This is a genomic window from Mesorhizobium sp. WSM4830, from assembly GCF_055811495.1.
This window is the reverse complement of record NZ_JBVVQI010000007.1, coordinates 1-113537: the sequence shown is the minus strand read 5'-3', so window position 1 is coordinate 113537 and position 113537 is coordinate 1. Positions and strand designations below refer to the sequence as shown.

Below are 113537 nucleotides of genomic sequence, written 5' to 3'. Positions count from 1 at the left end.
CGCGGCATCCATCCGGCGGTGCCGATGATGGTGGTCTCGGCGCATGACGATCCGGTGACGATCCGGCGCGCGCTCGATCTCGGCGCCTCCGGCTTCATCTCCAAATCGGCCAGCATGGAGGAGATCCGCAATGCGGTGCAGTCGGTGCTCGCAGGTGATATCGCCGCACCCGCCGGGGTCGATCTCGGCGTCGAGCGCGATCCCGAGATTTCCGACCTGATCAAGCGGCTGCAGGCGCTGACTCCACAGCAGACGCGCGTGCTTGGCATGCTGGCGGAAGGGCTGCTCAACAAGCAGATCGCCTATGAGCTCGGGGTCTCCGAAGCGACGATCAAAGCGCATGTCTCGGCCATCCTGCAGAAGCTCGGCGTCGACAGCCGCACTCAGGCGGTCATCCTTTTGTCCAAGATCGGCAGCGACCCGTTGCAGACGGCCGGCTGATTCCTATTCGGCCGCCGGCGCCAGCGGCCTGACCCTGGCCATCATCGAGCGCAGCATCGCCGGTTTCAGCGGTTTGCTGATCACCGGTACGTCGAGCCTGCCGGCAGCGGCGCGAACCTCGCTGGAGCGGTCGGCGGTGACCAGCACGGCCGGCAGGTCCTCGCCATGGATCGCACGCAACTGGGCGATCAATTCGAGGCCGGTCCTGTTGTCGAGATGATAGTCGGCAAGCACGATGTCCGGCCGATGCATGCCGGACCTGTCGAGGTCCTCCGCGCCGGAAAGCGTGTCGACGCTGCAGCCCCAGCCCTCGAGCAGGAGCCGCATGCCGTCGAGGATGCGGGCGTCGTTGTCGATGCAGAGCACATTGAGCCCGGCAAGCGAGGCCGCGGCACGGGCAGGGGGCTTCGCCTCGGCCTCCCGCCGCGGTGCCTGCACGGCTGCCACCGGCAGCAGCACGGAAAAGCGTGTGCCCTTGCCGGGGTTGGAGAAGATGCGGATTTCGAGCCGCAGGACGCGGGCGATGCGGTCGACGATGGAGAGCCCCAGGCCGAGGCCTTCCGCCTCGCGAGCGCCCTCGTCCAGCCGGGTGAATTCGCGAAACACGGTGTTCAGCTTGTCGCCGGCAATGCCGATGCCGGTGTCGATCACCTGGATCTCGGCCAGTTCGCCGCGCCGCCGCACGCCGACCAGGATGCGGCCATGGCGCGTATACTTGATGGCGTTTGAGACCAGGTTCTGGATCAGCCGGCGCAGCAGATTGCGGTCCGTCATGACGCTGAGCGACGACGGCATGATCGAGAGCTCGAGTTTCTTTTCGGCGGCAAGCGGCCGGAAGTCGTTGCCGATCTGGCGCAGCAGCCCGTCGAGGCCGAAGCTCGTATCGTCCGGCTTCATCGCGCCGGCGTCGAGGCGCGAAATGTCGAGCACCGCGCCGAGGATGGTCTCGACCGATTCCAGCGACGATTCGATGTTCATCGCCGCCTTGCCGGCAGGTCCCTTGCCGGTCTTCTCGATCAGCGACGAGCAATAAAGGCGGGCGGCGTTCAGCGGCTGCAGGATGTCGTGGCCGGCGGCAGCGAGGAAGCGGGTCTTGCCGAGATTGGCCTCCTCAGCCAGCATCTGCGCCTGCGCCAGCTCCTCATTGACGCGGGTGAGCTCGGCGGTGCGGCTCTTCACTCGCTGTTCCAGCGATTCGTTCGCGCGCTTCAGCGCCAGATCCTGCTCGACGCGTCCGGAAATGTCGGCATAGGTGGCGACGATGCCGCCGTCCGGCATCGGATTGGAGCGCAATTCGAGGATGCGCCCGCTGGTCTTCAGCTCCATCTGCCATGGGCTGACGAAGCTGGTCAGGCGGTTGAGCATGGTGACGCGTTGGTCTGCCGGTATGTCGCCGCGCTCGGCAAGGTGGCGCAGGATACGATCGAGTGAGACACCGACCTGGCCCATCTCGTCGGGCAGGTCGAACAGCGCCCGGTATTGGCGGTTCCAGCAGATCAACCGGAAATCGCGGTCGAAGACAGTGATGCCCTGTTCCATCTGGTCGAGCGCGATCTGCAGCAGGTCGCGATTGTGCTGCAGCGCCTCGGTGGCGTCATCGAGCAGGCGGAAGGCGTCCTTGGATTCGCGATCGTTGCGGCGCAGCAGCAGCGACAGGATCAGCCGCGCCGAGGAGGAGCCGACGGCACTGGCCAGAAGCTGTTCGGAGAAGCGGATGACATCCATGCTGGCCTGTTCGTTGCCGTGCAGTGAAGTGCCGCTGCTCTTCTCGAACGATTGGAAGGACCGCTCGGTGCGTTCGACACCGAGATAGCGCGCGATCGTGTCCTTGAGGTCGTTGACGGTGATGGTGGTGCGGAAGCGGCGCAGGCTCGGCAGCGGCCCCGCCTCGCGCGGCACGAAGATCGATGCCTGGATGCGCTCCAGCGGCACCGACGCACGCGACAGTGAGCCGAACACAAAAAACAGCGTGTTGATCGACAGGCTCCACAGCACGCCATGGTTCAGCGGCTCGGCGACGGTGCCGAAAAGAGCCTGCGGCCGCAATGCATCCAAGCCGAACAGGCCGTGGACGAGGATGCCGGTATCGGGCGCGGCGAGCGACGGAAGCAGCAGCGTGTAGCTCCAGACGACGATGCCGGCAACCATGCCAAGCGCGGCACCCCGGCCGTTGGCGCCGCGCCAGACCAGGCCGCCGATCATTGCCGGCGCGAACTGCGCGATCGCGGCGAACGACATCAGGCCGATCGAGGACAGCCGCGCGCTGTTGGTGCTCTCGCGGTAGTAGAGAAAGGCGATGAACAGCATAATGAAGATCGCCGCCCGCCGTACATTGAGGATGAGCGTCGACCAGTCCTCGCTCTCTGAGGTCGTGGTCCGCAGCAGCCGGCGCACGAACAGCGGAATGATCAGGTCGTTGGAGATCATGATCGACAGCGCGACGCTTTCGACGATCACCATTGCGGTCGCCGCCGACAGGCCGCCGATGAAGGCGGCCATGGCCAGAACGTCGTGGCCGCTGAACAGTGGCAATGACAGCACATAGAGGTCGCTGCTGGTTCTGCTGCCGACCAGTTCCAGGCCGGCCAATGCGATCGGCAGCACGAACAGGTTGATTGCCACCAGATAGAGCGGAAACACCCATGTCGCGGTGCGCAGCTCGGCCTCGCTGCGGTTTTCGACGATGGTGACGTAGAACTGGCGCGGCAGCATGAGGATGGCAAAGCCGCTCAGGCATGTCAGCACCAGCCAGGTGGCGAGCGAGGTGTTGTAGCCCATCGCCTGGCGCACCTGCGTGTTTACGGCGAGCCGGTCGAATATATCGCCTGGCCCGCCGAATATCAGAAACGTGACCATTAGGCCGATCGCCAGGAAGGCGGCGAGCTTGACCACGGTTTCGACCGCCACAGCCAGCACCAGCCCGTCCTGATGCTCGGTGGCATCGGCATGGCGCGTGCCGAACAGCACCGCAAACAGCGCCAGCAGCATGGCCACGACCAGCGAGATGTCGCTGACGAACGGATCGAACGACGGGGGCGAGCCGGTATAGTGCTCGACCATCAGGCTGACCGAGCCGGAGATTGCCTTCAATTGCAGCGCGATATACGGCACGGCGCCGATGGTCGCGATCAGCGTAGCGATCGCCGCGACAGCGAAGCTCTTGCCGTAGCGGGCACCGAGAAAGTCGGCGATCGAGGTGATCTTCTCGGTCTTGGCCAGCCTGACGATGCGCTGCAGCAGCGGAAAGCCGAACACGAACACCAGAACCGGTCCGATGTAGATGCCGAGGAACTCGAGGCCGCGCTCGGAGGACAGGCCGACCGAGCCGAAGAAGGTCCAGGAGGTGCAATAAATTGCGAGGCTGAGCGCGTAGATGAAGGGCCGGGCGCGGCCAGGCCCGGATGAAGTCGAGCGGCGGTCGCCCAGGCTGGCGATGACGAACAGCAACGTCACATAGGCGATCGCGATGATGACGATGAACCAGCCCTGCACGCCTCGAACTTCCTCCCTGCGCCGGCTTTTTCATCCGGCCTTGCAGACGCAATCACAGCTTGGCGATCGAGTCCATCGCGGCTTTCGGCGTATTATATCGGCTGCGTCGGGCAATCGTGACCGGCTGAAACCAGCTTTTGCTCCTGTTGCAACCGCAGGTTTTTGCTATTCTGCCGGCCAGTCGATGCCGGAGGAGCGGGCGGCAGAACGGCCGTTCAGGACAAGGAGGAGTCGAATGCTGAAAGAGTTTCAGGAATTCATTTCCAGGGGCAATGTGATGGACCTGGCCGTCGCTGTCATCATTGGCGCTGCCTTCGGCAAGATCGTTACCTCGCTGGTCGACGACATTATCATGCCTATTGTTGGCGCGATCTTCGGAGGACTGGACTTCAACAACTACTTCATACCCCTGTCTTCTGCGGTGAATGCAACCTCGCTGGCTGACGCAAAGAAACAGGGCGCGGTCTTCGCCTACGGCAGCTTCATCACCGTGGCGTTGAATTTCCTCATCCTCGCCTTCATTATCTTCATGATGGTCAAGGCGGTGAACAATCTGCGCCAGCGGCTGGAGCGCGAGAAACCGGCCGCCCCGGCCGCTCCGCCGCCGGCCGACGTCGCGCTGCTCACTGAAATTCGCGATCTCCTCGCCAGAAAGTAGCGCCTGCGGCAACTTTCTGGACCAAAACCCCGGTCGCTTGCGGCCGGGGTTTTCTGTTTTCGTCCGCCCTGAAACACGCTAGCAGTCGAGCAAACGAAAACGGACCCATCCATGACCCTGATCGATACTCTGCGCGCCGAAGCGCGGGCGGCGCCTGAAAGCGGCATTGTCGCCGTCATGAACCGCGGCCGCGGCCGCGACGGCATGATCCCGCTTTGGGCCGGCGAGGGCGACCTGCCGACGCCTGCCTTCATCACCGATGCCGCCGCCAAGTCGCTGGCCGCCGGCGAGACCTTCTACACCTGGCAGCGGGGCATTCCCGAACTCAGGCAGGCGCTCGCCCGCTATTACACCAGGCATTTCGGCAAGACTTTCGCCGACGAGGAATTCATCGTCACCGGCTCCGGCATGCATGCCATCCAGATGGCCATCGACGCGGTGGCCGGCAAGGGCGACGAACTCGTCTACCTGTCGCCGGCATGGCCGAACTTCGCCGCCGCCGCCGGGGTGGCCGGCGCCGTGCCAGTCGCGGTCACGCTCGACCAGTCGGGCAATGGCTGGTCCTGCGATGTCGACAAGATCGCAGCGGCGATCACGCCGCGGACCAAGGCGCTGTTCGTCAACACGCCGTCCAACCCGACCGGCTGGACCGCCGACAGGGAAACGCTGCAGGCGATCCTCGGTCTTGCCCGCGAAAGAGGCCTGTGGATCATCGCCGACGAGATCTACTCGCTGTTCCATTACGGCCATGGCCGCGCGCCCTCCTTCATCGACATCATGGCCGATGAGGATCGGATCCTGTTCGTCAATTCCTTTTCCAAGAACTGGGCGATGACCGGCTGGCGCATCGGCTGGATCAAGATCCATCCCGCCTTGCAGCAGGTGTTCGAGAACCTGGTCCAGTATTCGACTTCCGGAGTTGCGCAGTTCATGCAGCGAGGCGCCGTCGTTGCCCTCGATGAGGGCGACGCCTTCATCGTCGAGCAGGTGGAGCGGGCGAGGGTGGCGCGCGACCTGGTCTGCGGCATTCTCGCCGAAACCGGCAGGGCGCGGTTCACCGTGCCGCAGGGCGCATTCTATCTATTCTTCGCGGTCGACGGCATCACCGATTCCCGCGCTGCCGCTTTCGACATGGTCGACCGCGCCAATGTCGGCCTGGCTCCCGGCACCGCCTTCGGCCCCGGCGGCGAAGCCTTCCTCAGGCTGTGCTTCCACCGCCGCCTCGACCAGCTCGAAGAAGCCGCGCACCGGCTGGCGAAATGGATGAAGACTGTGTGAGCTGCCTCGAAGCCCGAGTTTCAACTCGGGCTTCAGCCGCCCGACTTCGGCACCAGCAGCGGTATGATGCGGTCGCTTTTGGCCACCGAAGGCCGGCCGGCCGAACCGTAGGGAATCCCCAACGCGTCCCATGTCTCGACCAGCGCGTCCTGCAGGGACGCAATCAGCGCGTCCGAATGGAACGGTGTCGGCGTAATGCGCAGCCGTTCGGTGCCGCGCGGCACTGTCGGGTAGTTGATCGGCTGGATGTAGATGCCGTGCACACCGAGCAGGCGGTCGCTGGCCATCTTGCAGAGCTCGGGATCGCCGACCAGAAGCGGCACGATGTGGGTAGGCGACTCCATCACCGGCAGGCCGGCTGCGGCCAGCACTTGCTTGGTCCGTGTCGCCTGGCGCAGCTGCGCGTCGCGCTCGGCCTGGGAGCGCTTGAGATGGCGGATCGAGGTGGTTGCCGCGGCAGCGATCGCCGGCGGCAACGCCGTGGTGAAGATGAAGCCCGGCGCATAGGAGCGCACCGCGTCGATTACCGCAGTATTGCCGGCGATGTAGCCGCCAAGCGTGCCGAACGCCTTGGCCAGCGTGCCCTCGATGATGTCGATGCGGTCGGCCAGCCCCTCGCGCTCGGTGATGCCGCCGCCGCGCGGCCCGTACATGCCGACGGCGTGGACCTCGTCGATGTAGGTCATGGCGTTGTAACGCTCGGCGAGATCGACGATCTGCTTGATCGGCGCGATGTCGCCGTCCATCGAATAGACGCTCTCGAAGACGATCAGCTTGGCGCGCTCGCGGCCGGCAGTCTGCAGCAGGCTTTCGAGATGCGCGACGTCGTTATGGCGGAAGATCTTCTTCTCGGAGCCCGAGCGCCGCACGCCCTCGATCATCGAAGCGTGGTTGAGCTCGTCCGAGATGATCAGGCAATTGGGAAGCAGCTTTGCAATGGTCGAGATCGACGCCTCGTTGGAAACGAAGCCGGAGGTGAAAACCAGTGCCGCTTCCTTGTCGTGCAGGTCGGCCAGCTCCAGTTCGAGCTCGACCAGCGGGTTGCTGGTGCCGGAAATGTTGCGGGTGCCGCCGGCTCCCGAGCCCATCTTGCCTGCCGCCTTCTGGAACGCGGCAATGACGTCGGGATGTTGGCCCATGCCGAGATAGTCGTTGGAGCACCAGACGGTGATTTCCTCGGCGCGGCCATTGGCACGCCAGATGGCGCGTGGGAATTTCCCCACGATACGTTCAAGGTCGGCGAAGACGCGGTAGCGACGCTCTGCATGGAGCTGGTCGATCGCTTCCTCGAAAAACCGCTGATAGTTCATGTCGCCTTCCCAGTTTTGCGCGGGATCATAGTCATTGGCCCATTCGTCGTCCACCTGGCCTTTTTGGTCAAAATGCCACGCCCCGAGCCTGTTCCTAACGACCACGGAACGTGGCCTATTCCCTTGATGTGGATCAATCTTGTTTCAGGACAATGCCACGCGCCAATGAGACCGGTTACCGCAGGTTCTAATGGCTTGGCGGCAGATTTTCCAGTAAGGCGACGATTGAGACAGTTCCGATAAATCATGAATAGCGAGGATGCGGATGACGGTTTTGGTGACAGGCGGGGCCGGCTATATCGGTAGCCATATGGTCTGGGAATTGCTGGACACGGGTGACAGCGTCGTCGTCCTCGACCGGCTTTCCACCGGCTTTGAATGGGCCGTGGCCCCGGAAGCAAAGCTCGTCGTCGGCGACGTCGCCGACAGGGAACTGGTCGCCTCGATCATCCGCGACAATAAGGTCGACGCGATCATCCATTTCGCCGGCTCGATCGTGGTCCCCGAATCGGTCGCCGACCCGCTTGCCTATTACGAGAACAACACCTGCAAGACACGCACCTTGATCGAGACCGCGGTGCGCGAAGGCGTGCCCAATTTCATCTTTTCCTCGACCGCCGCCGTCTATGGCGGCGCGGGCCTGGAGCCGGTGCGCGAGGATGCCCGGCTTGCGCCGGAATCGCCCTACGGCCTGTCCAAGCTGATGAGCGAATGGATGCTGCGCGACGCGGCGATTGCCCATGGGTTGCGCTATACGGCGTTGCGCTATTTCAACGTCGCCGGCGCCGATCCGAAGGGCCGCACCGGCCAGTCGACGCCCGGTGCCACGCATCTGATCAAGGTCGCTTGCGAGACGGCGCTCGGCAAGCGGCCGTTCATGCAGGTGTTCGGCACCGACTATCCGACGCCGGACGGCACCTGCATGCGCGACTATATCCACGTCAGCGACCTGGCGGCGGCGCATCGGCTGGCGCTGCAGCGGCTGCGTGCCGGCGGATCGAGCCTGGTCGCCAATTGCGGCTACAGCCACGGCTATTCGGTGCTCGAGGTCATCGACAGCGTCCGCCGCGTCTTCGGCCATGATTTCGACGTGCGGATGGGCGATCGCCGCGCCGGTGACGCCGCCGCGGTGGTCGCCAATTCGGAGCTGGCGCGCGGCGAACTCGGCTGGACCCCGCAGCGCGACAACCTCGACCAGATCGTTGCCGATGCGCTCGCCTGGGAGCGCATCCTGACCAGCAAGAATTCGGCTCTGGGGTGAAGTGGGGTCTCCGCAACGGTTGGTTCAGCGCGCCGGGGGGGCGGAATGAAAATCCTGGTGCTTGGAGCCGGCGTCGTCGGTACGGCGGCGGCCTATTATTTAGCCAGGGACGGCCATGAAGTGACGGTGATCGAGCGCCATCCGGCGGCGGCGCGCGGCACCAGCCGGTCGAATGCCGGCCTGGTGTCGCCCGGCGACGCCACCGCCTGGGCCTCGCCCGCCGCGCTGAAGACGTTCCTGCGTGGCCTCTATAACCACGATCTCGGCATCAAGGTGCGGCTGCGCTTCGATCCGTATTTTTTCGCCTGGAGCCTGCGATTCCTGCGCCAGTGCACGCATAAGCGCATGCGCGCCAACACCGACGTCAAGTTGCGTCTGGCGCTCTATTCGCGCGACTGCATCAACGCCATCTCGGCCGAAACCGGCATCCATTATGACGAGCGCAAGAAAGGTATTCTGTATTTCTTCCGCTCGCAGCAGAGCTTTGATACCGGCACCGACAATTACCGCTATCTCGGCGAACACGGCCTGCCGATCGAGATCGTCGGCCGCGACCGGCTGGTCGAGCTCGAGCCGGGCCTCGCCGGCGCCAAGGACAAGATTGCCGGTGGCGTCTATTCGCCGATCGACCAGACCGGCGACTCCAGCCAATTCACGCAGCGCCTCGCTGCCTATGCCGCCGAGAAACTCGGCGTCCAGTTCCTCTACGGCACCACTGTCGAAGGCCTCGACATCGACAGCGGCCGCGTGCGCGCGGTGATGACCTCGGCCGGCCCGGTGCCTGGCGACGCCGTGGTCATCTCGATGGGGCCGGAGAGCGGCCTGCTCGGCCGCCGCTACGGCATCGACCTGCCCGTCTATCCCGTGAAGGGCTATACCGTGACTGTTCCGCTGGAAGATGAAAGCAAGGGGCCGATCATGGGTGGCGCCGACGAGGACCGGCTGATCGGCTATTCCAGGCTGGGAAATCGGCTGCGGATGTCCTCGACGGCGGAGTTCACCGGTTTCGAACGCACGTTCAAGCCCCGCGATTTCAACTCGATCCTGAACACCGGCAAGGACCTGTTCCCCGGCGCCTTCGACGAGAGCAGGGCCGAGCTCTGGGCTGGACTTCGCCCGATGATGCCGAACTCCGTGCCGGTCATCGGCCGGGCGCGGTACGACAATCTCTACCTCGACACCGGCCACGGCCATCTCGGCTGGACCATGGCCTGCGGCTCGGGAAAGTTCCTCGCCGACGTGGTCGCCGGCCGCAAGCCGGAGATCGATCCGCAAGGATTGCTCTACGCGGGCTAGGCATCTCCGGACATCAGGGCGCCATGAGCTCGGCGGTCAGGCTCGTTCGTCGACCGCCGAACGCCAGGAGCGCACGTAACTTGTCCAGAGTGGATCGTCCGACGGTTCGGTCCTTTCGCCTCTGCCTTGCGGTGTCCCCTGGTCCGACGCCAGCAAGGCGGCGCCGATGCTGGTGCCTGTTGCAGCCTCGGAGGCAATGACGGCGCGCGCCGTCGCCGCAGCCAGCATGCGGGTGAACAGCCGGTTGCGGGCGAAGGGTCCTTCGACGATGGTTGACCCCTCCGCGCCGATCAGGTCGAGGCAGGTCGCGGTCATCAGCGCCAGGTAGAACGAGATGGCGACAAAGCGCTGGCCGGCGCTCATGCCGTCCGCGTTAAACCATGATGCGGTACGATGCGGAAACGGCCCCGAAACCTGTTGGGTCGAAGGCAATAGGGACGTCTTGCGCGCCAGCACCGTGGCAACATCGTCTTCCGTCCAGTTCTCCGATTGGCCCTCGGTCAGCACGGAAAACTCGCGGCCGCCCATGAAGCGCGCCGAGGGCACGGGATCGCCGAGTGCGTTGACATTGACCAGCGTGTCGCGTGCCGGATCGAGCGTGACCTTGCTGCCGCCGACCGCCATCGACACCACCCAGGTGCCGGTCGAGACGACGGAGAAAGGCGGCTTGCCGGATAGGAGATGCGGCAGCAGCGAGGCGTTGGAATCGTGCAGGCCGCAATACACCGGCGTTTGTGGGTCGAGGCCGGTTTGCCGCGCCAGAGCGGGCAGGATCGGGCCCAGGCGGTCCTTGGCCTGCCGCACCGGCGCCATCAGCCGGCGCCATTGCAGCCGGTCGACCAGCGACGAAAAATCCGCTTTCCACGGGTTCCAAAGATCGGTGTGGCAGCCGAGCGAAGTCACCTCGCTGGCGGCGACGCCGGTCAGGCGCAAGGCCCAGTATTGCGGATACATCAGCATCGCGGCGGTTCTGGCGAAATCCGCCGGAAAGCGCTTCTGCTGCCAGAACAGCTGCGCACCGAGATTGAGGCCGGCCGGCAGGCGCGGCGTGCCGGTCTCGGAGAACGCCGGACGGATCGTGTCATAGTCCCCGGCAAGGGCATCCGGCCCGTCGAATTCGTAGTCGAGCGCCGGCAGCGCCAGTTCGCCAGATGCGTCGACCAGCACGGCCGTTGCGCCATGGGTGGTGATCGATATCGCATCGATGCGCTGCTCGCGATCGATCTCGGCCAGGCTGCCGAGGATAAACGCCCATAACCGCTCGACGTCATGGTGCGGGTACCGGCCTTGCCGAACCGGCTCGTTCACCATCTTGCGCAGCGCGACTTCGCTTGCTGCGGCAAGATCGACCAGCGCCACCTTGGCGTTGGTCTTGCCGATGTCGATGACGGCGACGTGGCGGGTCATTCCATATGGAACATTGTTTCCAGCGGCACCGCCACCGGCTCGTTGTTCGGCCTGGTTTCCATGATGTCCGCCATCTCGGCCCACCAACGCTGCATCACCGGATGCTTCGGCAATTCGTCCATGCCGTGGTCATCGTGTCGCCACAGCACGCCGAACAGTCTGTTGGTCTCCTCGTCGAGGTGGATCGAGTAATCGAAGATATCGGCCTGTTTCAGCAACGCCACGAGTGACGGCCAGATGTCGTCATGGCGCCTCTTGTACTCGGCCTTCATGCCCGGCTTGAGCTTCATTTTGAACGCGTATTTCTCGGGCATCAGGCAAAGCGCTCCCGCCGCACGCGCCGCCATAGGATCGGCAGCGCGATGACGATGATCAGCAGGAGGCCGATGAAGATCGACATGACGATCCCCGGCACGTTGAGCAGGCCGAGGCCGAAGGTCACCAATCCCATGATGAAGGCCGCCAGCACCACACCCAGAATGCTGCCGGCGCCGCCCAGGATGCTGACGCCGCCGAGCACCACCATGGTGATGACTTCGAGCTCGTAGCCCTGCGCGATGGACGGCCGGGTCGAGCCGAGCCGCGATGTGATCAGCACCGAGGCGATGCCCGCCATCAGGCCGGTCAGGCAAAACAGGATGAATTTGATGCGGCCGACACGTACCCCGGAAAACTGCGCCGCGACCGGGTTGTTGCCGATGGCAAAGACCCGGCGGCCGAAGCTCGTCCGGTGCAGAAGGAACCAGTAGACGACTGCCGCGATCAGGAAAAGCGTCAGTTCGAACGACACCACCCACCAGACATAGCCTTGGCCGAAGAAGGCGAAGCTCGCGGGATAGCCCTTATAGGCCTGGTCACCCAGGATGATGAAGGCAATGCCGCGAAACAGGCTCATCGTGCCGATGGTGACGACGATCGACGGCAAGCCGAGCCTGGTGACGAGCAGCCCGTTGAAGGCGCCGCAGCCGAGCCCGACAACGAGGCCGATTGCGACCAGCACCGGAGTGCCGGCGCCGGCCTGCACCGCCATGCCCATCATTGTTGACGCCAGTGCGATGATGGCGGCTACCGACAGGTCGATTTCGCCGGAGATGATCAGCAGCGCCATGGCCAGCGCGATCAGCGCCTTTTCCGTGAAGTTGAAGGTCAGGTCCGACAGCGACCATGGATCGAGGAAATAGGGCGAGGCAAAACTGTTCACGGCAAAAATGGCAACAGCGACAACGACCAGCAGCGCCTCCCAGGAGAAGACCGCCGCGGTGAAAGGCTTGTCGAGCCGATCGGGAATGTGGCGTGGGGCAGGGGCGTCCATCATGCCGCTTCCGCCTTCTTGAGAATGATGCGGCCTTGCCGGCGTTCGCCGCGTGCGTTGAGCACCACGGCCAGGATGATGGCGCTGCCCGAAATCGCCATTTGCCAGAAGGGCGAGATGTTGATGACCGGCAGTGCGTTGGAGATGATGCCGAGGAACAGCGCACCGAGCACCGCGCCGCCGACCGAGCCGATGCCGCCGGCGATCGAAATGCCGCCGATGACGCAGGCGGCGATGATGTTGAGCTCATAGCCATTGGCGACCTCGACCGAGGCGATGACGTAGCGCGAAATCCAGAGATAGCCGCAGAGGCCGCCGATCATCCCCGAGATGCAGAAGACGATGAATTTCGTCCGGCCGACATCGATGCCGGCATAGACCGATGCGGTCGGGTTGACGCCGATGGCGTAGATCGAGCGGCCGAGCGCGGTGCGCGTCATCACGAGGAAGAACAGGGCGATAACCAGCATCGCGATCCAGGACAGCACCGGAATGCCGAGGAAAGCCGCGCGCTGCAGGCCGATGAAATCAGGGCTCATCTGGTCGGCATTGACCCAGGCGCCGTCTGATATGACGAAGGTGGCGCCGCGGTAGATGGTGAGCGTGCCGAGCGTCACCACGATCGAGGGAATGTTCAGCCGCCATACCAGCAGGCCGTTGATGGCGCCGAGCACCAGGCCGACCAGAAGTGCGATGACGATCAGCAGCGGGATCGGGATTGCCGGATGCGCGGCGTTCAGCATCGCCACCACCATGCCGGTGAAGCAGAGATTGGAAGCCATCGACAGGTCGATCGAGCGGGTCAGGATGACGACCATCTGGCCCAGTGCCAGGATCATCAGGATCGACGTGTCGTTGAACACCTGGCGCAGATTGGCCGGATCGGCAAAACCTGGAAAACGCGTTGAGATCAGCCCGATCAGCACGACGATTGCCGCCAGCAGCCAGACCTCGCGATATCTGAGAAAAGCCTTCATGCCGCGATCCCCGCTGCCGTCCTGACCAAGGTTTCGGCGTCGAGCCCCTTATTGTCGTAGACCGCGGCAATGCGGCCCTCGCGCATGACGACGACGCGGTCGGACATGCCGAGGATTTCCGGCAGTTCGGACGACACCATGATCACCGACAGGCCTTGCGCGACGAGCTCGGCCATGAAGCCGTGCACGGCTGCCTTCGAACCGATGTCGATGCCCTTGGTTGGCTCGTCGAGGATGATCACCTTGGGCGCGGTCGCCAGCCATTTGGCGATGACGATCTTCTGCTGGTTGCCGCCCGACAGCGTGCCGACATCCTGGCTGAGCGAAGAAGCGCGCAGGTCGAGCCGCTCGGTATAGGCGCGGGCCAGGGCGAACTCTTCCGCCAGCCGCAACATGCCGGACTTGGATGTCCGCTTGAGCGAGGGCAGCGAGACATTCTGGAAGATCGGCAGGCCGATCACCACACCTTGCTTGCCGCGCTCCTCCGGCACATAGACGATGCCGGCATTGATCGAATCCGCCGCCGATTTCGGCGCGATCGCCTTGCCCTCCAGCGTGATCGTGCCGCCGCTGGTGCGGGTGATGCCTGATATCGCCTGCATCACCTCGCTGCGCCCGGCGCCGACAAGGCCGTAGAAGCCGAGGATTTCGCCCCTGTGCAGTTCGAAGCCGATGTCGTCGAACTCGGTCGGATGCGACAGGCCGGAGACGGCGAGCACCGGCGCGCCGATCTCGGCCTTGCGCTGCGGAAAGATGTGATCGACCGAGCGGCCGACCATCATGCGCACGATCTGGCTCTGGCCGGCGTCCTTGATCAGGCCTTCGCCGACCATCTCGCCGTCGCGGAACACGGTATAGCGGTCGGCGATGCGGTAGATCTCATCGAATTTGTGGCTGATGAACAGGATCGCCTTGCCGTCGCTCTTGAGGAATTCGATCAGCAGGAAAAGCTCCTCGATCTCCTTCATCGAAAGTGCTGCCGTCGGCTCGTCCATGATGACGATCCGCGCGTCGATCGACATGGCGCGGGCAACCGCGACAAGGTGCTTGTTGGCGATGCCGAGATCCTTCAGCCTGGCATCGGCGTCGATATGGCCGGCGCCCATCGTGTCGAGCACCTCGCGGGCATTCTTGCGCATGGTACGCCAGTCGATGGTTTTGAAACGCGTGCGCGGCGCATGGCCGAGGAAGATGTTTTCGGCCACCGTCAGGTCGTCGAACAGCACGGTTTCCTGGTGGATGGCGGTGATGCCATGCCCGAACGCGGCGTGGGCGCTGGGCAGCGTGACCGGCTGGCCGTCGATGCTGATCGTGCCAGCATCAGGCTGGTAGATGCCGGTCATGATCTTGACCAGCGTCGACTTGCCGGCGCCGTTTTCACCGATCAGCGCGGTTACCTGGCCGGGATAGAGCGACAGGCCGACATCGTGCAGCGCCCGCACGCCGGGAAAGCTTTTCGAGATGCCGGACAGCGTCAGGCGCGGTCCGGAAAACAAAGGCGCTTCCTTCGCCATTTCGTGTTGGGCTGTCGTGTCCATAATCGTATCAAGCCCTGAAGCAAGGTTCGTTTGAAAGCGCGGCGGAACCTGAGCCCCGCCGCACCGTTTCGAAGGCTCCAGGATCAATAGATCTTGGAGAACTTTTCGATGTTCGACTTGTCGAACTGGAAGGGCGGAGCCATCGCAGCCGAGTTGGTGTCGTCGAGCGTGACTTTGCCGACGCGGCCGATCGACAGCGTAGCACCGGGCTTGGCTTCTTCCTTCTTCACCGCCAGATCATGGGCGAGGTAGACGGCCGAATAGCCGAGATCGATCGGGTTCCACAGCGCAACCGCCTGGCTGGCGCCATTGTCGATGAACTTCTTGAACTCCGACGGCAGCGCCAGGCCGGTGACGTTGACCTTGCCGATCAGGCCTTCATCGGTCACCACCTGCGCGGCGGCAACGACGCCCACCGTGGTCGGTGCGATGATCGCCTTGAGGTTCGGATAGGACTTCAGCAGGCCCTTGGCTTCGTCCGTGCTCTTGGCCGAGTCGTCGTCGCCATAAACGGTGGCGACGAGTTTGATCTTGGGGAACTTCTCCGGCAGCACCTTCTTGGCCGCGTCGATCCAGGCATTCTGGTTGGTCGCGGTCGAAGAAGCCGACAGGATGGCGACATCGCCGCCTTCCGGCAGGTAGTCGGCGGCAAGCTTGATGATGGTCTCGCCGATCAGGTTGGTGTCGGAGGGGTTGAGGTGAAGCTGGCGTCCTTCCGGCGCGACGCCTGAATCCCACGAGATGACGGTGATGCCGCGCTGCATCGCCTTCTTCAGCACCGGCACCAGCGCGTCGGCGTCGTTCGCCGAAATGGCGATGGCATTGACCTTCTGGGCGATCAGCGAATTGACCACTTCGATCTGTGCTTCGGCGGTCGCCTTGGTCGGGCCGGTGTAGATGATGTCGACATCGCCGAGCTCCTTGGCCGCCTCTTCGGCGCCCTTGTTGGCGGCGTCGAAGAAGCCGTTGCCGAGCGACTTCACCACCAGCGCGATCTTGACGTTTTCGGCATAGGCGGCATTCACGAACATGGCAGCGGAGAACGCCGCCGTAACCATTAATTTCTTCAGAAAGCTCATCGAATATCCTCCCTTGAGCGTTGCATTCCATCGCCGCTGCGGGCGTGAGTGGTTCTCAGGCCTGCAGCGAAGATTCTTCCTTGTTGGTTGCCGTTGTGCGGGCGATGATCAGCGTCACGCCGGCGGTCTCCAGCATCTTGGCTTCGCGATCCTCGATGGCGTCGTCGGTGATCACCGTGGCGATGCGCGACAGGCCGCACAGGATCAGGCTCGAGCGTTTGCGGAACTTCGAGGAATCGACCAGCACCACCAGCTCGTCCGCCTGGTCGATCAGCTTCTGCTCGGCCTGGATCAGCAGCGGGTCGCCTTCCATCAGACCGAGCGGCCCCAGCCCTTGCGCGCCCATGAACATGCGGCGCGCGTAGAAATTCCGCGTCACGTCATTGTCGAACGGCGACAGGATGATGTTCTGCTCGCGGTAGATGGTGCCGCCCGACAGCATCACCGTGTTCTTGGAGTGCCTGAGCAGGTGCTCCGCGATCGGGAAGGAATTGGTGAAGATCGGCATGCGGCGGCCGGTCAGGAAGTGCACCATCTGGAAGGTGGTGGTGCCGCCATTGATGATGATCGGTTCGCCGTCCTTGCACAGCTCCACGGCTTCCCGCGCGATGGCCCGTTTCTGCGAAGCGTTGATCGTCTCGTTGACGGAAAACGGCCGTCCGGCAAGGCCGATGAACTGCGGCGGCGAAAGCGCCTCGGCACCGCCGCGCACCCGGCGTAGGCGCTTTTGCACATGCAATGCGGCGATATCGCGCCGGATCGTCGCCTCCGACGACTCCGTCAAGTCGACCATCTCCTGCACCGTCACCACAGGTTTTTCCTGGACGGCGGACAGAATGATCCTGTGGCGCTCTTTCTCGTGCATGGTTCCTCCCTGCCTGAGCATCTAGGCACCCTAAACGCGCAGTGTCAATCATTTCCGATCAGATAATTTCATTGTGCAGTGCAATATGATTGATGTTGATCGTTTGTGATTGACAAGACGGCCGCTTGCGTAGAAATTCGCACAAAAGGGACCCGCGCCGTTTGCGTGTCCCAAAGGGAGGATACCTATGCTCGACAAGCGCTCCGGCACGCGCCTCGCCAATCTTTGGGATGACGCAAAAGCGCAAGAAATGAGCGAGCCCGAACGTCTGGTCTATCGCTCGAACGTTCTTGGCTCCGACAAGCGCGTCACCAATTATGGCGGCGGCAACACCTCGTCCAAGATCTGGCAAAAGGATCCGCTCACCGGCGAGAGCGTGGAAGTGCTGTGGGTCAAGGGCTCGGGCGGCGACAGCGCCTCGATTAAAACAGACGGCTTCGCCACGCTCTACATGGACAAATTGCGTGCGCTGAAAGGTCTTTATCGCGGCCTCGAACACGAAGACGAGATGGTCGGCTATCTGCCTCACTGCACCTTCAATCTCAACCCGCGAGCGGCTTCCATCGACACGCCGCTGCATGCCTTCGTGCCGAAGCCTTATGTCGACCATATGCATCCCGATGCCATCATCGCCATTGCCGCCGCCAAGGATTCGCAGGCGCTGACCAAGGAGATCTTCGGCGACACGATCGGCTGGCTGCCATGGAAACGTCCGGGCTTCGAGCTCGGCCTGTGGCTGGAGAAATTCTGCCTCGAGAACCCCGAAGCCAAGGGTGTCGTGCTGGCCAGCCATGGCCTGTTCAGCTGGGGCGACACGCCGAAGGAATGCTACGAGACGACGATCTCGGTGATCAATCAGGCGATTGACTGGTTCGAGCGCAAGAGCCAGGGCAAGCCGATCTTCGGCGGCGAAGTCGTCAAATCCCTCGATGCGCCGGCGCGTCGCGCCGTCGCCGCAAAACTGATGCCGAGGATCCGTGGCCTGGTCTCGGAGAACAGCCACAAGCTCGGCCATTTCGACGATTCTCCTGCCGTGCTCGAATTCGTCAATTCCAGGGATTTGCGGCCGCTGGCGGCACTCGGCACGTCCTGCCCGGACCACTTCCTGCGCACCAAGATCCGGCCGCTGGTCATCGAGTTCGACCCGAAAAATCCCGACGTCGATGCCGTCATTGCCCGCCTTGCCGACGATGTGGCTGAGTATCGCGTCGGCTATCAGGCTTATTATGATCGCTGCAAGCACGCGGATTCGCCGCCGGTGCGTGATCCCAACGCCGTCGTCTATCTGATGCCCGGCGTCGGCATGTTCACCTTCGCCGGCGACAAGGCGACGGCGCGCATATCGGGCGAATTCTACGTCAACGCCATCAACGTCATGCGCGGTGCCTCGACGGTGTCGACCTATGTCGGCCTGCCCGACCAGGAAGCCTTCGACATCGAATACTGGCTGCTCGAAGAGGCAAAGCTGCAGCGCCTGCCGAAACCAAAAACCCTTGCCGGCCAGATTGCACTGGTCACCGGCGGCGCCGGCGGCATCGGCCGGGCCACCGCCAACAGGCTGCTGCGCGAAGGCGCCTGCGTCGTGCTGGCCGATATCGACGAAGCAGCTCTCGCCAGCGCCAATGACGAGCTGGCGAAAGCCTACGGCAAGGATTTCTTGCGGCCCGTCGTCATCAACGTCACGTCCGAGGATCAGGTGATCTCCGGTTTTGCCGAGACGGCAGTCGAATTCGGCGGCATCGATATCCTCGTGTCGAATGCCGGTCTGGCAACGTCGGCGCCGATCGAGGACACCACGCTGGCCCTGTGGAACAAGAACATGGACATCCTGTCGACCGGCTATTTCCTCGTTTCGCGGGAGGCGTTCCGGCTGTTCCGGGCGCAGAAGATCGGCGGCAACGTCGTCTTCGTCGCCTCCAAGAACGGGCTTGCCGCATCGCCAAACGCCGCCGCCTATTGCACGGCCAAGGCCGCCGAGATCCATCTGGCCCGCTGCCTGGCGCTGGAAGGCGCGGAAGCGCAGATCAGGGTCAATGTCGTCAATCCCGACGCCGTGCTGCGCGGCTCGAAGATCTGGACCGGCGAGTGGAAGGAACAGCGCGCCGCCGCCTACAAGATGTCGACCGACGATCTCGAAGAGCACTACCGCTCGCGTTCGATGCTGAAGCGGTCGGTGTTCCCCGAAGACATCGCCGAGGCGATCTATTTCTTCGCCTCCGACATGTCGGCAAAATCGACCGGCAACATCATCAACGTCGACGCCGGCAACGCGCAGAGTTTTACGCGATAAGCGACCGTCTTTGAGGGTTGCGCTGCCCCTCATCCGCCTGCCGGCACCTTCTCCCCGTATAGTGACGGGGAGAAGGGAAGCGCTCCAGCGCCGGTGATCCCCGTCTCCCCGTTCTTTACGGGGAGAGGGTAAGGGTGAGGGGCAGCGCCGACCAACGCAAATTGGGAGGAAACCACCATGTCCGAAACCATCATCTCCGCCGACCTCGTCGACAGGCACAATGCCGCGCGCGATGCAGATCTCAGACGCGACTACGAGTCTCTCGGCGAGCGCCTCGACCGCCGCGGCATCGCCATCGATGCCATTCGAGACAAGGTCGAGAAATTCGCCGTCGCCATCCCGTCCTGGGGCGTCGGCACCGGCGGCACCCGCTTTGCCCGCTTTCCCGGCGCCGGCGAGCCGCGCGACATTTTCGACAAGATCGAGGACTGCGCCGTCATCCGGCAATTGACGCAGGCGACGCCGACCGTCTCGCTGCACATTCCCTGGGACAAGGCCGATCCGAACCGGCTGAAGCAGGCGGCATCCCGCTTCGGCCTCGGCTTCGACGCGATCAACTCCAACACCTTCTCCGACGCCAGGGACCAAAAACTTTCCTATAAGTTCGGCTCGCTGTCGCATGCCGACGCGGCGACGCGCCGGCAGGCGGTCGAGCACAATCTCGAATGCATCGACATCGGCAGGACGCTGGGCTCGAAAGCGCTGACGGTGTGGATCGGCGACGGCTCGAACTTTCCCGGCCAGGTCAATTTCGCCAAGGCATTCGAGCGCTATCTCGACGCGATGAAGGAGATCTATGCCGGGCTGCCGGGCGACTGGAAGCTGTTCACCGAGCACAAGATGTACGAGCCGGCCTTCTATTCGACCGTCGTGCAGGATTGGGGCACCAACTACATCATCGCCACGGAACTCGGCGACAAGGCGTTCTGTCTGGTCGACCTTGGCCATCACGCCCCCAACGTCAACATCGAGATGATCGTGTCGCGGCTGATCCAGTTCAAGAAACTCGGCGGCTTCCATTTCAACGATTCGAAATATGGCGACGACGACCTCGACGCCGGCTCGATCGATCCTTACCGCCTGTTCCTGGTCTTCAACGAACTGGTCGATGCCGAGCTTGCCGGTGCCGAAGGTTTCGATCCGGCCCACATGCTCGACCAAAGCCATAACGTCACCGATCCGATCGAAAGCCTGATGCTGTCGGCGATCGAGGTGCAGCGCGCCTATGCCCAGGCGCTGCTGGTCGACCGCAAGGCGCTCGAAGGTTTTCAGCACGCCAATGACGCGCTGATGGCGACGCAGACGCTGAAGACAGCCTATCGCACCGACGTCGAGCCGATCCTCGCCATGGCGCGGCTGAAGACCGGTGGCGCCATCGATCCGGTCGCCGCCTACCGCGCCGCCGGCTATCGGGCGAAGGTCGCAGCGGAACGGCCGGCGGTGGCGAGCGTCGGTGGCGGGATTGTTTGAAGTTGGGTGAAAATGAAAAACCCGCCACGAAAGGCGGGTCATTGGAGCCAATTAGCACCACAGCCGAATTAGTAGCATAGCTGCCGGCACAAAGCAAGAACAAAATTGCTGAGGTGTGAAAAATGCTGACAGCCGCAATGAAGCGTGGCCTTGCTAAACGCTGCGGCGCTCAGCGGTCACGGCATGGATCCTAGGGTCTCCGCGACGTCGCTTCGCTCCTGCTTCGCCCTAGGATGACGAAGGGAGGAGGAGTCTTCAGCTAACCTCGAAAGCTCGAGGTTCGCCATGGCAGCACCTTCTACGCAGCGGTGCCAACTGGCAATCTCCGACATCTGCGATTAGCCTTTGCCTCTACGCCTTCGTCATCCTAGGGCGAAGCAGGAGCGAAGCGACGTCGCGGAGACCCTAGGATCCATGCCGTTACATCAGCCGAAGATCGCAACGTTGGTTACGAAGCGTGCACGCCCCGCCGTATCTTTCCATTAATGTCAGTAGACTCAACCTCGCCAAGCGCGTTTCCTAGGCCTACCCCACGCCTCGGAGAACGGCCATGCACAACACCCGCCGAACCCTAATCGCCGTCAGCCTTTCCCTCACCCTGACCTTCGTACCTTTCCTCGCCTTTGCCGCCTCGCCGCAGCCGGCGAAGGGCGAGCACGGCATGGTTGTAACCGCCCAGCATCTTGCGTCTGAGGTCGGCGTCGAGGTGCTGAAGAAGGGGGGCAATGCCGTCGATGCCGCGGTCGCCGTCGGCTATGCGCTCGCCGTGGTGTATCCGACCGCCGGCAATATCGGCGGTGGTGGCTTCATGACCATCCGCTTCAAGGACGGCCGCTCGACCTTCCTCGATTTTCGCGAGCGCGCACCGCTGGCCGCGACCAAAACCATGTATCTCGACAAGGACGGCAAGCCGGTGAAGGGCGCCAGTCTTGACGGCTACCTCGCGGTCGGCGTGCCGGGCTCGGTTGCCGGTTTCGAGTTGGCGCGGGAGAAATACGGCACACTGACGCGGCAGGACTTGCTGGCGCCGGCCATCCGCTTTGCCAAAGAAGGTTTCGTGCTGGAGCAGGGCGATGCGGCCTCGCTCCGGGGCGGCGCGGAGCGGTTGGCGAGGGACCCAGCGGCGGCAGCCATTTTCCTCAAGCCGGACGGCAAGCCCTATACTGTCGGCGAGCGCCTCGTTCAGCCCGATCTTGCGGCTTCGCTTGGCGCCATTTCCGAGCGCGGTGCGGATGCATTCTACAAAGGCGCGACCGCCGACGCCATCGTCAAGGCGAGCGGCGAGAAGGGTGGCATTCTGGCCAGGGCCGATTTCGAAAACTATGCGGTGCGTGAGCTCAAGCCGGCGACCTGCAATTATCGCGGCTACGAGATCATTTCCTCGCCGCCGCCGAGCTCCGGCGGCGTCATCATCTGCGAGATCCTCAACGTGCTTGAGCTCTATCCGCTGTCCTATCTCGGCGCCGGTTCGGCCGAGACGGTTCACGTCATGGTCGAGGCGATGCGCCACGCCTATGTCGACCGCAATTCGGCGCTCGGCGATCCCGGCTTCGTCGATAATCCGGTCGCAAAACTGCTCGACAAGAATTACGCCAGGGAAATCCGCGAAAAGATCGATCCGTTCCGGGCCGGCGTCTCGCAGGAACTGATGCCGAAGGGCTTTGGCGAAAGCAGCGAGACGACGCATTATTCGATCATCGACAATGACGGCAACGCCGTCGCGGTAACCTACACGCTGAACGGCTCTTTCGGTGCCGGCGTTGTCGCCGCCGGCACCGGCATTCTGCTCAATAACGAGATGGACGATTTCACCCAGAAACCCGGAGTGCCTAATCTCTATGGCCTGGTCCAGGGCGAGGCGAATGCGATTGCGCCAAAAAAGACGCCGCTGTCGTCGATGAGCCCGACCATCCTCGCCAAAGACGGCAAGCCGTTCATGGTCATCGGCAGCCCCGGCGGTTCACGCATCATCACCATCACGCTGGAGGCGATCGTCAACGTCGTCGACCACGGCATGAACATCCAGGAGGCCATCGACGCACCGCGCGTCCATCACCAATGGTTGCCCGACACGGTCTATATCGAACCTTTCGGCCTGTCGCCCGATACCGAAAAGCTGCTTACCGGCATGGGCTACCACCTCGATCTTGCCGACACGACCTGGGGCCAGGCAGCCGGCATCCTGGTCGGCGGCAAGAGCCTGGCGGAAATCGAGAAGGGTGGTGGCGCCCGCTACAATGGCGCCATCGACAGCCGCGCCGCATCCGGCAAGGCTATCGGGTATTAGACCCCAAAAAGTGGGAACCGGTTTTCGGATAAGATCATGGTCAACAGGAAGATTTCGCTCTGAATCAGGTGACCAGCGCGATCGTCGACGCTATCAGCATCAGTGCCGCGATGCCGACGAACAGCGCGTAGATGCGCGGCCGGTCGAGCAGAAGCGCATTGCCGGATATCCATGCTGCGGTGGCGCCGCCAAGCGCGAAAAAGAAGGTGCTGCGGCGCCCGAAGCTCAAGCCGGCAGCCATCAGGCCACCGATGATCAGCGCGCCGAACACGATGATCACGGCGACTGCGTATTTTTCGAAATCGTTGCTGCCGGCGCTCGGGCCGATCGCGTTCAACCTCGACAGATCGTCCGGATCGAACGGGCTGGTCGACCCATATTCGTCTTGACCGACAGGCTCATGCATTATTCGTTCTCCGCAAACCGACAGCAAATCATCAAGCCTCGCCGAGCGCAACCGCTCGCCGAATGTGATCGGCACGGTGTTCAACACTTTCTGACGGCGGCTTGCCAGAGATTTTTGAATTCGCGCTTGGATCGCCGCCCCGCTGCGCGGCCTGGTCAAGCGCTTCGCCCGAGCTGAATCTTCATGCTGCCCTGGCCAAAGACTGCGTTGCCTGAACGGAAGCCCCAAGCACCGCCTGTGCGGTGTCGGCCTGCCTTTCATCGACATGCGCCAGCACCAGGATCACACCTTGTGCTGCATCCGGCTTGCCCGGCTGCTTGCCGATATCGGACAATGTGCCGAAAAACCTGCCGGCAACGCAGCCCAAGGCTGTACCGACGAGGGCCGATGCCAGCCATCCCGCGCCGAGGGGATCGATGCCGGGAATATTGAAGGCGCCGAGGCCGGCCAACAAACCCGCCGCCGCGCCAAGGGCGGCACCGCTGCCTGGACCGCGCAAGACGGCGCCGATTTCGTCGTCGTAGGGTCCGATGACACTGATCTGGTGGCGCGCAATTCCTGCCGCCTGAAGTGCTTCGACGGCTCGCGCCGCCTGGTCATGGGAATCGAAAAGTCTGCTGATTGTTCGCATTGAAACTGCCTGTGAGGCCCCCCGGCCCTCCACGGTACGGCGGGGTTCCTGCCGAGCGACGACGCCGAGCAACCCCTGACGCATGCGTCGCCCGCCGCTCATTTCTGAGCGGCGGGCGATGGCTGCCCGAAGCTTTCACGTCATTCGATGATCTTGACGATCTTGCGCGTGCCGGGGTCGACGACGACGGTGCGGTTGTCGACGACGACATAGCGGTATTTGACGTTGGGGACTTCATGAAGCTCGACGGTGTCGGGGAGTGTCGAGCCGATATTGAGTTCCACCCCAGGGATTTTCACCGAGGCCAGCGGCTGCTTTTTCACATACTCCCTGATGACGGTTTCCTGCTGCGGTTCGATGACAACGTCTTGCGCCGCAGCGGCACCGACGCCTGCCAGCAGCAAAAATCCCGCCACTGCGGTGGAAAGATGCATTCTCATGGTCGTCTCCTTTGCGAACTCGGTCCGCTCTTCGCGCCAAGGCTCATTCGAACGGAAGGCAGCTGAAAACGTTCCGTCGACGGGGCTTCGGTCCCGCCCGGCAGGGACCAACCGACGTAGCGCCGCAGGACTTAAGTCTGATCCTTGCGCGCAAAGGGTGGGTTTGCCGCATCACCCGGAACCGTGGCGGCGCGTGGCCGTTGCTGGCTGCACGTTCCGGGAGGATTCCATGGAAAAAGTCGACGGTTGCTCGCACCGATCTTGGCTGTTTCCATTCCGATCGAACCCGGCATCTGCGCAGCCCTGTCCCTTCCTGCGCCGATAGGGTTCGCGCGTCACTTTGTGGCGGGCGAACCCTCAAATTGCTGCGTGCACCAAAGTTGATCCCCTGAAGCGAAGAGAAGGGGCGAGGAGAACAGAAATGGCCGACGACAAGACCAAGCGAGACTTCAGTGATCGCAATCGCGTTTCGGCGGATGGGTATTATGAGGTCGAATACTTCGCGCGGGAAAATGGTGTCTCGCCCAGCCAGGTGAGTAAGCTGATCAAAAGGACCGGCGGCGACCGGATGATCCTCTCGCAGGCGGTGAAGGCATTGCGCGAGCGCAAGTGAGATGGCGGCGAAGCCAACGGTGGAGAGGCATTGATCGCGATTGGCCGAGATCGCGGCCAGCTATCGACAACGTGCCCGGATGCCGCCGCTTCGGCCAAGCGCAATGCCCCGCTACTTCTTCGATTCCGATGAAGACGGAATCGTCTATTCCGACGATCAGGGAACGTTGTACGACGATTTCCCGCTGGTCAGGAAAGAAGCCCTTCGCTCATTGGCGGAGATGGCCAGGGATGGCCTTCCTCATCGCAGGATTGCAGTCAAGGTCCGGAACGACTATGGCGGCCTGGTCCTTGAAGTGGCTTTGACCTTTGCCGCCGAAACGCGGCATTTCGACGAGCGGATTTTCCAGATCGACTTGCGCAGGAGGTGACGCCTCGATCGTCATCGCTCCGACCATGAGATTTCTGGTGCAGCCGGCATCTTCCCTAGACCGGAACATTAGAAGTCTCTAATTGTTATCCTGAGCAGCGGGAACCTCCCGGGTTTCTGCTGCAGATCGGGGTGCAACCCGGTCGGCCCGCGCCCTCCGCCAGAGGCGCGGGCTTCGTTTGTTTAGCCGATGCGCAACGCCGTTCGGCAGCAGCATATTGGAAACCTGCGGGAGCACTCGTAACATCAGTCGCTACCGTGGCGCCCTGGCGCCCAGGCAACGGAGCCCGTCGTCCGACAGGGCGGCGGGCTTTTTTGACGCGGGCCGCTCCTCACGCAACCGGTGGAATTCTGGCCGGCGCCGCTTCGGGTAGCATGGGGTAAGATGCCCTGACGCAGCGCCGGCCAAGCGGAAATCAGGTCCGCCGCAGCCGGATAGTAGCCGCACTGGCGCAACACGTAATTGCGTGATCGCGGAAGCTACACCAATGCAGAGCACTGCCAGCAGCCCCGGCCTGCCCAGCGGCTGAACCGTGGCATTCATTCATTCTGACGATGCATCGGACGCCCGGACGGCGGAAATTGGACGCCACGCTCGCTCTCGATTCAGCGGCCGGCGATGTCTCCTGCAGATTTCCGACGAAAGGCCATTCTATCCCTGTCGAGCCTGGATTCTTATCAGGTCGTGGCAAGGATTGCCTTTCCGGCCGCGTTTGCCGGCGTTCTGCTGTTCGCCCTTCTGCCGGAGCAGCTCCTGCAGGGTCTTGGCCTGTCTTTCGCGGTTGATCACGACAAACTCAATCACGCCGGCGCCTTCGTCGTCCTTGCGGCTCTCGGAAGTCTCGGCTGGCCGGAACACAAGGCGAAGCTGATCGCACTCCTCGTTCTCACGGGCGCAGCGATCGAGGGTCTTCAGGCCGTGCAACTGATAGGGCGCGACCCGGATCTATTCGACTGGGTGGCCGACTGCGCGGGAATCGCGGGCGGGCTGACAATTGCAGGCTGGACAAAGCGGCTCGCCGGCGGATTGCCATAGCTCGAAAGCGCATGACAGAATCGGCGCGCCCGTGCCCCAATAAGGGGAAAATGGCCGGCGCCACTTGGGGGGCGCGTTGGGGTAAGTTGCCTGATGGGGCGCCGGCCAGGCGGAAAAATCAGGTCCGCCAGAAAGTAGCATAGCAGGAACGGCAATGCGCGGCACTAGCGTGATCGCGGAAGGTCCGCGTTCGCGCCTCCGGTGCGGTGACCCGTTTTGGATCAACAATTCTGGCACCTGAATTGCACTGTAGGCACTGCCGGTAACCCCGGCAACGTCCCCGAATATGGGGCCTCGCCGCTTCGCAAATGGGGCGGCGGGCCTTTTTGCAGGACGCCGCCAAGCGGCCGATCAGCGGCATAGCCGATTACGGGTTTTGTCTGCCCGATTTTCCCTACCAAGCGCTTATTCTCACAACAGAAATTCCAACGCGCGCAAGCATCGGTGCTTGACACAGGTTCAGACAACTGGATAAGTGGATACACAGATACGCTCTGATCGGACCCAGGACATGGCAGCAGACGCAATCGAGCCGTTGGGCATCACGACCGCCGAGGAGGAGGCTTATCGCCACATCCAGCGGGCCCTGAGGATGGGGCGTTATCGGGCCGGGGACCGGCTGATCCCGGAAGAGATCGCGACGGAAATCGGCATGAGCCGCATGCCGGTTCGCGAAGCATTCCGCCAACTGGCCGCGGAAGGTCTCGTGGTCATTCGCCCGAACCGTGGCTGCATCGTCGCCGGGCTTACCCTCGATGAGATCTACGAAACATTCGAAATACGCTCGGTGCTCGAAGGGCTGGCGGTAAGGCTTGCCATGCCGCACATCGATGTCGAAGTGCTTGAAGAACTGGAACGCCAGCTCGACCGCATGGAGCGCGCCAGCCAGACCGGCAGCAGCGACTGGGTCGTGCGCCACCAGGCTTTCCATTTGCAGATTTGCCAATTGAGCAACAGACCCAAGCTGGTCCGGCAGATTGCCAGCCTGCACGTCGTGATCGAGCCCTACCTGCGCATCTGGTTCGACTACGTCGACAAGCCCGCCAGCGCGCGCGCCGAGCACGAGATCCTGATCGACGTGCTGCGGTCAGGTGATGCCGGCAAGGCTGAGATCGCCATGCGGGATCATATCGTCGAGACGGCGCCGCTTCTGGCCAACTTCGCAAGTCCCGGCCGCCGCTAGGAAATATCATCTGACTCGTTGAAGCCGGAAGATAATCCGGCACGACGAAAGGGAACTGCCATACCGGCAAAAGAGGAGAATGACATGAAAGTTAGCCGCATCGCAGCCATTGCGTCGGTCCTGTTCGGCCTGGTCCAGGCCGCCGTTGCACAAGAAACACCAAAGGCAATTACCATTGCCACCGAAGGGGCCTACGCGCCCTGGAATTTCACAACAGCCGACGGCAAGCTGGACGGCTTCGAAGTCGATCTCGCCAATGATCTGTGCGGGCGAATGAAGATCGAGTGCAAGATCGTCGCACAGGACTGGGACGGCATGATCCCCGCGCTGACCGTCGGCAAGTTCGACGTGATCATGGCGAGCATGTTCATCACCGAAAAACGTCTGAAGGTCATCGACTTTACCCAGCCATATGCGGTGGATCCCTCAGGTTTCGCGGTCGCCAAGGATAGCGAACTGGGCAAGCTCGGCATTTCCAATGAGCGGTTCAAGCTGGAGAATGAAGCCTCTGCGCAGGCGGCAATCGACAAGCTCAAGCCATTGCTGAAGGGAAAGATCATTGGCGTTCAGGCCGCAACGGCGAACCTGGAATTTGTGAAAAAATACTTCTCGGACGTCGCCGAGATTCGCGAATACAAAACCACCGAGCAACACGATCTCGATCTTGCCGCGGGTCGCATCGACGCGCTCTTCGCACAGCAGACAGCGCTGGCCGCCACGCTGAGCAAACCGGAGTTCAGCGACTATACGCTTGCAGGACCAGGATTTGTCGGGGGTCTCTTCGGTCTTGGCTCCGGGGCCGGTATCCGCAAAGAGGACACCAAGCTGAAAGACATGCTCAACGGGGCCATCGACGCCGCGACCGCCGACGGCACGATCAAAACCCTGTCGCTTAAATGGCTCAAGAGCGACGTCACTCCAGTCAAGTAAGCGCTTGTCGGCGAACGGCCATTCCTGACCACGTTCCGGAGCTGAGCCGTTCGTCCTGCCGGGGGTATCAATGGTTGACGCATTCCGGCTGCTTGGTTTCCAGCACGGAGGTTGGGGGGCTGCTCTTCTCGTGGCGGCCTCAGTCACAGTGCTCCTGTCTGTGCTGGGCTTTGCGCTTGGCGCTGTGTTCGGTGGGCTGGCAGCGGCCGGGCGTCTGCGCAACTCCAAGGTATTGAGGTTCTTGGCCCTTGGCTATTGCACGGTTTTCAGGGGCGTGCCCGACCTTCTGACCATTTATCTGCTTTACTATGGAGGAAGCGTCGCCCTGACCTCGCTTGGTCATAGCCTGGGCGGATCTGGATTCGTCGGCGTTCCAGCCTTTGCCACTGGAACATTGGCCATCGCGATCATCTCGGGCGCCTATCAAGCCGAGGTCTATCGAGGGGGTTACCTCGCCATCGACCAGGGACAGCACGATGCCGCTTGCGCGCTTGGTCTCAACCGGCTGCAGCGGCTGCGACAGGTTATTTTTCCCCAGCTCCTGAGATACGCGCTGCCGGGTCTCGGCAATGTGTGGCAGTTGGTTCTGAAGGACTCCTCGCTGATATCGGTAATTGGCCTCGTTGAACTGATGCGCCAGGCACAGGTCGCTGCAGGTTCGACCCGTGAACCGTTCGTCTTCTACATTGCTGCAGCCTTGCTCTATCTGGCTATCGCTTCCGTCACCGGCCATGCCTTTTACCGTCTGGAACGAAAGGCGCCGTGGCGCGTCCGGTCGGCATGATAGATTTCAGTTTTTTCCTCGAGATCCTGCCGAAGCTCCTTGCCGGCCTGCCGCTTACGATGGAACTGGCCCTGACTTCCATTGTTGCCGGCTTCGTTCTTGCCGTCACATTGGCGCTTGCCCAGCAATCGGAATCGCCCTTCGTCGTCTTGCCGATCCGTGGCTTCGTTGCCGTGTTCAGGGGCACGCCTCTGCTGGTGCAGATTTTTCTGACCTATTATGGCCTTGGTCAGTTCCGGCACCAGCTGTCGGCAATTGGATTATGGGCCGTTTTCCGCGAACCCTACTGGTGCGCAATCATCGCGCTGACACTCAACACTACCGCCTATGGCAGCGAAATCCTGCGCGGCGCGATTCAATCGGTGCCACGCGGCCTTGTCGAGGCGGCCCGGTCTGTCGGCCTGTCCACCTCTCTGACCTATCGGCACGTTATCCTGCCGCTGGCCTTTCGCCAGGCGCTGCCGAGTTACGGCAATGAAATCATCCTGATGATCAAGGGCACGTCTCTGGCTTCCATCGTGACCTTGATGGAGGTGACCGGAATTGCCCAGGGATTGATCTCCCAGACCTACCGCGCCTTTGAAGTCTTCATCTGCGCGGGCGCCATTTATCTCACTTTGAACTTCGCGATCATCCGTGCCTTGGCGGCACTCGAATACTGGATGTCGCGGCATCTGCGGCACCGCCCCTCGACGATGAGCGACGCCGCCTCTTGATCACGATCAGAAGGGCATAGCATGCGAAATTTTGAGAAACCCACGCGCTCGGTCGTCGTTTCACGCGAGGCCATGGCCGCCACCTCTCATCCGTCGGCGACCCTGACGGCAGTCGAGGTCATGGCGGCCGGCGGCAACGCCATGGATGCCGCCATCGCAGCCTGCGCGGTGCAATGTGTCGTCGAGCCAGCCTCGACCGGCATTGGAGGCGATTGCTTCGCTCTTCTGTCGCGAAACGGATCCGGCGAGGTCATCGCCTATAACGGATCGGGCAGGACACCCGCCGCCCTCACAATTGACTGGTTCCTCGAACGTGGCATGGCCGAGGTGGCCCGCAATTCTCCTGGCTCCGTCACCATCCCGGGAGCGATCGATGCCTGGACCAGATTGCACGCTGATCATGGGCATATGCCCTTCGATCAAATCCTGGCCCCCGCTATACGTTTCGCCGAGGAAGGCTACGCCATTTCACCGCGGGTCCATCGTGACTGGGCGTTGGAGGAAGAACTTCTGGCCTCCGATGTTACCGCGAAACGGATTTTCCTGCCAAACGGCCGCGCGCCACGCGTTGGCGAAGTACATCGCCAGCCTGAGTTGGCTGCAACGCTGCGGCTGATCGCCGAGAAGGGACGCGAGGCTTTCTACACCGGCCCAGTGGCCGAAGACATGGTCGCCTATCTTCGTGGGCTCGGCGGATTGCACACACTCGAAGATTTCGCCTCGGCAACAGGCGAATACGTGACCCCGATCAGCACGGCGTTTCGAGGCTGCGATGTGTTCGAATGTCCGCCGAACGGCCAGGGTGTGATCGCGCTGCTCATTCTAAACATCCTCTCGCGCTTCGAAGCCAAGGGGGACCCGCAATCCGCGGACCGGCTTCATCTGGAAATCGAAGCGACACGCCTCGCTTACGCCGCGCGTGACCTGCTCGTCGCCGATCCAGACACGTCCGAAGTCCCGGTGGCCGACATGTTGTCGAATGCCTGGGCCGATCGTCTGGCCGGCATGATTGACCTAAAGCGCGCCCGCGCGGATCTGCCGGGGTTCGATATGCCGCTGCACAGCGACACGGTCTATATTTCCGTTGTCGACAAGGATCGCAATGCGGTCAGTTTCATCAACTCGGTCTTCGACAGCTTTGGCTCGGGCCTGGTCTCGCCACGCTCCGGTGTCGTCTTGCACAATCGCGGGCAAAGCTTTTCGCTTGACCCCAGGCACCCCAATGCGGTGGCGCCGAACAAGCGGCCTTTGCATACCATCATACCCGGGATGCTTGCGAGAAGCGGCCGGGCAGAAATGCCTTTCGGCGTTATGGGTGGCTACTACCAGGCAATGGGCCACGCGCATCTGCTGACGAAGGTGCTCGACTTCGGCATGGATCTGCAGGAGGCGATTGATCTGCCGCGGGTCGCCCCCGTCAGCGGCACGATGAAGGTCCAGGCCGAACACGGGCTCGCTGGCGAAACCGCGACTGAACTTAGCCGACGCGGTTTCGAAATCATTCCTGCGACGGACCCGATCGGCGGTGCGCAGGCCATCCGCATCGATTGGGCAAACGGGACGCTGCTGGGTGGTTCCGAACCGCGCAAGGACGGCTGCGCCCTCGGTCTGTAGAGCGGTTGTGCCAGAGCGGGTTCCAAGATGCTGAAGACGTCTTCATCGACATTTGGCCGGCGAGCAGGGGTCGCTGGCGCCATGGTCCAGATAATTCTTGCACGCCGAACCACCGACACGCGGATTTTCAGTCCGCTGTCGGTGATTGATATTGTTCAGATTTTAGGCCGAATGTCGCGTTTGTGTCGCGTCAAGCCAAAAGCGCCCGCTCGGCCTGAACTCGTTGCCCTGTTCAGCGCCCAAACGCGCGTGCCGTGGTGCCGACAGTCATTCAGATGGATGATGGTATGGTTCGGCACTCACAGTAAGCTCCGATCCCCAGGCGATTTAGAGACTTTCTGAGGTCCATGTATGGGCGCAAGCGGCGCGACGACGGAGGTGTTGGCGCAGGCGCCGGGGTCGGCGTCGTCGAGGCTCGCACGCCTGGAAGCCACCACGACCGACGTCGACCAACGGGCAACCGAGGGGCGCTCGATCGATCAGGAGATGGCACCGGCGATCGAGAAGCAATTGCAAGTTCTCACGTCAACCGGCAACGCTGTCGCGGCTCAACAGGCGGGACTGCACGCCATGGAAAGGCAGTCTTCCGCCGCATCGCATCTCCTCCAAGGCTTTTTTCGGCGTCAGCAGGATGCCAGCGAGCGGGGTCAACTCGGCCAGGCGGATGCCAGAGTGTTTACGCTCGCCACACCGCCGGAGCGGGCGAGTTCGCTTCATCCGATCTTTCTGCTTCCTGTTCGGGAGATCCCTACATGATTATCGAGTTGTTCGGTCCGCCTGGCGCAGGCAAGACGACCCTTCTACGCGCCCTTTGCCGTGAGCTGGCGAAACACGAAATCCGTGTGAAGACCGTCAACGGCTATCGCCGGATTGATTTTGTGTCTTTCGGCAGCGAAGTCGATTCGGTCGAGGATGAAGGCCCGGAGACACGCCATGGCATCCAGCGTCTGGTGCACAAGCTCGCCACCGCGAGTCCGGTCTTGTTCTCGACCCCGCCGAGCGAGGGGGCCGCTGCGCGGCTTTTGGCATCGATCCCTCCAAAAAGTCGATTATGGGCGTTGCGTCTGAAGATCGACGTCGTTTTGCTCTTCGAAGCCTGGAATACGGCGCAGGCCTCAGAAGGGTACTTCATTTTCGAAGAGGGCATCGTTCAGGCGTTGTGTGCGCTCGTCCTGTTGGGACGAGATCAAAGTATCGACATGGTTCGTAATTGCCTGACGTTCCTGCCGCGACCGGATCTCCTCATTCAAGTCGACGCGCCCGGGGAAACGCTGCGCCACCGCCTCATTGAGCGGTATGCGCGGCAGCCGTACCTCGAGCGCCTTCTCGAAGTCGGAGTGGTCAGGGGCCTGAAGCAAGCGGATATTGCGAGGGAGATCGGCCAATGCCTGCAAGACAAATGGCCGCTGATGCGTGTCGACGGCCTCGACCCACGCAATTTCGAACAGGTCGTCGCGCGCATCGTGGGACACGCATTGCCCGCGACGGCATGCGTCGGGCCAGACTAGAGGCGCGAGTTGCATGGTGCTCACGGTGAGATCGTTCGTTGGCATTCGCAGATTTCTGCGGGCGCAGTGGCGACCGGTAGGGAGCGTTCATGAGAACCGTGCACCCGCTCGTCCGGATTACCGCGCAAGCCACCAGACGGCTGGGTACGGTGCCCATTACTCCGACACGTTCCGGTCCGGCTACTATGCAGCTCTGTGGTCGGGTATCGAAAAGCCTTTGGTCGAACGTACTCTCCTGCCTGTCGGCGGGCCGAACCGGAAATGCCTGGACTTCGCATGCGGCACAGGCCGCATAGCAAATATCGCAGCTCAATTTTTTGGTGAAGTCGTCGGCGTTGACATCTCCCAATCCATGCTGGCTAGCGCACGGGTTCCGAAGAACGTGAAATTGGTCCGCGCGGATCTTACGTTCTCTCCGCTTGCCGAAAGGTTCGACGTGGTCACGGCATTCAGATTCTTCCTCAATGCTGAAGATGAGCTCAGGAAGGATGCACTGTCGGCCATCAGCGCGCATTTGAACGAAGGTGGATTGCTGATCTCGAATATCCACATGAATGCGACCTCGCCAATAGGGCTGGTCTGCCGCATTCTGAACCGTTATGCAGGAGGGACAGTCCGCCACACTTTGAGCATTAAACGATACGAGCAGACGCTCATCGCAAATGGCTTTATTGTCGAGCGGATAGTTGGGTACGGTTTTTTGCCGCGACCCGGGAATTTGCTGCCAAGACTCTGCGAAATATTGATCGTGCCGTTTGAAAGGATGTGCGCAAGTACCAGGATTCCGGCGGGGCTTGCGCAGAATTTCCTGGTGGTTGCCAGAAAGCGGTAAAGCCGGCGGGCACATGAAACCGAGCATTTGCCATGGGGCCGGTCTTTGTTGAAGCTATTGGCAGGAAAGTATCGAGTGTTGTTTTTGGCTGCGCTTCGCTTGGCTCAATCAGTTCGCAACGCGGCGCGACATGAAATGCCATAAGTCGCCAAGTTGGCGACATCGCAAGCCATTGATTTCATATGAGTGCCCTTCCCGAGAGATGGGTGACAGTTCATTCCGAGCACATGGGTTACACAATCGGGCTTTTTGCGGGAGAGCAAAAATGCCCTGGAAGGAGTGTAACCCGATGGATGAGCGTCTCAAGTTCGTCGCCCGCCTACTGGACGGCGAGAAGATGGCACAGCTGTGCCGTGAGTTCGGCATCTCACGCAAGACCGGCTACAAGATTCTTGGCCGCTACAATAACTGTGGGCTGGAAGGGCTGACGGACCGCTCGCGCCGACCTTACCGGCACGCCAATCAGCTTCCTTTCCAAATCGAGAAGCTGATTGTGCGTGCCAAGCAGGACAAGCCGAACTGGCGCGCGCCGAAGATCAGGGAGCGGCTGGCTCGGCTCTACCCGGATGTCCACACGCCGGCGATCTCAACGGTGCATGCGGTGCTCGACCGCCACGGCCTGGTCAAACGCCGCAGGCGCCGTCGCAACAGGGCGGAGGGAACCGCGCTCTCGCATGGCTGCCAGCCCAACGACCTGTGGTGCGCCGATTATAAGGGCGAGTTCATGCTCGCCGATCGGCGTTACTGCTACCCGCTGACAATCAGCGATTTCGCCAGCCGCTATCTATTGGCCTGTGAGGCGCTCCACACCACCAAGGAGGCCTATGCCTTCACGGTGTTCGAGAGAGTTTTCAAGGAGTTCGGCCTGCCCAGCGCGATCAGGACCGACAACGGTGTGCCTTTCGCCAGCCCCAATGCCCTCTTCAACCTGTCCAGGTTGTCGGTCTGGTGGCTGAGGCTCGGCATCGAGATCGAGCGCATCAAACCGGGCAACCCGCAACAGAACGGCCGCCATGAGCGCATGCATTTGACGCTCAAGCTCGAAACCACCAAGCCGGCCGGCGCCAACTTCCTGCAGCAGCAGGCCCGCTTCGACGACTTCGTCGAGGAGTTCAATACCGAGCGCCCGCACCAGGCGCTCGATATGGCTTGCCCAGCCGAGCGCTACAGCGCCTCACCACGGCCCTATCGCGGACTACCCGACCTCGAGTATCCCTTCCACGACAAGGCGGTCACCGTCACCACCTGCGGCCGCATCTGCTTCGACCGTAAGAAGATCAATCTCAGACTCGTCTTCGCTGGCCAAAAAGTCGGCATCAAACAGGTCGACGACCGAATCTGGTTGGCTAGCTTCATGGATTATGATTTGGGATACTTCGACGATGAGACATGCAGGCTCGAACCACTTCAAAACCCCTTCGGGCCAAAAGTGTTACCCATGTCTTCGGTATAAACCGTAACCCATGTGTCCAGAATGGACCTGAGGAAGTAGTGGTGCCCAGAGGCGGAATCCAAGCGGTAGAAAACTTGCTCTGTTTCCAAGTGGTTAGGACTCACGCTACAGGAGGACTAGCCAACAAAAATACCAACAAAATATTTCTGTGGATTGGTTCGGTTCCCGGATATCGTTCGCTCAATGCCATCGCGTCCCAACCTTGTCTCAAAGGCCCATTGCTGTCGTTACGAGTTTGGTCCAGATGGTCCTCGCGATCGCATTGCATGGCGCGTTGAGCTAGTCGCAGGTCCGCTGCCTCCGACGACCCGCCTCTGATCGCTCTACCACTAACGGCGGAGAGAGCGTCTTTCGAGCTAGCGCCGAAGGGTCGGAAATCGTTGGCAGGACCGCGCGCCATTCGCTGCGCTTCTGCAAAAGATCGCGCCGCTTCAATTTCGGCGGCAGCTTTGAATATCTCTTGCTCGGTTTTCCCAATCAACCCACGTGATCGTGATTTTCCGGGAATCGTGCCGGAAGGGACGGGTTTCGGCGCGCGAGTGTAACGCGTCGGTGCAATGTTGCCTGGGTAGATAGTCATGGCACGCTAGTTGCGGCGTGATATAACGGACGCACCGGCGGCAGCCAGGTCGGGCGCTCTCGTGGATTGATCGCAGAATCTTGCGGACTAACGCCGGGTGGATATCACGGGTCTTGAGATTCAACAGCCGATCATCGAAGCGGATATTTCGGCAGCGGAAGGCTGGACGGCGGCGGCGCTTGCTTGGTCACATAGCTGCGCATCGCAACGTCCATCATCAGCCAGCCCCAGTTGATCAGCCGACCCTGCTCCTGGTCCGAGAAAGGATCGAGCCGGGTGCGCATGCGCGCCAGCTTGGTCGTGAACGCTAAATCCGGGTTCAGCGTCTGCGCGGCCGGATATTCGGCCGGGTTGCTGTCGATGCCGCTGTAGACGGCGAGGCGGTTTTCCGCCGCGCATTGCGCGAACAGCAGGCGCTTGCGCAGCGCTCGAGCCTGGTCGGTGGCGATGTCCAGCGCGCGCATGGCCTGCTGTGGCCAGAGCGTCGAGGCCGTCTCCTCAGTCCCGAAGGGCGCGCCGGCGTCGCTGACGATCACCGTGCTGAAGTCGTCGATCGACTCCAGCCCGAGATTGTCGTAGGCGCCGCCGTCGGTCAGCGACAGGGTGCGAGTGTAGGCAGGATCGCCATGGTGGGTGGCGCCATCCAGCTCCACCCAGCTCTTCGGATCGACCTTGATGTCGACTGGCGACAGCACCGGCGGAAAGGCGCTGGACGCCGCGACTGCGACGGCTACCCGGACCTGGGGATTGCGGATTTCACCAATGGTGAAGTCGGCAAGCCGCTTCTTCATCAGCCGCACCAGCCGGCCCGTCTGCAGGTTGGTCGCGTCGAACACGAATTGCGGGCTGTCCGGCAGATCTTGCAGCGTGATTTTCTTGAATATGTCGTCATAGGCATCGGCGAGCACGTCACCGATCGACTTGCCCGGCAGCACGGCGCCCCAGCCAACGGCCATCGTGTCGATGGAGCGGCGGCAGAAGGCGCGTAGTGGCGCGATCACCTCGGCATCGAGATTGGTTACAATGCCGTTTTCAACTTTCAGCCGGGGCCAGGCGGCGGCGAGCATGCCGCTGGTTATGGAGCCGCCAGAGACGCTGGAGAAGCGGGTGATTTTGGTGAGATAGCCAAGCTCGTTCAGCCGCATTAGCGCGCCGCAATGGTAGAGCGTCGCCCGGAAGCCGCCGCCCGAAAGCGCTAGCGCGGGACTGTTCCAGTTTTCCGGTTTCACCTTCTTCGCCATTCGTTCAAGCTCATCGTTTGTTGGTCAGGCTTCAACAGCCGTCGCGTTGGCGTCAGGGCCGCCGCGCCGGCTGCCATTCGCAGCCCTCACACCTGAATGCGGTAGTCGAAATACAGTTTAGTCTCGGTTACGCGCTGCTCGAAGGTGGTCCAGTCGGCCTCGACCGCGTCATCCGGCTTCATTGCGGCAAAGGCGGTGTCGGTCTGAAACACGCGGCCGGAGGCCTTCTTTAAAAGTTCATCCTTGATCGCCTTCAGCGGATGATCCCAGCCCTTCTGGGTTTCCGCCCAAGCGCGGACCGCGGTGATCATAGCGGTAAACTCACCGGCGGCGTCGCCGGTCGCCATCCAAGACAGATTGGCCCATTCGTCGCTGATCTTGCCATTCAGCGTGGCGTTGTGGCTGCAATGGTGCCCGACCTTGTAGAGCACGGCCCGCGACAGCAGGTCCTTCGTGGTTATGACGTCATTGCCGTCGCGCCAGTTCTTCCGCCCCCATGACAGCCAGTTGCCGCGCTGCGCGTCGGCGGCGAACAGTAGAACCTTGCCGCCCTTGCCGAGCTCAAAGGCCAGCACCAGGCTGGCATTGTTGGTGGCGTCGTTCATGTCGAGCGCCAGCTGCTCGGCCGAATACAGCCACTCCTTGTCAATGCGCCGCCACTCGGGCGCAGAAGACGAGGTGGACGGCTGCACACCAGCGCCAACGGGAGCGTCCTGGCCGTAGTTTGTGATGAAGAACGCGCCATGCTGCGGGTCGGCGAATGCCTTAGCGGTGTCGAGCCGGTAGCGCTTGGCGAAGGGCGAGTCGCCGCCCACTGCGCCGCCGGCCACCGCCGCCGCGAAATAGTTGCCAGACGAGGCCAGGCCCACGCCGTGAAATTCTTCCCGGCCTTTCGGGTCGAGACTATCGAGCAAAGCCTCGTCCCGGGGCGGGCCGAGCGCGAAGGCTCGCAGCGCCTTGGCGCGAGGGATGGCGATGACCTTCTCATGCGGCCTGAGATACTTTATCCCGCCCTCCTTGCGGGCGAGATCCTTGAACAGCTTCATGGACTGCTTGTTAGCAGAGTTTTCCAGACCGGCCGCGGCTGCTCCGAGTGCCTGCACTGCGTTAACAGCGTTGAACTGCTCGTCCTCGCCGCCAAGTTCGAATTCGATCAGCCGGTCGATCTTCTCGGTGGCGTCGGGATCAACCGCCGCAAGGCGGTTGCGGGCGCCCATAAGCCCGATCAGTTGATCCTTGAATTTTACGCGCAAAGCATTGGCGAGCTCGTCCTCTGGATTCTCTGTCCATGCGAACCAGGTTTCGCTGATGGAAATCCCGGCGAAATTCTTGGCGCTGATGCCGTTGACGTGGTCCTGGTGCTCGTGGGTGATCACCGCGACATCGATATGGCCACCGGTGGCGTCGCGGATGTTCTGGGTGATGTCCTTGACCTTGTTGGGGCCGATGACGACATTGCGAGCCTGTTCTTCCTTGAAATGCACCAGCTTCGACGAGCCGGGCTTGTAGCCGCAGTCGATCAGTACATAGACCGGCTTGTCGGGAGTATCGCCCTCGAAAGCGAGCAGGAAGCAGTCGCCATGGCCGATGCGGTACATGCGCACGATGACCTCGCCCGGCTTGGGCAAGAGCCGCGCCGCAACCTCTCCAACGGCCTCAGCCTTCTTCTTGGTTGTCGTCTTGGCCATGTGTCAGGCCTCCCCGTCGCGATGCAAAAGGGCAAAGGGCTCGCGCGCCTTGAGCAACTGGCGAGCGCTGTCGAAGGCGTTCGCTGGCTCCAGACCGCCGCCCAGATAGCTCCGGATGCGACCGAGTTCCTTATCGTCGGCGATCGTGCCCGCTGTCTTGATGACCCGGCGTACCGAAAGGTCGGATGGGTTGATGATAAGCGTGCAGCCGGCGCGGAAACTGAAGTCGCCGGGCCTGGCGAATTTGGTGTTGCCGCGCCGGTCCATGCGCTTCTGCTCGGCCGCGTCGAAATAGCCACGACGGCGCTGCGTCACCTCGATCAGCAGATTGGTGTCCATTACATCACGAAAGCCGCGCCGCAGCGCCAAGCGCACGGAATGCACCTCCACCGCGACCCGGTTGGGATTGGTTGGCGAGCGAAAGACGGTGGGTGGGGGATCATCTTCCTCCAGCACAAGGCCGAAGCCGCGGGCGAACTGCCGCCCGTCTCCTTCGATCAGCCAGTTCCAGACAATGGCAGCATTGGTGTCGATCTCCGCCCAGGCCTCGTAGCGGTCAAGTTCGACACTTGTCTGACCGAGCTTGCGGGCTGTGCGCGCGGATTGCCGTTTAGGGCTCAACTGGTCCGGCCCGGCCGTCGATTCCTGGTCGTTGAGCAGCGATAGAACCGCTTGCGTCTCCGCACGCTGGTAGTCCTCGACGGCGAGGTCATCCATCGGCGCAGCCTGACCGGGCACTGCGGCCGGCGGACTGTCACGCTCTGGCATTTCGGCCAAGGCCGTCTCGCCGGTCGGCCAGAACAGCGTATCGACCGATGTGCTGCGCGCACCATGGGCGTGAATGCCCCACTGCCGGAAGCTTTCCACGAAGGCCAAGCGGTAACCCGCGGAATCGTCGGGATTGAGGTCGTAGTCGGCGGTGATCACGCCACGCAGATAATCGCTGAATGTTACCCCCACCGGCGGACAATAATCAATGCCGCGGATGCACATCTGAAGCACGTAGCTCGCCGTGCGCGCGGCCTCATCGGCCAGCCGCCGGGTCAGGTCCGGGTGGATATCGCCCTCCCGAAGCACGCCGGTACCTTCGGTGGCGATGCGGTAAAGGTCCAGCGTGCGGCTGCGATAGACCTTGAGGAAGGCGCCGAACACCGCTGCCACAAGAATGGCGCCGCGTGCGTGCGGCTCGGCGGTGCGCTCGAGGATGCGAACGTCGGGCTCCTTGGGCTCCCATTTGCCGGTCTTGGGGTCGATGTCCCCGAGGGCGTCGCGCAGCGCATTGCCGCGCCCGCTGGCGCGGCCGAACTGCTGCGCCAACTGGCCGAGCAGGTTCTCGTTGGCGAGGTTGCCTCGGGTGCGCGAAATCTGGTCGCGCAGCACTCCAGGATAGGAAAAGTGCTGGAAAAGCGCAACGATGTCGGCAAAGGCCTCGTGGAAGGCCAGGACGTCCTGATTGATCGGCTCGTTGAAGCGTGGATGCACGCCGTCGAGCAGCGCATGCGTGGTCTCGTGGGCGATGATGTCGTGCGAGAGGCAGGTGAAAATCAGCGTGCCTGGGGTGTTGTTAGCGTCCTTGATACCGACCGGAAAATAGCCGAACAGCAGCGCCTTCTTTTCCGGGCTGTAGAAGGCATTTCGGTCGCGCAAGGCGTGCGGATAGATGCGCAGCCGGCGTACGAAACTTTCTTCAGGGCTGCCCTTGTCGTGGTGCGACGACCAAAGGGCTACACGCCCCAGCGCCCGCTCGAAATGGACGATGGTGGCCATCGCGACGGCGTAGACCATCTGCTGATGGAATTGCGGGTTGGTCTCGGACGGGGGCAAGCCCTGCTGCGCGAGCACGCGCGGATCGTTGAGGTCCACCGGACGATAGAAGGCACCGCTCGCCGGATCGGCATCGATGACTTCGATGTAATCGCCAACCGGTCCAGGCTGCAGATTGCGCTCCCAGGGCACGTCGATCGTCATCTCGCTGATGCCGGCCATATCGAACTGCGCCGCCACGCTGGGGTCGAAGGCGAAGACGCGCAGCTTGCGCGAGAGCGGTTCAGGGATGAGGTTGCTGCCGGCCGACGTGCTTGCCACTCTCGTCTCCCCCTAAAATATCCAAACATCAAATGGGATTCGGCTACTCCAGACAAGTCAACAGGGCATCACGCGTCGAGCATGCGACCATCGACCTAAGGACACGCCAGGACGTAATGTCTTTCGTAGCTCCATAACGGCCGCAACCACTCAGCCGAAAGCTACATCTTGGCAATGTACTTCAATCGAAATATTAGCGCATGCGCTCGCATAAAGTAAACATCAGTTTACGACACGATGGCGAATACACCTCACAAGATACGGGTAACTGCAAGTCGCACTCGTTTCGGATGGGTAGCAGGCAACCTGGTTCGATCCGGAACTGATGATCCCGATGCTGATCGTCGGCTACTGCTTCGGTATCCGCCCCGAGCGCCGCCTCCGCGAAGAAGTGCATCTCAATCTTGCCTATCGCTGGTTTTGCCGGCTTGGCCTGGAGGGTGATGTCCCGGACCATTCCACTTTCTCCAAGAACCGGCACGGCCGCTTTCGGGATAGCGATCTGCTACGCGAATTGTTCGAGACTACGGTGCGCCGCTGCATCGACGAAGGTCCCGTCGCAACGAGGGCCCTGCTGTCGATGCCAGCCTCATCAGAGCAGACGCGAACACGCAGCGTTCAGCCGAGGGAGCGGAGCTGGTCGACTGGGAGATGATGGTGGCAACACGCCGCTCGGGGAAGGCCTACCATAGCCGGGAAACCCTCGTCTAAGATTCATGCCGTGAACTCCCGCTCTCAGAGAAAGCTAGCCCAATGGCTCTCGGCCACAATCGAGATTGGCAATCCCCGGTCGCGCCAGTCGGTCGCCTTGACGATCTTGTCGCCAAATGACGAATGTTTCCACGATTCGGTGGCATAGGCCCCTATCACCAAAACCTCTGTCTTCTGGCTAAGACCTCCCGCGAAGCCACCACGATCTGCAATGGCCTGTTCGCAGTGTTTTCGCTGGCCGAAATTGAATGTGCCTGTGAAGCAGTATAGCCGGGCGGCGAAGGTCAAAGTTGGGGCCGGCCTGCAGAGTGGCAGCGTTGTCGGCTTTAGCACTTCCCCAAGTTCGAAATCACGATTCGAAAAGCTGTTTAGCGTGTCCAGAAGTTCGGCGTGTTCATCCGAATCGAGCACGCCATCTGCGAGGATATCGTTGATGCGCCGATACAAGGTTCGGATGAGTGGCTGAGTGCTGATCTCCGCATTCGCCGCCAACCATTTTTGAAGGAATTCGACCTCCGCCTTGTTGATGGTTCCATCCGCGGCCAGGCCGCGCGCGAGTCCGATGAGTTCGTCGACTTGGCGCGATGAGATGCGATCACCGCCAACGCGATTGTAAAATTTGTCGTCCACTAAAACCTCTCTTGCTCTTTCAAGGAACTCACTCATCATGCGTACTTTGCAGGCCAACGCCAATCCGTTTGCGCCTTGCCGTAGCAGTTGCTGTAATCGACGAACTGTCCGCTAGAGATGTCGCGGCACGCCCAAACCAATTGGCCGTACTGGTTGTAGAATTCATCCCAATCGGCGCCCTGATAATAGTTCGGCCTGCCATATCCGCCGCCGCCGCAGTTGTTGTTCGAGCAAACCGCGATGGCGGCGCCTACCGCAGCGATCGCCACGCCCGCGGCGATCGCCTGGTTCTGCTTTCTGATCATGTCGGCGCATTGCTGTGGCGTCACCGACCGCCGAGCAAGCTCCGTGTAGAGACCGTCACGGAAGCTTTGATCGCTCGTCGAGGCATATGATCTGCAAAGCGCGGACGTGCTCACTGCCTGGGGGTTCTTGTTCAGCGCCTCTTGGGACGTTGTGCATGATGCGCTTGCAAGCGCAAAAACTGCCGCGGCCGAAGCTGCGGCACGCCGGCCGATTTCCATTTAACCCCCCACCCAAATTGTTCAGCCGACCAAAATTCCACGGCCGTTTGTCGTTCTCTAACAGAGCGTTTCGCATGCAACGCCGTCGCCATCACGATCCAACTTGCGGCCCCATGGGCAATTGCTGAGATACCATTGGGCTTCGTCGCAGGAGCCGATTTGCGAGCAAGTCCGCCGCGGCTGACATGAGTAGCTTTGCGCTACCTGCCGGCGGCTGATGATGCCGAGAGGTTGACTGACGGCTGGCTGCTGACTGTCCGCATGCTCAGCACGCCAATCCCATGGCTTCTGAAACGTTCCGACCCACAGGCCGACCTTCGCCTTCTCGGCTTTGGTCTGCTGCGCTGCATACGCGCCGTGGCTGTAGCGAAACCAGTCGAGCGCCTGGCCGTGCTCGACCATCCAGGCGGCGACACCGGCGCCGTCGGCGCGCCGGCAGTCGCCGACAAAACGGCCGTAACGGTCCCAGGTGACGAAGCTGCAATGCACTGGCCTTGACGCCGCCAGGAACTCATCCAGTGCTTCGGCGGCTTGGCGCCCGCAGGCATATTCGAAGCCCTTGGCGTCGTCGCAATACTGCCGGCTTTCTGGCGCGTCGATTCCGTTAAAGCGGATCCGCTGTCCGTGAATTTCGATCGTGTCGCCATCGATCACCGACGCAACACCGGCGATCGGCGCCGGACTCGAGCCAGTCCAGTTCGCCAGATTGAGCTCAGGCATGCGGTCGCCATGCTGCATGACGAACTGCGTTGCGTAGGCTGCCATCGCAACCACGGTTACGATAATCAGCCGCTTTGGAATGCCCGCCAATTTGCGTACTCGCCGCAGCTTGGCGCCAGTCCGTTTGCGCCATTGGGCAGATCGATTGTCGTAGCGAGAGCTGTCCAACGTCCGCCGCCCCTACTCGCACCCGACGCCATCGTGATGGCGGTCCAGCTTGTTGGGATCACCGTTGGCGATCTTCACCGGGCCAACCACGACAGCATTGTTTCCCTTGCCGCCTACGCAATCCAAATCACCGCCGCCCGGCCGTGACTGCGTCGGTGCTGCCGACACTCCTCGATACCTGTTGACGACTGCCGCAGCGCGCATGCCGTCGCCCTCGATATGCGTGTTCTGACTGTTCGGATTGAACGGGTCGACCGTTTGGAGGAGCAGATTTGCATGGCCCGCGTCGCCGGCCGCGAGCGTCACCGTATCGTAATGATTCAAGTAGTCCGCTGCGCAGCCCGAGAAGAGCACTGTGCACAACACGCACGAAAATTCGCGCACGCCCATGAATGAATTTCCCCAACCCAGGCAAAATCATGCGCTATTTGGCTTTTGTTGTCGACTCCAGAAGAGGTCCGACCTTCCGTGAAGGCACCATTGCCGTCATTGCCACGTCGTCTACAGTTGATAGATCAGAAAAGTCGGCTTCGGGGAGGAATACATGCGTCGTGCGCTCGTCTTTGGTTCCGTTCTTTCGTTGATCCTGTCATCGGCGCCTGCGCTGGCCTGGTGGGACGGCGGGCACATGCAGGTCGCCGCCGTGGCCTACTCTAAACTGACGCCGCAGGCGAAGGCCAAGGTCGATGCACTGATCAAGCTGAACCCCGACTATCCAAGCTGGATCGCCGGCGTGCCCGATGACAAGAAGGCGCAATACGCCTTCGTTCATGCGGCCGTTTGGGCGGATGACATCAAGGACTCTACCCACGGCTACACCAAGGACGACGACACGCCGACGGCGCAGAACATCGGCTACGCAGACAAAAACATGCACCGCTACTGGCATTTCAAGGACATCAGATTTTCGACCGACGGGACGCAATTCTCCGATGCCGATCCGATCAATGCCGTTTCGCAGATGAAGCTGTTCATCGCGGCGCTGCCGGCGACGTCGGCCGCGACCGACGACGTTCGCTCCTACGACATGGTTTGGCTGCTGCACCTCATTGGAGACGTTCACCAGCCGTTGCACGCGACGGAGCGAATTTCTGCGATCAACACAGATGGCGACCGTGGCGGCAACGAAGTTAACGTGTCGCCGGCGACCGGCGAAACGATCGACCTTCACGCCTATTGGGATCGAATGTTCGGAGGCTACGTTTCGGTGTCGGGTGCCATCTTCGATGCCAATGACAAGGCCGGCATTTCGAAGCTTCAAGTCGACAGCGCAAAGGCCAAGGTGCTGGACCCAGATGCTTGGACCCAAGAGAGCTTTGTGCTCGGCAAGAAGTTCGCTTATGCGGAGCCTGTGCTGAGCGAAGGCACGGTGTCGGTGCTGCCCCGGACGTATGAAACCGACGCACGCAACGTCGCGAGAAGCCAAGCAGCGCTGGCGGCGGCAAGGCTCGCCAACGTTCTCAATGACGCATTCAAATAACGGACAAGAGACAGGCGAATTAAGAACGGGCGAGGGTGACGGGTTCGACTTGTCACCCGCAGAACAGCAGGGCCATCGAATCGTGAAACTGCATAGGCCCTGACCGGATTTCAGCAGCAGACTACCCTGTCACCAAGCGCACCTCTACCGTCATAAGCGGGAGAAGATTCACGGTCACTTTGCCAGCTAGCTCATCTGGCCTTCTTGGCACATGATCACGGGCCGGTGCCTTTCAATTGCGGGTGGCTTTGACGCCCGACACCACGCCCTCGTAGGAAGACGATGAGGTCACGGTGTCAAGCATGGCGCACATCTTGTTCGGACCATCAAAATTGAAGCCTAGACATCTCTGATCAGCGCTGCAGGCCAATACGCAGTCGGCGTAGCCGCTCCGCACATTCGCGTAAGCGCCCCCAATGACTACTGTGTCCTTGGCGAAAACGAGGCTAGAGTACTGCAGATTCGCCTTGATGACTCCCTTCGCCGCCATCACTGCATCGGGACTTCTAACCAAAATCGACCCATTATTTTTCATGAAACAGGCGGCGTGTTTCTTATCATAGGTGAGTGCTAAGCAGCGGCGATCTGCTTTGCATTGAGCCTGGCACTGTTCAAGCGAGACATTCCAAGCTGGCATACCCGGCAGATCGTTTCCGATCGCGTCCCATCCGTCCTGCTGCACAGACAGTTCGTCGGCCGCGGCAGCTGCTTCTTTCCGCTCATTGTCCATGTCGAAATCGGTTGGCGCGAACCTGGCCTCGTCGAGCCAGAGGCAATGGCTGGCGAGTTCACGCGCCGACTTGTCGTCAAGGCCTACCGATGCGAGTGTCTCGCTGGACGACACCGGCGCCAACGGCATCGATGTAGGTGAGGGTCTGTTGACAAGTCTTACCTGAACTTCAACTCCGGTGTTTGCCAGCTTCCGCGTGTAGCACCAGGCGGTGTCCCAAGTTGGAGCTTTCTCACTGTCAAAATGATGACCGGACTCGAGTTGCCAGGTGCTGCCAGCGTAGGTCACTTGGCGATTGGCGAACTTGACGAAATCGAACGTATCCGGATTAGCTGGGTCTACGGGCGGCGGCTTCGGCTGCTCGATTGGCGGCGACTTAGGCTTGTCGGTCTTTCCTTCCTGCGCGATTGTCTCGCCACCCGGAATTCTGTCTTCTGATTTCTTCGTCTCTTTTGGCTCGTTTTCGATCGGGTTTGGCGGAATGTTTTGAGTGACCGGCGGCGCCGGTTGGATCACCGTTGGGTCACGATCAAGGACCAGCCATACACCTACGCCAATCCCAATAGCGGCCATTGCGACGGCAGCGCCGCTAGCCATTCGCCGAAATGCATTGGCGCGAGCGATCTTGTCGTGCGCAGCTGCTTCTGCCTGCAGAGTTGGAATCGCCGACCGTTTGATCTGCAGATCGATCGCCTGTTCGAGCAGCTTGGTGTTATGTCGTACGAGCACGTCTACCGCCTCGCTTCGCCCCAGTCGCCGGCTCTTTAAAATCTAATTGCAGTTCACCCTTGAGGGCTTTCTCCATCTCTTTCTGGTCGTATTGTCCTTTTGCAGAAACCTTTACCAGATCGATTACTTCCGGAGGCAGTTCCCTATCTAACGCCCGGCGCAACGCCTCGGGGTCGTCAGTAAGGATAGGCACGTATAGGATCTCTTTGACGACCTTCTCGACTTCGACAGGAACCTCGACGCGCTTCTCTACTTCTCTGTCGAAAGGCACCTGCACGGGTACCTTGCGGACACGGCGCCACCGCCAGCGTAACAGCATTCGACGCAACAAACGCGAGAGTTTGCTATCACGTTGAACTGGGGGCTGTGCGCCGATGCGTTGTAGGGCCAGCGCAACCATCGCCGTGATCGGCCCCGCTAATGCGGCGATGAATGCAAGCGAGGCGAACCAGATCGTCGATACCGTGCCGGCCTGAGGGTCTGTAACGTCTTCCGGCTTCACGCCATACCAGCGAGCTGCCAGCCTACGAATCTGATCGTTGCGGGCGATCGGGAGGCGCTCTGTTTCCAGGCGGTTCAGTTGCGTCGCGATGGCTTCTTGCCGCTGCTGGTTCTTGGCGAGCGTCTCTGACTTGCGAGTCGCGGCTTCCTGAGCGGCCGTTAGCGCTGTACGCGCCTCGTCAAGCTTACGATCCCAATCGGCAGCGGTGCCGTCGTAGAGTTTCTCCAGATCGTTGCGCCTAGCCTCAAGGCGCTGTTTGTCTTGGAGGGTCATCGGAGGACTATCTTTTCGCAGCCTCTCATATTCTGCGCGGGCCGCGGCGACTGCGGGCTCCAATTCCGCCAATTTCGACGCGAATTCGGCCTCTTTTTTGGGCCGCGGGTTAGTTAGCTTGTTCAGCCCTTCTTCGTTGCGCTGCACCGATGCAAGGTCGCCTGTTTCGCGTGCGCTCTTTATGCGATCAACGTAGCTATCCCGCTGTCGCTCGAACTGCTCCACGGCGTCCTTGATCTCTCGATCGCGCCGTTCCACCAGCGCGCTCAGCGCTGCTTGTTTCTCCTCAAGATACTCCTTGGCTCGCGCTGCCGCTGGTGAAAGGGTGATTGCGGCCTGCAGCTCTTCGTCAACCTCTGTTATCCGGGCGCGCAATTTGTCCCGCTCGGTGTCAGCCAACCCACTGAGCTGCTCCAGATTGCTTCGGGCCTTTGCCTCGTCGTCAACGTTTCGCAAGCTTTCGGCTGTTGTCTTGAGAGTCTCGAGCTCTTGCTGGAGTGCCTTAGTTTGGTTGGCGAAGTTCGCATACTGCACCTCGCGCATCGTGCTGGCACGCTCCAATCCGAGAAGGACTGTCTCAAAAGTGATGCCGGCTAATACGAGTAGAAACACCAAGATAACAGGTTTCCAAAACCACGAGGCGCCGAACAGAAGCGTGGCGATTGGGATTTTCGTCAGCTCAGCAATCGCAATCATAAAGAAAGGGGCACTTGCAAGGACAAGGTCCATTGAGTCCGCCGCCTCATTGGCAACAAACCCGCGGTAACTCAGGGCGACGCCGGTTGCTAGACCGATGATCGCCGCAACGATTTCAAGTGCCCACGCACCGCGATACGTCCACTGGCCATAGCTCGCCAGTTTCTGGCTCATTGCCGTGTGCATATGCAATCCCCACCCTTTACCCAACTCATCTTGACATGCGACGCTGGCATTTGCAGCAAAATTTACCGCTAGATACAGCGCAATTTGGAACAGGGTGAATAACCGGCGAGCCGGCGATAAAGGCGTTGTTGTGCTGGACTGATTTGTTTCGAATGGCGCCTTAATGCGTGCACCACTATTAGAGCCCGATGTGTCGCTGATGAGGCGCCCACGTCTTCGGTCCTGACCTGCTACGAAGAGAACAGCCTTCAAATCCTTGGTCAGTCGCTTGAAGGGCACCATGATCGCGACGTCATCTCGGTCGGTCGCCCAATGGCGCAAAAGCGCGGTTCGCCGCAGAAGCATGCGTGGCGGGCGAAGAGCATTCTGATGAGCGATGACGGCTTGGGAACTGTGGCCATTATGGAGGCTACCGGCAAATCGAAGACCTGCTGTTTGGTGATGGCAGGAGCGTTTCATGGCCGAAGGCGTTGATGGCCTTTTGCGCGACAAGAGCCGCCCGCCAGTCATTGCGCCGCTCGATCCCGAACTGGTCGATCAGGTGATCGCTGTGACGCTGGAAACGCCCAAGCAAGACGCCACACACTGGACGGTTCGCGCGATGGCAAAGGCGGTGGGATCGCGGCCTCTTCGGTCGTCAACATATGGCACGAGCATGGTCTTGCACCGCACCGCTAGCGCAGCTTCAAACTGTCGAATGACAAGGCCTTCGCCGAGAAACTGCACGATGTCGTTGGGCTCTACGTCTCGCCGCCGGCCCATGCCATTGTCCTTTCCGTCGATGAAAAAAGCCAGTCCAGGCGCTGGACCGCACCCAGCCAGGGCTTCCTTTAAAGAAGGGGCGGGGTGGCACGATGACCCATGATTACATCATCCACGGACTGACAAAGCCCAGTGCCACAAACGCGTTTAGCATCGCAGAGGCTATCACTATGGATGGAACTAGGGTTCCACGACCACTTCGCGGTTGTCATTGGTCCTCGATCTTGACCGTCTTTAGGGCGATCTCCTGATCAATAAGCCCGGCGACATCTTCCGGATGGTGAAATATCCCGATCATCGCAACACCAGATGCCTTGAGCTGCGTCAGGCGTTCGACCAAGGCCTTGCGGGCGTCACGGTCGAGCGAAGCCGTAGGCTCGTCGAGAAGCAGAAGCCGCTGCGGCAGAATGAGAGCTCGCGCCAGATTTACCTTCTGCTGCTCGCCACCGGAGAAGGTCGACGGATAAGCCGCCCAGAGCTGTTTCTTCACCCCGAACGCACCGAGCCAGCGGCGGGCCTCAACAAGAGCCTCGGCATGCGGAGTGCCGGCGAGCCGCAGAGGTTCTGCAACAACCTCCTCAGCTGCGACGCGAGGTCGAGCATTGAGAAACTGAGTGACGAAGCCGATCTCGCGGCGACGAAGGACGGCAATATCGACATCGGCGGCCGAGGCGAGGTCGATCACGCCCTCCCGCGTGTGATAGTAAGCATGACCCCCTTGTGGCAGGTAAGAGCGGTAGAGGGTCCGCAGCAGCGTTGACTTGCCGGCGCCGTTCTCACCTCTGAGCAGAATGAACTCGCCCTCACGAAGTTCAAAATCAATGTTGTCGAAGGCAAACAGCGTGCGCTTGAGGTGGTGCATTTCAAACTGCTTGGTAAGGCCCTCGACGCGCAACACAGGCGCCGGCGTCTCGGGGATAGAGACCTCGATATTCATGTCTGACACTCTCAAAGCTTGGCGTGGACGAGCTGCTGGGTGTAGGCGTGCTGGGGGTCCTGGAAGATCTGATCCGCCAACCCCTGTTCCACGACCTTGCCGCGACGCATAACCATTACGCGATCGGCCATGGTCCGGATCACACCGAGATCGTGGGAGACGAGAACCATGGTGATGGCGCGGTCCCGCTGCAACCGCTTCAGCGTATCGAGCACAAGTGCCTGAACACTAACGTCCAGACCGGTGGTCGGTTCGTCGAGAAGCAGCACCGCCGGTTCGAGCGCGATTGCCTTCGCGAGTTGCACACGCTGTTGCATGCCGCCAGAGAGTTCGCGTGGCGTCGCATCCATCCGCTCGACCGGAAACTCGGATGCGTCAAGCGACTGCCGCGCCCGTTCACGCAGTTCCGCGAAGTTGCGCTTGCCGGCAATTAGCAGCCGCTCGGCAACGTTGCCACTGCTGGTGTGACCCATCAGGAGGCCAAGATGAGGGTTCTGGTAGACGATACCGATATGCTGTGCTCTCAGCGAGCGCCGCTCGAAGCGGTCGAGCGTGAAGAGATTTCGGTCCTCGCGGCCTGGCAGGGCCAAATGATAACTGCCGGCTTCCGGAGTATTTTCGAGATTCATCATTCTGAGCAAAGTCGACTTGCCGGAACCGGATTCGCCGACGATGCCCAGAACCTCGCCAGGGTAGACGCAGACATTGACATCGCTGAGAGCTTTGACGTCACCGAAATTCTTCGAAATGCCGCGCATGGTAAGCATCGGCTCGGCGAGCATCAGACGCGGTGGCTGGCGGGTGATCTGCGTCGCCGCAGCGAGATTGAGAGCGCTCATCAGTTCATCTTCCCGTTCTTGTACCAGGTATCGCCGATCTCGATCGGCTCACCTTGAGCCTTGCGCATGTGCTTCACGCCGAAATGGCTGTCGGAGAGCTCGAACTTCGCGGAGCCGTCATCTTGCGGCAATTCGTTCATGAAGAAGCCGGTGACATTGGTTCGGTAGCAGGTCTTGTCCTGATGATCCTCGACCCGATAGGGGATATCGTCGAACACCAGCGGTTCCACGCGTGTATGGGGCGGTACGGCGTAAATTCGCTTCTCGCGTCCGGCCGAGAGAATGGTCAGGTGGTCGGCTTCATTGAGCTTCAGCACGTCCCAGCGCGGGATCGGTGAGGGGGAGATGACGTGGCGGCCGTTCACGAGGCTGGGGTACTCCGTATACTGCATAATCCGCCCTGACTTGACGAGTTGTTCGTACAAAATGAGCCAAAGGTGCCCGTAGTCGGCATCACCGTGCATTTCTCGTGCGACCGACATATCTGACTGGACGGTCCGCAACGGTTCGGGATCGGGTACCTGCAACACCAGAACCTGGTCGTCACGCAGTTTCTCTTCAGGAATGCGGTGACGAGACTGAATGATGGTTGCCTTCTGGGTATCCTGTGTCTCCATCACGTCGCCGACTCGGCCAAAGAACTTGCGGATGCTGCAGGCGTTGACGGAATCGTCAGCCCCCTGGTCGATGACCTTGACGACCGCGGTTGGCTTCAGGAGGGTGAGCGTTACCTGCAATCCGCCGGTGCCCCAGCCGCGCGCCATCGGCACTTCGCGACTGGCGTAGGGTACTTGATAGCCGGGTACCGCAATCGCTTTCAAAATGCGCCGGCGAAGTTCCCGTTTGGCCGACTCGTCGAGGAATCCATAGTTGAATGCCGCCCAGGGCCTGGTCAGTTCCTGCAATTTCATAGCGCATCATCCAGCAGTGCTTGTGTCAGCTCTTTCTTGGCGACCGTCGAGACTGATGCCTCGCGGTCAGCTTTGACCCTTCGAAAGGCATCGAGAGCAGACTGGAAGGTTACGTAGTGGGGGAGTTTGAAGTGAATACAAAAGCCGGAGCTTTCGACCGGCTCGGTATGATAGAGGATGAACTCCTCCGTTGCGGCGGAAGCTGGATTTGGCTGGCTGGAAGCAATGTCGAGGGTCGCGGCGGCGATCACTTTTACCTCGTTCCAGCCGAACGTGGCCGAAAAGCCGAGCTCCAGATTCTTCGATTTGGAGATGATCTCGGCCTGGCTCACACGAACGCGGCCGGCGCTGAAGATCGTGCCGCGTGGATGGCGGAGACGGACAGGTGCTTCGGCAAGCCGCAATTCGTTGACGGTGGGGTGGACGTCGCCGTAACCGCGCATCGTGGCATAGCCGAGCGCCAGCGCGCCGCCGGTGTCGGCTCTCGCCAGACTTTGCAGCTTGTGTGCGCGCGGAACTGGGAAGAGCAGTGGCTCGCGCGTCAGGTCCGGGATGTCTTCCGGGGCGACTTCTTCCGCCGGAAGATCGGGGACTATTCCTTGAGCTTTCTGCCAGTCGATCAGCGATGGCTGCGTGGCCGGCGCCGGATGCAGAGCAGGCGGCACGGGTTGGGGCGTGAAATCCTCGCCCATCAAGACACCGACCTGCAGCAGGCGATGGGAATAGTCGAGCGTGGGGCCAAGGATCTGGCCGCCCGGAATATCCTTGAAAGCCGCCGAGATGCGACGGACCGTGAACAGGTCCGGCTGTGTTATAGGGCGGGCGAAGGCGATGCGCGGCTGCGTCGTGCGATAGGCGCGTAGCAGCAGCACGGCTTCGTAAAGATCGCCACCGGCCTGGGAGAGCGCCAATGCCGCCAGATCAGGTTCGTAAAGCGAAGCTTCTCCCATCAAGCGGTCGACGAGATAGGGCAGGTTCTTGCGCACGGCGTCGACCCGGTCGCGGCTGATCGTTCCGAGATCGCATCGAAACAGCCGCTCGGCATGTTCGATGGCCTGCTCGCCACCGCGGGTTGCTACATAGGCCATCAGAGCACCTCGACTGTTGTGGAACGGGGGATGCCGATCACACGGTCGTCATCGACAAGGTAGACATCGAAGCCAAGCGGGTAGCGGATAGCCCGCTGGCGCAACTCCCAGAAGGATGGCGCCACGTCATCGACCGCAATCGTCATGCTGGTCTTGATGCCGGGCCCGGTCATACGCAATCTCGAGCCACTGCCGAGGCGAGCGGGAGCAAACAAGGTGGCGGCCTCGTCGGGATAAGCCAGCGTGCCGACCCGCATGCCTGACAATGCGGCGACTGTTTCAGCCGTGTCGATCCGCGAGAAGATGTATTCGGCTGCGCGCTGCGATAGGGCGCGTGCACCGGTGCGACTTACGGCCTGCTGGGTATCCGGATTGTCCAGCACACAATAGGAGCATTCGCGATCAAGCAGGCTTCCGGCGACCGCCGCCAACCCGCTGGCAGGGAGCGTGCGAATGACCCCCGGGCGGCTGAGCGCCCACATCAGTTCCTCGAAGGCGGCGTTCGTGCGGCTCTCGTCCGCGGTCGGAGCAAGGGTGAGAGGCATCAGAAAGTCTCCATCTGTACGCGGGTGGCCTCGACTTGTCTCAGCCGCTGCCGATCGCTCTCTTCCTGGTGCCGGCGCTCGGCATCGAGGAGCTCGAGTATGACGCTGGCCTGGTGTCGGGCGGCAATGGCTGCGTCGATGACGGCCATCGCCATGGCGTGTTCGAGGTCGCGCCCAACGACAGCCCCATATCCTTCGAGGTCGCGGGCAGGCACTTCGATCTGCGCCTCGGCAACGAGGACTTCCCCCAGGTGGAATGCGGTGCCTTTGACCGTGTCCTGATAGGGAAGCATCGCAAGTCCCGTCCGGTTGCTGATGACCGTAACGTCACCGAAGCCATCCAGAACCCGCTCCGCCAGAGCCTTGATCGCAGCTGGCCGAGCGGATGCGAGGATGCCAAGCGCTTGGCCGTGGTCGTATTGTCCGATGACCGCGTCACCGGTTCTCACTTCATCCATTGTAGTCTCTTTTCTTCCAGCATTGAGGTTATCGAACGCAGAGTAGCCCCTCTCCAGATATTCGAATGTCTTCTAGTGTTATCCGAATATTATGTCTAGCACCATTCCGGTCGCAGCCTGGGATTCGCTCCTTTTTCGAATTCCGCGACCGCAGCCTCGCTGCCGCAACCGGCGTTAATCGACGCATGCGTCGTTGGAGCTCCGCTGAATCATCGGCGCTCTGAAGCCATCGAACTCGCGCACGATCCGTGAGGCGAAGCCGCGCAGGAATGCCATGGGACCGACAGGAACGAGGGCGAAGAAGCCGCCGATCATGCCGATCCGCAGACGGCCGATCGGGCAGGGCAGGGCGCCGTCTGCGAAATCGCGCATCGCCTGTTCCAGGACCTCGACCGATTGACCGCCGGCCAGCCGAAACGGCGCTTTGAGGGTGGGGTGAAATCCGTAGTGGCGCGGGCTCTGTCACGAGATCGTTGGCGATGGAACCGTCGGCTTATTCTCTGCCTTCAGAAAAGCGTCCCGCCCAAGCCTTAAAATTGGTGACGAAGGGTCAGCGGGCAGGGTTCAGCTGGACAAGCCGCCTTGCGCGCTCGAGCGAAGCCGGCTGTTCATCGGCGAACCGGTCACTTTCGATCTCCATGATCAGCATCGTGTCCGGCAGGAATTGCAGTTCCGAGAAGATCGGCTCCCACGGGATGTCGCCCCAGCCAATCGGAAGATGCAGATCCCCGAAGCCATAGCTGGTGGCTTCGACCGGACGGTGGAACTTGCGCATGGTGTTGGGCAAGCCGTAGCTGTCGTGAACGTGAAGATGACCGGTCACCGGCGCCAAGGCGCGCAGCTCTTCTCGGAAGTTCAGTCGTCGTGCGGTCGATGCGATATAGGCGTGGGACAGATCGAGAACGGCAACGACCTGGTCCGAGCCGATCGCGCGCACGGTTGCTGCCACGTCACTCGGGCTCTGCACATACTCACCGTCGGCCGACGCGAAGATGTTTTCAAGGCCAATGCGAGCGCCGTAGCCGGCTGCGACGATCGCCATTTCGGCCAGCGCCTCCCGCTCCATGTCGTCATAGTCCGCGCAGTCTTCGCCTGGAGCCGGATAAGCATGACCGCCGTGTTGGACCAGCAATCCGGCACCGAGGCGGTCGCACAATTCGAGATTGGCCTGCATGACATGCTTGTGAAGATCGAGATGCTCGGGGTCCATGAAATTCGAAATCAACGGCCCATGCAGGGAGAGCCTCTTGAACCCATAGCTACGGACGATCGTCGTGATGCGGGCTGCCCGATCTTTCATGATCCGGCCCCGCGACACGACTTCCTCGGCGTAGATCGGGATTTCGCAGGCGTCCGCGCCGGTCTCGGCAACCTTTCGAAGCGAGGCATTGAACAGTTCCAGGTCGCCTAAGCTTGGGCGGTTATAGAACCCGATTGCACTGATATTGCTGGTCATTGTTGGCCTTTCTAACTCGACTTAGAAGAAAATCCTCTCGTTCCGAGAGGCGATTTTCGTACTGGGGCGATAAGCGTTTCTGGCGTGGGTCAGTCCGCCTCGACGAGATCGCGCGCCCAGTCCCCCAAGACCGAAATGGAGATCGTCGTGATCAAGATCAGGAAGCCGGGCGTCAGCGCGACCCACGGAGCATTGAACAGCTGGTCACGGCCGATCCCGATCAGAAGCCCCAGCGAGACATCAGGAGGCCGAATTCCGACCCCCAGAAAACTGAGGGTCGTCTCCGCCAGGATCGTCTGCGGGAAGTTGATCGACATGTTGACCAGAAGCACTGCCATCGCATTTGGCAAAACTGATCTGGTTATGATCCGGAAGGTTGAGGCGCCCATGATCTGCTGAGCCTGAACATAGGGCTGGCTTTTGGCCGAAAGCGCGATCGCCCGGGCGAGGCGAGCGTAGCGATCCCAGCCATGAAAGATCATGATGGCGACGAACACCGTGAAGTCTGCACTCGGAAGCACGGTGATCAGGGCGAGGATGAGGATCAGGGTCGGTATCGTCGCCTGAAAATCAACGAGCGTGCCAACGATGGCATCGAGAATGCCGCCTATCCAGGCAGCCACAAGACCAAGCGCTGTTCCGACGATTGCTCCTCCGATCGTGCCGACTACCGCGATGGTCAAGGAGACCTGGATGCCGCGCAGAATGAGCGAGAGCATGTCCCGACCCAACGCATCGGTACCGAGCGGATACTGCCATGTTCCGCCCATGAAGACCGGCGCCCTGAAGCGGTCCAGCAGGTTAACCTCTGAGAGATCGCTTGGCGATAGCCACGGAGCTGCCATGACAACCACTGCCAAAAAGGAAAGAACGCAGAAGCAGCCGACGATGGCGGGGGAAAAGTTTTGTCGTAAAATCATTTCTTAACTCTCGCAGATTGTGCGAAGGCGGCGTGCGGACCGGTGGCGCAGATCGGCTATTCTCGGATCGATGAAGCCGTAGGACAGGTCCGCCAGGAGGTTGGCGAGGATCATCGTCACGCCGGTGATGATCATGATCGCCTGTACGACGGCGAAGTCACGAGCGCTCACACTTTCTATCAACAAAGATCCTGTGCCTTGCCAGCCGAACACATTCTCGACCACGGCGGCGTAAGTGACGAATTGCCCGAACTCCAAGGCCGTGATGGTGATCAGCGGCGTCAGCGCATTTGGCAGCGTGTGAACGCGATGGATGATCCCCTCGGATAGACCGCTTGCTCTTGCGGTCTCGACCATCGGGCGCGACAATACCTCGACCATTGCCGAGCGCGTGAAACGCGCATAGGTCCCTATCCCCACGGTCGACAGCGTCGCGACCGGCATAATGTAGGAGGTCCAGTCTACATAGCCGCTGGGCGAAAGCCAGCCGAGTTTCACCGAGAACAGATACATCGCCAGCACGCCCAACAGGAACGAGGGAACCGAAAGGCCGACAACCGACAGCGTGATGGCCAACTTGTCGATGAAGCGCCCCCGATGCATCGCCGAGAGAATCCCAAGCGGCACGCCCAGAGCGATCGACAGCAGGATAGTCGGGAGCACCAGGGACAGTGTCACGGGAATTCGATCCAGAACCAGCGCAAGAGCCGACTCTCCGGTTCGATAGGAGAGACCGAAATTCATGTGCAGCAGTCCGTTGAGATAAATCAGGAACTGCTGCCACAAGGGAAGATTAAGACCCCATTTCTCGCGGAAGGCATCAATGGCGGCCTGGCTGGTGTCTGGACCCAGCAATATTTGCGCGGGATCGCCACTCGCAGCGAGTGCGAAGAACGCAAAAGTCAAAAGCAGAAGGATCGTTATGCAAGCCCGCCCCAGGCGCAAGAGATACCAGTTCATACCGCGGCCTCCTCCTCGGGTAGGTGGCTCAGCGGAGCATCGGGGAGCCTTGGGAGGGCCGCAATCAGGTCCCGGGTGTAGCTCTCAGTCGGGTTGCGAAACAATTCGAACGTCTGGCCTTCCTCGATCAGCTTGCCATGCCGCATGACCACCACCCGGTCGCAGATATGCTGGATGACGGAAAGGTCATGGCTGATGAAGAGGATCGCGAGCGCGTATCTCGCGCGCAGGTCGAGCAGCAGGTCCAGAATCCTGGACTGGATCGACACGTCGAGTGCAGAAACGCTTTCATCGCAGATCAGGACGCGCGGTCGAACCGTCAGTGCGCGTGCGATCGTCGCCCTCTGCCGCTGGCCGCCGGAGAGGTTGCCGGGTTTGCGCTTAAACAGCGTCTCGTCGAGGTGGGTTTCGAGGAGCCGGGAGCGGGCCACACCTTCCCGTTCGCTTTTGTCCCCCAGTCGATGAATATCGAGCGGCTGGCGCACCTGATGAATGATCCTGCCGAGAGGATCGAGCGCGCCGCGGGGGTCCTGGAAAATGTACTGTATTTGCCGCCGCCAAGACGGATCCGGCCTGCTCCAGTCGAGGGTGCGTCCATTCAGCGAGATACGGCCGCCCGCGGGTGTCACCAGGCCGACGGCAGCTTTCGCCAATGTGCTCTTGCCCGAACCGCTTTCGCCGACCAGTCCGACGATCTCGCCTTCGCCGACATCAACGCTGACGTTCCGGAGGGCGTCGAAGCGGCGTCCGTCAGCCGTTTTGTAGCTCACCGAGATATTGTCGAGACGCAATGCCGGATGGCTGGCGGTAGGCACGCCGATCGGGCGCAAGGCGGCCGGCGGAGGGACTTGCGGCATGGTCGCTGAGGCGTGCGGCCGCGGCCGCGGCATGGATGCAATCAGTTGCTTAGTGTAATCGGCGCGGGGAGCCGCGAGAACGGCGGCCGCAGAGCCAGTCTCCACGATTACTCCGTTTCTCAGGACAATGATCTGGTTGCACAGCTGATAGGCCACCGCCAGGTCGTGCGTGACGAATATGATCGACATGCCGCGTTCTGCGGCAATCGCCTTCAGGTGCTTGAGGACGCCGGCCTGGACGGTGACATCGAGCGCCGTGGTCGGTTCATCGGCGATGAGCAACCGGGGTTCACGCGCGAGAGCGCAGGCGATCGCCACCCGCTGGCATTGTCCACCAGACATTTGATGCGGGTAGGAATCGAGAATCTTTCCGGGGTCGACAAAACCGGCCGTCGTCAGCAGTGGGCCCGGATCACCAAGGGTCCGTAGCGCAAGGTGCCGCCTAACCGTCATCAGGGGATCGAGTGCACTCATCGGATCCTGGAATATCATGGCAATGCCATGTCCCCTGAGGCCAGCCAGCAATCGCCGGTCCGACAGGGGGTACGGCCGCCCTTCGAAATTCATCTGTCCTTTGATTTTGGCGCTCGGCGGCAGCAGGCCTGCAATGGCCCGGCACATGACGCTCTTGCCGGATCCGCTTTCTCCGACGATGCCGAGAATTTCTCCGGCCATCAGATCAAAGCTGATGTCGCGCAATGCAGAGCCGCTGTGCCCGGCGGCGAAGGCCACGCTCAGCCGCTGAACCGAGATCAGGGGATGAGCGCGACTTTGACTATGGGGATGCAAGTCCATGTTATCTGAAGCTCACGCCTGTTGTCGTGAGATCCAGATATTCCGTCGGAAGGGCGTTATAGGTCAGGCGATCCTTGCGCACCCCGATGAAATGGGCGGCTGTATAGAAGTTCGCGGTATTCGGATCCTCCTCAAACTTGTCGAGCATCTGGGCAAAGACCACCCGCCGATGCGGCGTATCGATAGACGTCGACAATTCCTCCCCCAGCGCTGCCATGTCAGGAGAGACGGTGAAGAATTTCTGTTTCGCAAACGAGCCGCCGGGCCCGAGGCGGCGCCAGAACTGGCCAAGCGGATCGGGATAGTAGGCGCCGGAGGATGCATCGATGATCGCTCTGTCGGGCGTATCGGCGAGCACCTGCGTCCAGTTTTCCTTGAACTCCAGCTTGACGTTCAGTCCAACGGCTTTCCACATCGACTGTACGATCTGGGCCGTCTCCCCCTGCTTGGTGTAGTAGTTGTGCTGGGTGCGCCAGACGATCTCCTGGCCGTGATAGCCCGCTTCCTTGAGAAGCTGCTTTGCCTTTTCCGGATCATATTCGTCCACCGGACGGCCCTGCAGATACATGTCGCCGAAGGTTTTCAGCTGCCAACCATGCGTCACTTCTGTGCGCCCATCATAGAGGGCTTTCACCAGTGCCTCGCGATCGATGGCGAGGTTCATCGCGTGCCTGAGGCGCGGATCGGCGATCGGGCTATTGATGCTGTCAAAGATGACGCCTCGAATAGTCTCGATCGGCCCGCCGGCGACCGCACCGTTCGGGTTGCCCTCGATCTGCGGAAATTCATCCGTGCCGATTTCCGTGATCATGTCGAACTGGCCGGCGAGGAGGCCCGCAACGCGGGTAGACAGTTCAGGAACCGTGACGAACGTTACCTTATCGGCGGCCGCCTTCGCGTCGCCCCAATAGGCATCGAACCTCTTGAGGGCGGTCGCGCCGCCGACCTCGTGGCTGACAAGCGTGTAGGGCCCGGAGCCCGCATCGAGCTTCGTAAAATCATTGTAGTTTGGAGCTTGCTTCAAAGCCGTTTCGGAAATGATCTGGGCAGGGAAGGTGGCGAAGCGATCGAGCGCAATCGGATCAACAGCCTTGATGTGAATCCGGACCGTCATGTTGTCGAGGGCCTCGATCCTCTCGATGCCGCCGAGAAACTCCTCGGATTCAGTGGGCACCCTTTTATCGCGCCCCAATCTCACATCCGAGAACGTCGCGATGACATCGTTGGCGTCGAAAGTGTCGCCGTTGTGAAACACGACCCCCGGCCTCAGCTTGAACTCAAGGGTCTTCGGATCGAGGGCCTTCCACTCGGTCGCCAGCCCCGGCACGATCTTACCGTCATTGCGGTAGTCGTATCTGACAAGCGTGTCATAAAGAGAAAGCACCACCCGCAGATTGGGGTTGGAGTTCTCGGTGGCCGGATCGAGGTTATCCGGGTTCTTCGGAACGGCGATCGTCAGGTCACGCGCAAAGACTGGCGTGTTGCCGGACAAGGCCGCGACGCCGGCGCTCAGTATTACAATCAGTACCAAGCTCTTGGCTTTCAATCTGCTCTGGTTCATTCGGCTCTCCGGGATATTGGTGGCGGTGCAGCGCTGACGGTGCTTGAGGTCGCGCTTCCTGCGGGCCGCCTGTTGTGAGGCAGCCGAAACATGCCTCAGTTTCACGACATTCGGATGACAAAAAGAGATTCGAATATCAGCGGATCAGGGGACCCAGATTTCAGCGCGCGTCCGAGCTTTGGCCTTTCTAACACAGCGCGCTTGCGGATCAGCCGCGGACATTGCCAACGGAGACGTCGCTGCTTATACTTATTCGAATATGTTGGTCGATCGTCGACCGCACGTGACAAGCAACGGAATGAAGCGACAATGCCGAAGAAACTGATGCACGGCCAGTGGCAAGACGTCGAAGAGGAACTCGCTGCCGACATCACTGCGGGGCGGTTTGCCAAAGGGGCGCCGCTTCCCAAGGAAGCGGAACTGGTGGGACGCTTTGGCGTCGGGCGACATAGCGTCCGACGTGCGATCGCTCAGCTCCAGAGTCGCGGGCTTGTCCAAGTCGAGCATGGGAAAGGGACGTTTGTTCGCGACGGGCGCCTGAACTACCGGCTCTCCGAGCGAACCCGCTTTTCCCAAAACCTCCTCGATCAGGGGCGTGAGCCGTTTGGCAAAGCGATCAAGGAGCGTGTGATCGAGGCTCCTCGGCGAGTCGCCGAGGCGCTAAGGCTTCCGCTCGACGAGCAGGTCTACCATATCGTTCGCCTCGAATACGCCGATGAGGAGCCCGTCAATTTTTCGAACGCATTTTTTCCAGTTCGCCGCTTTCCGGGCTTCGATAAGGCGAGACGCGAAGGACAAACCGTCAGCAGCATTCTAGCCGATTACGGCGTTACCGACTACATTCGTCTGCGTACTGACTTTATTGTGCGCCTGCCGACTAAAGAAGAAGCGCGTCAGTTGATGCAGGCCGAGACGCAGCCGATTCTGCTTCAGAAAAAGGTCGACGTGGATATGAAGGGCACGCCGGTTTCATTTTCGGAGTCCGTGTGGGCAGGAGAGCGTGTCCAGTTCTCGATCGACAACACCAGCCAGTTGCTCAACGCCTTGGCTCAGAGTTTGTAAGGGCGTGAATCCTTCAATGAAAGAACGCAAGGGCACACCCGCTTCGTTCTGTTGCGCCCAGCCGGGAACGAGACCCGGAGATCGTCCCGGTCCTGCGCGCGATGTTCGAAACTCTGCTTGAACTGCCTGCTCCCGGCCAGGCCGACCTCGCACGCTCGAGATGCTCGACCGGCAAGGCTAGAAGGTCGTTGCCTCTCCTGCATGTCGCTGCGGCGATGCCGCAACGACGGACAGGCCGGCGCAAGTTCAGAGCAGCAGCGGAGCGTTTGTCGATAAGCGCGAAACGTACGTGGCGCTGACGAACCACATCGGCGCACCGATCAACACCACGTTGATCCTTGACCATTGGGATGCCGTGCTACATCTGGCCGCCTCGATCACGACGCGCGCCGTCGTCCCTTCGACGATCATTAAGAAGCTCTCGGCCTGTCCGAGGAAAGCCAGTTGGCCAAGTCGCTGCGGGAACTCGACCGGATCGAGTGATCACTGTTCATGATCGAATGGTATTCGAGCACAGCCTTGCGCCGGTGCTGCCAAGCTGGCTCCATAAGCAGCGCATAAGCCCAAACGCGCGGTGTTCTTCCACGAGCGCGGAGAAATCCGCGACCGGTCATTCGAGAGCCAGGCATTCAGCGCTTCCGGTCTCAATCTTGTCGTCAGCGCCATTGGAACACCGTCTATCTTGATCGCGCAACCCGCACCTGCGCACGACGGATCGGATTATCCCGAACGACCTGCTCAAACACGTCTCGCCGCTCACGCTTGCCAGCACCAATCCGACGGGCGGCATGATGTTCATGCTCCGTTCGACCTTAGCGTACAATTTTGAGCAGCTCCTGTTCTGACCCAAATAAAGCAAGACGAGAACAATCCCTCGGATTCCCGGCGAGAGCTTCTTCCGCCTCATGATACTTGATGCCATCAGGTGCGGGCTGGGATGGACCGGTGCAGAGATTAAAAGTTTCTTCTCCGCTTTAGCCGCGCGTGCTTTGATATCAGCAACAGGCGCCGGCGCCCGAGAACAGCCGATGCGGATGCAGTCGCTGCAACCGGACTGATCGCAACAAATCTAGCAGAAGCCACGACATCGTTGGACATCGGAAAGTGCGGATAGCAGTCGGATGACGCGTGAACTCCGCTTCCCACCTAGGAAACTGCCATCCGTGGGAAGATGGCCGGCAACCGACACTACTGCCGGGTTTGTTGAATGAGCGACACGGGTTGTTCGGCTTGGCTCCCCTTCCCATCACCATTCAAGTCATTGAATAGCATCTCGAACACTTTTTCGGAGACTTTCCTGCGCAGTTGGCACGAAGTGTGAAGCTTCCTTCTAGAAAGGCGGCACGAACTGCGGGCCGATTTCATGTTCGTGGTTGACGTCGCGATCGAGAGGACGAAGGAAGGAAAGCAGCATGGCAGATCTGCGTCGGGTGCGTATACCGCCCGAAAATGGGCGTCACGTGCGGAATCCGGGTCGCAATGCAAGCGAACGCATGTCTCCGCTTCGTGACCTCATTTGCATCCGTGACAGACCGTCATTCCTTATGGAAGCCCATGACGCGCTCTCCGCGGCGATCGCGCAGCGGTCAGGTTTCAAGGCGCTTTGGGCGTCCGGCCTCTCGATCTCCTCCAGCCTCGGTTACCGTGACGCGAACGAGGCCTCTTGGACCGAGGTGGTCGACGTGGTGGAACGGATGGCGGACGCAGCGGAAATTCCAATCCTCGTCGACGGAGAGAGCGGATTCGGCAATTTCAACAATGCGCGTCTGGTCGCTCGCAAGTTGCGGCAGCACGGCGCGAGTGGCGTTTGCCTCGAAGACAAGGCGTTCCCGAAGATGAACTCCTTCGTAGGCGATCGCCATCCACTGGCGGACATCGGCGAGTTCTGCGGTCGCCTGAAGGCCGTCAAGGACCAAGTTCCGGATCCGGAGTTCGTTCTCGTCGCTCGAACCGAGGCGCTGATCGCCGGACACAGTCAGCAGGAGGCGCTTGCACGAGCGCACGCCTATGCGGACGCTGGGGCCGATGCGATCCTGGTCCACTCCTGCAAGTCCGACGCGGAGGAGATTTTCGCTTTCGCGCGAGCCTGGCAGAACCGACTGCCTGTCGTGATCGTACCGACAAAATACTACCGCACGCCCGTCGCCGATTATCGGGCGCTCGGTATTTCCACGGTCATCTGGGCCAACCACAACATGCGCGCCGCGATCTTGGCGATGCGTCAGGTGTGCGACCGCATCATCCAGGAAGAGAGCATTGCCGGTATCGAAGGTGAAGTCGCGACGCTCGACGAGCTGTTCGAACTAATGAACTACGGCGAGCTCTCAGCGGCAAAAGAGAAGTACCTTCCGCAGGCAGAGGACAAGGTGATGGTTGGTCGGCGTCCCGCCGCAATCTCAGTTAAAAGCCGTTGAATAAATGCAGAAACGTTTCTCTGGGCTCTTCCTGCGCAGTTGGCGCCACTCTTGTTGTTCTCTCTTTGCGCGGCGGCATCTACGGAAAGCAGTATCGCTGTCTTTGGCGCCTGCAACGTGGAACGACGGCGCGCGCCGGGTTCGGATCACGCCTGGCCGGTGGTGTTCGCACAGGCCAATCGGCATTGAAGACAAGCCCTCATCAGCGGCTCGTCGAGCTGCAGGCGGTCCATTCGCGAATCCGTTGAGCGGCCTAGAGCTGTTGAATGCGCTTCTCCCGCTAAAGCTTCCACAAAAGAGGAGGGTGACGTGTCTAAGCAATCGGCTCTGGTAACATATTACGATAAGATCGCGACGGTCGGCTCCATCTGTTCGTCCAATCCGGGACTGGGAACCCAGGAGCCAGGCTTCAAACCGGGGTACGAGCTTCCACCTCTAGATGAGAAGCTCATTTCATTCTTCGAACCGGCGACCATCGCGCTTCACCGGCTCGGTGACTATCGGGGCCGGCGGGTGAATGTCCTTAACTTAGTAGGAAACCCACGCACGCGTACGACAAAGACGTTTGCCTCACTCGTAATGGTCGCGCGGGCGATCCAGCATATTCGGGCGACCGGCGAGTCGATTCTGATTGTGACGCCGACCTCCGGTAACAAGGGCGGTGCGCTGCGTGACGCCGTCTTGCGCGCGCTCGAATGTGGGCTTGTGGTGCCCGATCAACTTCGTATCGCAATTGTTGTGCCCAAGGACAGCATCTCCAAGCTCTGGTCGAGCACACTCTCGGAGGACGCGGAGCTCCGCAGACTGAACCCGGTTTTTATCTGCGACGCAGAAGACGGATCGATCGTCAAAGCAATGACTAGGGAGTTCGTTCGGCAGACCTCGCAGGATCTGAAAGACCGGTACAATCTGAACGTATGGCATACATACGATCTCAACAATTATCGGATGGCTGATGCCGTTCGCGCCTTCTTCGAGATGGATCAATTGGGTCCTGCCCACCACGACATACCACGTATTCAGGCCCAAGCAGTCTCAAGTGCGTTTGGCTTGCTCGGCCACCAGTTTGGTCTCGAGTTCCTTTCAAAGAACGGAGTGGACGTGGGTGACAACCGGCGGTGGCTGCTTATTCAGCATCTCGGAACGCCCGACCTTGTCCTGGATCTCCACTACGGCTCGTTTTCCAGGGAGAATCTCCCGGCATATACCTTGCAGGAAGAGACGGGCCTCTACGTGCAGAACGAGCAGCCGTTCTTCCCAGTCCGGACATATGATGTCGAGGAGGTGATCGACTCCACGTTCTATAGCCGAAACCCTGCAACCAGCGAGCTGGTGCGAGAAATCATGTCCGGCCAAGGAGGCGAGGGCATCGTCGTATCGCTGTACGAATGCCTCCAGCAGTACCCAAAGCTGCGACATCTCCTGAGAAACACAGATTTGAACTTGCCGCATGATCCGCGAGACTTGCGCGAATGGTCGATGACGATGGTGTTGACAGGGGCGTTAAGCGCGATCGATCGGGATCTGGTGCCCTCGGCGAGCGAGCTTTTGATCCATGTGACTGGGTCCTATGCGAAGCAGGACTTCTCCAGTCTCCCCGCTGACCACTTGCGGCCAGTCGCCTCTCCCGACGATATGAGGGTAGCAATTTTCGAGTCGTCTACGGCTCCTTTCATTCCCAAGGTGAGGCAGGCGATGTAGTCGCTCGAGCGAGCCAAGCGATGAGATTGCTCTACTGCAAAACAGATGAGTCTCCGAGATTAAGTTGGTACTCTTGGTCGCCGATCGCAAGAACCATTGCACGCCAGTTTGGCATTGAGATCGACGAGCTCGATGTGTCTTTGGCTGCTCTAGTCCTCTCGGTTGCCGGCCCGTCGACAGCGGGGAGCGCGTGTCACCCTCAAACCTGCTTGGCGGCAGCGATAGCGGAACCAAACGCTATCATAATCAAGGCACCTTGCATTGGTGCGAGTGCCAATCAGGCGCGCGCAGCTGTCGCGGAGTTGCTGCGCGCCGGAGCAATTGCGGACGCCGACGTTCGAAACGCCCTCGAAATTGGCGAGGTCATTCCAAACTTGCCGGTGCTTGGAAGCGTGATAAATCGCCAATTGCGTCAAGGCGCCATGATTCGCGAGTTGCGGAATCACAAACCAGCTCGTTACGCGCCATCCGGGATGGGCGGTGCCTCACCTTTCATCGATCGGAACACAGTTGTGGTCTCGATGGACGAGGGCGGTTTTGCTGAAACGGAACAATCGGTTTCGATCTCGGATAAGCAATTCGTCAAAATTGAGTTGTTCGGACAGGATGGGAAAGGTCGTGTACTTGCTGCGCATATAGAGCTCCTGGCTGGAGACATATGCTCGTTCTCCTTTATCCGGAAGGAATGCCTTCGATCGTTTCTGCGCGAGGAGTTTGACGACGCTGAGAGGCGCGGACTGGCTGTCTCGCTACAACTCAAACGGACGGTGCTTAAGGCGGACGAGTACATTTCGGTCGAGGCCAGCCAGATCAATGATGAACGAGCCTTGGACCCATCTTCGCTCAATCTTGACGACACCAGTCCCGTCACCCGATCGGCGTCGCGAGTCGAGGTCACCCTAGGGACGAACGTTGGCGCCCGCTCGAGCGCATCCCAATCGGGTCACCCAAACAAGATGGCGTCATTTGCCCCCTCAGTGCAGCCGAGCACCGCGAGGGTCATGGCGGATGCAATACTGCGCGGCGGCTGTGTTCCTCTTGTGGATGGCTCGGAGGGACCCGCAAAGTTCGTGATACCGGATAGCACATACGGCCATCTTTATCAGGCGGTACTCGACGACTTCAGAATCTTCGGAGCCCTCCGGCCGGATCAAATAGGCGCCGTAACGATCGTCGGGCTAACAAAGGACGACGCCGAAGAATATGGAGCAAGCTCAACGACTTTTCGGGTCTCGGCTAATGGCTGCGTCCGGGTGCTACGTGACCACGGGGCCGAGATTTACATCGAACGCGCGTACACTGGTGACATCTGGCGAATGATGAAAGTTTCTGCGTCGGCACTTGAGGTTTGGTGCGAGGCTGCATTGCAAAAGGCCGACGAAACAGGAACTCAGGCGATCTTCTTGCTGGATCTCGACAGACCCTTTCATCAGCTGATCAGACGTGCGGTGACAGACCATCTCGTCAGTCGAGGAAGGGCAGCGCGGGAAGCGAAATTCATGAACATCGCCGATGGAACGAGATTCGCCTTCCAAGAACTCAGGGGCGGAAACGGCATCGTGCTCGCGGTCGGAAACCTTTTGCGTGATTTTCTTTCAGAACTGATTCTTGCGCTCGCCGGGGAACGGAAGCGGCTTGTTCGGTCATACTCCGTGCTTCCCGGCGGCGGGCATGTCTTCGAGGTTGGCACCGGCGGCACTGCGCCCAGTACATTTCACCGTTTCATTGCGTCCGGCATACTGCGGTGGGACCCGGTCTACGAGTGGGTAGCTTTCGCGGAAGCCTTTCGCTGCTGCGCCCGCTACCAGCACGACGACCAGATAAGCATGCTCGCAGAGGGGCTAGAGGCTGCCATCGAACAAGTGCGGCATAGCACACCTGCCGCGTGCGTCGACACCCGGGAGGTGCATTTCTGGCTCGCCAAGCATTGGACAGGCTGGTTCTCGCGGCACCAAGCCGGGTTAGCCGGAGTTGATGCAATTCACTCCGCCCTTTCGGAAGAAGAAGCCGAAATATTGGGCGAATTGCGCCGCACGTCCGAAGGCCCAATAGATCTTGGAGGGTACTACTACCCAAACGAACAGCTTGTCGAAGCGTGCATGCGGCCGAGCCGGCACCTCAACAAAATTCTAGAGGGATGCGTTCCTCAGGGCAAGCTTACTTAATGTACGATGATGTCTACTGTGATTTCACCCCCATCGCCGCTCGTTCATTCATTGGCGGAATTCTGAGAAGCACGGGCCTTTTGGCAGATATCCTGCCACTTGGCACGACAAAGCCGCACGAGCAGGTCTACCCGGTGCACGCCTGCCAACTGGGCGATGACATCGTCGCTTGCGTACACTTCACGACGCCGATCCTCGTCGACAGTCGAAACCACATCTTGTTGGATGGCCACAATCGACATTGGATTCTTTCCAAGCGGATACGAGCCCGGTTCATCCCAGCAATCCTCTTAGATTATGACAAGGACTCGCTAATTTCCGTCACCAGTTGGCGGGACGGCATCATTGTGGACCGGTCCGGCGTCAGCGACGCAGCGCTCAGTGGTCGCCTTCTCGAGTGCAAGATGTCGAGGCACCGCTTTAAGATTGGAATAATTCGTACAGCATTGACCGGCCTGAACAAAGGTCTCCTCTATTACACTGATGAAAGACGGCGGGAGGTCTGAAGAGATGTCGCTCGGTGTTTTCAGCCTCGTATTAAGCGCTGCAATATTTCACGCGACGTGGAACGCCTTGGTGAAAGTCAATGGGGATAAGCTGGCGGTCGTCGCGGTGATTAAGACGGCTCAGATCATATTCGCACTTGCGGCCGTTGCTTTAGTAGGTGTCCTTCCGCCCGCAGCGTGGCCATATCTGCTCGCGTCGACGGCGATCCACACTGGCTATTACTGGTTTTTGATTCGATCATACCGGTTCGGTGAACTCAGCTACGTCTATCCGATTGCCCGGGGAACATCACCTCTTCTCGTGGCGCTCGGTTCGATGACACTTATCGGTGAAACGATATCAATTCCTGCGGCGATCTCGGTCGGACTTATCGCGCTGGGAACAATGAGTTTATCGCTGACGATGAAAGCCAAAGCAATAGAAAGACACGCGCTTAAATCTGCCGTCGGGACTGGGATTTGTACCGCCGGTTACACGCTTATGGACGGGATTGGCGCTCGGAGTTCGGATACTGCGTGGACCTACATCGTTTGGCTGATGCTTGTTGGCGGCCTTCCGACACTTTTGCTCGCGATCGGTGAACGTGGACGCGCGCTTGGAACGCAAATGATAACAGTTTGGAAAACGGGCGCCGTCGCCGGCGCTGTCGCTACGTCGGCGTATGTGATCGTGATCTGGGCTTCGACGGCAGCGCCCATCGCGCTCGTCGCAGCGATACGCGAGACCAGCATGGTGTTCGCTGCATTGTTCGGCGCTCTGGTGCTCGGCGAACATTTCAACCGGACCCGCCGGGTGGCTCTTGCAGTGACGCTAGTTGGCGTCGTGCTTCTTCGGGTCTGGGCTTAAACGAGACCTGCAAACGATAATCGGAGAGGACCGCGAGCGGTTACGGTTTCTCTGTTTTTGGAGTTCAACATGGCGGTATTATTGGATGCATTATCAGCGGTCGGCATTGATTACATTTCTGGCGTGCCGGATTCCGCCCTCAAACCATTCATCGTCGAGCTGAACGACCACCCCAACATCGTGCACCAGATGGCCGCGTGTGAAGGCAGCGCGGTGGCGATGGCCGCAGGTAGGTCGATGGCGTCAAAGCAGCCGTCCGGAGTTTATATGCAGAATTCCGGGCTTCCGAATGCGCTCAACCCGCTCGTGTCGATGTTCTCGCCAATCGTCTACGATATTCCGCTCACCTTGATCGTGGGATGGCGGGGTGAGCCTGGAACAAAAGACGAGCCACAACACATGGCCATGGGCAGAATTACCGAATCCATGCTCGACCTGTTGGGGATAGATCCTCTGATTGTGGACGCCAGAACGGCACAAGATCGAGTTCGCCGATACATCCTGGAGAGCCATCAAAAAAGGCGGCACGCCGCGCTGCTTGTACGGCGCAGTGCGTTTGTCGCTCCGCGTGAGACTGCAGCCGAGACCGCCCTTTGTATCCCGAAGTTCGAGGAAAGCGTTGATCGCGTGGTAGCGGTTACTGCCATACTGGAATCGATCCGCGAAGGAAGCGTCGTCTTCAGCAGCACGGGCTACACCGCTCGCGAGGTCATGCTGTTCGAAAGCGAGCGTGGCGGAGAGCGGAGATTTACCCACATTCCATGCGTCGGCGGCATGGGTTTCGCCTCAAGCTTTGCAGCAGGCGCTTCGGGAGCGGACGGGAGCCGCGACGTGTACTGCATTGATGGCGACGGAGCATTTCTGATGCACGGTATCAGCAATGCGGTCATCCCTGGTCAGGGCGGACGCTTCAAACACATCGTGCTAAACAATGGTTGCCATAATTCGGTCGGTGGCTTTCCCACTTGCTCGGCTTCTGCCGATCTGGCGAAGATCGCGGAGGGAATGGGATACGCATGGTGTCAAAGGGTCACGAACGAACGATACCTCAAATCCGCGCTGGAGGAAGTCGCTAGTCACACCGTCCCCGCGTTTTTCGAGATCCGGTGCGGTCTCCAGAGCTTCGGAAAACTGCCAAGGCCCGATCGCCCGCTGTCGGATTACAAGAACGACTTCCTTGCAACCGTGGGGGTTCGGGATCACCGGGACACGGTTCCTTAATTGCAGCAGTGATCGTCTGCCGAAGGAGATTTGGCTTGCGAATGCTCGTCTGCCGACTGCAAGCGATCACCCTCACGCGTTAGCGAGACTCTGCGAGGCAAGATTGAGCTCGAAGACGTTGTCGCCTGCTCCAGCTATCGCGAGGCGATAGCTGCCCTCGTTCGGAGTATCTTCCCGATTCGTCATTTTTGAGCAGCGTGGACTTGCGGAACCGGACTCCCCAACAATGCCGAGAACCTCACCTGGATAGACGTAGACATCGACACCAATCAAGGCGTCCCCGGCCCGAAGCTATGGGATACGCCGGGCATCGCCACGACCGGCTCGGTGCGTCTAAGGCGAGGCTTGTCGAGCTCGCATTCAACCAGGGGACTATCGATCAGGTTCATCGCCTCTCCCCTTCGCGGTCCCAAGTTGCTCCGATCTGAACGTCTTCGCCGGCGGCGCGCCGGATGGCCTTTGTTCCGAGGCCGCTATCGGAAACTTCAAACGAGAGCTGCCGTCGGCCTGAGGGATTCGCTCATGAAGAATCCTTTCAGGCCCGAACGGAAGCAGGTGTGGCGGGCGTGATCCTCGACGCTGTACGGCACATCGGAAAAGACGAGCGGTTCCACCCCTGTGAAGGATGGAACGGCATAAAGCCGCTTCTCTCGCCCGGCGGACAAAAGGGGTCAGGTGTTGCGCCATATGGAGCTACGGCACATCCCAGCGCGGTATCGGCGAAAGGGCCGTTAACCAGTGTAGGACATTCCGTGGCCTGGGTCGGGTCTACAGAGAGCGCCGCAACGACCTTCTCAGCCTTGCAGTTAGCCAAGGCCTAAGGCGGTAACAGGTTTCAGTCCGTCCGCGATAGGCTCCGGGCCGTCCAGCGACTTCACTGCCGGTTCGTCAGCTCGATCGCGCGATCCTTGTTGCCGCCCTCATGAAAGTACCGGGCGACCGCCGGATAATAGAAACTTACGGCGGTCGCTTTGCGACCGGCTATCTTAGGCTTGTTCGCGCGCTATGGGTTGGTTTGTGGCGATGCGCTCGGGATCGACGGATTTTGCTTGATCGCTGGTGCGCCAGCTGCCGTTAAGCACTTTAGGCACAACCTCATCGAGGTGCATCGGATAACCGATAAAGGCAATGTGGCCGTCTCGGTCGACCACGAACGAGGTCGGAATCACGACAGAAAGGCTGGGCTCCATCCAAAGCTTGTTCATTGCGCCTGTGTGATCGAAGCCGATCCGATAGCTCAGATTCGAGCACTTTTCGGTCAACCACGCGTCCAACTTGGTTCGGGCCTCAACGGCCGTTGGAGCGTGTTCATTCGCCGCGACCCCGACGACCTCAACTCCGCTGTCCTGGTATTTTTCCTGCAGCTGCATCAGATGGTGCATCGCGTTCACACATGGTTCGCACCACGTTGCCCAAAATTCGACGATGTAAACTTTGCCGGGCTGAAAGCTCGTGAGGGCCTCGCCGCGCAGCCAAGTTTCCACTTGAATCGAAGGAGCCGGGGACTCCATCTGCAATACCATGCTGATCTCCAAAGCTATTGCCAAAGGATGCGGGACTTCATGAGAGCTTGTTTTCCGTTAGATCCGTTAGAGAGGGGACACACGGGTTCAACGGAAGAGGTCATCGCTCGTTTTGCGCGTCTGTGTGCAGTCACCTCACTCAGTGTTGCCGCGGCTCAATCAGCAAAGGCCGTGCCAGCGCGGTCAGCGTCGCGTAAGCGCGTGAATATCCGGAAAAACCTCCGCATTCCCAAGATGGCCGGTTGTCATGCACTTGACGTGTTTTGTGCCGCTGTCGGGTTTTGGACACGGATCAAGCGCTTTGCGCCGCCACAAAAAGCGTGCCCATCCGCACGGTCCCGAAGTGCCGGGGCCATGAGAGCGCGTGCCACACGCTGCATGACATCGTCCCCATGCATCGTTGCCCTAAACCGAGACGTCGCAAGCTCGACCCGAGAACTCGAGCGGCATCATCTCACCGGAGGTTATACACCGGACGAGCACTGGCCGATTGGCAGCCTTCCTCCATTCCGATCACCGTCTCTTGGTCGCCTAATTATGGCACGCTGGAGAAATAGGCGCTGGTAGCCCTTAGATACTGGATCTTTTAGATCCTCTGGTTCTAGCCGGTGGAACAGGCCCACACATATGGTTTGGCGGACCACGCGTCTTTCGAGCTAACGTCTAATGGGCGGAAATCGTTTAGCTTTTCGCGCATTGTTACAACAGTTTGTTGCACCGCTGGAACAACGACCTCAAGCTCGGCTTCTGAGTGCGCCATCCCGACCCACTGACCACGGAACCGGCGGCCCTAGACATTCCGCGCGTCTATGCGAAGCTCTGCTCTTTCGTTCCTGTCAATGTGCAGCTTATCAATGGATCGCAAGGCGGCAATCACATCTGGGCTGAGCGGTTCGACCGCGATATCGCCGACATCTTCGACGTTCAGGACGAGGTCACGCGACGCGTTGTTGAAGCGATTTCTGGCAAGCTTGGTGAAGAGAATATCGCTGCCCGTTCCCAACCGTCAAATCTCGAAGCCTATGATCTTTGTGTTAGGTCGCGAGGCAAATGCAACGTTTCCAGATCAGACAACAGTGAGGCGTGTGCTGATTTGGAGCGTGCTGTTCAACTCGATCCAAACTACAGCGAAGCGCACAGCAATCTTGCCGTCTCACTGCTATTTGGCTGGGTTATCTGGGGAGAACCACAGATACCCGGTCGCGCAAAGGCTCTGATGCATGCGCAACGAGCCTGGGAAATCGATCCCGGCGATTCCCACGTTCGCAGGATCCTGGGCTGCGTTCAGATTTACGAGCGCAATAGGATGAAGCAAGATTCCAATTTGATGCTGCCGTTCGGCTAAATCCCAATAATGCAGATGCGGTTGCATGGATTGGTGAGCTTCAAATCTATTTAGCCAAGCCGTAAGCGGCGCTGATTAGCTTGTGCCAAGGCGCTCCGTTTAAATCCTCGTCCACCCGGTTGGTATTTCTGGATCATGGGAATGGCGCAGATTTCCTTCGGTCAGTGCGATGACGCTGTTGTGACCTTGAGCCGGGAAGGAACCTACGGGACGGGTTCGAGGGAGCACCTGCTTGCCGCGCTTGCCCTCGCCGGCCGAGTTCTTGAGGCACAGGAGGAAGCCCGCCTATTTCTTGCGGGCAATCCAAATTGGAGGTCCGCTGATTTGGCGGCGAACTCACCCTTTAGGAGTATGAGCACTGCGCAGCCGTTTGTTGATGGCTGGCGTCTGGCGGGCCTGCCGGACTAGTCGTATTTCGGCGGCGGTGTCATACCACACGCCACGAGGTGGCGGACGGAGCGGCACCGGAGCGAGGCCTGCGAAAGCGTCCATCCCTGAAAGTGGCCATCCCGGTTCCGGCCCAAAGCGCCAGGCTGCTCGCCTCATATCGGAAGTATCCTAACTTCGTGCGGCTCAGCGTAGCCATCCGGCCAAGGCCGCCCGGATTGGCTTTTCGGTCTGGCAATCTCTGCGGTAGCGATTATGCTGACCAAAGCGACTGCCGCCATGATCGGAGACTACCCTGATGCATGAACGGATTGAAAATGCGAAGCGCGCCCGCGAAATCCTGGAGACGTGCGGGATCGATATATGCACAGCCTTCGAGGCGCTGGATGGGCGGCAAATCGATGCGCTGCTCGCACATCTGGATCAGCATCGGTTGAACAAGTACGGCCCTGTGAGCAAACTTCGCCAACCGCCGGGCAGCGTCAATTCGCGAGTGCGATCGTTTCACGGTCTGCTTCGGGGCCGCGCTGCACTCCGGCAGCCTCGAATTGCTGCATCAGTGGGTACTGAATTCAGGTCGGAGACTGAAGAGTAGCTTGGCGACCTGATCGCTTCTCTCGGCTAGCCGCCCGCAGTCGGTTAGTCCCATGTATAGGTGGCCACGGTGAATAGATAGCCCGCGATCTCGCTCGCGGTGGCGCCTTCGTCCATCAGCATGACGTAGGCCCTGTTGCGTATGCTTCGTATTTGTCGGTGACCTCTGGTATGCCGTAGAGACCGATAGGATCCCGCAGCATCATCGACCAAATCAGCGGCCACTGGTATCTTTGGCGGCATGAGCAAATCCGAAAAGATTCGCGAATTGCCTAAATCCGGCATGACCACGGCCGAGATCGCTCGCGCCCTCGGCATCCGTTATCAACATGCCTACGGTGGGCTTCAAGGTTCAAACCTTGGCCAGAAAGGTCGCAACGGGCACCCCTCCAATACGATGACGGCCAAACCTGACAAAAAGCCGCTTCATGTGGGGATGCTTGTCGCTGGCGGCTTTGAGCATGTCGGCAGCTGGATCTCAGTATCCCTACGGTGACGGCCGCCAGCTCAGGCGCTCCTTCTATTTTCGCCTCTGTCTCTGCCGGAAATACGTGATGGCTTTGGAGACCGGGGCAGGGGCACGATCAATCTGCTGCACGCCGACCAATTGCTCGAGGCGCCGAAGCTTTCCGCGACGTTCCTGCTGTGGCTGCTCTCCATCCGCAGGACGTGCGTTCATGCGGCGGATGATGGAGGCGAGGGGATCGCCCGCGTCGGTGGTGACGATGGTCTCGAAGCGAAGACCATATCCAGCGGTAGGTGCGATCTGCTCGACATGAAGGCCATGACAAAGACGCGCTACTAACGGAGATCATCGCAGAATTGCGGCTCTGCCTCCGCGATCCCAACATGCGTCCCGCCGAAGACCTTCGCCGCGTTCAAAACCGCCTTCGTCAAAGGCCGCTACTTCAACGACCACATCCGCAACCACTTCCGGTATCGTCTGGTGGCCGCGATAGTGAACCCGGATGTGACCTTGTCGGCCGAATTTCGCTCCAACCGTCGGTTGGTGGACGCATCGCAATTGACGCGCCTAAAGTCCCTGACGGTCCGCGTGCACCGCCCCCGCATCCCCCCGGCCTGGTGCACTTGATCGGGTCCCGCCGTCCTGGCATGTGCGGCGGGACTTTTTATCCAACTCGCGGAAAACCGAGGCGGCTTCGACCTCCGTCACCTATCCGTCGCGAACGGCTCATGCTCGGGAAGGTGATGATGCAGCACTTCGACAAGGTTTCGCTTGTCGAATGTCTGGCCGCAAATTGGGCAGAACTCCAAGTGCCCCGGTTCGTCGTTGTCCGGCGACCCTTGGATTTTGCCCTTCATAGTTGGCGGATTGTGCTTATCCCGTCTCACGTCGTTACCCACATCACCTGATAGCGCCACGGCATTTGGCGGACGATTTGGCCGCTCGGCGTACCGGCTGAGAGCGTTCGCCCCCAGCTGGAGCGGATTATACGCCCGTTCATGCATGATTGCTAATTTACCAGCGCCAGTGCGATCGGGCCTAACGGCTATGCCCCACACTCGAGCGCTTCGTTACCGATTCTCACGGGACAGTCCACGTCCCCTCAACGTACAATCGAAGGGTATCTTCCGGAAGGTCGGGAAACCTGTCAGCGTTCCGTCACGATCCCTTTGGCGGCCGCGGTTGGTAAAGTGCGCTACGATGCCCGTTTTTCCTACCTCTGCAATCTCTGGCACAAGCTGACGAACCCAATAGTCGTTTCGGCCCCTTCCGCTGTATTCACCATCACGCCAGCACCGGCGCCGCTTGATCTATTAACGTCCGAACCGCCTTAACCCCGCGGCCCTCCGATCTGGTCGCAAAAATTTAACAAGCCCGCCGTGCCGAAAGGTGCGGCGGGGCTTTTTTGCTGTTTTTGGTGGAACACTCGCCTGCGACCATGGTTCGAGCAAGCAGCACCGTGCCGCCAGGTCGGCGGCACATAGGAGAGCGCCGCTTGGCCACTTGGACACAAAGAGATGAGAGAGAGCAGCGCACATCAGAAGCTGCACGGTCATTAATCGATGTTGAGCGCGCGGCCCGAGACGCCAAGACGGCTCGGCTCCGGGAGCAGCGGCTGAAGGCTGAAAACACACACTCCTTGGAAACACGCGACGGAACAGCTTCACAGTGACATGGTTGTTTGGCGGACCCCAATTTTTGGGTAGCGCTGGCGGTCGTGCTGGTTCCTTACGGGATCGGCGTTGCACTGCTTCTGTGGATAGCCATCCCCCCGGCTCTGCAATAGCCTTCTGTTCTTTTGCCGTTTTGATCCTTCATGGCATTGCAAATGAGCGAGACCAACCGGTCGCGCGCTCTTTTGTGGAGCGCGCCTTTCGGGCGCCAGGCGAGGAAGTCGTCCACACTCATCCAGTCCACGGGATCTGAACTGGCTTGCGGCGGGCTGAATTCCACATAGAGATGCAGCTCTTCAGGCAAGAAGACGACCCGCCACGTTCCGTTGGTATCGGCGGCAAGGCTGCAGGTGAGAGACGTCATGGCGAGGCTCCTTTCGAGACGAGCTTGCCAGACGGCCCGGGAAATTCCATCCCAAGAAGTAGGTATTGACGTGCCGGCGATTTCGCGTGCCCGTGGCTTGACTTGGCCACCTGATCGTCTAACGAAAACAGAACATCCATTAGGGCGCTAGGATCTGGTTTCGATATTTCGGGCATGCCTGCGGGCGATAAGGTCGACAGCTTCATCATCCTGCCACTGTCCGGGCGTCGGGCCGAACCGGCCTTGCGCGAAGTCGAGGCGTTCCTCAAGAGGTGCTTTCCCGAATACGACTTCTTCGCCAATGCCGACACGGAGCCTTTCGAAGGCGATTATCAGGTCCTCCCGATCTGCGGCGTTGGTGGCGACGAGCCGGGCACTTTACGCGTGCTCGACACCCCGAGCAGTCGGTGATGATGGGGATCGCCGCGGCGCTGAAAGGTTTCAGGCCGGGCCGGCCGCCGACGCTGAACTAGAGGGACGGTTCGCCGCCGGGTTTCTTTGCGCCCCGCCATCAAAGACGAGGAACGCGACGGCTTTTCCGCTCGTTGAGCCTTTATGCCCTTTACCTCGATTCGCAAAACGGAATACGATCCCGAGCGCAAGGTCCTTGTCGGTGTGGTTCGTCGCCAGCGGCAAGCGGTAGGACTTCCAGGGAGTACCGCCGGAGACCTTTGCGGCATTCAAAGCCGCGTTCGCCAAGGGTCGCTATTTCAACGAGTGTATTCGCAATCATTTCCGCTATCACCTGATTGCGAGCGATAGCGACCCGGGATGATTATCCGTCGGTGGCGAGGTGGCGCTAAGTGCTACCAGTCCCTGGGACCTCGTCCAGGAGACTTGGGCCTTTGCTCGCTGGCAACTGGCCGTCGGGAGTGAGCTTGTCCACTGCGTCGGGGAGTTCTCTTGTGAGCCGGTCGAGAAGCTCGTCATGGGACAATCCGGTCTGCTCGGCCAGATCGTTCAACGTTTGCGGGTCGATTGCTTTTTCAACCTGCTCGCGCTGAACGGGCCGGTTTGATCCTTTACTTACCCACGAATCTACCTGATCGCCCGCACCCACATTTCTGAGACGGTCCAGGATGTCGCCGAGACCGCCGGGGGAGGAGCCGGCGCTAGCGTTGGGATCTGTTGATTTCCTGCCAGCGATCAACTCGCCGATCTTGTCCCTGTTCTTGTAGGCAAGCAGGCCAAGCAACGCTATGGCGACCTTTCCGATGTCAAGGCTCATTTCGCATCTCCTTCCAGAAGAAGGCAAAAGTCATGCGCTTTTGAAAGGTTCCACGGTTCGGGTCTCCGCCGGAAATCCGGGCTATCCCCGAGCCTGTCGTACATTAGCATCTACGGAACTTTCGGCCCTTTCGCGTGTTGGAATCTTGTACTCCGGCTAGACAGCAATTGTGATCAGCTGTTGGTGCACTTGGCCCGTCGGCTTCGGTCGGCGGGCTTTTTGTTGTCTTGGGTGGAACACCCCCCTGTATTTGTTCGAACAGCACTGTCCGCCCAGATCGGAGCACGCATTAGGAGGGCGCCGCCAGGTCAAAAATACATTAGAAACGTGGAACATAAGTGAGGCGGAAAACATTGTTGGCGCCATGGACAAGAGCGATGGCGACAATCTTCCTGAATGGCTTTCGAGCGATCTACCCGAGGATTCTGTGATCCGAGGAGATATCGCGACAAGGATTTCGAGAGAAACCGCCCGCAACAACGGGCCGGGCGATTCGGAGGTCACGAAAGCCAGGCTGGATCACAATCTGTTTGAGGAACAGGAAGAAGCGGACGCCGCCGTCCATCGAGGACCATCTGTGGTTCCGTTGCTCCTGGTTCTTTATGTGCTCTCGATGTTGCTCCTGGCAGGCTACGCGCTCGCTCGTGCATATTTTCTATGACCTCCGCTCAGTCGCTCGGGCGGCGCTTCAACATGCGCGCCTCGCGCAGCAACGAAGCATAATCGGTGCCGATCATTTCGATCAGCTCTCGCGCTAGGGCCTTCGTGATGCCGGTTTCTTTGGAGAGGACCTTAGCCTGCACCTCCTTGAGTTTGTCGCTGGACTTCTCTTCTCCCATGATTGCGATGCTCCTACCTTCATCACAAACTCGTGGGCAAAGGGGCTTGTTCCTCGAACCGCCGGCGCTTTTCAAAGTTTGATCGGTCCAGTTCAATTCGAACGACGGGCGTGTATGGCTACTGACCCATGAAAAAGCCGCTGGTCCTCGTTGCTGATGACGAGCCCATGATCGCACTCGATCTTGAAATCAGCCTTTGCGAGGCAGCGTTAACCCGCCAATCGCCGCCCGAAGCACGAGTTGTCGCGGAGCCTCAACAGGTTTCCTAGGTTAGGTCGACGCGACTGATAGGTGGTTTGGAGCGTCGGCGCATGTCCTAATCACAGAGGCGTGGGGCACGCTGGACAGGTTGACCTTCGCTCAAGGTGCTCACTCCAACGACGGGGAGGGGACACGGCATTTGACCGACCCGCGATCACCGATGCGCATGATCGCGTTTACAGGGACAGCAGGCTCAGCCGCGTCAGGTCGGGTCGAGCGTCTTATCTGCCTAGTAGGCGTTGCGTGGGCGCCTTGGCCTACCGGAGCAACGCGACCGGCATGCGCGTTGGGACGATCACCCATCACCATCGAGAAGCGCTTGGCTTTGAGGCGAAAATGACCAGACATCTTCGCCATCGCTCTGCAACACCCAGATGCTGTCATAATCGTCGTCCGGCCAGGATTGCGGGGCGACCCCTTCGCTGCCGACAATTGCAGCTGCCAGGCTGGGAATCGACTCGTGCTGCCAGCTGACCAATACAGGCGTATCGGCTGCGCGGATGGTGTCGGCCGCTAACCCTTCCTCGCCTTTCGAATGGCTGACATCGGGTTGTAGACCGAGGCGTCTGGCCAGTGGGGTAATAGTTTGGCTAGGCCGTTTGCTGCGCGTTCCAGACCCATCTTTCTTGACCATGCCCGACGCAACAATCGATACCGGTTTTTCCATGGGCAAAGGTGGATTGGAGAAGAATGAGCAAAGCCCGCCTGCGCGCTGCCAGCCGCGCACCGTCAATGATGTGGGATCACTCTGGCCCTGTTCCGTCACTCCAAGACCGGGCCCCTCCGGGACCGGCTTCTCGGCATGCCGAATGATCATTACGAGCCTGTTTGGCATTGTATGGCCTCCTCATACCCCGTTCGTCAGCCTGGTAGTCCAGGCAACGTGCCACTGTTGATTGCTCGTGGCTAGCCGGATATCGGAACAATCTTGCTATCGCCGAATACTCACATCGGATAGCAAGAACCATGGGTAGACAGTCATTCCAGTCTGCCCGAACTCTTTGAGACTTTGGATAGTCACCCCAGTCGTCGCTCAGCTTTTTTTCGGGGGCAAGCTCGCGCATAGGCGCCAGCTACCGACATCAGGACCAAGCAAACGACGGAGCAGTGCCGTCGCGGCTCGAATTATTGCGTCAATTTTAAACTGGGTGTCGATTGTATGTTTGCCCGCACCTGAGTATGAATATTGCCATCTTTCCAACCAGAGAGGGGAAAGAGCTTAGTCGGCGCATCAAAGGGAGGGGTTAATGCTCGATTTCAAGCTTCACAATTTCAGCTCGCTTTCCATCAAGGATCTGCTTGACGCACGCGAAGCGTACCACCTTCATCTTTCCCATCTGGATACGGTCTATGCGACAGCCATTGGGCGATACCTTATTCGCGATGAAGACCCAAATTCGAAAGATGCATCGCACCGTAGCGACCCGGAGACCCTTGGCCCTCGAACGCTGACCAACGCGTCAATGAAGGACTGGTCATGGCCGTGCGTGCTGGTTTTCGTGCGCCATTGGTTTGCGCCGTCAGAGATCCGTGCAAAGCCGTCCCTGGCCGCAGAATTGGTTCCATCCTTCCTATACCTCCCCGACGGCAGGGTCGTGCCAACATGTGTCGTAACCGTCGACCCCGACAAAGGAATTCCGGCAATGCCGGAACCGCCGGTGTTCCGCTCCGACCTCGTTGGCGGCGGATTTCCAGTGCGCACCGATGCCCAGGGAAAACGCCATATAGCCTCGATCGGGTGTCTCGTGACGGATGGCGATACCGTCTACGCGCTCACCAATCGACATGTCGTGGGTGAGCCCGGGCGACCGATCTTTGCGGGTTTCAAGAACCTCAAGCGCCGGCTCGGTGTCAGCGATGCCCTGCAGCTGGCCAAACTGCCTTTCCAGCATGTCTATCCCGGTTGGCCCGGTGAACGCGTTCTGGCCAATCTCGATGCCGGACTGATCCGGATTGACGACGTCACCGGCTGGACGGCTCAGATCTACGGCGTGGGGGAAATGGGCGAGGTTTGGGATTTGAACGTCGACAGCTTCCGGCTCGATGCCATCAACCGTCCGGTGGTTGGTTACGGGTCGATCAGCGGCCTGATGAAAGGCAAGATCCTCGGCCTGTTTTATCGCTACAAATCCGTTGGTGGCATCGACTATATCAGCGATTTTGTCGTGGGGCCGCGCGATGCGGCCACTCCCCTGAACAACTACCCGGGCGACTCCGGAACGCTGTGGCTGCTTGACGACGACGACGCGCCGAGGAACGCCCGTGGCGCTCGCATTCTGCGGCCTTTTGCGTTGGAATGGGGCGGGCAGGCTCTGCTGGCCCCTGGAGGCAAGGTTCCCGTCCAACTTGCGCTTGGGATTTGTCTCTCCACCATCTGTCGCGAATTGGATGTCGAGGTTATCCCTGACTGGAACGTTGGCCACACGGAATACTGGGGCGAATGGGGGCATGTCAAAATCGGCGCCTATGCCACGTCATGCGTCGACGGGGAGGCCTATCCCAAACTCAAGGCCATGATGGAAGCCAATGCCGACAATATCGGCCTGGACGACCGGCTGCTCCAGGATTTGCAGCCTCATCAGCCTGGGACCTTCTCGCCACTGGCTGACGTGGCTGACCTGGTGTGGCGTTTCACGCGTCCAACGGACGAGAGCAATCACTTCGCGGACATGGATAAGCCAGGCAGCGATGGCAAGACGCTGCTTGATCTCTTCGCCGCATCGCCATCGAGCGTCGACCCTGGAATTTGGAACAGTTACTATGCAGGCATCGGCGAAGACCGCCGCGGGGCTTTGCCATTCCGCGTCTGGCAGATCTTTGATGAGATGGTGGACTACGCCAGCAACGGCGATCTCCTGGAATTCGTATGCGCTGCCGGCATTGTTGCTCACTATGTTGGCGACGCCTGCCAGCCGCTGCACGTGTCACAATACCATCATGGGCGCGACCTGAGTGACAAGCAACACGCGAAGGTTCATAGCCTCTATGAAACCACGATGATTGGCCGACACGGCGAGGATCTCATCCGAATGATCCCAGAGGCCGAAATAGCACCTGTCTCCCCGGTTGCCACGGCTGGAACGGCCAAGGGGAGCGAAGCGGCGGTATCCGTGGTTCAACTGATGAAGCGGACCGTCGAAAGGCTCCCCCCGCTCACGATCGTCGATCTGTTCGATTCGCATATGGGGCGAGGCCAGGTCGAAGCCCTGTGGGAAGGGCTAAAACAGCCCACCGCGCAATGCATGCAGGATGGGGCACGCACCTTGGCCCGCATCTGGGAAGCAGCCTGGGCTGCAGGCGATGGCGAAAGGCGGCCCCAGAAGGGTGAATTCAGCCAGGATGACTTGCGGCATCTCTATGAGAGTCCGAAATTCCTGCCATCCTACAAGCTTCAGGATTTAACAACCAACGCGCAAGGGCGATTGGTTCCGTAGTGTCAAGAACGTCCGTGTATAGGCGTTTCCTCGGGCACTGACACGGCAACTAGCACGAGGAACACGCTCGATCAGCTTACTTGGCATGCTTTTGGAGGACGCATCATGGCAACAACGGACAACACCGATCCAGACCGTTCTGACAGGTCAACACAGCAATTTGTGCTTCTCATGTTTCTACTGATATTCTATTGCGCCGGACCGATTATCGTCCTTGTCTGCGTTTTTGTATCAATTCGCGACAGCCTCGCCGTGAATCTATCGTCGAAATTGAACGAAACATTGGTGCTTCAATTTGTTACGACGATCGCCAAGGATCCAGGCGTCTATACGAATGTTCTGCATCAAATGATCATGCCGGTTGCCGCTGTGATCACAGCAGCCAACACGAGCGTCCTTAGAGTACGCGGCCTGGTCAATTATATCTTTCTGCTCCCCCTGTTCACTATCTTTGTTTGCCTGGTTAACGCTGGCCTTTTCAACATTTTTTCTCCCGCAGACAATCGGGGAATTACCTCGCAGCTGTTTATTACAACTGCCGGGAATCTAGCAACCTATGTGATGCTGATTGTCGGATTGAAACTGGGCGAAGCGCCAAAGGGCAAGGGCTGAGAGGTAATATGATGGCAACCGTGCAAAAAGCGCTTCTCTTCGTCCTGATCGTTTGTGCCCTCACTGGCAGCAGCGCGGCCGCCGAGGATAAGGTTGCGTTCAAGGTCGTCGTCACCCCCAGTACCGAGGCGAAGTCGTTGCGGGTCAGCGGAACTGCGAGTGACGCCCAGCTCGCGGTGCATTTCACCCCGGACGGTGACATTGTAAATATTCCCGTCGACCCCTCCGCCACATCGCACCAGCTCTTCGTTGTCTGGGCAGACGGAACCCTGACGGGCTTTCCCATCCTGGCCACATTCAGGATCAAGCCTGAGCCCGAGGAAGTCCGCCTTACGCGCGCAGCAGACATGAAGGCGACCACTGACGTCGTCACCAAGGAATGCGTCGTTACGACGCCCGACAGCCGAATAACAGCCTTTTCAATGTTTTATACCTGCAAGGCTCTGGCGTTTAAACTCGAGCTTGCTGACAAATGGTCGAACGATCACTTGCGCGCTATAAATGGCTGGTTGATTGCCAACGATTATTTATACAGGCAATCAAACGGAACAGCTCTTGGTATCGACGATGTTTTGCTGGCAAAATTGAAGGAGATCTATGATAATGCTTCTAAGGAAAAGCGAATAGCGCCTCTTACACGACCAGAGATCAAGCGCATACTCGATGAGGGGAAAAACCAGCAACTCCAGGCAAGTTCGGTGATCGCCGGGCTGGTGGCTAAAAAGCGATTTCAAAATGCGCTGACTGCGAACGAGGCAGCCCTGTTTGATCTCATGCGCCAGCACAGCGATGGCGGTGCGGTGGGGGTAACCAATGCACAGCTTGAATCCAACGACGTCTGGATTAAACAGTTGGGTCGTCAGCAGCCGCTGCTTTCCGGTCGTCTTGTGGAGGAGCGCGTGGGCGACGATGGCTTCAACAGATATACTATCTCTGTCGAAAATTTCGGCAACACCGCTGTTTTGCTGAGTGGGAATTACGGCTGCTACTCGTACGACTCGGCCGGTCACAAAATCGCTGATGATGCGGGCGTGCAGTTTCCCGAGATAGTGGCTCCGCTGGAGGAGAACCTGGTCGTCGAGGCCACCACAAGTCGAACGCTGGACTACAAGTCTCTCGGCGGTCTCCCGGCCGCGCCGGAGGACATGGACAAAATCGACCTCGCGTACCAGGTCTGCCAAATCACCTACTCTACACAGCAGGAGCCAAAGAAGTGGGGGTTCTTTGAGGTCCGTAGAACGACCGACTAGACGGCTGCGAGCCTCGGCAGGATATCGGCTGTCAGATGATCCAGATGTTCTTCGGCGGTGAGATTGGTGTGCAGGATCATACCGCTCTCCCACACGGAATGCAGATTGGTCTTTTTGTCGTCAAAGAAGGTGACCTTAACCAAGTTGCCACCCTGGTCGGGCTCACCGTCGGTGAACCGCTCCACGGTGTGAAAGGGCTGATGGATATCTCCGACAAAGTGGACCTTCAGCCGGTGAAAGCTCGCCCGCCGCAACTCGCCTCAAACGTGGCTTTGGTCGAAGTCTCATCGCGTATCATTCGATGACAGGTCGCGAGGGGGGGCGTTGCGGATGCAATCCGAGAAGAGACCGGGTTGGAGCTCGGCCAATATGAAGAAGGCCTCGAAAAGCCGCCCGGGGGCCATCCTCAACACTTCGGCGCTGACGTCCACTTTTTCAAGCAAGGGGGCGAGAGGAGACTGTACAAGCGAGATTGTCGACCGTTGGCCAAGGGCCAGATGCACTTGCGCCGGCATCAATGCGAACAGAATGATGTCGTGCATTTGGCGCATGAAAATGGGCTGAAGAAACGCCTCGCCCAATGGTGTGCAATCAAACTGTGCCAACGACGGAGACACGGGATGGGTTTTTGCCCATCGCTCGCGCCAACGGCGTTCCCGCGGAAAGCCGGCCGTTGCGAATGCTGCGAGCGGATCGGCCTCGATCTTGCGGCGCGACGGATACGCCACAGCCCCTGCGGAACGGGTACGCCCGGCGCCATAGGTCTTTCCCCGCAGGAAGAGCCGCGACGTCTCCGAGTGGATCTCGTCACCGTGGCGATCGAACTCCCGCTGATGCCCCCCTCATCTCAAATACTGTGACAAGCGAAATCCCGCCACCTTGTCGTCAACAATGACCTCGTCCTGCTCGGCCACAAACAGGCTGGAAACCGCTTCATCGGCCATTGCGCAGCAAGCGGCGTAACCGGCATGGTCGTTCAAAAAATTCTCCGACGGGCGGGCAACCCCTTCAATCAAATCGAGCGGCGCCGAAAGAGCCGCCGCCTGCATGGCGGCGAGATAGTCGCTCGCATAGACCGTGTCGGCATCGGCCTGGAGGATCAGAAGCTCGTCATCAGAAAGCCCTTGCTCGGCAGCAAAGGCTTTGGCCATGAGCACGCCGAGATGTCGTGGGGGACATAGCCGCGTTCCAGCGTCTGTCCCAGCAGGACAGGTGTTGGGCTGGCCTTCTTGACGGCCTCCATCACGGCAGGGGTGCCGTCGCTCGACCCGTTGTCGACCAGCACCAGGACGCTGCCTGGCACTGCCGCACTGCCGCCGAAGCCTAGCGAAAGGCATGTCTCGGTCAGGGACGCTTCTTCATTGAGGCAGGGAATGACGACGGCCGTCTGCATGAAAGCCTCGCAATTTGGCCAGGGTCGATGGCCGCTGTGCAGGAGAATGCGGTTTTAACAGCTGGGAGGCCAGCCGCAGTGACGCAGAACAGTGAGGCGAGCACGGTATATGGCTGATAAGGGCGCGGCCCGCCGCATACCCATCGACCATGATAGAAGCAAAATTTCCGACGTGATGTCGGCTGGCCAGCTGCCTGGACCATGAATCCAGGTTCTTCTCACCGACCCGCCGCGCCGCGCGTACGCAACAAGGAGGATAGCCAAGCCATTGCCCCAGCCAGGCGCTGTGCTCGCCAACAGCCTGGTCGATGGTCAAGACCCGCCTGGCCAAAGCCGGCCGCTTTGAAAAGATAATGAAATTATCGCTGTCACGACAATAATAGAGCCCCTTCAGGCGCGCCCAGCGACCAAGCTCCGCCTCGCCCACCGCACCGCTAATTTCCGTGCGCAATGCAGGCCTCAGGTCAAGCATGACCTGGCGCAGATCCACCATCGCCGATGGCTTCAGCCATTGCGGCCAAAATCTCATCAAGAGCGCCGCCACACGAGCAGAAGTTGCGTCATTGACGGTCTTGTATCGTCCTTGAAGCCCGCCTCTTCGGCGGCGCGGCGCGAAGGCTCGTTGGATTTGCGCATATGGGCATAGATGATATCGTAACGGCTCGCCTCACAGGCCTTTTTGTAAGCGACCCTGCCGATGCGGCGCCCCTGGTTCAGCGTGTTGAGATATATTTGTATGGACGGCGGAGCAACGAAGCATAATCGGTGCCGATCATTTCGATCAGCTCTCGCGCTTGGGCATCCGTGATGCCGGTTTCTTTGGAGAGGACCTTAGCCTGCACCTCCTTGAGTTTGTCGCTGGACTTCTCTTCTCCCATGATTGCGATGCTCCTACCTTCATCACAAACTCGTGGGCAAAGGGGCTTGTTCCTCGAACCGCCGGCGCTTTTCAAAGTTTGATCGGTCCAGTTCAATTCGAACGACGGGCGTGTATGGCTACTGACCCATGAAAAAGCCGCTGGTCCTCGTTGCTGATGACGAGCCCATGATCGCACTCGATCTTGAAATCAGCCTTTGCGAGGCTGGGTTCACGGTCGCGCTCACAGCATCCTGTGAGGAGACGCAAAGGTGGTTGGCAGAAGAACGTCCGGATTTGGCAATACTGGACGTCCGATTGAAAGACGGAGAGTGCGCTCAGTCGCAGAAACGCTGGTCTCGCTGGGCGTGCCTTTCTTTGTGTACACCGGCGTCCATCCGGCCGAGTGCCACGTGGCATTCGCCTCTGGGAAGTTCATCGCCAAGCCTGCCGATACACAACAGATCATCACCCTTGTCAGGTCAAGCGTTCCCGATGACATCGACGCGCCATAGTGCCCACTCTGGCAACCAACCCCCCGTCTGGTTTCGCAACCAACCGAGGGCGTCTGGATCAGCTGCCCCGCAGCGCCTTCGCAGCTTCGCTTGACCGGGCGCGATCATTGCCGTGGGTCTCAATTAGCTGCCGGACCTCTTACCGGCTTTGGATGAAAGGCAACGCAGGCGAGCAACTTTCGTTGTGGAGCCGCGCGGAATCACGTTCCGTTCACTCTGGCTAATATAAGCTTTGTACCTAGTATTCACTGGGTTAAGTACCGGCGCCGGCCGCCTTGAGTTCATTCCGCCGATGGAGCCCAAGCTGGTCCCAAGGCCGGCCGAGGGTGAACACTGATTCACGAGATCAAGCTCGACGGCTATCGCACGCAGATCGCGCTGGAGCGGTCATCCGCGGCGAACGGATGACCGCTTCACGCGATGGTCTTATTGTGTCGCAAGATCGGACTTTGATGGGAAGCTGCCCAGCCGCTTTCAGTGCTGAGATCAATTTAAGCGGACCTCCTCTCAAGGTATCGGCGAGAACCTCGGATAGTCAATGTAACCTTCAGGGCCTTCGCCGTAGAACGTGTCCTTGTTCGGTGTGTTCAGAGGCAGGCCCTGCCAAAGACGCTCGGCAAGATCGGGAGTAGCTATGTAGTCTCGACCAAATGCCAGGGCGTCACCAATGCCGGTGTCGATAAACCGCTCCCCGTCTTCCTTCGACATAAGCTCGTTGGCGATGACCGGGCCGCCGAACCGTCGCTTGATCTCACCGAGCATGCTGTCTTCGGCCTCAATCTCGCGGACGAAGATGAAGGCAATCTTCCGATTGGCAAGTTCGTCGGCAACATATCCGAAGATCGCCTTGGGATTGCCGTCTCCCATGTCATGCTCCTCGCCCCGAGGTCGGAGGTGCACGCCGACACGATCAGCACCCCACACCTCTATCACTGCATCCACGATCTCGAGGAGGAACCTGGCGCGGTTCTCGACCGAGCCGCCATAGCGATCGGTGCGCTTGTTGGTCTTGTCCTGCAGGAACTGGTCAACGAGATAGCCATTGGCGGCGTGCAACTCGATCCCATCAAAACCAGCCGCCTTCGCACGCTCGGCGCCCTGTCGAAAGTCATCGACGATGCCGGGGATTTCCTCTGTTTCCAAAGCACGTGGAACAGGATGCGGCCGCTTGGGTCGTAATGCCGAGACATGACCAGCCGCGGCGATTGCGCTCGGTGCCACCGGAAGCCTGCCTTCGAGGAGTTCGGGGTCGGATATGCGGCCAACGTGCCAGAGCTGCAGGAACATGCGGCCACTGGCTTCGTGAACCTCCCGGGTGACGTGCCGCCAGCCTTCGACATGGGCATTGTCCCAAATACCGGGCGTCCCCCAGTAACCGACGCCTTGTGGGGACACCGAGGTCGCTTCGCTCAGGATCAAGCCCGCCCGCCCACCGAGCGGTTGGAGGTAATCGGGATCGATGCTCGCTCATAACGCCGCGACACCAACTGGAAGAACAGATGCGCGGCATTGGCTTCGAGCGGGAGATAGCGCTGTGCAGATCGGTCGCGCTTGCCAGCGGCAAGTATGCCGTGATCGAGAAGTCGCGAGAGTTCACGCTGGTGCCATGGAGGCCAGTGCTCGATCGGCCCGGACGAAGATTCCGTGCAGCTATGTCACACAATACCAGGCCCGCTCCGCTGCCGGCCGATGGTCCATGAAATCCCCTCCCCACGTCCCAGACACTTCCTTGCCCACGCGCCATGCCGAGGGCGTTCTTTCGAGAGGTGGATTGTTAGCTGACTACTTAATAGGCAAGCAAACAGTGAAAAAGATAAATGATTGATAATGCAAGATTATCGTTCGTTTTTGTGCGGCGACAGGCTGTGCGTTTTGGCGCGAAAACCATGGCACAAAGCGCACGAGCACTTTACCCTCCAAAATCATGATTCGCCTTGATCCCGCGACCGCCAGCTCCTCTGTGCCGCCTCCGTTCCGGCGTGGGCGATTACAAGCGACGGCGCTCTGAGCGACGGCGACGCCGCCTTCCGGGCTGGCGCCGCCCTGGGTGCACTCGACACGCTCGCCCGCGCGCAGCCGGCCTGGGCCGGCGCCTGGCGGCAGCGGCTGACGCTTAGCTGCGCCGCGGCCAGCATGCGGCTCGCCGGCCGCGCCGAGGATGCGGCCGCCTTGCGCGATGCCTGGCATTTGCGTCCCCCAGGTGCTGATCCCGGTCCCGCCGGCGCCCTCTTTGGCGCCTGGCGGCAGTTGACCAGGCAGCCGCCCGCCGCTACGCCCGACCGGCTCGGGAAGATACTCGACCAGCTTGGCCTCCATTGGGACAGCGACGCGCTCGCCGACCTTTGCACTCAGATCGAAAAACTCGCGGTATCCCAGCGGTCGGCGCCGTTCGACGCCGCGGCGATCGCCGCTGAGGTCGTCGCCATGCGTCCCGATGCCGAGCTCTTTGGCTGGTGGCTGGCCGACCTGGTGCTGGCGCAACGCCTGGGTTGGCCGCAGCCCCTGCCGCTGCTGATGGCTCAGGTTTTTGGACCATCCTTCCGCACCGAGGCCGGCGGTGGCCGGCGCATCCGGCCCGGGGACAAGAATTTTGAGCGGGCGGTTTGCGTTGCGCTCGTTGCGGCCGCCGCGGACGCCTGTCGGTTGGCCGCCGAGCTGTCGCGCCGGGCCGAAAAACTCCTGGCGGTGGCGCCGAAACTGCGCGCCAAAGGCGCCGGCGACGTAATCTTCCTGCTGCTCAGTGAAGACGCCGTCTCCGGATTGCTGATGACGAAAAATCTGTCGCGCTTTGCATCGCGGCGCCTGTTCGAACGGCTGCAGCAACTGGAGGCCGTGCGCGAGCTTTCCGGCCGCCCCACATTCCGGCTGTTCGGGCTGTAGCGATGAGCGAAGCGTCCGCCCGCCGGAAGCCGAACGAACAGCCTGTGCTGCTCGACACGGAACTGGACCACCTGCCGCCGGAGCTGCGCTGGCGCGAGTGGATGGGCCGCGTCGAAGCGGTGATCTTTGCCGCAAGCGAACCGGTGACACGTAGTGTCCTCGCGCGGGTGGTGGGAAAAAACTGCAATATCGAGCTGATCATCGACGACATTCGCGCCGAGCTCGCCGGCCGCCCCTATGAGCTGGTCGCGGTCGCCGGCGGCTGGCAGCACCGGACCAGAAGGGTTTTTGGCGACGCCATTCATGCAGCCTTCGGCACGGCAGCAGGCGAGGGGGCAAAAGAACTGTCGCAGGCGGAGGCGCTGGTGTTGATGTGCATTGCCTATTTCCAGCCGATCACGCGAGGCGAGCTGTCTTCCTTCTTTGGCAAGGAGGTATCGCGCGATCTGATCGGTATGCTGCGCGCTGAGCAGCTGATCGCCTCGGGGCCGCGCAGCCCGCAGCCGGGGGCGCCCTATACCTATGTGACGACCAAAAACTTCCTGTCGCAGTTCGGGCTCGACACGCTGCGCCAGCTGCCGGACTTCGAGGCGCTGGAGGACGCCGGGCTGCTGTCGAAGGACAAGCTGCTGGCCGGGGATTTACCGACCGGTCTTGGCCGGGGGGAGGGCGACGGCGAAGAGGGCGAGCCAACGACAGGCGTCGTTGAGGATGAGGCGCTCTGACCTGATCGGAAGACGGGTTGCATACGACAGCTAGCAACTCAGGGCCATGATGACTGGTCGTGTGGCAGGCGGTCATCGGGATCGTGAACTGCCACACGATCCCCGTCGACAAGGTTGGCCGGAAAGATCACCAGATTGGTGCCGCCGGCGTGACGCAGCGACGGGAACAGGATGCCGCGGAGCCCGGCCGTGATGATCAGGTCCGCGAGCTTCCACGATGGCGGGATCTTCTTGTCAATGCGAGCGACCTGGCGCCAGGCACAATCCCATTCCTGCCAAGCGCCGTCCCAGATGTCCGGGTCGAATCCCTGCGAAAGGTCGGCCACCTGGCCGACTGTGATCTTGTAGGCGGCAAGCGTTGCCGGCGGGGTGATGCTGACACCCTGCTTGTATTCCTCCAAAGCCGTCTGAGGCGCGCGGGACAGGTAAAGCGCTTCGACACCGGGCCGGTTGAAACGACCGCCGTCGATCGCCGCGCCTGCACCGCTGGTGGGCAGGAAGGCCCATTTGGGTGTCAGATAGCGATGGAAGATCTCGTCCGGCCCGACGCGGGTGACCTTCACCCGCGCGCCCCGTTCTCGAGATCCCGGATGAAGGCCAGGACTGCTTCGACCTGGCCGTCCGCGACGAGTTCGGCCGCCGTGCGATGGCCATAGTCGGCGATCGGCTCATTGCGATACCAGTAGATTGCCTTGTCGACGTCGCCGGTGAGCTCCGTCGCGGCCGAGATCACCTTCACCATCTCGCGCATCCGGCCCTGCAGGCGCTCCGATGAGGGATTGCGCAGCGTGTTGCGATGGACGCCGGTCAATTGCGCCAGATTGGCCACCTTCACGCCAAGCGCCTGCGACAGGCGTTTCGGCGAGATATAAGGCGTGCGCGGCTCCTGAAGGCTATCGACAAAGCCTGAGACCGCGGTGGAATGTGCGAGCTGTGCGTGGGCCATGACGGATCTCCGACCTCTCATATGCACAATATATGCACATTCCAACGCATAGCAAGTGAACAGTGGCCTGGCGCCTTCCAGCGACCTGTTTGTCCTTCCTCATCCTCGTAGCGGTTGCCGGCTGGCGGCAGCAATGCGCCGCATGTCGGACGTTGAGATCAGATTTGCCGCGTGCCAGATGCCGACATCAGGGAACTCTTATGAGTCGAGGGGAATTCGCCCGCAGAAGTCGATCGGCATATCAGCGCACCTTCCCTCGAGTCGCGACGTAGTCCTAGCCATTAAGGATTTCAGCGAAGCCGTGGGTGACCCGGCGCGCTGTCGCGCGGGATCAGGATGCTCGCTGGTGCCACTGGGCGTGAGGCCACAGCGTTGCGTTCAGGCATCTATGATGCTCGATTACGCCTGCAGAAGAAGACCCGTCTATCACTCCAACATCTGCCCGCCCTTTTGAGATGAAGCCGCTAACACTCCTCCGATTCGATGCTCTGGCCTCCTACGCCCGCGCCCCCAGGGCTCGCCTCATCGGCGATGAGATTGCTTGGTATGAGCATAGTGACGAGCGCGTCTTGGGGACGATCGTTCGCGACAAAGCCGATGGCGATTTCGGCGGCATGGTGTTCGGCCGAGACCGGCGTGGTCGGTTTCGTTGGATATCGGCCACTCCGGGCTGGCATGACAACATTCATCGGTGCCGCGTCGACTTGAGGCGCGAAATGGAGCGCCAAGCCCATTTGCCTGACGAAGAGTATTTCCAGGCTGACGAGACAGGCGCTCCCGTGGATTTCTTCACGCCCGTCGTGCACGTCAATTCCCTCAATACCGCCTTCGTTTCCTTGAGTGATGCACTGGGCTACTCCTCTGCCCGAGGTATCATCGAACCAATGATGCGCTGGTACGACGACGCGGATGGCAACTTCATCGAGCAATTCCAGACGACCGGATTCGATGCACGCGTCTGGGAATTGTACCTGTTCGCCGCCTTCACAGAGCTCGGCTACGAGATCGGGCGCATCCATGTCGTTCCCGACTTCTGCTGCGCGAGTCCGTTCGGCGAATTCAACGTGGAGGCAGTCACCGCCAATCCGACTCGCGACAAGCAAGGTAATGTCGTTCCCGAGCCGCCGCTGGAAACAGCTGAGCAAGCGATCGCCCATCTGAAGGACTACATGCCGATCAAGTTCGCTGGCCCGCTGACTGGCAAGCTCAAGAAAAAGTACTGGGAGAAGGAGCACGTGGCAGACCGACCGTTGCTCTTCGCGATACAGGACTTTTCGTCTCCGGCGTCGATGACCAAGACCAGCAGTGCGCTCCAGCGCTACCTCTACGGTTACGACTACGAATGGACCCGCGACGTTGACGGAAAGCTTTTAGTCACCCCGCGACTCCTGCAATGGCATGTGTGGGGCGAGAAGAAGGTGGAGTCGGGGTTCTTTAGGTTGCCGGATGCCGAACAGGTCTCAGCTGTCCTCTTCTCCAACAGCGGCACCATTTCCAAGTTCGCTCGAATGGGCGCGCTGGCTGGATTCGGTTCCAACCTAGTGCAAATCGTGCGCATGGGGATGTGGATGGACCCAGACCCCAATGCAACAGAGCCGCTGCTGCTGCGCCAAAACGTACGTGATCCTAGGTACCGGGAAAGTTGGGCAGAGGGCATCTCGATCTTCCACAACCCGCGTGCCCTGAAACCTCTTGACGCACGGCTGCTACCGGGCGTCGCGCATCATTGGCTTGCGGAGGATGGGACGCTTCACTCCCAGATACCCCCCATTTTCCCATTGGGGTCGTTTACCCAACTTCTTGTGCCGGAGGGGGCAGACGCCTCAGTACCGGGCGCCGAACCGTTCCAAGCTACTTAGTTCTTTCATGGGGACGCCGAAGACTGACCGTCTGGTACCGGCGACCGAAAGCTGCAAGTCGCGCTATGGCACGGGAATGAGCCGACTCAGAATGGATCGCGCCGCTTCCGCCCGTCCTCGAGGCCATGGACCGGCATCGAACCTATGAGCTGGCCGGGATTCGCAAGCTGCTTCTTCCGCTCTTCGACGCCGATCGCGAAGGATACGTAGAATAGTGCGGATCGCGTCATCTGCATGACGCGGACCGCTTTGGCTTCGAGTTCGTCACTGCCGATGGCGATACCGAAGCCATTGTTGCTCGTCCCGTTGATCATGAATGGCTTGGCCCAGCCTTCGCTCACACGCAGATAGGTGTGCTCCAGCGCATTACGGATACCGTGCAATTCACGACCATCAGCTGCCGAGGTCTGCTTGAGTTGGTCGTCAAACAGCTCCTTCGACAACCAGAACAGGCCGCGCAGTGGCAGATTGTCTCGCTTCTCGAACTTTGGCAACAGGCGCGCCTTGTTCTCGACCATCCAAACGTTCTTGAAGCTAATCCTGTCTGGCACCTTGCCTAAGGCCCAGTAACGATCAACGAGAAAGGCGATCTTGTCGAGCAGCGAATAGGCGATGCGGAAGGCCGTGCGGACCCGCTCGCTGGCCAGCGAATAGAGCGGATAGTCGAGCGTGTCGGTGAGCGCGACTCCGCGATCAGAGAAATGTACGCGCGTGCTGGTCATCCCCTCGAACAGCATGAAGCGCGCGGAGGCGTATTCCTGCTTCATCTGACTAAAGAAGCCGATGATCGGCGGAGGTAGATGGCTGTCGGGGCGGTCGCTTAACCCTTCGGTTAGCGGCGGCAGCATCAGGTCGTCGGTGGCCGCCGCCAGATGCGGTCCAAGATCGTTCAAGGGGCACAGAAAGAGACGGTGCTCTAGGCACCAACGACGATAGGCGCGTTCGTTCTTCGACCGGCCTTCATAGCCATGATTGAGGTCCTGCATCGCCCGGACCGCACCGATATTGACAGCAGCGGCAAGTTCCGTTGCTTGCTTCGCAAAATGGACGAATGCGTCTCGAGTGTCGACGGAATCACAGAGTGCGTCCTCGGCCATTGTCGAACGAAGACCGTCGAAGGCGTGCAGAGCAAGGATCGCGCGCTCGCGGTCGTCGACCACATGCCAGCGTAGCTTTTTAGTCCAGAGCCGCGGTTGCCGCGCGCCATCGCAAAGCTAGGAATGATCTTCAGAGCGTCGTCCCAGACGGCGATCGCATCGATCGAGCGGCCGACCTCGTGGAGGAGGTTCGCGTGGTTGGTGAGAATTTGGCACCGTCGGACCTTGTCGAGGCCCGCGAAGCCAGGATGGTTTGAGGCTCGCGACAACGCAAGCAATTCCGCCTGCCGCTCCGGCGACTCCCACGACCAGGATCGTCCAACGTTCGCTATGTGCGATAGCGCCGCCCAAGCATTGGCTCTGAAATACTCGATCAGCGCCCTATCAGTGTTAGCGAGTTCGCGATTGGACAATTCGCCGAGCAGATAGAGCGCGCGCTTAGCACCACGCTCGAAAGACGCGTCCAACGCGTCGTCGATCAACTCTCCAATGTGGACGATCGCTTGGGCGTCGCTCATCTTCGCGATGCTGCGCTCGCAGCGCTTGTTCAGCTGTTCGAAGCTAGGCTCCGTGGTCATCGCTTTCATCATTTAATCGACAGGGTGACTCGCCCTTAGGGCGAGAGCACGACCCGGAACTTCGCCTGGGTGGTCTTGAGCAGATAGAGTTCGGTCGTTGCCAGCAGCCGCAAAACGTCATCAGTGATGGAGGCAACCGAACCTCCTGGCTGGACAAGAATCATCTCGAATTCAAGTCTCGCGCGGCGCGACTTTTCCTTGAAATAGGAAAGGTCTTTCATCTCGCCCTTCAGGAAGGGGCTATAGCCTTTGCGAACCCAGGTTTCCTGCCGCCTTTTCAGGTCGTGATAAAGTGTCGGAAGCCCGGCATGCTTTGCGACGATGCTCTTCTGCGCCTGGCCGCAGACAATGTAAAAGTTCCGGATATCTTGTGACACCCGCGCTTCGTGGGCGCCCTTGCAATGGACGAGGCATAGCCGGATTGTGTCGTCGTCCACCTCCTTTAGGCATACGACAACAAACCCACCGCCTTTGCTGGCATATCTTATAGGGTATAACCGCTTTCACTCGAAGCCAAACTTCGACCAGTCCAAGGGCCCGACGGCCCAAAGCACATCTTCAAAAAATTCGCTGACTGATAGAATAGCAATCAGAGATCAGCAACCTGCAGAGGGCGGAGTTTGGCCGGTGCAATTAAGTAACCTAGAATCGTTTGTTCTCTGCCAGCCTTCGGTAGTGCGCGCCTTGGGCCGTCAATCGAAAGCCAGTGCTGTGCATGGCTGCTTGCCACGGATAAGGCTGGTCCACGGGCGCAACCAAGTTAACCTTGTAGAAGGCCTGCATTTCTCGGAAGATCGCAAAGTTTATTTCGTCGACAAGGATGTCCTTATACGCGTCTGCAAACTCCCCGCGGTCCCGCTCAAAGCTGGGGTCGACGGGGAAGACATACCCTGCCGTTGGGAAATAGTCCTTGAGTTTCCTAAGTACCTCGGGCGCTACCTTCGGCGGGACCTGTCGCAGTGTGATGAAGCGTTGCACATTCGCCTTGTAGACGGGGCGCTGCTCCCAGCCTCCTAGCGTCTGATCAACCAGCGAATAGAGTGAGGCCGGTGTAATGCGTCCGAGCACATCTGAAGCACTGCCGCTAAGGCCATCAAGCACAATGCCTGTGAACAGTCCATGCCCGTCAAACTCAGCAGCGGACTGGTTGCGGTCTGCAGCGGCGAGAATAGTCACGCCTTTGCCAATCAGTGAAACGTCCTTATTCGCTAGCCCCGAAAGTTCGCCTAAGAACCCCGCATGGCAGCAGTCAAGGATGATGACAGTGGAGTCGATCTCTTGGTGCGCCCCGTTGGCCATTCCGATCACATCAGCAAGGGATAGCCCTAAGGCTCCTTTCTTATGATCTTGGCTTACTAGATAGCCCCGGTTTGTTTCGGGCTCGAGTAACCCATGGCCGGCAAAATACAGTACGGCGGTTTCAGCCTTTCCTTGAAACAACTTCTTGACGCCTTCATCGAGGAGTTCTGTCGTCACATCTATGTCATTGCTGGTATATGTGATGACATCGAAATTCGGATCCCCATTCCCATGGGTCTGAAGTTTCTCCGTAACGGCTATGGCGTCGGCAACGCATCCTTCAAGGTCATTGTCGGCCCCGCCATAGTCGTCAACGCCAATGACAAGAGCGCGCTTCACCGACCTCCCCCAATTAGGGTCTTTAGATTAGGCCAAGTCCAGTTGTACATTTGGTCGGTCGATTTGGCCGACTTGGGCTTAACATTGCCGCCTGCCGAGTAGCCCGCGAGGAGAAAATACGACACCCCTTCCTCCTGAGCTATGCTCAACTCAGCGCTCACCCCAGTAGCTGTATCCGTATTTTTGCCACAGATTACACAAACGACATCAACAGATTTGATCCGGGTCCTGGCATGTTTTTTCCAGTTCTCATCGATCGCCTCTTTGATGGACCAATCGGCCAGTTCGAAGGGGCTATCCTCGAGCTTTGCCTGCCCTACAAGAAGGATCTTCAGCGACTCATCATGGTCGTAGTCGAAGCTCATAAAAACCTTTGTCTTTGCCATTTCAGCCCGACCCCTGTTACGTCATCTCGTTCCGGTGTAGTGTAATCAGACTAGGTATTACAGTCGTGTCCCCAATGACAACCGATATTTTACTACGTCTGCCGGTTCCACCGAGCCTTGTAGTGGGTTTTGTCCCATACAGCTTAAGGTCGGAGGGGTCAGAATGAAAGCGCCCGCGTCGACGAAAGCCCTTTATTCATCTCGACCACCATGGAGTTGAACCACTTCGCTCATCACCGTACCTGACTGACCATCGTGTTGGCGAACCGGATGTCGTCCCGTTTGGCCCTTCCCGAGAGAGGGCGCGGCAGGTTAGCGCCTCGTCTCAGTCATTCGGAGGGTCCGTTCCACATCGGTCAATCAAAATGCCCGACAGGGTGGTCGGCAAAAAAAGGCGCTCAGGGGCCGAATGGTTCGGCCGCGCCGTCCACGCCAGTGGACTGATTGAGCGCTACACAGTTGTAAATCGCGGCTTCCACCTTTGCCTCTTCAACACGACAACCGAATTGAGTCCGAGTTTTTACGAGACGCGATCGAAAATCGCCAGAAACGGCAATGTTATCATAAATTAGCACTTGCTTTAAGTGAGCTCTATAATAGTTTGGGTTGATCGTTCACCATAACACTATGGATCCTGTGCCGGCAAAGTCGCACAACGCAACAGACTTGGACGCCGGAAAGCAGGCGAGAGCCGCAATCAAGAGAGCGCGGGCCGAACTCTATGCGGCGCGGCAGTTTCTGGGTCGTGACACGCAGGCGGACCTCAGTGTTCGCATCCCTTTCGACGTTTACTTCCAGGATCCTTTCGTCACCAATTCCAACAAGGCCTACAATTTCGACCAGGAGTTCGACGTGCCGTGGGAGCCCGGTCTCACCGATGGGCCGACGAGTGCCCGATTTGCCGTCGTTGACTATGACAGCGGCACCGAAATTCTGGCGCCTGCCGCGCGCTGGGATGGTGACCTCGGCAAGTTTGTCGATACCAAGGGCAAAGTTCTCGATCGGCGCAATCTCGACTCCCCGCAATTCCGGCAAATGAACCTCTGGGCAACGTTGCAGAATGCTCTCGACTTCTTTGAAGCTGGCTTTGGCCTGGGTCGTCGCATTGACTGGGGGTTCGAAGGCAACCGGCTTATCGTCGTGCCGCACGCCGGATACGGTGAAAACGCCTTTTATGACCGCGATAGCAAATCGCTGCAGTTTTACTATTTCGATAGCGGCAAGGACGGCGCGCGCAAGCGCATCCACACTTGCCTGTCGGCCGACATTGTCAATCACGAATTCGGCCATGCCATGCTCGACGGCATTCGGCCTCACTATCATGAATCCGTCTTTGCGGAGACCGCCGCATTCCACGAGTTCCTGGGCGATCTTTCGGCGATCCTGATCGCCTTCCGCAACACCGCATTTCGCTCGCAGATTGCTAAAGCCACCGGCGGCGACCTCGACAAGGACAATCCACTCGCTAGCCTGGCCGAGGAGTTCGGCCGCAACATTGGCGATCAGGACTATCTTCGCAGCGCGCTCAACACCCTCAAATACAAGGACGTCAAGGACGACCAACGCCAGCATTATATGTCACAGGTGTTGACCGGCGCGATGTTCGACATCATTCGCCGTCTGACGGCCTACTACATGAAAGTAAGAGGCGAATCGGCGAAGAAGGCGCTTTGGTCCACAATCCGCCGCATGCAGTGCATGGCCGTCCAGCCGCTTGACCTGCTGCCGCCGGTCGACGTGACGTTCGAGGACTATGCACTGGCGGTCCTGCGCGCCGAGCAGATCGCCAATCCGACAGACCCTGACGGCTACCGAAACATGATGATCGAGGTTTTCGTCGAACGCGGCCTTTTAAGCGAGGTGATGGCGGCCGAGCAGAAAAAACCCACTGCCGTGTTCGCGCGTCTGAACGTGTCCGTCTTCCACGATCCCCTGAGCATCGCGACCTCACGCGCCAACGCTTATCGCTTCCTTGACGATAATCGCCGTGATCTCTTCATTCCTTTCGCCGCGGATGTAATCGTTACCGACCTTTCGACCGCGCAGAAGCTAACGCTCTCGGGCCGCCGTCTGCCCAGGCAGGTTCTTCTACAGTACATATGGCGCGAGGATGTGGTGCTCAAAGGTGCCCGGTTCGGCCGTTATGCCGGCGAGGTGACCAGCATGCTTTGCGGCGGCACTTTGGCTCTCGACATCGATGGCAACAAACTGGCGTGGGCACGTAAACCCGGCATCCTTCCGCTCATCAAGGGCTCCCGCACACGCGAGGGCGAGGACGACGAGGTCAAGCGCGGGATAGTGCGCCGCGAAGCTTTCTTGGATGCGCTCGCGGCGCGCATCGCAGCTGGCCGCATCGGCGACGGCGTTGCCGGTGGCGCCGCGGGGTTGCTGGAGAAGTCGATCGCGCCGTTGACCGCCGAAAGAGGAGATGGAACCGTCCGCTTCAGCCTCTCTCCGCATGTCGGCATTCGCAGCGACAAGGACGAGGAGATGGGAGAGCGGCCATGGCAGATCAGCTCCTGATCCGCGCTTACAATGTCGGCGTTGGCGATTGCATCTACATCCGCATCCCAAAAGCCTGTAAAAAGGGCGGCAAGATCGATGATTTCCACATCCTCATCGATTGCGGAAAAAAAGGCAGCGCCGCGGAATTGAAGGTGGCACTCGATCACCTCAAGGGTGAATTGCCTATCGAAGGCAGCGGAAAGCGCCTCGACCTTCTGGTCGTCAGCCACGAACATGAAGACCACATCAAGGGCTTCGATCCGGCCTGGTTCACCGACATTCGTATCGAGAACCTCTGGATGAGCGTCGCGATGAATCGCGATCATCCGCAAGCCAAGTTCGCGCATCAGCTGCATGACATGGCGGCAACGGCCATGCGCGGCATCGCCGCCCGCAATCTGGCGCTGAGCGCGGAGTTGGCAGACATTGCGGCGCGCTACAGCATCGCCAATGACGGCGCCGTGGACGCATTGCGCAAGGTACTCCCGAAACAGAACGGCATCACGCCGCTCTACGTGCACGCGGATATGAAGCCTGCCCAGCTGCAACCAGCGACGCTGTCGGGGGCTACCTTCAAGGTGCTGGGTCCCGAGTTCGATATCGACACCTACTATCTTGGGGATGCCGCCGAGGACATCCTGCATGGCTTCTCTGCTTCGACCGGCCTGCTGAAGGGCAAGGCGAAGGCGCGGAAAACCGGGCCGGCTCCCGCAAACATCAGCGGCTCGGATTTCACGCGCCTGCAATCGCGCATGATGTCGGGCGCCTTTGCTTTTGCCGAGGAGGAGGGCGAGGTCGTCAACAACACCAGCGTCATGCTGCTTGTCGAATGGCGCGGCCGCCGGCTTCTCTTTGTCGGTGACGCCGAATGGAATTCAGCCTATCGCGACAAGAAGAAGAACTTTGCCTGGAACACGGCCTGGAAGCTGCACAAGCTCGAACTTGAGACGCCAGTCGATTTCCTCAAGATCGGCCACCACGGCAGCATCAACGCGACGCCCTGGAACAGCAAGGAAGACGGTAAGCTTACCGAACCCGCCACCATCCTCAACGCCATTCTTCCGCTTCCCAAAGACAACGCCAAGCCCGTCGCCAAGGCAGTCGTCTCGACCGAGCGTACCTTCTACCCAGTGATTCCGCGCTCCACACTGCTCCTGGAGATCGGCAAGCGCGTCAGCAACACCAAGAAATACAGTACCGCGCTCAGCACCGATCAGCTCGCGCAGCTTCCCAACTATGACGACTACGAAGCGCGCTGGCTTGATCGACCGCAGCCTTTGCGAACCGATCTCGAGGCACGCCTCACCGGCAATGGTTTCGTGGACATCACGATCGAGCCAGCCGAGGGTTTTTGAGGGGCTTGTAAACTCCGTCGCGTTGGCGCATCCGAACCAGCAACCACCATTCGTACACAGCAATTGTCCAGGAACCGCTCGTCGATCCGAATTTCTCGTTCGAGTGTCTCGATAACGTCGGCTCTCATGAGAGCTAAGGGATCCCTTGTCGACAGGGATTCTACACGCGTCAGGGAGTTCTCTATGGGACCGGGAAACGTCCGCGACCCAAGACCATAAACTTGATGAACTATCGTCGCCGTCGGCTGCGACGCTAAAGGGAGTTCCTGATTGGCCAAAACAATCAAGCTGGATGATCTGCTGCCTTATTTGGCGCCTGTGCTGCTGGAGGCGACAGGCGATCTGGAAGACGAGCGCCTTGTCAGGGAGGTCATCCGCGCCGTTTCCGAACACGCAGGACGATCGACGGCGCGCAAACGGCGCATTGTCGCAACAACTACCCTTGAGGAGGATGACGGAATTTACTTTCAGGCTTTGGTCTACCGAGAAGCAGGAGCGCCGCCTTGGTTGGCCGCAGTTGAACTCGAAGACGTTGTGCACCACCTGGTGGTCGTCGCAGCAAAAGGAAAGAGCCTCGCCATCTGCGCTTCCGACAGCGCGATGCGCGAACGGATCGTCAAAGACCTCAAAGTGGCAAGGCGCATGTCGCGCGCCGCGATTGCCGCATTTGTGGGACCTGAAGCAAAGGCAATCTGGCTGAACGGGATCCACACGCCGACATCCTCCAAAGCGGACACCAAGGCACTCACAGGACCGACGCTGGAGTACGCGATCGATCCAATCGGTGATCAGACCTATTATTATTCAGCGGCACGCACGGTTCCGGATGTCCCGGGTTTGAAGACTGCCGAGAAGAAACCTCCCGTGGTGGGAGCTGCACCTGGTGGAGCGCGCATCTGGGTCAGACGGTCGAGCAATTGGCGATCCTTCAAGGCCGAGCTGGCCGCGGTCATCGCCCATGCGACACAGGGCAAGCGCGCTGTCGACCCGTTTGCCTCACTATCACAAGCGATTGACAGCGCTGCCGGCGTCGAGCACGCATACGCGATCTCAGTCATACCTGCGGAGCTTCTTTCCGAGGATGAAATTTCAGACGCGGATCGCGAAGCAGCGCGCCGGTGGGCGTTCGATGCAACCTATGTGGTGAAGCCCACAGATGGCCTGTCCCTCACCGTTGAACCCAGTCTGGGAGGCCAGCGGCTCGGCCTGATAGAACTCTCCATAACCCTCGCTGGTGGGGACGTCACGATCGACCACGCGTGGATTGATGAAGAGCCTGGGCAAGACGCCGCGCGGGATGAGTGTACCGGCTTCCTCACCGATATCGACAAGGTCAAGATCTACTACGAGAGCGGCCATGCAATTGCGCAGGGCCACTGCTATGCGGGCGGCTATACGGACCAGCCGTTTGGCTGGCGCTTTCAGACCTTCGCCGGCTATGCCGTCGACACCGAGAAGCCTACATTCAGCAAGGCTGAACCGCTCCCCACACGCATCGCGGTCGACGGCGACAATTCGCTGTTTGCCTATGTGTGCGAAAAGATGTTTCTGGGACCTGACGGCAATCCCAAGGGCTGGCTTGCAAGCGATGACGGATCGATGGAACTGGCTGATTTCATCCATATCGAACCCGAAGCAAAAGTCATCAGCCTCGTTCACATCAAGGGCTCAGGATCAAAGGCTGCCAATCGGGAGGCAGCGCCGGCCGACTACGAGATTGTCGTTTCGCAAGCGGTCAAAAACATCCGCCATCTCGATCGACGTCTGCTGCTTCATGAACTCACCCGGGGAAAGGCGAAGAAGATTGGCGCCGCAGTCTGGCACGACGGCGTCAAACAGCCCAATCGCGAGGGCTTCCTAAAGGCGGTAGAAAAGCTGCCTGCCTCCGCGTCGAAGGTCTTGATCGTGCTGCAACCGCGTCTCACGAAAAGTGAGATTGCACGATGCCGCGCCGCTGCAGCGACGCCGACGAGGTCGATGCGCATCAAGCAGATCGATACGCTCATGCTTGCAGCACGCGCTTCGGCACTTGCGTGCGGCGCCACGTTCATCGGCATTGCAGATGAAATCTGAATGTGTTGTTGCCGCAGCCAAGGCAACAATCGCATAAAATAATTTCCTGTACGAACTTGCGTTTTGATAGGCAAAAGCCAAACGTCATTGCTACTATGCTGTTGTGCTACGCGTTCTCGACGATCTGTCATCTTCCCCAAGTAACATGTTGATTGGTTCTGGGGAGCTTTTGGAAGTCAAGGGGAGAGGTCGAGGGTCGATGAACAAGAACATCGTTGTCTTCTGTGATGGAACGGGAAACGAGGTCGAGGGCAATCTTTCCAATGTTCTCAAGCTGTATCGAATTGCACAACAGAACGCACAGCAGGTTGTCTACTACAATCCTGGGGTGGGTACGATCGGGCTGAGCAGTGACTGGAGCTCGTTTTTTCAGAACGCAAAGGGGGTTTTCGGTCTGGCGACAGGCTACGGCTTGGACGAGAACATTATGGACGCCTACCGTTTCGTCTGTCAGCGCTATGAAGACGGCGACAAGCTGTTCTTTTTTGGGTTCAGCCGAGGCTCCTATACGGTACGTGCTGTGGCCGGTTTGATCTACGCAATTGGCCTGCTCAGACCAGAGCAGCTTAACGTCGCCTCCTATGGCCTGACGGCCTACAAGCGGGCGCGCCAAGACAACAACCTGCGCCTTGTGTGGGATTTTGCACGCATCATGAGCACGCGCCGCGCCCCTATCCATTTTCTCGGAGTATGGGACACGGTGGCATCCATGATCGTGCCGCGCCCCGACCGGTTCTATCTGCCCAGCCTGCGCACTTTGCCCTACACACGCACCAATCCTGGCGTGCGCTGTTTTCGACAAGCAGTGGCAATCGACGAGCGACGGCGGCTATTTCGGTTGAACCGGTGGGAGCCGGGACAAAAGTACGCGCCGGTGCCCTTTGCCAATCCACCAAGCAACGATCAGCAAGACACAGTGCAAATGGCGTTTGCCGGCGTGCATTCCGATATTGGCGGAGGCTACCTCGAGGCTGAAAGCGGGCTTTCGAAATTCCCTTTGGCCTGGCTTGCCGATGAGGCCGCTGCTCAGGGCCTGCTGATAGATGCCTCGATGTACCAGCATCTCGTTGAAGGGACTGCCTTGACCGACGGCAGACACATCTATGTCGCGCCCGACGCGACCGGCAAGTTGCACAATTCGCTCAATTGGGCGTGGTGGATCCTTGAACTCCTTCCCAAAAGTGTCAAATGGCGAGAATGGAAACGGTGGTCGTTTTTAGGCTGGTATATACCCCGTGGGGAACCACGATGCATACCAGACGACGTGCAGATACACCCGTCGGTCTACGATCGAAAATCCCGGGTGCCTGATTATCGTCCCGTCAATGTGTCCGACCGATCTCCTTAGCCAACTGGGGGAATCGGCGACACCTTGCGCGAACCTGTCTTTCAAGGCGTACCAACTGCTCTGCGCGTATCGCCGGAGTTTCCTCGTCGTGTTCTGCGATCCAGAAGACTGTCGTTCGTTCAGTACGGGTAGTGGAAAGCTCTCAAAATTACATTCAGATAGCATCGGCGTGTAAGTGGCGTAGTCAGAAAGTTCGAAGATGACAGTTCAGATCTGGAGCCGAGGAACTGAGCCGCATCCTTCGATACGCAAGGAAGACCTGCCGTCTCTGGCTTCAACCGTAAGCACTGATCCCCGGGACCGTCCGGGTCCCTGAGGAGTTTCTATTTGGCGACGTTCTGCCTTAATATGTTGCCCGCCGGCGATGGTGACTGCCTGCTCCTCTCTTGGGGAGATCACGGCCTGCTCAACCACATGGTCGTCGATGGTGGCCGGGCTGGAGCCTATCACCATCTTCGCGGCCACCTCGCCCGGATCGCCGACGCCGGCGAGAGACTAGAGCTATACGTCCTGACGCACATCGACGGCGACCATATCGAGGGCGCATTGGCGTATCTCAAGGACGTTAGCCGCCCGATTGCGCCGCAGCAGGTCTGGTACAATGGCCGTCGGGAGATGAGTTCGATCCGTACCCGCAGCATGAAGCAGGGCGACGCCTACTCCGTAGCGCTTTCCACGCTCGGTTGGCCGGTCAACGAACCGTTTTCCGACGGGGTTGCAAAGATCGAGTCCGCGCCCGGCGAGATCGACGTGGCCGGACTGCGGCTGACAATGCTGTCGCCCGACGAGGCCCATCTCACCGCGCTCGGTGGCAGATGGGAGGATTGGAGACGGCAGGAAGACCTGGGCCGACGCGGCGGGATACGCAGGGCGGCGAAGCGGCCGCCGGTGCCGGATCCGCTAGTCGTTGAGGACTTGGTTGCGCCTGGTCCCACCGACAAAGAGTTGCCGAACGGGACGAGCATTGCTTTCGTCGCAGAGTGGGGCGGTCGTCGAGTTCTGTTCGCTGGCGACGCGCATCCGGACCTGCTCGCGTCCTCGCTTGAGCCGCTCGCGGCTGCCGAAGGGGGGCGCTATCGGGTCGACCTTATTAAGGCATCGCATCACGGGAGTGCCAAGAACACCTCAAATCGACTGATCGAGATGCTCGACTGTCGACGGATGGCGATCTCGACAAACGGGAACCTTCATGGCCATCCCAATCCGCAATCAATCGCGCGCTTCCTACATTTCGGGCCGGAAGGAACGAAGGATCTCTACTTCAACTACGTCACGGATTGGACGAAGCCCTGGATGACGCAAGCGGTCGCGGAGCGATACAGGTACCGGTTTCATTCCCCGCCCGGCCTGCCGGGAGCCCTTTCGATTAATATTTTTGCTGACAACTAATCCTTGTTGCATCGCCTTAGCCCCAGCACCGAACCGATGGCGGAGCTCGGAAATGCCTGCATTTAGTCTGCACGAATACAATGGCCCTTGATCCAGCGATGTGCGCATGATCTGTGGGTGTTGTTGTCGGGAGCGCGGGCATTTTTAGCATGGCGGATAAAAAGGTGATCTTCGTCGCGTTCGCGATCGAGGACGAGCGTGCGAGAGATCTACTCAAGGGTCAATCGCTCCATACGGACTCGCCATTTGAATACATCGATATGTCGGTGAAGGAGGCCTACACCGAGGACTGGAAGGCGAAGGTGCGCACGCGTATCCGGCGGTCCCATGGTGTGATCGCACTAATTAGCAAGAACTCACTTTCAAGTTCGGGCCAGAAGTGGGAGATCGCTTGCGCGCGGGGGGAGGGTGTCCCCGTCCTCGGAATCTGGGCCTATTCAGACGACAGGACGTCGGCAGTCGGCGTGACCACCAAGGCATGGGGCTGGGAAACTATAGCAAACTTTATCGATGGGCTATGATCGTGGGAAAGGGCAGGAAAGCGCTTATAGTAGGGATCGACTATTATGAAGACTTGGGCCAGCTATCGGGGTGTGTCGACGACGCCCACAAAGTGAAGGCGGCGCTCGACCGTAACGGCGACACCTCCAAAAATTTCCAGACTAAGATTCTGACCGGTACCGGTCCCAACGACATCGTCACCCGGAAAGCCCTTAAGGAGGAGGTTCGCGACCTCTTCTCGGGTGACGAGGAGGTCGCACTATTTTACTTCGCGGGCCATGGCCACATCGAGGCTACCGGCGGTTACCTGTGCGCTACGGACACGGCGACAGGCGACGACGGCTTGCCGATGGGAGAGATCCTCAAACTTGCCAACGATTCCAAAGTCGCCAACAAGATAATCCTGCTCGACAGCTGCCACTCGGGCATTGCAGGCTCTTCTGAGAATGATCCACGCTTTGCCGAGCTGACCTACGGGCTCACCATCCTCACCGCGTCGACGGAAAAGCAGTACGCCCACGAGACCGACGAAGGCGGAGTGTTCACGAACCTGCTCGTTGACGCTCTCGAGGGAGCCGCCGCCAATCTGGTCGGGGAGATTACGCCGGGAAGCGTTTACGCGCACATTGATCAGTCGCTCGGGTCTTGGGGACGTCAGCGCCCGATCTTCCGCACAAACGTCAACAGCTTCGTATCACTTCGTCAAGTTACTCCGCCGATCGCCCTCGAGGATCTGAGGGCGATCGCAACACTGTTTCCCAGCGCCCACCACCAGTTCGAGCTCGACCCCACGTTCGAGCCCTATAGGCCGATCAGCGGGGTGGAGGTCGATCCAATAGCGGAGAATACAAGCCGGTTCGCCATTCTTCAGAAGCTCAATCGCGTGAACTTGGTGGTGCCGGTCGGCGCGCCGCATATGTTCCATGCCGCAATCGAAGGCAAATCCTGCAGGCTGACCATTCTCGGCGAGCATTACCGGCGCCTCGTGGTTAATGACCAGATTTGAAGTTTGGGTGAGCCACTTGCAGGCACTGGAGGAGGGAGCAAGCATCGGTGTCACAGTGCTACCATGCCCGACCAGGGTTGGACTGGTCCTGGATGCGAACCTCGATCGGATCTTCGTGCGCGACTCGGCATGGCTACTTTAGGTGCTAGCGCAGTAAGCTGCGAATATGCGCGACTGGTTTGGAGGCGACTAGTGAAAGTCCCCGTTTTCGTCAGCCGACCTACACCGCATCTTGCGTCTCAGGAACGCTTCGTTGCGCAATTCACTGACGAACTGATGAAACGCGGTTTTGATCCCATTACGATGGGACCGGCCAGCAGTAGCTACGACTACGATGCTCCGCTTGTCGGTATTCGACGGCTGCTAACTCATTGCTGCGGCTTAGTTTCGGTCGCTTTTCGGCGGACTCACGCATCGGCAGTGAAGAAGTATCCTTCAGCCGATTTACCGGGCTTCGCAGAACGGGACGACCCCAACGTCTGGTTCACAAGTCCATATTGCCAGATTGAGCCTGCGATGGCTTTTCAATTGGGATTGCCCATTCTGATCCTTAAGGAAGAAGGAGTTCTAGCCGAGGGCGTTTTGGAGCGTGGCGTAACCGGCCTATACCTCCCAGAGTTTAGTCTCGCGGATGGTCCGTCTTTCATCCACGGTCAGGAGTGCCGCGCCCTGCTCGATCAATGGGGCGGTTATGTTCGTGCCGCCTACAAACGGCGGGGCGATCCTCCAAGACTCTTCGACTGACAGCAAGGAATGCAAAACGAGCACCAAGCAACCGGGCACCAAGAGTTTCGACGCTATGCCGATTCCGGATCCGGAAGCGGCAACGGCTCCCGAATATTGACCGAGTCCAAATACTTGTTTGCAGTGAGGTCGGAAAAAGCGCCTGTCCGCAACCCTCATCCCTTCTCCAACCCCACGCCGATCTCCTCAGACCCACGAATCCTTGGTGTAGGTAAATGCGGCCGCGAGTTTGCTGACACTCGCTCATTCGCGCCATCAGACGGTCGGCCGAGTCCGGACCACCCTCGATGTGGCATCGTCACCGCATCCAGATACTTGTCCAAGCCGTCCACTCTGAACATGTGGGCTACCCTCTGTGCGAAGGAAGGGTCCGCATTATTGTATAAAACGAATGCTTTGGTTGGCATGTTTCTCGCCCACGACCTAACGGGCCTAGACCCGCTAGGTGGGAGAAGAACTGACCCCGCAGTAAGAAGCGAGCAAGGATTTAACGATGAACAAGGATGATATCGACGCCCAGCTGTCGTCTATTTTTGAAAAATTGGCCGCGATCGAGCACGATCGATGGTCGCACTGGCAAAGATATATGCATTCTAAGTGCTCTATGCAGGCCGACGGAAGCTTGTTGATACCGCCCAATTTGGTGGCCCAGTGGGAACGATTGATTGCACTTCCCTACGACCACCTCGACGAGGATGAAAAGAATAGCGATCGGGAACAGGTGCAAAGGTATCTGCCCGTAATCCGGGACATTTTGGGGCGTCGATCACCGATTGTCCCATAAGATAGCCAGCAAGATGACACGCAACTCGACCTGCACCTAAATTAGCCTGTCGGATGTCCGCGTGAAGCCATTTCCCAAAAGGTGCGTGACAAGGGTATCAATCTGCCTGCTGGATCGGCTCCAAGATCATGTCGTGGAGCTCGGCGATTTGAATATTCAGCTGCTTCACGGCAGCCAATATTTCCTTTGCCCGAGCTACTGTCGCATCTGATCTAGGGTCTGTGTTGTCCTCAGTTTGGGCAAGCTCGGAGAGCATTTGTCGCAGCCGGTCCTTGCCAAACCGATCATACATGATGGTGTCGAGTTTTTCAGAAGCTACCATGCCTCGCGCCTCCCGCAGCTTTTCGCGATAGGCGCTAAGTTGGTCGAGATGGAATTCAATTGACTCTTCGGTGGAATCCAACTGTATCCGAATGCCATGCAAGTCTTCCAGCGTGGCTTCCCCTGCAGCAATCCGTTCGAGGTATTCGAGGAACCCGTGTGGGGCGAAGCTCAATCCGTCTAAATTATGTGCTGCGCTTCGGGACTGCCGTCTGCGGCTGTACTTGGCGATGACTTCTTCCCCTTCCGGGCCTAGTTCGATCAGAGTCGTTATCAGTTCGCTGAGTCCGCCGACCAGATCGGTCACGGGACCGGAAATCCTAATCGCACCATTCGGTTGCTCCTCGAAGTCGGCCTTCGCGCGTGCAACCTTTACAAGGACAAGCTGGCCAACATCGATGCCATCACGGACTGAGATCTGTGGTAGGTCGGCATCCTCCAACAACGCCGCTCGCATCGCCGCGGTGGCCTGACGCAGCGACGAGCCGACTGACTGGGCGGCTGCCACTGCTGCATAGAAGCGTGTCGCGAACAGAGCGGCTGCGGTATCGGAGATTGAATCCGACATAGCTATGATAACCGGAACCGCAGGCAGGATAGCGTCGCTGCCTTCAAGGGTATCGCATGCGTTCAGCACCAAAAGTGTCGGGGGCTCATCTGTGGCCGCCAGGGTCTCGGCGAGGATCGAAAACGAAAGCTCATGCCCTTCCGGAGCATCGACACTCCCGTTGTCAAAAAGCAGACCCTTGCTTCCGCCGTGCCCCGAGAAGTGGACAATGTGGGGTCGCAGGTCATTGATGCCATCAACGAGGTCCTCATAGGTAGCTGCCGAACGATGGTCGAAGTCGACTAGCTCGCGATAGCGAGAGGCGCGAAGCGCCTGCTTGACGCTTCGTACTTCGGCCTCTGTGCGAAGCCAGGCGCTTTCCTTCACAACTGAACCGTCTGGATTGCGGAATTCTTGCTCGATGGCTTCGGGATTGGCGGTCAGATACAGAACACGGAGTTTTTCCGGCTGGGGCTCGCGCACCATCATTAGTTTCAAGGTCGGGCGCGAAAGCCTCGCGATGTCCTTTGTGTGGCTCCTTTCGACCTGCCGGCGGCGATGGTCGGCACGATTCTGTGCATTATGTTCCGACTGCTCCGCCGAACGCAACGAACGCGCTTTAGCGGTCTGTGCAGCTCTATTTCGCGCCGACCGCCTCCTTAGATCAGCCAGTTTCTTCTCGGCGGCCACGACCTTCTTCTCCTCTGCTTCGGCTGAGCGCAGATAGCTTTTCCGGCTCGAAAGGGAGCGCGTCTTCATTGCGCTTTCGCGCTTCTTATCAGCTTCCGCCCGTGCCTTCGCTCCCGCTTGCTCTGTTCTGGCAATGTCCTCACCCAAGGTTGCCTCGGCGTCCTTGAGGCGAACCATTTCGCGATTGAGGGTATCAATTCTGCTCATTAACGGTCCACCTGAAGCGGTCTGGTGTGGGCGGCGACAAACTCGTAGCGAGGAGCGAGGCTTGGGGGACGGATTTGCACCGTGCCACGGGGTCTTTCAGCCCGATCAAGGCGGAGGGCTTTCTTGTTGATGGCGTGGTTGCTCACCCAACTTGGGCCACTGAGCCGCGAGAGCATCCAAACCAGTTTCAAACCTAGCTTTCATGAACACCTCCGTGAGCGAACTGTTGCCTGCGCAAGCCCGGTCGCGTGCATTTGGGGCACACAATCTCCGGACATGCTGCGTCCGGTGCTTCCCTTACGCGGGGGAGCACCTGAGCAAAGGTGGTCCGATCCATCCTGGCCAGTCCCGATCAACAGTCGGGCACTCTTGACCGTTGATTCAAAGGCACATCATTGGCCAATGCCAGCTCGAAGATTTCTAAAGAATTCTTGTGTCGATCGAATTCGGGCCACACCCTCGTTTAAGGTAGCGCGTTTCTGGACAAAACTCCTTTCGGCGGCTTTCGACGCCAGCGCGTACTGGTCTAGATGGGCTTCTGTTCGCAGATAGGGCCATTTGCGTAGAAATTCAGGCGGGAGGGAAGAGCCAGCCAAGAAAGTGGCCAAAGGATAGTCCTTCTCGGTCGCAACACCAATCTCCCAAGGCACCCATTGCGACGCCTTAGTAGCCTCAGATACTACTGCGAGCAATTGCGTACATTTGCTCATCTCCGCCTGGATATGTGCAGCAAGGTCCTCTCCCTTGCGATCGATGAACGGGTCAATCACGTCCAGATAGGAGTCAATATCGTGAAGGCTCTTAAGTCGACGGGCAATGAGACTGGCCGTCTGCGCATCAGCTGATTGGTGGGACAGGAAAACTTTAATCATTGAACCCCTCTTGCCTTCAACAACGCGCTAATCGCGTCAAATCATATAAATAGTTTTTTATATTTTAATTTGATATAGCCCGAAGGTCGAATTACGCTGGTTCTTCTTCAACGACAATAAAGATCCCAGATACCCGCGGCGACTGACGCAGAGTTCCATGATACGAATTTCGTAGCTGCATTGCCTACAACACTGGCAGTTCGTTGAGCCCCTCTCAGATCGACGGCAAGGATCGGCTTGTCGTAGACGAGTGACCCCTCTAATTCTTTTCCGATCCACTTACTATAGTGCGTATACATTCCGGTCGGAATAACCACCACGTGGCTTCGTGCTATTTGTCGATAGATTGCTTCGCGAAGAGTCCTGACATTGGGGGCATCCACAATAGGATCGTTTCTTGGGACCGAGTAATTGCGGAAGTCGATCCTGGCCTGACCGAATCGCCAATTCTGGCCGAAAATCCAGCGTGAGAGGGTATCGTAATGCCCCGAATATGCCCAGGAATGGCTAATAAAGACATGAACCTGGTGTACGCTCATTAGTACCTTCCACAAAAATGGGCAGTGAAGGCACACCCGGTTATGTTAGGGCACAAGCCTCCGAAGGGATGATGATAACAATACCGTCACGGTGTGGCGAGCAGGCAGAAATGATCAGCAGGGTCATTTACAGCAAATCGATAGAGAACAACCCTTCGTTAGTGCAGTTAATCCACGGCGAAAATCAATTGCTGACGCCCGTTTAACCCTGCTTGCATGGCTTGAACAGCGTGGTGGGAAGGTTGATGACTACGCGTTTTCGAACAGGATCAATCATTGGGCGCCCATGGCGGTGGCCGCCGCGAGCTTGTGCCGGCGCGCGCCTGGGGCGACGGCTATCGCCTGCGCGGGTCCGAGTAGAAGTCGATATAGGCCTCAATCGGACGCAAAAGCCGCGCGCTCAACCGCTGCGGAATGAGCTCCATGATACAGCAGTCGTAATAGAATTGGATAATCGGCCAGGTGTTGATAACCGCGCTCGGGACGCCTCCCACGGCACCGTATATAACGGCAACTGGCAGGGCGATTGCTAAGGCGATTGGAAAGAAGACGAGCGCTTTGATCAACTTGAACAGAAATGCGACCGCTCTTGCCATCTATACTCTCGCCGCCGAAAGCCCGGCGTTCGCCCCAACCGTCTGTTCCGCCACTTCCTGCATGCGTGCGTCCAAAAGGTGTTCGAACCGGAAAACCCACCATCTCAGGGGGTTGCTTGGGATATAGTATCGCGAAGGGTAAAACGGGACCATTGAACTGACCTCTAAGACTTCCGGGAATGTGCGGCAGATTTCGAAATAGTCATCTCTCACGTGCGGACTTAGCTCCGCGATCAGTATGATGCGTTTAGCAGTGAACCTTTCGAGACACTGGTCAATCTCCCACTTCAAGCTCTCTCTGGGATAGGTGAAGTCGATGACCGCAAGATCGGATTCGCTCATCAGCTTTTCAACTTCGACCTTCCAAGCGTCACTCCGAGAAAGTTTGGGTTGACCTCTTGCATCGGACAACATCTCGCCCGTGGGATCCTGGATATCCTGCTTGATGATGTTGACCGGCCATATCACCCTTCCGTAGCAGCCAATGCTGGGAACCACGCGGTTCGCCACATCGGCACGAGCGGCCTGCTGGAAACCTCGCAGGAATATTATGTTGCACGCCTCGCGTGCGCGCCCCTTCCTCGGCGCAAGCAGCACCCATAAGAGCAACGACGCGGAGTTGAACGTGATGAATGCTGCGAGAAATGGATACGCGTTGACGAGACCGAATGCATTCAGGATTGCACTCAGCAAGCAAAAGGCATTCACCCAAACAATCGTGTCAATCACGAGTGGGGGGATCGCTGCGCGTTCATCCCCCAGCTTCGGTATTCCACGCCTTGGGGAG

At 59.7% G+C, this 113537-nt stretch carries 110 protein-coding genes and 8 pseudogenes (1 of these 118 running past the window's edge); 59 read left to right on the top strand and 59 right to left on the bottom strand.

The window, feature by feature from the left end; all coding sequences use genetic code 11:
* On the top strand, positions 1–441 hold the 3' portion of the coding sequence (locus tag AC0L2Y_RS11880) for a response regulator (RefSeq protein WP_473556440.1). 222 nt of this gene lie to the left of the window's left edge; 441 of the gene's 663 nt are visible here — the last part of the coding sequence; its start codon lies beyond the left edge, outside the window; its stop codon occupies positions 439–441.
* Between the two features lie 3 nt (positions 442–444).
* On the opposite strand, the gene AC0L2Y_RS11875 is transcribed toward AC0L2Y_RS11880, so the two are convergent.
* A complete protein-coding gene (locus tag AC0L2Y_RS11875) occupies positions 445–3933 on the bottom strand; it encodes a PAS domain-containing hybrid sensor histidine kinase/response regulator (RefSeq protein WP_473556269.1) in 3489 nt (1162 codons plus the stop codon).
* Between the two features lie 235 nt (positions 3934–4168).
* On the opposite strand from AC0L2Y_RS11875, the gene mscL reads away from it, so the two are divergent.
* Both mscL and AC0L2Y_RS11865 read left to right on the top strand, forming a co-directional pair.
* Positions 4169–4591 (top strand): large conductance mechanosensitive channel protein MscL, encoded by a 423-nt coding sequence (mscL, locus tag AC0L2Y_RS11870; RefSeq protein ID WP_473556439.1) that lies wholly within the window; start codon positions 4169–4171, stop codon positions 4589–4591.
* A gap of 111 nt (positions 4592–4702) precedes the next feature.
* The gene (locus AC0L2Y_RS11865) at positions 4703–5869 is read left to right on the top strand and encodes a pyridoxal phosphate-dependent aminotransferase (RefSeq protein WP_473556268.1); all 1167 of its coding nucleotides are present in this window, start codon (positions 4703–4705) and stop codon (positions 5867–5869) included.
* 32 nt (positions 5870–5901) lie between these two features.
* Here the strand turns inward: AC0L2Y_RS11865 and hemA are convergent, their stop codons facing one another.
* Entirely contained in the window at positions 5902–7179 is a 1278-nt protein-coding gene (gene hemA / locus AC0L2Y_RS11860; RefSeq protein WP_473556265.1) for a 5-aminolevulinate synthase, read from the bottom strand.
* Between the two features lie 265 nt (positions 7180–7444).
* Here hemA and galE point away from each other — a divergent pair, with 265 nt between their 5' ends.
* Positions 7445–8440, top strand: a complete 996-nt coding sequence (galE, locus tag AC0L2Y_RS11855; RefSeq protein ID WP_352516604.1) for a UDP-glucose 4-epimerase GalE — start codon at positions 7445–7447, stop codon at positions 8438–8440.
* Positions 8441–8485: 45 nt separating this feature from the next.
* The gene (locus AC0L2Y_RS11850) at positions 8486–9736 is read left to right on the top strand and encodes a D-amino acid dehydrogenase (protein WP_473556263.1); all 1251 of its coding nucleotides are present in this window, start codon (positions 8486–8488) and stop codon (positions 9734–9736) included.
* A gap of 36 nt (positions 9737–9772) precedes the next feature.
* Here AC0L2Y_RS11850 and AC0L2Y_RS11845 read toward each other — a convergent pair whose 3' ends face one another.
* The 7 genes from AC0L2Y_RS11845 to AC0L2Y_RS11815 form a co-directional block, all read right to left on the bottom strand.
* Positions 9773–11143, bottom strand: a complete 1371-nt coding sequence (locus tag AC0L2Y_RS11845; protein ID WP_473556260.1) for an FGGY-family carbohydrate kinase — start codon at positions 11141–11143, stop codon at positions 9773–9775.
* Positions 11140–11457 carry an L-rhamnose mutarotase gene (locus AC0L2Y_RS11840; protein ID WP_473556258.1) on the bottom strand — a complete coding sequence of 106 codons (318 nt, stop codon included), beginning with the start codon at positions 11455–11457 and terminating at the stop codon, positions 11140–11142. The genes AC0L2Y_RS11845 and AC0L2Y_RS11840 overlap by 4 nt, the downstream gene beginning before the upstream one ends.
* Positions 11457–12458, bottom strand: a complete 1002-nt coding sequence (locus AC0L2Y_RS11835; RefSeq protein WP_473556257.1) for an ABC transporter permease — start codon at positions 12456–12458, stop codon at positions 11457–11459. The genes AC0L2Y_RS11840 and AC0L2Y_RS11835 overlap by 1 nt, the downstream gene beginning before the upstream one ends.
* Complete coding sequence (locus tag AC0L2Y_RS11830; protein ID WP_473556254.1) at positions 12455–13432, bottom strand: ABC transporter permease; 978 nt, start codon at positions 13430–13432, stop codon at positions 12455–12457. Before AC0L2Y_RS11830 ends, AC0L2Y_RS11835 begins: the two co-directional genes overlap by 4 nt.
* Positions 13429–14970, bottom strand: coding sequence for a sugar ABC transporter ATP-binding protein (locus AC0L2Y_RS11825; RefSeq protein WP_473556253.1), 1542 nt, complete (start codon positions 14968–14970; stop codon positions 13429–13431). Before AC0L2Y_RS11825 ends, AC0L2Y_RS11830 begins: the two co-directional genes overlap by 4 nt.
* A gap of 83 nt (positions 14971–15053) precedes the next feature.
* A complete protein-coding gene (rhaS, locus tag AC0L2Y_RS11820; RefSeq protein WP_352448664.1) occupies positions 15054–16049 on the bottom strand; it encodes a rhamnose ABC transporter substrate-binding protein in 996 nt (331 codons plus the stop codon).
* Positions 16050–16104: 55 nt separating this feature from the next.
* On the bottom strand, positions 16105–16914 hold the full coding sequence (locus AC0L2Y_RS11815) for a DeoR/GlpR family DNA-binding transcription regulator (RefSeq protein ID WP_352488252.1): 810 nt from the start codon (positions 16912–16914) through the stop codon (positions 16105–16107).
* Between the two features lie 187 nt (positions 16915–17101).
* Here AC0L2Y_RS11815 and AC0L2Y_RS11810 point away from each other — a divergent pair, with 187 nt between their 5' ends.
* From AC0L2Y_RS11810 to ggt (AC0L2Y_RS11800), 3 genes are all read left to right on the top strand, one after another.
* Positions 17102–19204: a bifunctional rhamnulose-1-phosphate aldolase/short-chain dehydrogenase gene (locus tag AC0L2Y_RS11810; protein ID WP_473556249.1), complete on the top strand. Its 2103-nt coding sequence runs from the start codon at positions 17102–17104 to the stop codon at positions 19202–19204.
* Positions 19205–19381: 177 nt separating this feature from the next.
* A complete protein-coding gene (gene rhaI / locus AC0L2Y_RS11805) occupies positions 19382–20674 on the top strand; it encodes an L-rhamnose catabolism isomerase (RefSeq protein ID WP_473556248.1) in 1293 nt (430 codons plus the stop codon).
* Between the two features lie 550 nt (positions 20675–21224).
* Positions 21225–22961, top strand: a complete 1737-nt coding sequence (gene ggt / locus AC0L2Y_RS11800) for a gamma-glutamyltransferase (RefSeq protein ID WP_473556245.1) — start codon at positions 21225–21227, stop codon at positions 22959–22961.
* Positions 22962–23025: 64 nt separating this feature from the next.
* On the opposite strand, the gene AC0L2Y_RS11795 is transcribed toward ggt (AC0L2Y_RS11800), so the two are convergent.
* The 3 genes from AC0L2Y_RS11795 to AC0L2Y_RS11785 form a co-directional block, all read right to left on the bottom strand.
* On the bottom strand, positions 23026–23367 hold the full coding sequence (locus AC0L2Y_RS11795; protein WP_292663955.1) for a hypothetical protein: 342 nt from the start codon (positions 23365–23367) through the stop codon (positions 23026–23028).
* Between the two features lie 181 nt (positions 23368–23548).
* The gene (locus AC0L2Y_RS11790) at positions 23549–23998 is read right to left on the bottom strand and encodes a hypothetical protein (protein ID WP_473556243.1); all 450 of its coding nucleotides are present in this window, start codon (positions 23996–23998) and stop codon (positions 23549–23551) included.
* Positions 23999–24138: 140 nt separating this feature from the next.
* Complete coding sequence (locus AC0L2Y_RS11785) at positions 24139–24438, bottom strand: DUF1236 domain-containing protein (protein WP_473556242.1); 300 nt, start codon at positions 24436–24438, stop codon at positions 24139–24141.
* A 421-nt stretch (positions 24439–24859) separates the two neighbouring features.
* Here AC0L2Y_RS11785 and AC0L2Y_RS11780 point away from each other — a divergent pair, with 421 nt between their 5' ends.
* The 12 genes from AC0L2Y_RS11780 (at position 24860) to AC0L2Y_RS11725 (ending at position 35476) form a co-directional block, all read left to right on the top strand.
* Positions 24860–25051 (top strand): DUF3606 domain-containing protein, encoded by a 192-nt coding sequence (locus AC0L2Y_RS11780; protein WP_473556239.1) that lies wholly within the window; start codon positions 24860–24862, stop codon positions 25049–25051.
* A gap of 40 nt (positions 25052–25091) precedes the next feature.
* A complete protein-coding gene (locus AC0L2Y_RS11775) occupies positions 25092–25421 on the top strand; it encodes a DUF6894 family protein (RefSeq protein WP_473556238.1) in 330 nt (109 codons plus the stop codon).
* A gap of 684 nt (positions 25422–26105) precedes the next feature.
* Positions 26106–26456: a VanZ family protein gene (locus tag AC0L2Y_RS11770; RefSeq protein ID WP_473556237.1), complete on the top strand. Its 351-nt coding sequence runs from the start codon at positions 26106–26108 to the stop codon at positions 26454–26456.
* A gap of 511 nt (positions 26457–26967) precedes the next feature.
* The gene (locus AC0L2Y_RS11765) at positions 26968–27639 is read left to right on the top strand and encodes a GntR family transcriptional regulator (protein ID WP_473556234.1); all 672 of its coding nucleotides are present in this window, start codon (positions 26968–26970) and stop codon (positions 27637–27639) included.
* A gap of 84 nt (positions 27640–27723) precedes the next feature.
* Positions 27724–28569 (top strand): transporter substrate-binding domain-containing protein, encoded by an 846-nt coding sequence (locus tag AC0L2Y_RS11760; RefSeq protein WP_473556232.1) that lies wholly within the window; start codon positions 27724–27726, stop codon positions 28567–28569.
* Between the two features lie 70 nt (positions 28570–28639).
* Positions 28640–29353, top strand: coding sequence for an ABC transporter permease (locus AC0L2Y_RS11755; RefSeq protein ID WP_352488268.1), 714 nt, complete (start codon positions 28640–28642; stop codon positions 29351–29353).
* Positions 29350–30069, top strand: coding sequence for an ABC transporter permease (locus AC0L2Y_RS11750; RefSeq protein ID WP_352488573.1), 720 nt, complete (start codon positions 29350–29352; stop codon positions 30067–30069). Before AC0L2Y_RS11755 ends, AC0L2Y_RS11750 begins: the two co-directional genes overlap by 4 nt.
* A 21-nt stretch (positions 30070–30090) precedes the next feature.
* Complete coding sequence (ggt, locus tag AC0L2Y_RS11745) at positions 30091–31683, top strand: gamma-glutamyltransferase (protein WP_473556229.1); 1593 nt, start codon at positions 30091–30093, stop codon at positions 31681–31683.
* A gap of 351 nt (positions 31684–32034) precedes the next feature.
* Positions 32035–32439, top strand: a complete 405-nt coding sequence (locus AC0L2Y_RS11740; RefSeq protein WP_473556228.1) for a hypothetical protein — start codon at positions 32035–32037, stop codon at positions 32437–32439.
* Positions 32436–33191 (top strand): AAA family ATPase, encoded by a 756-nt coding sequence (locus AC0L2Y_RS11735; protein WP_473556226.1) that lies wholly within the window; start codon positions 32436–32438, stop codon positions 33189–33191. Before AC0L2Y_RS11740 ends, AC0L2Y_RS11735 begins: the two co-directional genes overlap by 4 nt.
* Positions 33192–33204: 13 nt before the next feature.
* Entirely contained in the window at positions 33205–34023 is an 819-nt protein-coding gene (locus tag AC0L2Y_RS11730) for a class I SAM-dependent DNA methyltransferase (RefSeq protein WP_473556224.1), read from the top strand.
* 265 nt (positions 34024–34288) lie between these two features.
* Complete coding sequence (locus tag AC0L2Y_RS11725; RefSeq protein WP_473556222.1) at positions 34289–35476, top strand: IS481 family transposase; 1188 nt, start codon at positions 34289–34291, stop codon at positions 35474–35476.
* Positions 35477–36187: 711 nt separating this feature from the next.
* Here AC0L2Y_RS11725 and AC0L2Y_RS11720 read toward each other — a convergent pair.
* The 3 genes from AC0L2Y_RS11720 to AC0L2Y_RS11710 all read right to left on the bottom strand — a co-directional run bounded on the left by AC0L2Y_RS11720 (position 36188) and on the right by AC0L2Y_RS11710 (position 41070).
* A complete protein-coding gene (locus AC0L2Y_RS11720) occupies positions 36188–37297 on the bottom strand; it encodes a patatin-like phospholipase family protein (RefSeq protein ID WP_473556219.1) in 1110 nt (369 codons plus the stop codon).
* Between the two features lie 86 nt (positions 37298–37383).
* Positions 37384–38985 (bottom strand): hypothetical protein, encoded by a 1602-nt coding sequence (locus AC0L2Y_RS11715; protein ID WP_473556217.1) that lies wholly within the window; start codon positions 38983–38985, stop codon positions 37384–37386.
* A 3-nt stretch (positions 38986–38988) separates the two neighbouring features.
* The gene (locus tag AC0L2Y_RS11710; protein WP_473556214.1) at positions 38989–41070 is read right to left on the bottom strand and encodes a hypothetical protein; all 2082 of its coding nucleotides are present in this window, start codon (positions 41068–41070) and stop codon (positions 38989–38991) included.
* 313 nt (positions 41071–41383) lie between these two features.
* On the opposite strand from AC0L2Y_RS11710, the pseudogene AC0L2Y_RS11705 reads away from it, so the two are divergent.
* Positions 41384–41706 (top strand): annotated as a pseudogene (locus AC0L2Y_RS11705) (transposase); the annotation flags it as partial.
* 99 nt (positions 41707–41805) lie between these two features.
* Here AC0L2Y_RS11705 and AC0L2Y_RS11700 read toward each other — a convergent pair.
* The 4 genes from AC0L2Y_RS11700 to AC0L2Y_RS11685 all read right to left on the bottom strand — a co-directional run bounded on the left by AC0L2Y_RS11700 (position 41806) and on the right by AC0L2Y_RS11685 (position 44213).
* On the bottom strand, positions 41806–42411 hold the full coding sequence (locus AC0L2Y_RS11700) for a BRCT domain-containing protein (RefSeq protein ID WP_473556213.1): 606 nt from the start codon (positions 42409–42411) through the stop codon (positions 41806–41808).
* A 35-nt stretch (positions 42412–42446) separates the two neighbouring features.
* On the bottom strand, positions 42447–42935 hold the full coding sequence (locus AC0L2Y_RS11695; RefSeq protein WP_473556210.1) for a hypothetical protein: 489 nt from the start codon (positions 42933–42935) through the stop codon (positions 42447–42449).
* A gap of 57 nt (positions 42936–42992) precedes the next feature.
* Entirely contained in the window at positions 42993–43589 is a 597-nt protein-coding gene (locus AC0L2Y_RS11690; protein ID WP_473556208.1) for a thermonuclease family protein, read from the bottom strand.
* 246 nt (positions 43590–43835) lie between these two features.
* Positions 43836–44213, bottom strand: a complete 378-nt coding sequence (locus AC0L2Y_RS11685) for a calcium-binding protein (protein ID WP_473556205.1) — start codon at positions 44211–44213, stop codon at positions 43836–43838.
* Between the two features lie 154 nt (positions 44214–44367).
* On the opposite strand from AC0L2Y_RS11685, the gene AC0L2Y_RS11680 reads away from it, so the two are divergent.
* Positions 44368–45303: a S1/P1 nuclease gene (locus AC0L2Y_RS11680; protein WP_473556204.1), complete on the top strand. Its 936-nt coding sequence runs from the start codon at positions 44368–44370 to the stop codon at positions 45301–45303.
* A gap of 232 nt (positions 45304–45535) precedes the next feature.
* Here the strand turns inward: AC0L2Y_RS11680 and AC0L2Y_RS11675 are convergent, their stop codons facing one another.
* Complete coding sequence (locus AC0L2Y_RS11675) at positions 45536–46762, bottom strand: PAN domain-containing protein (RefSeq protein WP_473556202.1); 1227 nt, start codon at positions 46760–46762, stop codon at positions 45536–45538.
* Positions 46746–48701: an ABC transporter permease gene (locus tag AC0L2Y_RS11670; RefSeq protein ID WP_473556200.1), complete on the bottom strand. Its 1956-nt coding sequence runs from the start codon at positions 48699–48701 to the stop codon at positions 46746–46748. Before AC0L2Y_RS11670 ends, AC0L2Y_RS11675 begins: the two co-directional genes overlap by 17 nt.
* Positions 48702–48749: 48 nt before the next feature.
* On the opposite strand from AC0L2Y_RS11670, the pseudogene AC0L2Y_RS11665 reads away from it, so the two are divergent.
* Positions 48750–49306: pseudogene (locus AC0L2Y_RS11665) on the top strand (helix-turn-helix domain-containing protein); the annotation flags it as partial.
* 83 nt (positions 49307–49389) lie between these two features.
* On the opposite strand, the gene AC0L2Y_RS11660 reads toward AC0L2Y_RS11665, so the two are convergent.
* From AC0L2Y_RS11660 to AC0L2Y_RS11605, 12 genes are all read right to left on the bottom strand, one after another.
* Positions 49390–50118 carry a phosphonate C-P lyase system protein PhnL gene (locus tag AC0L2Y_RS11660; protein WP_473556198.1) on the bottom strand — a complete coding sequence of 243 codons (729 nt, stop codon included), beginning with the start codon at positions 50116–50118 and terminating at the stop codon, positions 49390–49392.
* An 11-nt stretch (positions 50119–50129) separates the two neighbouring features.
* The gene (locus AC0L2Y_RS11655; protein ID WP_473556196.1) at positions 50130–50957 is read right to left on the bottom strand and encodes an ATP-binding cassette domain-containing protein; all 828 of its coding nucleotides are present in this window, start codon (positions 50955–50957) and stop codon (positions 50130–50132) included.
* The gene (locus AC0L2Y_RS11650; RefSeq protein ID WP_473556195.1) at positions 50957–51868 is read right to left on the bottom strand and encodes an alpha-D-ribose 1-methylphosphonate 5-phosphate C-P-lyase PhnJ; all 912 of its coding nucleotides are present in this window, start codon (positions 51866–51868) and stop codon (positions 50957–50959) included. Before AC0L2Y_RS11650 ends, AC0L2Y_RS11655 begins: the two co-directional genes overlap by 1 nt.
* The gene (locus tag AC0L2Y_RS11645) at positions 51865–52956 is read right to left on the bottom strand and encodes a carbon-phosphorus lyase complex subunit PhnI (RefSeq protein WP_473556193.1); all 1092 of its coding nucleotides are present in this window, start codon (positions 52954–52956) and stop codon (positions 51865–51867) included. Before AC0L2Y_RS11645 ends, AC0L2Y_RS11650 begins: the two co-directional genes overlap by 4 nt.
* Complete coding sequence (gene phnH, locus AC0L2Y_RS11640; RefSeq protein WP_473556192.1) at positions 52956–53501, bottom strand: phosphonate C-P lyase system protein PhnH; 546 nt, start codon at positions 53499–53501, stop codon at positions 52956–52958. Before phnH ends, AC0L2Y_RS11645 begins: the two co-directional genes overlap by 1 nt.
* Positions 53501–53959, bottom strand: coding sequence for a phosphonate C-P lyase system protein PhnG (gene phnG, locus AC0L2Y_RS11635; RefSeq protein ID WP_473504693.1), 459 nt, complete (start codon positions 53957–53959; stop codon positions 53501–53503). Before phnG ends, phnH begins: the two co-directional genes overlap by 1 nt.
* Positions 53960–54133: 174 nt before the next feature.
* Positions 54134–54331 carry a DUF1045 domain-containing protein gene (locus tag AC0L2Y_RS11630; protein ID WP_473556189.1) on the bottom strand — a complete coding sequence of 66 codons (198 nt, stop codon included), beginning with the start codon at positions 54329–54331 and terminating at the stop codon, positions 54134–54136.
* Between the two features lie 178 nt (positions 54332–54509).
* Positions 54510–55415 (bottom strand): TIM barrel protein, encoded by a 906-nt coding sequence (locus AC0L2Y_RS11625; RefSeq protein ID WP_473556188.1) that lies wholly within the window; start codon positions 55413–55415, stop codon positions 54510–54512.
* Between the two features lie 89 nt (positions 55416–55504).
* Positions 55505–56335 carry an ABC transporter permease gene (locus AC0L2Y_RS11620; protein WP_473556187.1) on the bottom strand — a complete coding sequence of 277 codons (831 nt, stop codon included), beginning with the start codon at positions 56333–56335 and terminating at the stop codon, positions 55505–55507.
* A 3-nt stretch (positions 56336–56338) separates the two neighbouring features.
* Positions 56339–57295 (bottom strand): ABC transporter permease, encoded by a 957-nt coding sequence (locus AC0L2Y_RS11615; protein ID WP_473504701.1) that lies wholly within the window; start codon positions 57293–57295, stop codon positions 56339–56341.
* Positions 57292–58947: an ATP-binding cassette domain-containing protein gene (locus AC0L2Y_RS11610; protein ID WP_473556184.1), complete on the bottom strand. Its 1656-nt coding sequence runs from the start codon at positions 58945–58947 to the stop codon at positions 57292–57294. Before AC0L2Y_RS11610 ends, AC0L2Y_RS11615 begins: the two co-directional genes overlap by 4 nt.
* A 1-nt stretch (position 58948) precedes the next feature.
* A complete protein-coding gene (locus AC0L2Y_RS11605; RefSeq protein ID WP_473504705.1) occupies positions 58949–60508 on the bottom strand; it encodes an ABC transporter substrate-binding protein in 1560 nt (519 codons plus the stop codon).
* 309 nt (positions 60509–60817) lie between these two features.
* Between AC0L2Y_RS11605 and phnF the strand changes: the two genes are divergently transcribed.
* From phnF to aepY, 8 genes and pseudogenes are all read left to right on the top strand, one after another.
* Complete coding sequence (phnF, locus tag AC0L2Y_RS11600; protein WP_473504706.1) at positions 60818–61570, top strand: phosphonate metabolism transcriptional regulator PhnF; 753 nt, start codon at positions 60818–60820, stop codon at positions 61568–61570.
* Between the two features lie 289 nt (positions 61571–61859).
* Positions 61860–62399: pseudogene (locus tag AC0L2Y_RS11595) on the top strand (Tn3 family transposase).
* A gap of 664 nt (positions 62400–63063) precedes the next feature.
* The gene (aepX, locus tag AC0L2Y_RS11590; protein WP_473556437.1) at positions 63064–63984 is read left to right on the top strand and encodes a phosphoenolpyruvate mutase; all 921 of its coding nucleotides are present in this window, start codon (positions 63064–63066) and stop codon (positions 63982–63984) included.
* A gap of 309 nt (positions 63985–64293) precedes the next feature.
* Positions 64294–65685 (top strand): DUF6002 family protein, encoded by a 1392-nt coding sequence (locus AC0L2Y_RS11585; RefSeq protein WP_473556182.1) that lies wholly within the window; start codon positions 64294–64296, stop codon positions 65683–65685.
* A 20-nt stretch (positions 65686–65705) separates the two neighbouring features.
* Complete coding sequence (locus AC0L2Y_RS11580) at positions 65706–67850, top strand: NADP-dependent isocitrate dehydrogenase (protein ID WP_473556180.1); 2145 nt, start codon at positions 65706–65708, stop codon at positions 67848–67850.
* Positions 67850–68356, top strand: coding sequence for a ParB N-terminal domain-containing protein (locus AC0L2Y_RS11575; protein ID WP_473556177.1), 507 nt, complete (start codon positions 67850–67852; stop codon positions 68354–68356). The genes AC0L2Y_RS11580 and AC0L2Y_RS11575 overlap by 1 nt, the downstream gene beginning before the upstream one ends.
* A 4-nt stretch (positions 68357–68360) precedes the next feature.
* Positions 68361–69203, top strand: a complete 843-nt coding sequence (locus tag AC0L2Y_RS11570; RefSeq protein WP_473556176.1) for an EamA family transporter — start codon at positions 68361–68363, stop codon at positions 69201–69203.
* Positions 69204–69272: 69 nt separating this feature from the next.
* Entirely contained in the window at positions 69273–70424 is a 1152-nt protein-coding gene (aepY, locus tag AC0L2Y_RS11565; RefSeq protein WP_473556173.1) for a phosphonopyruvate decarboxylase, read from the top strand.
* Between the two features lie 485 nt (positions 70425–70909).
* On the opposite strand, the gene AC0L2Y_RS11560 is transcribed toward aepY, so the two are convergent.
* Together AC0L2Y_RS11560 and AC0L2Y_RS11555 are read right to left on the bottom strand one after the other, a co-directional pair.
* Complete coding sequence (locus tag AC0L2Y_RS11560; RefSeq protein ID WP_473556435.1) at positions 70910–71038, bottom strand: hypothetical protein; 129 nt, start codon at positions 71036–71038, stop codon at positions 70910–70912.
* A 375-nt stretch (positions 71039–71413) separates the two neighbouring features.
* A pseudogene (locus tag AC0L2Y_RS11555) lies at positions 71414–71947 on the bottom strand (TlpA disulfide reductase family protein); the annotation flags it as partial.
* Between the two features lie 751 nt (positions 71948–72698).
* Here AC0L2Y_RS11555 and AC0L2Y_RS11550 point away from each other — a divergent pair.
* From AC0L2Y_RS11550 to AC0L2Y_RS11525, 6 genes are all read left to right on the top strand, one after another.
* Positions 72699–73292, top strand: coding sequence for a tetratricopeptide repeat protein (locus AC0L2Y_RS11550; RefSeq protein WP_473556172.1), 594 nt, complete (start codon positions 72699–72701; stop codon positions 73290–73292).
* 141 nt (positions 73293–73433) lie between these two features.
* Positions 73434–73700: a hypothetical protein gene (locus AC0L2Y_RS11545; RefSeq protein ID WP_473504720.1), complete on the top strand. Its 267-nt coding sequence runs from the start codon at positions 73434–73436 to the stop codon at positions 73698–73700.
* Between the two features lie 277 nt (positions 73701–73977).
* Entirely contained in the window at positions 73978–74274 is a 297-nt protein-coding gene (locus AC0L2Y_RS11540; protein WP_473556169.1) for a hypothetical protein, read from the top strand.
* A gap of 240 nt (positions 74275–74514) precedes the next feature.
* Positions 74515–74769 (top strand): hypothetical protein, encoded by a 255-nt coding sequence (locus AC0L2Y_RS11535; protein ID WP_473556168.1) that lies wholly within the window; start codon positions 74515–74517, stop codon positions 74767–74769.
* Between the two features lie 36 nt (positions 74770–74805).
* Positions 74806–75078 carry a helicase HerA-like domain-containing protein gene (locus AC0L2Y_RS11530; protein WP_473556433.1) on the top strand — a complete coding sequence of 91 codons (273 nt, stop codon included), beginning with the start codon at positions 74806–74808 and terminating at the stop codon, positions 75076–75078.
* Between the two features lie 36 nt (positions 75079–75114).
* Positions 75115–75366 carry a KTSC domain-containing protein gene (locus tag AC0L2Y_RS11525; protein WP_473556431.1) on the top strand — a complete coding sequence of 84 codons (252 nt, stop codon included), beginning with the start codon at positions 75115–75117 and terminating at the stop codon, positions 75364–75366.
* A gap of 1101 nt (positions 75367–76467) precedes the next feature.
* Here the strand turns inward: AC0L2Y_RS11525 and AC0L2Y_RS11520 are convergent.
* The gene (locus AC0L2Y_RS11520; protein WP_473556165.1) at positions 76468–76776 is read right to left on the bottom strand and encodes a hypothetical protein; all 309 of its coding nucleotides are present in this window, start codon (positions 76774–76776) and stop codon (positions 76468–76470) included.
* Between the two features lie 174 nt (positions 76777–76950).
* Here AC0L2Y_RS11520 and AC0L2Y_RS11515 point away from each other — a divergent pair, with 174 nt between their 5' ends.
* A complete protein-coding gene (locus tag AC0L2Y_RS11515) occupies positions 76951–77187 on the top strand; it encodes a hypothetical protein (protein WP_473504775.1) in 237 nt (78 codons plus the stop codon).
* Positions 77188–77217: 30 nt separating this feature from the next.
* On the opposite strand, the gene AC0L2Y_RS11510 is transcribed toward AC0L2Y_RS11515, so the two are convergent.
* On the bottom strand, positions 77218–77475 hold the full coding sequence (locus AC0L2Y_RS11510; RefSeq protein WP_473556164.1) for a hypothetical protein: 258 nt from the start codon (positions 77473–77475) through the stop codon (positions 77218–77220).
* Between AC0L2Y_RS11510 and AC0L2Y_RS11505 the strand changes: the two are divergent.
* Positions 77465–77551: pseudogene (locus tag AC0L2Y_RS11505) on the top strand (KTSC domain-containing protein); the annotation flags it as partial. The gene AC0L2Y_RS11510 and the pseudogene AC0L2Y_RS11505 sit on opposite strands and share 11 nt — an antisense overlap.
* A 24-nt stretch (positions 77552–77575) precedes the next feature.
* Here AC0L2Y_RS11505 and AC0L2Y_RS11500 read toward each other — a convergent pair.
* Positions 77576–78004 (bottom strand): YidB family protein, encoded by a 429-nt coding sequence (locus AC0L2Y_RS11500; RefSeq protein ID WP_473556160.1) that lies wholly within the window; start codon positions 78002–78004, stop codon positions 77576–77578.
* A 364-nt stretch (positions 78005–78368) separates the two neighbouring features.
* On the opposite strand from AC0L2Y_RS11500, the gene AC0L2Y_RS11495 reads away from it, so the two are divergent.
* Positions 78369–78665, top strand: a complete 297-nt coding sequence (locus tag AC0L2Y_RS11495) for a hypothetical protein (RefSeq protein ID WP_473504780.1) — start codon at positions 78369–78371, stop codon at positions 78663–78665.
* 7 nt (positions 78666–78672) lie between these two features.
* Here AC0L2Y_RS11495 and AC0L2Y_RS11490 read toward each other — a convergent pair whose 3' ends face one another.
* Positions 78673–78843, bottom strand: coding sequence for a hypothetical protein (locus AC0L2Y_RS11490; RefSeq protein ID WP_473556159.1), 171 nt, complete (start codon positions 78841–78843; stop codon positions 78673–78675).
* A gap of 128 nt (positions 78844–78971) precedes the next feature.
* Between AC0L2Y_RS11490 and AC0L2Y_RS11485 the strand changes: the two genes are divergently transcribed.
* Positions 78972–79112, top strand: coding sequence for a hypothetical protein (locus tag AC0L2Y_RS11485; RefSeq protein ID WP_473556157.1), 141 nt, complete (start codon positions 78972–78974; stop codon positions 79110–79112).
* 287 nt (positions 79113–79399) lie between these two features.
* On the opposite strand, the gene AC0L2Y_RS11480 is transcribed toward AC0L2Y_RS11485, so the two are convergent.
* Positions 79400–79939, bottom strand: coding sequence for a histidine phosphatase family protein (locus AC0L2Y_RS11480; protein WP_473556155.1), 540 nt, complete (start codon positions 79937–79939; stop codon positions 79400–79402).
* Positions 79940–80351: 412 nt separating this feature from the next.
* On the opposite strand from AC0L2Y_RS11480, the gene AC0L2Y_RS11475 reads away from it, so the two are divergent.
* From AC0L2Y_RS11475 to AC0L2Y_RS11465, 3 genes are all read left to right on the top strand, one after another.
* Positions 80352–82538 carry a Nal1-like putative serine protease gene (locus AC0L2Y_RS11475; protein ID WP_473556152.1) on the top strand — a complete coding sequence of 729 codons (2187 nt, stop codon included), beginning with the start codon at positions 80352–80354 and terminating at the stop codon, positions 82536–82538.
* Positions 82539–82643: 105 nt separating this feature from the next.
* Positions 82644–83150 carry a hypothetical protein gene (locus AC0L2Y_RS11470; protein ID WP_473556150.1) on the top strand — a complete coding sequence of 169 codons (507 nt, stop codon included), beginning with the start codon at positions 82644–82646 and terminating at the stop codon, positions 83148–83150.
* An 8-nt stretch (positions 83151–83158) separates the two neighbouring features.
* Positions 83159–84400 (top strand): hypothetical protein, encoded by a 1242-nt coding sequence (locus AC0L2Y_RS11465; protein WP_473556149.1) that lies wholly within the window; start codon positions 83159–83161, stop codon positions 84398–84400.
* On the opposite strand, the gene AC0L2Y_RS11460 is transcribed toward AC0L2Y_RS11465, so the two are convergent.
* The 6 genes from AC0L2Y_RS11460 to AC0L2Y_RS11435 all read right to left on the bottom strand — a co-directional run bounded on the left by AC0L2Y_RS11460 (position 84397) and on the right by AC0L2Y_RS11435 (position 86671).
* On the bottom strand, positions 84397–84585 hold the full coding sequence (locus tag AC0L2Y_RS11460) for a S1/P1 nuclease (protein WP_473556429.1): 189 nt from the start codon (positions 84583–84585) through the stop codon (positions 84397–84399). The genes AC0L2Y_RS11465 and AC0L2Y_RS11460 overlap by 4 nt on opposite strands.
* 99 nt (positions 84586–84684) lie before the next feature.
* Complete coding sequence (locus AC0L2Y_RS11455) at positions 84685–85128, bottom strand: hypothetical protein (RefSeq protein WP_473556147.1); 444 nt, start codon at positions 85126–85128, stop codon at positions 84685–84687.
* A gap of 114 nt (positions 85129–85242) precedes the next feature.
* On the bottom strand, positions 85243–85551 hold the full coding sequence (locus tag AC0L2Y_RS11450) for a hypothetical protein (RefSeq protein ID WP_473556145.1): 309 nt from the start codon (positions 85549–85551) through the stop codon (positions 85243–85245).
* Entirely contained in the window at positions 85500–85793 is a 294-nt protein-coding gene (locus AC0L2Y_RS11445) for a glycosyltransferase family protein (RefSeq protein WP_473556143.1), read from the bottom strand. The genes AC0L2Y_RS11450 and AC0L2Y_RS11445 overlap by 52 nt, the downstream gene beginning before the upstream one ends.
* The gene (locus AC0L2Y_RS11440) at positions 85759–86325 is read right to left on the bottom strand and encodes a hypothetical protein (RefSeq protein ID WP_473556142.1); all 567 of its coding nucleotides are present in this window, start codon (positions 86323–86325) and stop codon (positions 85759–85761) included. Before AC0L2Y_RS11440 ends, AC0L2Y_RS11445 begins: the two co-directional genes overlap by 35 nt.
* Positions 86326–86506: 181 nt before the next feature.
* The gene (locus tag AC0L2Y_RS11435; protein ID WP_473556140.1) at positions 86507–86671 is read right to left on the bottom strand and encodes a hypothetical protein; all 165 of its coding nucleotides are present in this window, start codon (positions 86669–86671) and stop codon (positions 86507–86509) included.
* A gap of 128 nt (positions 86672–86799) precedes the next feature.
* Between AC0L2Y_RS11435 and AC0L2Y_RS11430 the strand changes: the two are divergent.
* Positions 86800–86964: pseudogene (locus AC0L2Y_RS11430) on the top strand (response regulator); the annotation flags it as partial.
* Between the two features lie 17 nt (positions 86965–86981).
* Positions 86982–87164, top strand: coding sequence for a hypothetical protein (locus AC0L2Y_RS11425; protein ID WP_473556450.1), 183 nt, complete (start codon positions 86982–86984; stop codon positions 87162–87164).
* A 507-nt stretch (positions 87165–87671) separates the two neighbouring features.
* Here the strand turns inward: AC0L2Y_RS11425 and AC0L2Y_RS11420 are convergent.
* Together AC0L2Y_RS11420 and AC0L2Y_RS11415 are read right to left on the bottom strand one after the other, a co-directional pair.
* Positions 87672–88559, bottom strand: a complete 888-nt coding sequence (locus AC0L2Y_RS11420) for an alkene reductase (protein WP_473556427.1) — start codon at positions 88557–88559, stop codon at positions 87672–87674.
* Positions 88560–88591: 32 nt separating this feature from the next.
* A pseudogene (locus AC0L2Y_RS11415) lies at positions 88592–88693 on the bottom strand (ATP-binding protein); the annotation flags it as partial.
* Positions 88694–88705: 12 nt separating this feature from the next.
* On the opposite strand from AC0L2Y_RS11415, the pseudogene AC0L2Y_RS11410 reads away from it, so the two are divergent.
* From AC0L2Y_RS11410 to scpB, 3 genes and pseudogenes are all read left to right on the top strand, one after another.
* Positions 88706–88792: pseudogene (locus AC0L2Y_RS11410) on the top strand (DUF3363 domain-containing protein); the annotation flags it as partial.
* Between the two features lie 358 nt (positions 88793–89150).
* The gene (locus AC0L2Y_RS11405; protein ID WP_473556425.1) at positions 89151–90044 is read left to right on the top strand and encodes a DUF1403 family protein; all 894 of its coding nucleotides are present in this window, start codon (positions 89151–89153) and stop codon (positions 90042–90044) included.
* A 2-nt stretch (positions 90045–90046) separates the two neighbouring features.
* Positions 90047–90769, top strand: coding sequence for an SMC-Scp complex subunit ScpB (gene scpB / locus AC0L2Y_RS11400; RefSeq protein WP_473556138.1), 723 nt, complete (start codon positions 90047–90049; stop codon positions 90767–90769).
* Between the two features lie 38 nt (positions 90770–90807).
* Here scpB and AC0L2Y_RS11395 read toward each other — a convergent pair whose 3' ends face one another.
* Both AC0L2Y_RS11395 and AC0L2Y_RS11390 read right to left on the bottom strand, forming a co-directional pair.
* Positions 90808–91332 (bottom strand): RES family NAD+ phosphorylase, encoded by a 525-nt coding sequence (locus AC0L2Y_RS11395; RefSeq protein WP_473556135.1) that lies wholly within the window; start codon positions 91330–91332, stop codon positions 90808–90810.
* Entirely contained in the window at positions 91329–91715 is a 387-nt protein-coding gene (locus tag AC0L2Y_RS11390; RefSeq protein WP_008877514.1) for a hypothetical protein, read from the bottom strand. The genes AC0L2Y_RS11395 and AC0L2Y_RS11390 overlap by 4 nt, the downstream gene beginning before the upstream one ends.
* 569 nt (positions 91716–92284) lie before the next feature.
* On the opposite strand from AC0L2Y_RS11390, the gene AC0L2Y_RS11385 reads away from it, so the two are divergent.
* The gene (locus tag AC0L2Y_RS11385; RefSeq protein WP_473556132.1) at positions 92285–93574 is read left to right on the top strand and encodes a hypothetical protein; all 1290 of its coding nucleotides are present in this window, start codon (positions 92285–92287) and stop codon (positions 93572–93574) included.
* Between the two features lie 86 nt (positions 93575–93660).
* Here the strand turns inward: AC0L2Y_RS11385 and AC0L2Y_RS11380 are convergent, their stop codons facing one another.
* The 4 genes from AC0L2Y_RS11380 to AC0L2Y_RS11365 form a co-directional block, all read right to left on the bottom strand.
* Positions 93661–94734, bottom strand: a complete 1074-nt coding sequence (locus AC0L2Y_RS11380; protein WP_473556130.1) for an LA2681 family HEPN domain-containing protein — start codon at positions 94732–94734, stop codon at positions 93661–93663.
* A 550-nt stretch (positions 94735–95284) separates the two neighbouring features.
* Complete coding sequence (locus AC0L2Y_RS11375) at positions 95285–95626, bottom strand: hypothetical protein (protein WP_473556127.1); 342 nt, start codon at positions 95624–95626, stop codon at positions 95285–95287.
* 265 nt (positions 95627–95891) lie between these two features.
* Positions 95892–96887, bottom strand: coding sequence for a caspase family protein (locus AC0L2Y_RS11370; protein WP_473556125.1), 996 nt, complete (start codon positions 96885–96887; stop codon positions 95892–95894).
* Entirely contained in the window at positions 96884–97273 is a 390-nt protein-coding gene (locus AC0L2Y_RS11365) for a TIR domain-containing protein (protein WP_473556123.1), read from the bottom strand. Before AC0L2Y_RS11365 ends, AC0L2Y_RS11370 begins: the two co-directional genes overlap by 4 nt.
* A gap of 666 nt (positions 97274–97939) precedes the next feature.
* Between AC0L2Y_RS11365 and AC0L2Y_RS11360 the strand changes: the two genes are divergently transcribed.
* The 9 genes from AC0L2Y_RS11360 (at position 97940) to AC0L2Y_RS11320 (ending at position 108978) form a co-directional block, all read left to right on the top strand.
* Positions 97940–99796 carry a gluzincin family metallopeptidase gene (locus tag AC0L2Y_RS11360; RefSeq protein ID WP_473556120.1) on the top strand — a complete coding sequence of 619 codons (1857 nt, stop codon included), beginning with the start codon at positions 97940–97942 and terminating at the stop codon, positions 99794–99796.
* The gene (locus AC0L2Y_RS11355) at positions 99778–101133 is read left to right on the top strand and encodes a ComEC/Rec2 family competence protein (RefSeq protein ID WP_473556118.1); all 1356 of its coding nucleotides are present in this window, start codon (positions 99778–99780) and stop codon (positions 101131–101133) included. Before AC0L2Y_RS11360 ends, AC0L2Y_RS11355 begins: the two co-directional genes overlap by 19 nt.
* Positions 101134–101403: 270 nt before the next feature.
* Positions 101404–103206, top strand: a complete 1803-nt coding sequence (locus AC0L2Y_RS11350; protein WP_473556116.1) for a hypothetical protein — start codon at positions 101404–101406, stop codon at positions 103204–103206.
* 199 nt (positions 103207–103405) lie between these two features.
* Positions 103406–104554, top strand: coding sequence for a DUF2235 domain-containing protein (locus AC0L2Y_RS11345; RefSeq protein ID WP_473556114.1), 1149 nt, complete (start codon positions 103406–103408; stop codon positions 104552–104554).
* A gap of 327 nt (positions 104555–104881) precedes the next feature.
* A complete protein-coding gene (locus AC0L2Y_RS11340) occupies positions 104882–105943 on the top strand; it encodes a ComEC/Rec2 family competence protein (protein ID WP_473556111.1) in 1062 nt (353 codons plus the stop codon).
* A 149-nt stretch (positions 105944–106092) separates the two neighbouring features.
* Positions 106093–106464 (top strand): TIR domain-containing protein, encoded by a 372-nt coding sequence (locus AC0L2Y_RS11335; RefSeq protein ID WP_473556109.1) that lies wholly within the window; start codon positions 106093–106095, stop codon positions 106462–106464.
* Positions 106461–107450, top strand: a complete 990-nt coding sequence (locus AC0L2Y_RS11330; protein WP_473556107.1) for a caspase family protein — start codon at positions 106461–106463, stop codon at positions 107448–107450. Before AC0L2Y_RS11335 ends, AC0L2Y_RS11330 begins: the two co-directional genes overlap by 4 nt.
* Before the next feature lie 192 nt (positions 107451–107642).
* Positions 107643–108194, top strand: coding sequence for a hypothetical protein (locus tag AC0L2Y_RS11325; RefSeq protein WP_473556104.1), 552 nt, complete (start codon positions 107643–107645; stop codon positions 108192–108194).
* A 493-nt stretch (positions 108195–108687) separates the two neighbouring features.
* Entirely contained in the window at positions 108688–108978 is a 291-nt protein-coding gene (locus AC0L2Y_RS11320; RefSeq protein WP_473556102.1) for a hypothetical protein, read from the top strand.
* Between the two features lie 97 nt (positions 108979–109075).
* Here the strand turns inward: AC0L2Y_RS11320 and AC0L2Y_RS11315 are convergent, their stop codons facing one another.
* The 5 genes from AC0L2Y_RS11315 to AC0L2Y_RS11295 form a co-directional block, all read right to left on the bottom strand.
* On the bottom strand, positions 109076–110743 hold the full coding sequence (locus tag AC0L2Y_RS11315; protein WP_473556101.1) for a CHAT domain-containing protein: 1668 nt from the start codon (positions 110741–110743) through the stop codon (positions 109076–109078).
* A gap of 392 nt (positions 110744–111135) precedes the next feature.
* Positions 111136–111615: a toll/interleukin-1 receptor domain-containing protein gene (locus tag AC0L2Y_RS11310; protein ID WP_473556099.1), complete on the bottom strand. Its 480-nt coding sequence runs from the start codon at positions 111613–111615 to the stop codon at positions 111136–111138.
* 107 nt (positions 111616–111722) lie between these two features.
* Entirely contained in the window at positions 111723–112154 is a 432-nt protein-coding gene (locus AC0L2Y_RS11305) for a TIR domain-containing protein (RefSeq protein WP_473556098.1), read from the bottom strand.
* 335 nt (positions 112155–112489) lie between these two features.
* Positions 112490–112750, bottom strand: coding sequence for a hypothetical protein (locus AC0L2Y_RS11300; protein WP_473556095.1), 261 nt, complete (start codon positions 112748–112750; stop codon positions 112490–112492).
* Positions 112751–113537: hypothetical protein (locus tag AC0L2Y_RS11295; protein WP_473556093.1), on the bottom strand; the 787-nt coding region annotated here is incomplete at its 5' end. It lies immediately after the preceding gene.

Bases quoted from the DNA above. Each gene is read 5' to 3' on its own strand.
- ggt (WP_473556245.1), top strand. From the start codon at position 21,225: ATGCACAACACCCGCCGAACCCTAATCGCCGTCAGCCTTTCCCTCACC.
- AC0L2Y_RS11785 (WP_473556242.1), bottom strand. From the start codon at position 24,438: ATGAGAATGCATCTTTCCACCGCAGTGGCGGGATTTTTGCTGCTGGCA.
- AC0L2Y_RS11650 (WP_473556195.1), bottom strand. From the start codon at position 51,868: ATGAAATTGCAGGAACTGACCAGGCCCTGGGCGGCATTCAACTATGGA.
- AC0L2Y_RS11790 (WP_473556243.1), bottom strand. From the start codon at position 23,998: ATGCGAACAATCAGCAGACTTTTCGATTCCCATGACCAGGCGGCGCGA.
- AC0L2Y_RS11850 (WP_473556263.1), top strand. From the start codon at position 8,486: ATGAAAATCCTGGTGCTTGGAGCCGGCGTCGTCGGTACGGCGGCGGCC.
- mscL (WP_473556439.1), top strand. From the start codon at position 4,169: ATGCTGAAAGAGTTTCAGGAATTCATTTCCAGGGGCAATGTGATGGAC.
- AC0L2Y_RS11490 (WP_473556159.1), bottom strand. From the start codon at position 78,843: ATGGGAGAAGAGAAGTCCAGCGACAAACTCAAGGAGGTGCAGGCTAAG.
- AC0L2Y_RS11645 (WP_473556193.1), bottom strand. From the start codon at position 52,956: ATGGCCTATGTAGCAACCCGCGGTGGCGAGCAGGCCATCGAACATGCC.
- AC0L2Y_RS11625 (WP_473556188.1), bottom strand. From the start codon at position 55,415: ATGACCAGCAATATCAGTGCAATCGGGTTCTATAACCGCCCAAGCTTA.
- phnF (WP_473504706.1), top strand. From the start codon at position 60,818: ATGCCGAAGAAACTGATGCACGGCCAGTGGCAAGACGTCGAAGAGGAA.
- scpB (WP_473556138.1), top strand. From the start codon at position 90,047: ATGAGCGAAGCGTCCGCCCGCCGGAAGCCGAACGAACAGCCTGTGCTG.
- AC0L2Y_RS11495 (WP_473504780.1), top strand. From the start codon at position 78,369: ATGGACAAGAGCGATGGCGACAATCTTCCTGAATGGCTTTCGAGCGAT.
- AC0L2Y_RS11810 (WP_473556249.1), top strand. From the start codon at position 17,102: ATGCTCGACAAGCGCTCCGGCACGCGCCTCGCCAATCTTTGGGATGAC.
- AC0L2Y_RS11670 (WP_473556200.1), bottom strand. From the start codon at position 48,701: ATGGTGCCCTTCAAGCGACTGACCAAGGATTTGAAGGCTGTTCTCTTC.
- AC0L2Y_RS11730 (WP_473556224.1), top strand. From the start codon at position 33,205: ATGGTGCTCACGGTGAGATCGTTCGTTGGCATTCGCAGATTTCTGCGG.
- AC0L2Y_RS11865 (WP_473556268.1), top strand. From the start codon at position 4,703: ATGACCCTGATCGATACTCTGCGCGCCGAAGCGCGGGCGGCGCCTGAA.
- AC0L2Y_RS11570 (WP_473556176.1), top strand. From the start codon at position 68,361: ATGTCGCTCGGTGTTTTCAGCCTCGTATTAAGCGCTGCAATATTTCAC.
- AC0L2Y_RS11630 (WP_473556189.1), bottom strand. From the start codon at position 54,331: ATGCGCGATTTCGCAGACGGCGCCCTGCCCTGCCCGATCGGCCGTCTG.
- AC0L2Y_RS11480 (WP_473556155.1), bottom strand. From the start codon at position 79,939: ATGCCAAACAGGCTCGTAATGATCATTCGGCATGCCGAGAAGCCGGTC.
- AC0L2Y_RS11835 (WP_473556257.1), bottom strand. From the start codon at position 12,458: ATGATGGACGCCCCTGCCCCACGCCACATTCCCGATCGGCTCGACAAG.
- AC0L2Y_RS11520 (WP_473556165.1), bottom strand. From the start codon at position 76,776: ATGACGTCTCTCACCTGCAGCCTTGCCGCCGATACCAACGGAACGTGG.
- AC0L2Y_RS11540 (WP_473556169.1), top strand. From the start codon at position 73,978: ATGCATGAACGGATTGAAAATGCGAAGCGCGCCCGCGAAATCCTGGAG.
- AC0L2Y_RS11475 (WP_473556152.1), top strand. From the start codon at position 80,352: ATGCTCGATTTCAAGCTTCACAATTTCAGCTCGCTTTCCATCAAGGAT.
- AC0L2Y_RS11720 (WP_473556219.1), bottom strand. From the start codon at position 37,297: ATGGCGAAGAAGGTGAAACCGGAAAACTGGAACAGTCCCGCGCTAGCG.
- AC0L2Y_RS11445 (WP_473556143.1), bottom strand. From the start codon at position 85,793: ATGCAGACGGCCGTCGTCATTCCCTGCCTCAATGAAGAAGCGTCCCTG.
- AC0L2Y_RS11685 (WP_473556205.1), bottom strand. From the start codon at position 44,213: ATGGGCGTGCGCGAATTTTCGTGCGTGTTGTGCACAGTGCTCTTCTCG.
- aepY (WP_473556173.1), top strand. From the start codon at position 69,273: ATGGCGGTATTATTGGATGCATTATCAGCGGTCGGCATTGATTACATT.
- ggt (WP_473556229.1), top strand. From the start codon at position 30,091: ATGCGAAATTTTGAGAAACCCACGCGCTCGGTCGTCGTTTCACGCGAG.
- AC0L2Y_RS11465 (WP_473556149.1), top strand. From the start codon at position 83,159: ATGATGGCAACCGTGCAAAAAGCGCTTCTCTTCGTCCTGATCGTTTGT.
- rhaI (WP_473556248.1), top strand. From the start codon at position 19,382: ATGTCCGAAACCATCATCTCCGCCGACCTCGTCGACAGGCACAATGCC.
- AC0L2Y_RS11735 (WP_473556226.1), top strand. From the start codon at position 32,436: ATGATTATCGAGTTGTTCGGTCCGCCTGGCGCAGGCAAGACGACCCTT.
- aepX (WP_473556437.1), top strand. From the start codon at position 63,064: ATGTCTCCGCTTCGTGACCTCATTTGCATCCGTGACAGACCGTCATTC.
- galE (WP_352516604.1), top strand. From the start codon at position 7,445: ATGACGGTTTTGGTGACAGGCGGGGCCGGCTATATCGGTAGCCATATG.
- AC0L2Y_RS11470 (WP_473556150.1), top strand. From the start codon at position 82,644: ATGGCAACAACGGACAACACCGATCCAGACCGTTCTGACAGGTCAACA.
- AC0L2Y_RS11515 (WP_473504775.1), top strand. From the start codon at position 76,951: ATGCCTGCGGGCGATAAGGTCGACAGCTTCATCATCCTGCCACTGTCC.
- AC0L2Y_RS11845 (WP_473556260.1), bottom strand. From the start codon at position 11,143: ATGACCCGCCACGTCGCCGTCATCGACATCGGCAAGACCAACGCCAAG.
- AC0L2Y_RS11815 (WP_352488252.1), bottom strand. From the start codon at position 16,914: ATGCACGAGAAAGAGCGCCACAGGATCATTCTGTCCGCCGTCCAGGAA.
- AC0L2Y_RS11310 (WP_473556099.1), bottom strand. From the start codon at position 111,615: ATGATTAAAGTTTTCCTGTCCCACCAATCAGCTGATGCGCAGACGGCC.
- AC0L2Y_RS11740 (WP_473556228.1), top strand. From the start codon at position 32,035: ATGGGCGCAAGCGGCGCGACGACGGAGGTGTTGGCGCAGGCGCCGGGG.
- AC0L2Y_RS11345 (WP_473556114.1), top strand. From the start codon at position 103,406: ATGAACAAGAACATCGTTGTCTTCTGTGATGGAACGGGAAACGAGGTC.
- AC0L2Y_RS11335 (WP_473556109.1), top strand. From the start codon at position 106,093: ATGGCGGATAAAAAGGTGATCTTCGTCGCGTTCGCGATCGAGGACGAG.
- AC0L2Y_RS11435 (WP_473556140.1), bottom strand. From the start codon at position 86,671: ATGGGAGAAGAGAAGTCCAGCGACAAACTCAAGGAGGTGCAGGCTAAG.
- AC0L2Y_RS11305 (WP_473556098.1), bottom strand. From the start codon at position 112,154: ATGAGCGTACACCAGGTTCATGTCTTTATTAGCCATTCCTGGGCATAT.
- AC0L2Y_RS11830 (WP_473556254.1), bottom strand. From the start codon at position 13,432: ATGAAGGCTTTTCTCAGATATCGCGAGGTCTGGCTGCTGGCGGCAATC.
- AC0L2Y_RS11715 (WP_473556217.1), bottom strand. From the start codon at position 38,985: ATGGCCAAGACGACAACCAAGAAGAAGGCTGAGGCCGTTGGAGAGGTT.
- AC0L2Y_RS11755 (WP_352488268.1), top strand. From the start codon at position 28,640: ATGGTTGACGCATTCCGGCTGCTTGGTTTCCAGCACGGAGGTTGGGGG.
- AC0L2Y_RS11330 (WP_473556107.1), top strand. From the start codon at position 106,461: ATGATCGTGGGAAAGGGCAGGAAAGCGCTTATAGTAGGGATCGACTAT.
- AC0L2Y_RS11390 (WP_008877514.1), bottom strand. From the start codon at position 91,715: ATGGCCCACGCACAGCTCGCACATTCCACCGCGGTCTCAGGCTTTGTC.
- AC0L2Y_RS11750 (WP_352488573.1), top strand. From the start codon at position 29,350: ATGATAGATTTCAGTTTTTTCCTCGAGATCCTGCCGAAGCTCCTTGCC.
- AC0L2Y_RS11315 (WP_473556101.1), bottom strand. From the start codon at position 110,743: ATGAGCAGAATTGATACCCTCAATCGCGAAATGGTTCGCCTCAAGGAC.
- AC0L2Y_RS11500 (WP_473556160.1), bottom strand. From the start codon at position 78,004: ATGAGCCTTGACATCGGAAAGGTCGCCATAGCGTTGCTTGGCCTGCTT.
- AC0L2Y_RS11320 (WP_473556102.1), top strand. From the start codon at position 108,688: ATGAACAAGGATGATATCGACGCCCAGCTGTCGTCTATTTTTGAAAAA.
- AC0L2Y_RS11355 (WP_473556118.1), top strand. From the start codon at position 99,778: ATGGCAGATCAGCTCCTGATCCGCGCTTACAATGTCGGCGTTGGCGAT.
- AC0L2Y_RS11780 (WP_473556239.1), top strand. From the start codon at position 24,860: ATGGCCGACGACAAGACCAAGCGAGACTTCAGTGATCGCAATCGCGTT.
- AC0L2Y_RS11620 (WP_473556187.1), bottom strand. From the start codon at position 56,335: ATGATTTTACGACAAAACTTTTCCCCCGCCATCGTCGGCTGCTTCTGC.
- phnH (WP_473556192.1), bottom strand. From the start codon at position 53,501: ATGCCTCTCACCCTTGCTCCGACCGCGGACGAGAGCCGCACGAACGCC.
- AC0L2Y_RS11695 (WP_473556210.1), bottom strand. From the start codon at position 42,935: ATGGAAATCGGCCGGCGTGCCGCAGCTTCGGCCGCGGCAGTTTTTGCG.
- AC0L2Y_RS11795 (WP_292663955.1), bottom strand. From the start codon at position 23,367: ATGCATGAGCCTGTCGGTCAAGACGAATATGGGTCGACCAGCCCGTTC.
- AC0L2Y_RS11680 (WP_473556204.1), top strand. From the start codon at position 44,368: ATGCGTCGTGCGCTCGTCTTTGGTTCCGTTCTTTCGTTGATCCTGTCA.
- phnG (WP_473504693.1), bottom strand. From the start codon at position 53,959: ATGGATGAAGTGAGAACCGGTGACGCGGTCATCGGACAATACGACCAC.
- AC0L2Y_RS11545 (WP_473504720.1), top strand. From the start codon at position 73,434: ATGGCGCAGATTTCCTTCGGTCAGTGCGATGACGCTGTTGTGACCTTG.
- AC0L2Y_RS11575 (WP_473556177.1), top strand. From the start codon at position 67,850: ATGTACGATGATGTCTACTGTGATTTCACCCCCATCGCCGCTCGTTCA.
- AC0L2Y_RS11655 (WP_473556196.1), bottom strand. From the start codon at position 50,957: ATGAGCGCTCTCAATCTCGCTGCGGCGACGCAGATCACCCGCCAGCCA.
- AC0L2Y_RS11365 (WP_473556123.1), bottom strand. From the start codon at position 97,273: ATGGCAAAGACAAAGGTTTTTATGAGCTTCGACTACGACCATGATGAG.
- AC0L2Y_RS11450 (WP_473556145.1), bottom strand. From the start codon at position 85,551: ATGGCCAAAGCCTTTGCTGCCGAGCAAGGGCTTTCTGATGACGAGCTT.
- AC0L2Y_RS11300 (WP_473556095.1), bottom strand. From the start codon at position 112,750: ATGGCAAGAGCGGTCGCATTTCTGTTCAAGTTGATCAAAGCGCTCGTC.
- AC0L2Y_RS11725 (WP_473556222.1), top strand. From the start codon at position 34,289: ATGCCCTGGAAGGAGTGTAACCCGATGGATGAGCGTCTCAAGTTCGTC.
- AC0L2Y_RS11580 (WP_473556180.1), top strand. From the start codon at position 65,706: ATGAGATTGCTCTACTGCAAAACAGATGAGTCTCCGAGATTAAGTTGG.
- AC0L2Y_RS11535 (WP_473556168.1), top strand. From the start codon at position 74,515: ATGAGCAAATCCGAAAAGATTCGCGAATTGCCTAAATCCGGCATGACC.
- AC0L2Y_RS11840 (WP_473556258.1), bottom strand. From the start codon at position 11,457: ATGCCCGAGAAATACGCGTTCAAAATGAAGCTCAAGCCGGGCATGAAG.
- AC0L2Y_RS11605 (WP_473504705.1), bottom strand. From the start codon at position 60,508: ATGAACCAGAGCAGATTGAAAGCCAAGAGCTTGGTACTGATTGTAATA.
- AC0L2Y_RS11610 (WP_473556184.1), bottom strand. From the start codon at position 58,947: ATGGACTTGCATCCCCATAGTCAAAGTCGCGCTCATCCCCTGATCTCG.
- hemA (WP_473556265.1), bottom strand. From the start codon at position 7,179: ATGAACTATCAGCGGTTTTTCGAGGAAGCGATCGACCAGCTCCATGCA.
- AC0L2Y_RS11825 (WP_473556253.1), bottom strand. From the start codon at position 14,970: ATGGACACGACAGCCCAACACGAAATGGCGAAGGAAGCGCCTTTGTTT.
- AC0L2Y_RS11615 (WP_473504701.1), bottom strand. From the start codon at position 57,295: ATGAACTGGTATCTCTTGCGCCTGGGGCGGGCTTGCATAACGATCCTT.
- rhaS (WP_352448664.1), bottom strand. From the start codon at position 16,049: ATGAGCTTTCTGAAGAAATTAATGGTTACGGCGGCGTTCTCCGCTGCC.
- AC0L2Y_RS11660 (WP_473556198.1), bottom strand. From the start codon at position 50,118: ATGAATATCGAGGTCTCTATCCCCGAGACGCCGGCGCCTGTGTTGCGC.
- AC0L2Y_RS11765 (WP_473556234.1), top strand. From the start codon at position 26,968: ATGGCAGCAGACGCAATCGAGCCGTTGGGCATCACGACCGCCGAGGAG.
- AC0L2Y_RS11485 (WP_473556157.1), top strand. From the start codon at position 78,972: ATGAAAAAGCCGCTGGTCCTCGTTGCTGATGACGAGCCCATGATCGCA.
- AC0L2Y_RS11760 (WP_473556232.1), top strand. From the start codon at position 27,724: ATGAAAGTTAGCCGCATCGCAGCCATTGCGTCGGTCCTGTTCGGCCTG.